Genomic DNA, 113,202 nt, shown 5'->3' with positions numbered 1-113,202 from the left:
CAGGTGCCGCCCGCCGTCGTCGCGCTGATCGGCGCGGTCGTGGCCTCCTCGCCCGCCCTCGGCACGGTCGGCCTCAAGGACGCCCTCAAGACGGTGCCCTGGTCGCTGCTCCTCTTCATGGCGGCGACGATGGCGATGGGCGTCGCGCTCGCCGACTCGGGGGCGGCGAGGTGGCTGGTGTCCGGGCTGCCCCTGGACCTGTCCCCGTGGCTCTTCCTCGCCGTGGTGGTCGCGGTCAGCACGGCCGCCCACCTCGTCCTGCAGTCACGCTCGGCGCGCTCCTCGGTCCTTGTCCCGCTGGTCGTCGCGGCGGCCGTCGGCGCGGGCGTCAACCCGGTGGCCGCCGCGCTGGCCTCCACGGCCGCGGCCGGCTTCTGCCACACGCTGCCCGCCTCCGCGAAGCCCGTCACTCTCTTCGCCGAGATCCCGGGCACCCCCACCTACACCCCGCGCGATCTGCTGCGCCTCTCCGCGGTCCTCGCGCCGCTGACCGCCGCGCTCGTCCTGCTCTTCGCCGTGGCGCTCTGGCCGCTGCTCGGCGTCCCCGTCCGCTGAGCCCGCCCTTGAATCCGAACCCGCCCTTGAATCCCCCTGGAGACCGTCATGCTGACCCGTTTCGCCATCGCCCCCAGCGGCTTCAAGGAGTCCCTGTCCGCGAGCTCGGCGGCCGAGGCCATCGCCGCCGGTGTACGCCGTGTCGTCCCGCACGCCGAGACCGATCTGATCCCGCTGGTGGACGGCGGCGAGGGCACCGCCCGCGCGCTGGCCGCGGCGGGCGGCGGGCGGCTCGTGGCCCTGCCCGCGACCGGTCCCGTCGGCCAGCCGATCGGCACGCACTTCGCCCTGCTGCCCGACGGCACCGCGGTCGTCGAGATGGCGGCCGTGGCGGGGCTCTCGCTGGTCCCCCGCGACCTGCGGGACCCGGGCGCCACCACGACGTACGGCGTGGGCGAGCTGATCCGCGCCGCACTCGACACGGGCGCCCGCCGCATCCTGGTCGGCTGCGGCGACTCGGGCACGTCGGACGGCGGCGCGGGGGCGCTGCAGGCCCTCGGCGCCCGTCTCCTCGACGCGGACGGCTGGGAACTGCCGCACGGCGGGCGGGAGTTGACGCGGCTGAGCCGCATCGACCCGAGCGGCCTCGACCCGCGCCTCGCGGACACCGAGATCCGCGTCGCCTGCAACCCCTTCAACGTCCTGTGCGGCGAGCGCGGCGTCGCCCGCGTCTTCGGCCCCCAGAAAGGAGCGACACCCCAGCAGGTCGAGCAGCTCGCGGCCGCCCTCGAACACTGGGCGCATCTCCTCACGCGGGACCTGCCCGTGCGGACCGACCTCTTCGAGGGGCCCGGCACGGGCGCGTCGGGCGGCCTCGGCGCCGGGCTCGCCGCCCTCGGCGCCGTGCTGCTCCCCCGCTTCGACGTGCTGCTCGAACGGCTCGACCTCGACGAACGGCTGGCCCGCGCCGACCTGGTCATCACCGCGGAGGGCGCCCTGGACCACCAGACCCCGCGCGGCAAGGTCCCCGCCGAGGTGGCGCGCCGCGCGAAGCGGTCCGGGCGCCCCGTCCTGGTCCTCGCGGGCACGATCGGGGACGGCGCGCACACCGTCCGCGCGCTGGGCGTGGACGCGTACAGCGCGATCCTGCCCGCTCCGGTCTCGCTGACGGAGGCGCTCGGCCGGGGCGGCGAGTTCCTCACCGACGCGACGGAGCGGGCCCTGCGGATGATCCAGCTCGGCTCACGGCTGCCCGGGGGCCGGCTGCCCGCGGGTCAGACGGCGGCGCTGGTGTCCGGCACGCAACGCCCGTCCTCGGTGCGGTAGCTCCACCGCGCGCCGTCCGACACCAGCTCCTTGACGGCGCGCACGAAACGCTCGACGTGCTCGTCGGGGGTGCCCGCGCCGAAGCTGACGCGGATGGCGTTCAGCGACTTCTCGCCGGGCGCGGCCTCGGGGGCGCCGCACTCGCCGGGCTCGTCGGGCTCGCTGCCGAGCAGGGTGCGCACCAGCGGGTGGGCGCAGAACAGGCCGTCCCGTACGCCGATGCCGTACTCGGCGGAGAGCGCGGCGGCGAAGTGCGAGCTGTTCCAGCCGTCCACCACGAAGGAGATGACGCCGACGCGCGGCGCGTCGTCCCCGAAGAGCGAGAGCACCCGCACGGCGGGCACCTCGGCGAGCCCCTCGCGCACCTTGGCGATCAGGTACTGCTCGCGGGCGACGAGCTGGTCGAAGCCCGCCTCGGTGAGCGCCTTGCAGGCGGCGGCGATCGAGTACACGCCGATGACGTTCGGCGAACCGGCCTCGTGGCGGGCCGCGGAGTCGTGCCACTCCACGTCCACACCGCCGCCTGCTTCCTTGGGGCGTCGTGCGACCTTGCGCGAGGCGCCGCCGCCCGCGAGGTACGGCTCGGCCGCCCGCAGCCAGTCGGAGCGGCCCGCGAGGACACCGGAGCCGAACGGCGCGTACAGCTTGTGTCCGGAGAAGGCGACCCAGTCGACGTCCAACTCGCCGATGGAGACGGGGTGGTGGGGTGCGAGCTGCGCGGCGTCGAGGACGATCCGGGCGCCGTGCGCGTGCGCGGCGGCGGCCAGCTCCCGCACCGGCCACAGCTCACCGGTGACGTTGGAGGCACCGGTCACGCACACCAGCGCCGGGCCGTAGGGGTCGCGGTCGGCGAGGGCCCGCTCCAGGGTCTGGACGGCCTCGTCGGGGGTGCGCGGCGCGTTCAGGTACGTCACCCGGGCGTCCCGCCACGGCAGGAGCGAGGCGTGGTGCTCGGTCTCGAAGACGAAGACCTGGCAGTCGGCGGGCAGGGCGGCGGCGAGCAGGTTCAGCGAGTCGGTGGTGGAGCGGGTGAAGACGACCTGGTCGTCCTCGCGGCAGCCGAGGAACTCGGCGACGGCCACCCGGCTGTTCTCGAACAGGTCGGTGGAGAGCTGCGACAGGTACCCGGCGCCGCGGTGCACGCTGCCGTAGTACGGGGCGTACGCGGCCACGTCGTCCCACACCCGCTGCAGCGCCGGGGCGCTCGCCGCGTAATCGAGCGCGGCGTAGCTGACCTCGCCGCCGGTGACCAGCGGAACGGTGACGTCCCGGCCGAGGACCGGCAGCGGGGCACAGACGGAGGCGTCGACGGCAACGGCGGAAACAGACATGGCGAACTCCCGTGAGAAGCAGGCGAGATCACTGCGCCGGACGTCGGTCGACGGCGCAGGAGAAAGGTGAAAAAGAGTGTGCGGAGGCGGGGCGTGGAAGCCCTGTCACATTCGCTGGCTCACGAGACTGCTCCCTTGAGGACCAGGACCCCAGGGTTGCGAGGGGTCCGCGCTTGCCATACGCCCTGCTGCGTACGACCTGGTCTTCACCCGGGGCACCCCGCCACGGACGGAGGGTTGCCGGACAGCGGGCCGGGGCCGTAGTCGCTGTCACTCATGACCTGTGCAGCATCCTGCCACACGATCTTCGACGCGCAAGGCGCAGTCCAGAATCCGGACTGCGCCCTGCGTCACATCATCACGTCCTGAGGACGGCTCTCAGCGGTTGCTGACGGCCACCCAGCGCTCCAGGGCCTTCTTCGCGGCTCCCGAGTCGATCGCCCGCGCCGCCCGCGCCATGCCGGCCCTGATCTGCTCCGCCAGCGGCTCGTCGGTGGGCGCCAGGGCGACCAGCGCCGCCGCCGAGTTCAGCAGCACCGCGTCCCGCACGGGCCCGCTCTCCCCGTCGAGCAGCCGCAGCGCCACCTCCGCGTTGTACGAGGCATCGGCGCCCCGCAGCGCCTCGACGGGCACCAGGTCGAGCCCGACGTCCCGCGGGTCGAAGGCCTCCTCGCGCACGGCGCCGTCCCGCACCACCCAGACCCGGGAGGTGGACGTCGTCGTCAGCTCGTCGAGCCCGTCGTCACCGCGGAAGACGAGGGACGAGTGCCCCCGCTCGGCGAAGACGCCCGCCACGATGGGGGCCATCCGGGGGTCGGCGACCCCGACCGCCTGGGCGCGCACCTTGGCCGGATTGGTGAGCGGGCCGAGGAGGTTGAAGACGGTCCGGATGCCCAGCTGGCTGCGAGCGGCACCGGCGTGGCGCAGCGCCGGGTGGAACTTCACGGCGAAGCAGAACGTGATGCCCGCCTCGTCGGCGACCTCGACCACCCGCTGCGGGGTGAGGTCGAGGTTGACGCCGAGCTTCTCCAGCACGTCGGAGGCGCCGGACGCGCTGGAGGCGGCGCGGTTGCCGTGCTTGACGACCTTCGCGCCCGCGCCGGCGACGACGATCGCGGACATGGTCGAGATGTTGACGGTCTTGGCGCCGTCGCCACCCGTGCCCACGATGTCGACGCTCGGGCCCGGCACGTCGATGACGTTGGCGTGCGCGTACATGGCGCGGACCAGACCGGAGATCTCCTCGACGGTCTCGCCCTTGGCCCGCAGCGCGACCACGAAGGCCGCGATCTGCGCGTCGGTGGCCTCGCCGCGCATGATGCGGTCCATGGCCCAGGCCGTGTCGTCGGCGCTCTGGTCCCGGCCCGCCAGCAGGCCGTTCAGTACGTCGGGCCAGGAACGGCCCGCCGCGGTGTCGCCTCCTGCGGGGGTCACAGCGTTCATAGCCGCTCCTGGTTTTCGTCTGCGTGTGTACTTGGGGTGAGTCCCACCCTATCCAGCCCCGGGGACGGCAAAGAGCCCCGTCCATTGCCTGGACGGGGCTCTTACCGTGGCGACCATGGGAGGTCAGAGCTTCAGAGCTCCGGAATGATCAGTGGTGGCCGTGGCCGCTCGTGATCTCCTTGTACTCGTCGGCGGTGGGCTTGGGGATCTGACCCTCTTCCCCGAAGTAGCCCTTGGAGAGCTTGGCCCGCAGCTTCTGCGAACCGGACAGCTTGCGCTTGACGCCGTTCTCGTCGACCGCCGGGCCGAGCTCGACCGGCTTGTACTGCTCGTGCGCGGTGAGCGTGTGCAGCTGCTCCTTGCTGAGCGGCTCGTGGACCTCGATGAACTCACCGTGCGGCAGGCGCTTGATGATGCCCGACTCGCGGCCGTGCAGCACCTTGTCCCGGTCGCGCCGCTGGAGACCCAGGCAGATCCGCTTGGTCACGATGAAGGCGATGACCGGTCCGACGAAGAAGGCGATCCGGACGAACCAGGTGATCGCGTTCAGCGACAGGTGGAAGTGCGTGGCCCACAGGTCGTTGCCACCGCCGACCAGCATGACCATGTACGCCGTGATCCACGCGACACCGAAGGCCGTGCGGGTCGGGGCGTTGCGCGGGCGGTCCAGGATGTGGTGCTCGCGCTTGTCGCCGGTGACCCAGGACTCGATGAACGGGTAGACGGCGATGGCCACGAGGACCAGCGGGAAGACGATGACCAGCGGGATGAACACACCCAGGACGAGCGTGTGACCCCAGAGGTTGATCTCCCAGCCCGGCATCACACGGATCAGACCCTCGGCGAAGCCCATGTACCAGTCGGGCTGGGCGCCGGTGGACACCTGGTCCGGGCGGTACGGGCCGATGGCCCAGATCGGGTTGATCGAGGCGATCGCCGCGATGACCGCGATGACACCGAAGACCAGGAAGAAGAAGCCTCCGGCCTTGGCCATGTAGACGGGCAGCAGCGGCATGCCGACGACGTTCTTGTTGCTCTTGCCGGGGCCCGCGAACTGCGTGTGCTTGTGGTAGAAGACCAGGATCAGGTGCGCCACCACGAGGCCGAGCATGATGCCCGGCAGCAGCAGGATGTGGACCGAGTAGAACCGGGCCACGAAGTCGCCGCCGGGGAACTCGCCGCCGAACAGGAACATCGACAGGTACGTGCCGACGACCGGCACCGACAGGATGGCGCCCTGCATGAAGCGGACACCGGTGCCCGAGAGCAGGTCGTCCGGGAGCGAGTAACCGGTGAAACCGGTGAACATGCCGAGGACGAACAGCAGGAAGCCGAAGAGCCAGTTGACCTCACGCGGCTTGCGGAACGCACCCGTGAAGAACACGCGCATCATGTGCACGAACATGCCGGCGAGGAAGATCAGCGCCGCCCAGTGGTGGATCTGCCGGATCAGCAGACCACCGCGCACATCGAAGGAGATGTGCATGGTCGAGTTGAACGCCTCCGACATCAGCTGTCCCTGCATCGGGACGTAGCTGCCGTGGTACTCCACCTCGTTCATCGACGGGTGGAAGAACAGCGTCAGGTACACACCCGTGAGGATGATGATGATGAAGCTGTACAGGCAGATCTCGCCGAGCATGAAGGACCAGTGGTCCGGAAAGATCTTGCGCATGTTGGCCTTGGCCAGGGAGTAGATCCCCAGCCGGCCGTCGGCCCAGTCGGCGACGCGCTCGCCGGCGGGCGCTTGCTTGCGCTGTTCGTTGGAGGAAGTGGTGGTGGTGCTCATCCGCGCTCCCAGAAGGCAGGACCGACGGGCTCTTCGAAGTCGCCGAGCGCCTCGAGGTAGCCCTTTTCGTTCACGCCGATGCGCAGCTGCGGCAGGGCGTGACCAGCCGGGCCGAAGATGACTCGGGCACCGTCGGAGAGATCGAAGGTGGACTGGTGGCACGGGCAGAGGACGTGGTGCGTCTGCTGCTCGTACAGGGAGATCGGGCAGCCCACGTGGGTGCAGATCTTGGAGTACGCCACGATGCCTTCGTGCGACCACTCCAGCTCGCGCTTGTCCTTGATGTTCTCCGGCTGAATCCGGACGATCATCAGGGCGGCCTTGGCGATCTGGGTCTGGAAGTCGTGGTCGTGCTCCGACATGCCCTCGGGCATGGCGAAGGTCAGCGACCCGACCTGCACGTCCGCGGGACGCAGCGGCTCGTGGGTGTTCATGTTCACGAGCATCTTGCCCTTGGCCCACTTGGTGTGCCGGAGCTTGTCCTCGGGCAGCGGCCCGAGGTCACGCAGCAGGACGACACCGGAGAGCGGGACCAGGGCCAGCGCGCCGAACATCGTGTTGCGGATCAGCTTGCGCCGACCGAAACCCGACTCCTCGGCACCCTGCTTGAAGTCCGCCATGACCTTGGCGCGGACCTCGGGCTCGGCCGCGATCTCGTGCCGCTCGTCGGTCATCTCGACGTCGGACATCAGGGTGCGGGCCCAGTGGACCGCGCCCGCGCCGATGCAGAACAGCGCCACGCCGAGGGTCGTGCCCAGGGCGAAGTTGAGGCCGCTGATGTGACCGATCGGCCAGATGAAGACGCTCTTGTCGGCCGGGATCGCCACGTACGAGGCGATGAAGCCGACCGTCGCGATCATCGACAGCGTGAACATGAACGCCACGGCACGCTCGGAACGCCGGGCGGCCCGCTCGTCGATGTCCTGGACGCGGTGCTCGTGGGGCGGCAGCCCCGGGTCGGCGAACGGGTTGTCCTCCGCGGTCGCCACCGAGCCGTGCTCGGTCTCCTGCTTGCTGGGCAGGTTCTCTTCTGGAATCTCTTGGCTACTCATGACTTCTTGGCCTTTGCGGTCCGAGCGGCGACCCACACGGCGACCGCGATCAGCGAGCCGAGACCGAAGATCCAGCCGAAGAGGCCTTCACTGACCGGACCCAGACCGCCCAGCTTGAGACCGCCAGGGCTCTCGGTCTTCTCGCCGTTGACCGCGTCGAGGTACGCGATGATGTCCTTCTTGCTCTTCTCCGGCATCGTGGTGTCGGGGAAGGACGGCATGTTCTGCGGGCCGGTCTGCATGGCCTCGTAGATGTGCTTCGGGGAGACACCTTCGAGCGACGGCGCGAACTTGCCGTGCGTCAGCGCACCACCTTCACCGGTGAAGTTGTGGCACTGGGCACAGTTCGTGCGGAACAGCTCACCGCCCTTGGCGATGTCGGCTCCGTCCGGGCTGTACTGCTTCTTGGTCGGAACCGAGGGACCGGCACCCAGCGACGAGATGTACGCCGCCAGCTGGTCGATCTGGGCCTGGTTGTAGATGACCTTCTTCTTGGGCGCCTGGGCACCCGGCTGCTGGAGCGGCATACGTCCGGTGCCGACCTGGAAGTCGACAGCGGCGGCGCCGACGCCCACCAGGCTCGGACCGTCGGAGGAGCCCTGACCGCCGGTTCCGTGGCAGCTGGAGCAGCCCACGGCGTAGAGCTTCTTGCCCTCGTCGATGGCGAGGGACTGGGCGGTGTCATCGGCCTGCGCCTTGTCCGCCGGCGCGAACGCGGCGTACAGCCCCCCGGTGGCCGCCAGCGCGAGGAGTAGGACGACGACCGCCGCCAGCGGATGGCGTCGTCGTGCGGAGAGCTTTTTCACGGATTACCCCGGTGTCAGGATCTTCTGCGTCGATGCTTCTGGAATGTTTCGAATGCGTCGCGTGAGCGACCTGCCGCTTACTTGATCATGTAGATCGTGGCGAAGAGGCCGATCCAGACCACATCGACGAAGTGCCAGTAGTAGGACACGACGATGGCTGCGGTCGCCTGTTCGTGGGTGAACCTCCTGGCCGCATAGGTGCGCCCGAGGACCAGCAGGAAGGCGATCAGGCCGCCTGTCACGTGCAGTCCGTGGAAGCCGGTGGTCAGGTAGAAGACCGAGCCGTACGGGTCGGACGAGAGCGAGAGGCCCTCGTGCTTGACCAGCTCGGTGTATTCGTACACCTGACCGCCGATGAAGATCGCACCCATGATGAAGGTGACGATGAACCACATCCGGAGCTTCTTCACGTCACCGCGTTCAGCTGCGAACACGCCGAGCTGACACGTGAGAGAGGAGAGCACCAGGATGGTGGTGTTCGTCGCCGAGAACGGGAAGTTCAGGGCCGAAGCCATTTCCTTCCAGTGATCAGGACCTGTCACCGATCGCAGGGTGAAGTACATCGCGAAGAGGGCCGCGAAGAACATCAGCTCGGAACTCAACCAGATGATGGTTCCGACGCTGGTGAGGTTCGGTCGATTGACCGGCGGGTGCGCGTGCCCGGTATCTACTGTCGTTGCTGTCGCCACGACCGACATTATGTCGGTCGCTTATCCCGCCCTCACCCCGGGGGGTGCCGTTCGGAGTGTCTGCGGTCTGTGTCCTGCCCGGATGGCCCATCGGAGGCCTCTCCGAACCGGTGTTGACGGGGTGTCGGGAGGAGTAGCATCCGCCCATCGGTTCCCGAGTATCGGAGGAACAATGCAGCCGACCGCCACGGTGCTGGTCTACAGCGACAACGCGAGCACCCGCGAGCAAGTCCGGTTGGCCACCGGCCGCAGGCCGGCCGCCGACGTTCCCCAGGTCCAGTTCATCGAGTGCGCGACGCCGCACGCGGTCATCAAGGAGCTCGACCGGGGCGGCATCGACGTCTGCGTACTGGACGGCGAGTCGGCGCCCGGCGGCATGGGAGTCTGCCGCCAGATCAAGGACGAGGTCTTCCAGTCGCCGCCCGTGCTGCTGCTCATCGGGCGCCCGCAGGACGCCTGGCTGGCCACCTGGAGCCGGGCGGAGGCCGCGGTGACCCTGCCGATCGACCCGGTGGAGTTCGCGCAGGCCCTGGCCGCCCTGCTGCGCACCAAGACGGCTGTCGAGGCCTGAGGGGCCGCTGATCTCCGCGAGAGGGGCCCGCGCCGTGGCGCGGGCCCCTCTCGTGCGCCTCTGACGGGCTCTCTGCCGGGCCGCTAGACCCGCGGCCGCAGCCTGGCCGCGTCGACCGCCGCGGGGCCGTTCTTGGCGCCGGTGAGCAGCGCGCTGCCCTCGCGCCACTTCTTCCAGCCCATGTTCCAGTCGCCGAGGCCGTTGCCGAACGTCGGCATGTCCTCGCCGTTGCTGTTGATGACCGTCACGAGGTCGCCCTGGCGGACGGTCTCGTAGAACCAGGCGGCGTTCCCCGTGCTCATGCCGGTGCAGCCGTGGCTGGTGTTCGCGGCCCCCTGCGAGCCCACCGACCAGGGCGCCGCGTGCACGTACTCGCCGGAGTCGGTCACCCGTGTCGCGTAATAGACCATCTTGTCGTAGAAGTCCGACGCGCCGATGCTGGCACTGGTCATGCGTACGGAGTACTCCTTGCCCAGCACCACCTTGACGCCGTTGCGCGTGGAGTAGCCGGGCTTTCCGGTGGTCACCGGGATGGAGTTGATCTGCTCGCCGTTGCGGTAGACCGTCATCCAGTGCGAGGAGGCGTCCGTGACGGCCTCGATCCGGTCGCCGATGGTCAGCTTGAGCGGCTTGGCCTCGCCGCCCCACAGCTTGTCCTTGACCTTGAGGCCTTCGAGGTTGCTGGTGACGTGGACGGTCGCGCCCGTGGGCCAGTACTCCTTCGGGCGGTAGTGCAGGGTCTCGCTGTCCACCCAGTGCCAGGCGCCCTCCGTGGCGGGCACCGAGCGGACCTTGAGGGCGCGTTCGACGGTCGCCCTGGCCTCCTTGTCCTTCACCGGGGCGCTGAGGGCGGCCGTGACCGGCTGGCCGACGCCGTACTTGCCGGACTCGGGGCCGAAGGTGACCTTCAGCCGCTTCTTCTTGTCGGGCGTGTCGGTGTCGAAGGTCAGGACCTTGCGGCCCGGTGACCCCTCGTCGTCCTCGGTGCTCACCCGCACGGTGTAGCGGGCGCCTGCCGCCAGCGGGGTGGTGCTGTGCCACCGGGCGCCGTCCGCCGAGAGTTCACCCGCCACGTACCGCCCCATGGCGTCGGTGGCCGTCACATCGGTGATGCGCCCGTCCTCGCCCTGGGCGGTGACCTCCAAGGGCTTGTCCGGGTCCGCCTTCTGACTGCCCACCGGGCCGTTGAAGGCGATCTGGCCGGCCGCGTCGTACGGCGTCGCCGAGAGCGGGTGGCCGTCGGAGCTGCCGCACGCCGTGGCCCCCGCGCCGAGGGCGGCCACCAGCGTCGTGCAGCTCAGTACCGTGCGGATTCGCGGAGAGTGGCTCATAAACACACGGTATGAAGATTCATCAAGTCCGGCGCGCCGAGTGACCCGGAAGGGGGACGGAAGATGCTCCGCACGCCGAAGGGCCCGGACACTCCGCAAGGAGCGTCCGGGCCCTTCGTGCACGGGTCGTGAACTACAGACTCACTGGGTCTGGTTCTCGCCGCGGTAGTACTCGAACACCCAGCCCCACAGGCCGATCAGGATGATCGGGGCCGAGAAGTACAGCAGCCACCAGCCGAAGACGACACCCATGAAGGCGAGCGCGCCACCGACGGCCAGGGAGAGCGGCTGCCAGCTGTGCGGGCTGAAGAAGCCCACCTCGCCGGCCTCGTCCGCGACATCGGCCTCCTTGTTGTCCTGTGCGGAGGCGTCAACCCGCCGGGCCGTGAAGGCCAGGTAGTAGCCGATCATGATGCACAGGCCGAAGGCCAGGAAGAGCGCCGTGGTACCGGCAGGCTCCTTCGACCACACGCCATAGACGATCGCCATGGCGAGGACGAAGACGCTCAGCCAGATGAACATCTTGCCCTGGATCTTCACTTCGCGGCCTCCTTGTCGCCGCCGAACAGCGCGGTGTCCTTCTGCCCGTCGTTCTCGATGTGGCCGAGCGCCGCGATCTCAGGGTGGTGCAGGTCGAACGCCGGCGATTCCGAGCGGATGCGCGGCAGGGTGATGAAGTTGTGCCGCGGCGGCGGGCAGGACGTCGCCCACTCCAGCGAACGGCCGTAACCCCACGGGTCGTCGACCTCGATCTTCTTGCCGTACTTGGCCGTCTTCCAGATGTTGTAGAAGAACGGCAGGATCGACAGACCGAGCAGGAACGAGCAGATCGTCGAGATCGTGTTCAGCGCGGTGAAGCCGTCGGCGTGGAGGTAGTCCGCGTACCGGCGCGGCATGCCCTCGGCGCCCAGCCAGTGCTGGACGAGGAAGGTGCCGTGGAAGCCGACGAACAGCGTCCAGAAGGTGATCTTGCCCAGGCGCTCGTCGAGCATCTTGCCGGTGAACTTCGGCCACCAGAAGTGGAAGCCGGAGAACATCGCGAAGACGACGGTGCCGAACACCACGTAGTGGAAGTGCGCCACCACGAAGTACGAGTCCGAGACGTGGAAGTCCATCGGCGGCGAGGCCAGGATGACGCCCGTCAGACCGCCGAAGGTGAAGGTGATCAGGAAGCCGACCGCCCACAGCATCGGGGTCTCGAAACTCAAGGACCCCTTCCACATCGTGCCGATCCAGTTGAAGAACTTCACGCCCGTCGGCACGGCGATCAGGAACGTCATGAAGGAGAAGAACGGTAGGAGTACCCCGCCGGTGACGTACATGTGGTGGGCCCACACCGTCACGGACAGACCCGCGATCGCGATGGTCGCGCCGATCAGACCCATGTAGCCGAACATCGGCTTGCGGGAGAAGACCGGAATGACCTCGGAGATGATGCCGAAGAACGGCAAGGCGATGATGTACACCTCTGGATGGCCGAAGAACCAGAAGAGGTGTTGCCACAGCAACGCGCCGCCGTTGGCCGCGTCGAAGATGTGCGCACCGAACTTGCGGTCCGCCTCCAGGGCGAACAGCGCGGCCGCAAGGACCGGGAAGGCCAGCAGCACGAGCACCGCGGTCAGCAGCACGTTCCACACGAAGATCGGCATGCGGAACATCGTCATGCCCGGCGCGCGCATGCAGATGATCGTGGTGATGAAGTTGACCGAGCCCAGGATCGTGCCGAAGCCGGAGAACGCCAGACCCATGATCCACATGTCCGCGCCGATACCCGGCGAACGGACCGCGTCCGAGAGCGGGCTGTAGGCGAACCAGCCGAAGTCGGCCGCGCCCTGCGGGGTGAGGAACCCGCCGACCGCGATCAGCGAGCCGAACAGGTACAGCCAGTAGGCGAACATGTTCAGCCGCGGGAAGGCCACATCGGGCGCACCGATCTGCAGCGGCATGATCCAGTTCGCGAAACCGGCGAACAGCGGCGTCGCGAACATCAGCAGCATGATCGTGCCGTGCATCGTGAACGCCTGGTTGAACTGCTCGTTCGACATGATCTGCGTACCCGGGCGGGCGAGCTCGGCGCGCATGAAGAGCGCCATCACACCGCCGATGCAGAAGAACGCGAACGACGTGACCAGATAGAGCGTGCCGATCGTCTTGTGGTCAGTGGTGGTCAGCCACTTGATCACGACGTTTCCCGGCTGCTTGCGCCGGACCGGCAGCTCGTTCTCGTACGAGTCCGTTGGTGCTGCCGCGGCACCCTGGGGTTCGTTGAGGATGCTCACAGGTTGTTCGTCTCCCGGTTCTTCTCAGGGCCCGTCTGCTCAATGCCGGCCGGGATGTAACCGGTCTGGTTCTTCTTCGCGAGGTCCTCGAGGTGCTGCTTGTAGCGCTCGGGAGAGACGACCTTGACGTTGAAGAGCATCCGGGAGTGGTCGACGCCGCAGAGCTCGGCGCACTTGCCCATGAAGGTGCCCTCCTTGTTCGGAGTCACCTCGAAGGCGTTGGTGTGGCCCGGGATGACGTCCTGCTTCATGAGGAACGGCACCACCCAGAAGGAGTGGATGACGTCACGCGAAGTCAGAACGAAACGGACCTTCTCGCCCTTGGGGAGCCAGAGGGTCGGTCCGGGGTTGCCGTTCTGGGGGTTCCGCTCGCCGGGCGTGCCGACCTCGTAGACACCGCCGGCGTTGGCCGGGAAGTCCTTGCGGAAACGGTCCGGAATGGCGTCCAGGTCCTTGGACGTCTTGGCGTCGTCCTTGTCGGAACCCGGAACGTCCTCGATGTAGTTGAAGCCCCAGCTCCACTGATAGCCGACCACGTTGACCGTGTGGGCCGGCTTGTCGTCGAGTTCGAGGAGCTTCGACTCGTCACGTGCCGTGAAGTAGAAGAGCACCGAGACGATGATGAGAGGCACCACGGTGTACAGCGCCTCGATGGGCATGTTGTAACGCGTCTGCGCCGGTACTTCCACCTTGGTGCGGCTGCGCCGGTGGAAGATGACGCTCCACAGGATCAGGCCCCAGACCAGGACGCCCGTGGCGAGCGCTGCCGCCCACGAGCCCTGCCAGAGGGAGAGAATCCGCGGAGCCTCTTCCGTTACCGGGGTGGGCATTCCAAGGCGGGGGAAATCCTTGTATGTGCAACCGGTGGCGGTCGCCAGGATCAGGCCCGCAGTCAGCACCTGCGGCAGCTTCCGCCGCATCGGGCGCCGCGACGAGCGGTCGGAGCCGTTGGGACTCACGTAGCGCCTTCCCGAGAGTCTCGCCCGCGCGGTCGGCTGCGGCCTCCACGCTGGTCGGTCGCCGCCCTGCGTCGGGCAGGGGTTTGGATGTTTATGCGGACCAAACCCTACTGGACGCTATTTGGGGTCGCGCGGGGAGGGTGCCTAACGCGCCGCGGGTCACTCCGAAGGGTGGGACGGGGCGCCGTCGGGCCCTTTCTGACGGAGGGTCGGGACGCCTTCGAGCTCGGCGGAATCTCTCGGTCCGCGGGTGCGGGTCCGCTGTGGCCGGTCGCGCAGTTCCCCGCGCCCCTGGAGGGGCGCCCCTTCGGGGCTGCCCCTTGCGGCCGGGGCACGGGGATTAGCGTTGGCGTGTGGCCTACTTCGATGTTGCTTCCGCTGCTCCTCTTCATCCCGTTGCCCGGCAGGCGCTGCACGCCTCGCTCGATGAGGGGTGGGCCGATCCGGCGCGGCTGTACCGGGAGGGGCGGCGGGCCCGGTTGCTGCTCGACGCGGCGCGGGAGGCGGCCGCCGACGCGGTGGGGTGCCGGCCCGACGAGCTCGTCTTCACCTCGTCCGGCACCCGTGCCGTGCACTCGGGGATCTCGGGGGCGCTCGCCGGCCGTCGGCGCGTCGGACGCCACCTGATCGTGTCGGCCGTCGAACACTCGTCGGTGCTCCATTCGGCGGCGGCCCACGAGTCCGACGGCGGGGCGGTGACGGAAGTGGCGGTGGACCGGGGCGGGGCGGTGAGCCCGGACGCGTACGCCGCCGCGCTGCGCGAGGACACCGCGCTCGCCTGTCTGCAGTCCGCCAACCACGAGGTCGGCACCGAGCAGCCGGTCGCGGAGGTGGCGGCGGTCTGCCGGGCGGCCGGGGTGCCGCTGCTCGTGGACGCCGCGCAGTCGCTGGCCTGGGGGCCCGTCGACGGGGACTGGTCGCTGCTGACCGGGAGCGCCCATAAATGGGGTGGCCCCGCGGGTGTCGGGCTGCTCGTCGTACGCAAAGGGGTGCGGTTCGCCGTGCGGGGTCCCGTCGACGAGCGGGAGTCCGGGCGCGCCGCGGGGTTCGAGAACATCCCGGCGATCGTCGCGGCGGCGGCCTCGCTGCGGGCGGTGCGGGCCGAGGCCGTCGCCGAGGCGGCGCGGCTGCGGGAGCTGACGGAGCGGATCCGGGCGCGGGTGCCCGGGCTCGTGCCGGATGTGGAGGTGGTGGGCGATCCGGTGCGGCGCCTTCCGCACCTCGTCACCTTCTCCTGTCTCTATGTCGACGGGGAGACTCTGCTGCACGAGCTCGACCGGGCCGGTTTCTCCGTGTCGTCGGGGTCCTCGTGCACGAGCTCGACGCTGACGCCGAGCCATGTGCTGCGGGCCATGGGGGTGGTCAGCGAGGGGAACGTACGGGTCTCGCTGCCGGCCGGGGCCGAGGAGGCGGACGTCGAGCGGTTCCTCGATGTGCTGCCCGGCGTGGTGCGCGGGGTGCGGGAGACCCTGGGGGCGCCGACGGGGGGCGGGAGCGGGGAGGCGGAGGCCGTGACGGTCGACGCGATCGGGATGAGCTGCCCGCTGCCGGTCATCGAGCTGGCCAAGGCGATCGGCGGGGTGCGGGTGGGCGGCACGGTCACCGTGCTCGCCGACGACGAGGTCGCGGCGGTCGACATCCCGGCGTGGTGCTGGACGCAGGGCCAGGAGTACGTGGGTGAGCGCCCGGCGGACCACGGCGTCGCGTATGTGGTCCGCCGGAGCTCGTGAGCGTCAGGCGAGGTGCGGCTGGATCTCCGCGGCGGCCGCGTGGCCGTACGCCTTGGTGAAGCGGTCCAGGAAGTTGCTGCGGCGCAGCTCGTACTCCTGCGTGCCGACGGTCTCGATGACGAGGGTGGCGAGCATGCAGCCGACCTGCGCCGCGCGCTCGTGGGAGACGCCCCAGGCGAGGCCCGAGAGGAAGCCCGCGCGGAACGCGTCGCCGACGCCGGTCGGCTCGACTTTCGCCTCCTCCTCAGGGACGCCGACCTCGATCGGGTCCTGGCCGACGGCCTCTATGCGGACGCCCCGCGAGCCGAGGGTCGTCACGCGGTGGCCGACCTTCGAGAGGATCTCGGCGTCGGTCCAGCCGGTCTTGGACTCGATGAGCCCCTTCTCGTACTCGTTCGAGAAGAGGTAGGTGGCGCCCTCCAGGAGGGTGCGGATCTCCTCGCCCTCCATGCGCGCGATCTGCTGGGAGAAGTCGGCGGCGAAGGGGATCTCGCGGGTGCGGCACTCCTCGGTGTGGCGGAGCATCGCCTCGGGGTCGTCGGCGCCGATCAGGACGAGGTCGAGGCCGCCGACGCGGTCGGCCACCGTCTTCAGCTCGATGAGGCGGGCCTCGCTCATCGCGCCCGTGTAGAAGGAGCCGATCTGGTTGTGGTCGGCGTCCGTGGTGCAGACGAAGCGCGCGGTGTGCAGGGTCTCGGAGATCCGGACCGATGCGGTGTCCACGCCGTGCCGGTCGAGCCAGGCCCGGTACTCGTCGAAGTCGGAGCCGGCGGCGCCGACCAGGATTGGGTGGGTGCCGAGCTGCCCCATGCCGAAGGTGATGTTGGCGGCGACGCCGCCCCTGCGCACGTCGAGGGCGTCGACGAGGAAGGAGAGGGAGACCGTGTGCAACTGATCGGCGACCAGCTGGTCGGCGAAGCGGCCGGGGAAGGTCATCAGGTGGTCGGTGGCGATGGAGCCGGTGACTGCAATACGCACGGCTGGATGCTCCTGTGGAGGAGAGGCGGGGATTGACAGTTCACGCTACCGGGTCGAGATGCCGTAGAGGCACCGTGCCTGAAGAGGCAAAACTACCCGATAGTAGGGCTTTTTTCGTGGGCGGTCGGATGCATACGGTGCCGTTATGACCGTTATCCCGAAGGATGTCGTCCTGCGGCGTCGCGCCGCGTCCACGGCGGAGGCCCCGGAGAGCATGGAGACGCTGCGCGGGGACTGTGCCCGTATGGCGCCGCACTGGGTGGTGCCCGCCGTCGCCGCGGCCGCTCCCGTGCCGCCCTCGCTGATCCACGGGGTCAGCGTCCCGCCCGCCTCCGCCCGCCTGCTCTCCGAGATGTCCGAGTACGGGGACTGACGGAGACCGGCCGCGGAGCACAGGCGCGCATAAGGGAACCGTGCGCTCCCCCGCTGCGTCCCATCGCCGTCCCCCGTAAAGGGGAACTGGGATACGACAAGCCCGCCGGTGGCGTTCACCTGTGGGATTCCAGGGACAGCGGCACAGCGAAGGAGCGATGCGGTGAGCACCGAGCGATCCGTTCATGAGGCGGCCGAGCCGCAGCGGCGACGGTCCCGCCTGGCCGTCGTGTCGGTCGCGGCCACCGTGCTGCTGGTCGGCGGCGGTGGCGCGTACCTCGCGTCGGGCGCGTCCGGCGGTGGCGGCGGCGACGGGACCCCCGCGGCGGACGGCGGCGACCCGCCGCCGCTCGCGCTGGACGGCTACCCGGCCGGCGACCGGCAGAACGGCGGCGGGACCGGTACGGGCGGCACCGGCGGCACGGGTGGCATCGCGCCGGGCGAGCCCAACCCGAGCGGCGTCACGTACCGGGCGACCGGTGAGCTGCCCAAGGGCCCGGAGTCGGCCGCCGTGTACCACGCGCGCGGTGAGGTCACCCGGAGTGAAGTGGTCAGGCTGGCCGAGGCGCTCGGGGTGACCGGGAAGCCGACGTCGCGGGACGGCGCCTGGCGGGTCGGCCAGGACAACGACGGGTCGGGACCCTCTCTTGAGGTGAACAAGCAGGCGCCCGGCACCTGGACCTACGCCAGGCACGGCGTCGGCGGCACCGACAACTGTTCCAAGGGCAAGCCCTGTTCCAGCACCTCCACCGCGCCCAACGGCGAGCTGGGCGACGCGGTGAGCGAGAAGGCCGCCAAGGAGGCCGCCGCCCCCGTCCTGAAGGCGCTCGGCCAGGACGACGCGAAGCTGGACGCACGCCAGCTCATGGGTGCCGTACGCGTCGTGAACGCCGACCCGAGGATCGACGGCCTGCCGACGTACGGCTGGTCGACCGGCATCCAGGTCGGCGCGGGCGGCGAAGTGGTGGGCGGCAGCGGCCAGTTGAAGGCGCCGAACAAGGGTGCGACGTACCCGGTGATCGGCGCGCGGGAGACCCTGGACCGGCTGAACAGGTCGAGCGACGGCCACGGCCGCGTCGGCATCGGCGGCTGTGCGACCCCGGTGCCGCACATGGACGACAGTACGAAGACGGAGGGCGGCGGCGGATCGAAGCAGGCGCCGTGCGAGCCGTCGTCGACGCCTCCGAAGCCGCAGCCGATCGCCGTCGAGGGCGCCACGTTCGGCCTCGCGACGCACTTCGTGGACGGCAGGCAGACCCTCGTACCGTCCTGGCTGTTCGACATGAAGCCGCAGGGCGCGAAGGACACCTTCACGGTGACGCACCCGGCGGTCGCGCCCAAGTACCTGACGTCGCCGAGCACCCCGGGCACGCCCACGCCCACCGAGAAGCCGGGCAAGGGCGACAGGAGCGGCACGGACAAGGCGCGCGTCGAGTCCTACAGCGCCGACGGGAAGTCGCTGACCGTGCACTTCTGGGGCGGCGCGTGCAGTGAGTACTCCGCCTCCGCGCGCGAGGACGGCGACCGCGTGACGGTCACGGTGACCGAGACCGGCCGCAAGGGCGACGTCTGCATCATGGTGGCCAAGGAGCTGAAGGAGACGGTCACTCTCGACAAGCCGCTGGGTGACCGCAAGGTCGTCGACGCCTCGGGGGAGACGGTGCGGCGGAAGTAGCACGTACGCACGAAGGCGGCGGCCCCCTGGAATCTCAGGGGGCCGCCGCCTTCATGCGTGGGTGCCTACAGGCTCAGCTGCCTACGGGCTTAGCTGAAGGAGTCGCCGCAGGCGCAGGAACCCGTGGCGTTCGGGTTGTCGATCGTGAAGCCCTGCTTCTCGATGGTGTCCACGAAGTCGATGGAGGCGCCGCCCAGGTAAGGAGCGCTCATCCGGTCGGTGACGACCTTGACGCCGTCGAAGTCCTTGACGACGTCGCCGTCGAGCGAGCGCTCGTCGAAGAACAGCTGGTAGCGCAGGCCCGAGCAGCCGCCCGGCTGCACGGCGACGCGCAGCGCCAGGTCGTCGCGGCCCTCCTGCTCGAGGAGGCCCTTCACCTTGGCCGCGGCGGCGTCCGACAGGAGGATGCCGTCGCTCACGGTGGTGGTCTCGTCCGATACGGACATCTGCTTCTCTCCCGGGTTGTACGGAGACTGCTTGCCGACGGTTGCAACCGGCGGGGCCGCGGATTCATTCCGGGCCGAGCGCTTACGTCCTTGCCCCTTCATGCTCGCACATGGCGCCGGGCGGGAGGGCGGACCGGGGAACGGCGAATGCGTCACATCGACACTATGGCCATCGTCAAACTGACGTGAAGCAGATATGATAGATAGCGTCAATTAGACGAAAAGGCTCGTCTGCAGAACAGAAACGGTAGGTGTCGTCGTGACCACCGCCCAGTCCCCCGTGGACCTCGACGTCCAGCCCACGCCCCTCGCGCTGCTGCTGCTCGGCCGCGAGGCCGACCCCAAGAGCGAGCGCGGCGTGGAGTGTCCCGGCGACCTGCCGTCCCCCTCCGACCCGGACCTGGTGGAGCGCGCCCGCGCCGCCAAGGAGAAGCTCGGCGACAAGGTCTTCGTCCTTGGCCACCACTACCAGCGCGACGAGGTCATCCAGTTCGCGGACGTCACCGGCGACTCCTTCAAGCTGGCGCGCGACGCCGCCGCCCGGCCGGACGCCGAGTACATCGTCTTCTGCGGTGTGCACTTCATGGCCGAGTCCGCGGACATCCTGACGACGGACGACCAGAAGGTCGTCCTGCCCGACCTGGCCGCCGGTTGCTCGATGGCCGACATGGCCACCGCCGAGCAGGTCGCCGAGTGCTGGGACGTGCTGACCGAGGCCGGGATAGCCGAGCAGGTCGTCCCCGTCTCGTACATGAACTCCTCGGCGGACATCAAGGCGTTCACCGGCAAGCACGGCGGCACGATCTGCACGTCGTCGAACGCGAAGCGCGCCCTGGAGTGGGCGTACGAGCAGGGCGACAAGGTCCTCTTCCTGCCCGACCAGCACCTGGGCCGCAACACCGCCGTGCGCGACATGGGGATGTCCCTGGACGACTGCGTCGTCTACAACCCGCACAAGCCGAACGGCGGCCTGACCGCCGAGCAGCTGCGCGACGCGAAGATGATCCTGTGGCGCGGGCACTGCTCGGTGCACGGCCGCTTCTCGCTGGAGAGCGTGGAGGACGTGCGTGCGCGCATCCCGGGGGTGAACGTCCTGGTGCACCCGGAGTGCAAGCACGAGGTCGTCGCCGCGGCCGACTACGTGGGCTCCACGGAGCACATCATCAAGACCCTGGAGGCGGCGCCGGCCGGCTCCAAGTGGGCCATCGGCACCGAGCTGAATCTCGTACGCCGACTGGCGAACCGTTTCGCCGCCGAGGACAAGGAGATCGTCTTCCTCGACAAGACGGTCTGCTTCTGCTCGACCATGAACCGCATCGACCTGCCGCACCTGGTCTGGACCCTGGAGTCCCTCGCCGAGGGCAACCTCGTCAACCAGATCGAGGTGGACCGGGAGACCGAGCAGTTCGCCAAGCTGGCCCTCGAGCGGATGCTCGCGCTTCCGTAGGCCCCGGCACCACTCCGGCGCTACTCCGCTCTCGGCCGCACCAGGCCCGACTCGTACGCGATGACGACGAGTTGGGCCCGGTCGCGGGCGCCGAGCTTCGCCATCGCCCGGTTCACATGGGTCTTCACGGTGAGCGGGCTGACCTCCAGGCGCTCGGCGATCTCGTCGTTCGAGTGGCCGCCCGCGACCTGCACGAGGACCTCGCGCTCGCGGCCGGTGAGCGCGTCGAGCCGCTCGCCGCGCACCGGCGCGTCACCGTCCAGTCCCTCGCCCTGCGCGAGGAACTTGGCGATCAGCCCCTTGGTGGCCACCGGGGAGAGCAGCGCCTCCCCGGCCGCCGCGATACGGATGGCGCCCAGCAGCTCGTCGGGCTCCGCGCCCTTGCCGAGGAACCCGGAGGCGCCGGCGCGCAGCGACTGCACCACGTACTCGTCGACCTCGAACGTCGTCAGCATCACCACGCGCACATGGGCCAGCGCCGGGTCTGCGCTGATCAGACGGGTGGCGGCCAGTCCGTCCGTGCCGGGCATCCGGATGTCCATCAGGACCACGTCGGCCCGCTCCGACCTGGCGAGTTCGACCGCCTCCGCTCCGTCGGACGCCTCGCCGACCACCTCCATGTCGGGTTCGGAGTCGACGAGCACCTTGAACGCGCTGCGCAGCAACGCCTGGTCGTCGGCGAGCAGTACGCGGATCGTCACGCGGTCCCTCCCTTTGCCGTGGTGACGGGCAGGATCGCATGGACGCGGAAGCCGCCGCCGTAGCGGGGTCCCGCCGAGCAGCTGCCGCCGAGCGCGGTGACGCGTTCGCGCATGCCGAGCAGGCCGTGGCCGCCGCCGTCGGTGTTCTGCGCGTCGCCCTTGCCGGGGCCCGGACCGTCGTCGATGACGGTGACCTCCACGTTCGGGCCGACGCGGACCACGCTCACCTCCGCCTTGGCGTCCTTGCCCGCATGCTTCTGCACGTTGGTCAGCGCCTCCTGGATGATGCGGAACGCGGCGAGGTCGACGGCGGCCGCCAGGTCGAGGCCGACCTGGCCGAGCGCCACCTCCACGGGCAGTCCGGCGTTGCGGAACGTCTCGACGAGCTCGTCGAGACGGTGCAGGCCCGGCGCGGGCTCGGTGGGCGCCTCGGGATCGCCGGTCTGCCGCAACAGGCCGACGGTGGCCCGCAGTTCGTTGAGCGCGGAGCGGCTGGCGTCCCGTACGTGCGCGAGGGCTTCCTTGGCCTGGTCGGGCCGCTTGTCCATGACGTGCGCGGCGACCCCGGCCTGCACGTTGACCAGGGCGATGTGGTGGGCGACCACGTCGTGCAGATCGCGGGCGATGCGCAGCCGCTCCTCGGCGACGCGCCGCCTGGCCTCCTCCTCCCGCGTGCGCTCGGCCCGCTCGGCGCGCTCCCTTATGGCGTCCACGAAGGCACGGCGGCTGCGCACCGCGTCGCCCGCGGCGGCGGCCATACCGGTCCAGGCGAAGATGCCGAGGTTTTCCTGCGCGTACCAGGGCAGGGGGCCCGAGAGCATCGCGACGCCGGTGAGGCCCGTCATGGTGACGAGGCCGATCCGCCAGGTCGTGGAGCGGTCGGTGGTGGCGGCGACGGTGAACAGCGCGATGACGGCGCACATCACGACGGGCGCGCGGGGCTCGCCGGTGAGCAGTTCGACGAGGGAGGCGGCGCAGGTCGCGGCCAGCACGGACCAGGGGGCGCGGCGGCGGAAGACCAGGGCGAGCGCGCCGAGCGCCATCAGGAGCAGGCTCGGGACGTCGGGGGTGCGGGTGCCCCAGGTGGGGCCGTGCTCTCCATAGGGCTCGGCGAAGGAGCCGACGACCATGCAGACGAGGACGGCGGAGGCGAGCACCGCGTCCACCGCCAGCGGGTGTGTTCTGGCCCAGCCGCGGCCTCGTACGAGAGTGGTCACTTGCCAAACGGTACGGGGACTGGCCGTGGGCCTTGACCAGATCTGCGGCATCAGCGCTCGGGGGTTGTCTGCGGGTCCGTTGTGGCTGGGCGCGCAGTTCCCCGCGCCCCTTACGGGGGCGCTCCCAGCCGGACGCTATCCCGGGATCAGGCCGTCGTCGTTCAGCATGGTGCGGACTTCGGTCAGGGTGGCGTCCGGGGACGGGAGGATCAGTTCGGAGGGTTCCAGGGCGTCGTCCGGGAGGGGGTCGCCGAGCTCCCGGACCTTGTCCAGGAGCGCGTGCAGCGTGCGGCGGAAGCCGGCGGAGTCGCCGCCCTCGATCTCCTCGAGGAGTTCGTCGTCCAGCTTGTTGAGTTCGGCGAAGTGGCTGTCGGCCAGCTTCACCTGCCCCTCCCCCATGATCCGTACGATCATGTCGCCCTCCTCGGACGTGTGTAGGGCTGTTGCTACTGCTTGTCGAAGCGCGGGGTGTCCTGCGGCTGCTGCTGCGACTGCGGCCGGCCCTGGCCGCCCTCGATCGCCTGCTGTCCGCCGCTGGAACCTCCGGCGAGCTCCGCCTTCATGCGCTGCAGTTCCAGCTCTACATCTGTACCACCGGAGAGGCGGTCCAGCTCGGTCTGGATGTCGTCCTTGGCCAGTCCGGAGGAGTCGTCGAGGGCACCGGAGGCGAGCAGTTCGTCGATCGCGCCGGCCCGCGCCTGGAGCTGCGCGGTCTTGTCCTCGGCGCGCTGGATCGCCATGCCGACGTCGCCCATCTCCTCGGAGATGCCGGAGAAGGCCTCGCCGATGCGGGTCTGCGCCTGGGCCGCGGTGTACGTGGCCTTGATCGTCTCCTTCTTGGTGCGGAAGGCGTCGACCTTGGCCTGGAGGCGCTGGGCCGCGAGGGTGAGCTTCTCCTCCTCGCCCTGGAGGGTCTGGTGCTGCGTCTCCAGGTCCGTCACCTGCTGCTGGAGCGCGGCGCGGCGGGACAGGGCCTCGCGGGCCAGGTCCTCGCGGCCGAGCGCCAGCGCCTTGCGCCCCTGGTCCTCCAGGGTCGACGACTGCTTCTGGAGCTGGGTGAGCTGCAGCTCGAGGCGCTTGCGGGAGGTCGCCACGTCGGCGACGCCGCGGCGCACCTTCTGCAGCAGCTCCAACTGCTTCTGGTACGAATAATCGAGGGTTTCGCGCGGGTCCTCGGCCCGGTCAAGGGCCTTGTTCGCCTTCGCGCGGAAGATCATCCCCATACGCTTCATGACACCGCTCATGGGCTTCGCGCGCCCCCTTCTGACGGACTTCCAGCTCCAGGTACTGCTCAGAACCCACAGTACGGGCCCTGCATCCATTACCGCACTGTTCGCGGGCGGATGCGCTCATCCCCAAGGACGACTGCATCCCGCACCACTCCGGCGTAAGGAGTAGGTGCACCCCTGGGGCCGGCTCCGGCGCATACCGCCCACTACGTCCCCTTAGGCACATAAATCAAGACGCCCGGTGTTGCCGGATCGTTCCCGGCCTGACCGACGTCCATGCCTCCGCACCCCGTACCCTTGGCTTTTGTGTTCCGTAGCCGATCCAAGGAAGAGAAGGCCCCGGCCGCGCAGGCGCCGGTGACCGACTCCAACCAGCCCCGTGACCCGCAGGCCCCGAAGGGCCGCCCCACCCCCAAGCGCGCCATGGCGCAGTCGCAGCGTCGCAGCGTGACGAACACGCCGACGTCGCGCAAGGAGGCCGCCAAGCGGCAGCGCGACGAGCGCCGCACCCAGATGGCGAAGCAGCGCGAGGCGCTGGCGAGCGGTGACGAGCGGTTCCTGCCCGCCCGTGACAAGGGTCCCGTGCGCAAGTTCGCGCGCGACTTCGTGGACTCGCGTTTCTGCGTCGCCGAGTTCTTCCTGCCGATCGCGGTGCTCATCCTGGTCATGAGCATCGTGCAGATCCCGCAGCTGCAGAACATCTCGCTGCTGCTCTGGCTCTGCGTGATCGTGCTGATCGTCGTCGACTCGGTCACCACCGCGTTCCGCCTGAAGAAGCGTCTCAAGGAGCGCTTCCCCGGCGAGAACACGAAGGGCGCCGTCGCGTACGCCCTGATGCGCACGCTCCAGATGCGCCGTCTCCGGCTGCCCAAGCCGCAGGTCAAGCGCGGAGAGCGACCCTGAGCGGATTCACCGGCGGCGCCGGGGCCTGGCTGGAGAAGCTGGGCGGCCTGCGCAACGCCGTGCGACAGGAGCTGGTGGCCCGCCAGCTCGACGAGCAGATAGCGGGGCGCTTCCCGGTGGGGCAGCGGCTCCGGGTGCTCGACGTCGGCATGGGGCAGGGCACGCAGGCGCTGCGGCTCGCCCGTGCCGGACACAAGGTGACGGGCGTCGAGCAGGACCCCGCCATGATCGCCGCCGCGCGCGCGGCGCTCGCCGAGGAGCCCGAGGGCATCCAGGGGCGGGTGCGGATCGTCGAGGGCGACGGGCACCAGACCGGGGTGCACTTCATGCCCGGCAGCTTCGACGTGGTGCTGTGCCACGGCGTTCTGATGTACGTGGAGGAGCCCGACGCGCTCCTCGCCGGGCTCGCCCGGATGCTGGCGCCCGGCGGGCTGCTGTCGCTCCTCGTGCGCAACGCGGAGGCGCTGGCGATGCGGCCGGGCATCGCGGGCGACTGGGCGGGGGCGCTCGCCGCCTTCGACTCCGTCACGTACCGCAACCGGCTCGGGGTCGACGCCCGCGCGGACCGGCTCGACGCGCTGACCTCCTCGCTGGCGGGCCTCGCGGCGCCGCTCCAGGTCTGGTACGGGGTGCGGGTCTTCACGGACACGGTGGCCGACGGAGCGGCGATCCCTCCGGAGTGGGAGCTCGAGGCGCTGCTCGCCGCGGAGGAGCGGGCGGGGCGGACCGATCCTTACCGGCGGGTCGCCGCGTTGCTGCATCTCTGCGGGGTGCGGGACTAGGTCCCGTCGGGTCCGGGGTGGCCGGCGGGGCGGTGACGGGTGGTGACGCCTGATCGGCCCTCTAAGTCAGGGCGGCGCCGTACGGCCGAACCGAGACTCGGAGCATGAGTCTTTCTCGTACGCGTGCCGTACCGTTCGCCGCCCTCATCGCCGTAGCGCTCGTCGGCGGCTGTTCCTCAGGGTCCGGTTCCGGGTCCGGTGACTCCGACAGGTCCACCACGCAGGCCGCGCCCGCCGCCGCGAACGATCTGCAGGCGGACTACCAGAAGGTGATCAAGGACGTGCTGCCGTCCGTCGTCCAGATCGACGCGGCCGACGGTCTCGGCTCCGGAGTCGTCTACGACGACAAGGGGCACATCGTCACCAACGCCCACGTCGTGGGCAAGGGCAAGCGTTTCGAGGTGACGACCGCGACCGGCGAGCAGACCCTGCCCGCCGAGCTGGTGGCCGCCTACCCGGAGCAGGACCTCGCCGTCATCAAGCTGCGTGACGTGCCGAAGGGGCTGAAGGCCGCGGAGTTCGGCGACTCCACCAAGGCCGAGGTCGGACAGATCGTGCTGGCCATGGGCTCCCCGCTCGGCCTGTCGTCCAGCGTCACCCAGGGCATCGTGTCGGCAACCGGCCGCACGGTCAGCGAGGGCCGCTCCGGCGGCGGGACCGGGGCCACCATCGCCAACATGGTGCAGACCTCGGCCGCGATCAACCCCGGCAACAGCGGCGGCGCCCTCGTCGACCTCGACGGGCAGGTCATCGGCATCCCGACGCTCGCCGCGAGCGACCCCGACATGGGCGACAGCGCCGCGCCCGGCATCGGCTTCGCGATCCCGTCGTCGATGGTGAAGACCGTCGCCGACCAGATCATCGAGAGCGGCCGGGTCACCGACTCGGGCCGGGCCGCGCTCGGCATCACCGGCCGCACCGTCCTCGGCGACGACTACCGGCCCGCGGGCGTCGCCGTCGTCGAGACGCAGAAGAACGGCGCGGCGGCGAAGGCGGGCATGACGGCCGGGGACATCATCACGCGGCTCGGCGACGACGAGATCACCACGATCAACTCCCTCTCCGAGACGCTCGCCTCGGCCGAACCCGGCCAGAAGACGCGGGTCACGTACGTGCGCGACGGCGCCGAGAAGACGGCGGACGTCACGCTCGGGGAGATGTAGCGGCCGAGTCCCGCCGGAGGCCCGCGCCCGTCGGATGCGGCGCCCGAACCGCGGCGCCGCTTCCTCCCGGGGCCAGGGCCTAGGCCGACGCCTCCGCGTCCTCCCCCTCGGTCTCCATGTGCAGGCTCATCGGGCCGTAGATCTTGTTCGTGTCCTCGAAGAGGGTCACCTGGTCGGCGCCGCCCTCGGCGAGTTCCTTCCAGTACTCACCGACCCAGGACTCCGCGTCGCCCTGCGTGGTGAACTCCTCGGGCTGTACCGCGGGCTGGACCTCCGTCCCGTCCGCCTTCTCGAACAGCCACGTCCATGCCGCCATGTCAGCCTCCCGAGGTCCCGTGGCGGTGTGGGAACCGCCTGAATCCGCTTGAAGCCTAGCCGGGCGCGCGGCGCTGGACCCGACGCGGGAGGATCTTCGTGTGGAACTGACTCTGCTCGGCACCGGCGCCCCCGGCGGACTGCCCCTCCCCGACTGCCCCTGCGCGGTCTGCGCGACCGCGCTCGGCGACGCTGCGCGCGCCGCGACCGCGCTCCTCGTGGACGGCGTACTGCTCCTGGACCTCACCCCCGGGGCGGCCTTCGCGGCCGCCCGTGCCGGGCACTCGCTCGGCGGAGTCCGTCAGGTCCTGCTCTCCCACCCGCACGACGGGCCCCCCGTCGAGGTCCCCGCGGGGCTGCCGCAGCCCGGTCGGGTCGCGGACGGGCGGGAGCTGGCGCTGCTCACCGGGCACCGGGTGCGCGCGGTGGCGCTGGACGCGCCGGGTACGGGGTACGAGGTGGCGGGGCCGGACGGGGAGCGGCTGCTGTATCTGCCGCCGGGCGGGGCGCCCGCGGGGCTCGCCGACGGGAACGGGAACGGCGGGCAGGTGACGTACGAGATGGTCGTCGGTGATGTCCTCGGGCGTCCCGACGGGCTGGCCCGGCTGCGTGCGGCCGGGGCCGTCGGTCCCACCACCGACGTGATCGCGGTGCACATCGGCCACGAGGCGCCGCCGGGCGGTGAGCTGACGCGCCGGCTCGCGGCGGTGGGGGCGCGGGCCGTGCCGGACGGGTCGACGCTGGTGGTCGGCGCCTACGAGGACGTACCGGACGTGCCGCGCCGCACCTTCGTCCTGGGCGGCGCGCGGTCGGGCAAGTCGGTGGAGGCGGAGCGGCGCCTGGAGGCCTTCCCCGACGTGCTGTACGTGGCGACCGGCGGGACCAGGAGCGGCGACACCGAGTGGGCCCGGCGGGTGAGCCTGCACCGCGAGCGGCGCCCCGGCTCCTGGCGGACCGCCGAGACCTGCGACCTGGTGCCGCTGCTCGCGCAGGACGGGCCGCCGCTGCTCATCGACTGTCTGTCGCTGTGGCTGACCCACGTCATGGACGAGGTGCGGGCGTGGGACGACTCCGAGTGGGCGGGCGGCGGGGAGCGGGCGCTGCGGGACCGGGTCACCGAGCTCACGGAGGCGGTGCGGGCCACCCGGCGTACGGTCGTCGCCGTCTCGAACGAGGTCGGCTCCGGGATCGTCCCCGCAACCGCGTCGGGCCGCCGCTACCGCGACGAACTGGGCCGCCTGAACACGGCGTTCGCCGCCGAGTGCGAGCACGTGCTGCTCTTCGTGGCGGGCCAGGCCCTGACGCTGCGCGGCTGACGCGGGGGCCGCGGCCCGTGCTGCCTACGACGCGCCCCGGCGCGCGACGACCCGGTAGGTGTTGGCGAAGCCGACGCGGGTGAGCAGGGGCGACAGGAGGACGTCGAGGACGCGGGCGAGTGCCACCGGCGGCACGGACGCCCACCGTGCGGCCCGCCGCAGCGTCAGCTGGAGCGGGGAGGCGGGTCTGGCGCGCCAGGGGACGTCGGGCCTGGGGGTGCGGGCGTCGAGGAAGAGCGCGACCGCCGCGCTCAGGTCGACCGGCACGTGCGCCGCGCGCCGTTCGACGCGGAGGACCGTGAAACCGAGCCGCTCCAGTTCCCGGCGGAGGTTGGCGAGCGGCATGAGGTGCAGGTGCTGCGGCTGGCCGTACGAGAGCCACCATCTGCCGAGCAGCCGGGCGTAGCGGCACTCAGGGTCGGGGGCCTCGATCAGGAGGTGGCCGCCGGGGCGGAGCACGGTTCTCGCGGCTCTGAGCTCCGCGCGGGGGTCCGGGCTGCGGGGCAGGCAGTGGAACATGCTCAGCGCGTCGTAGCGGCCGGCGAGGGAGCCGGCGAGCCCCGTGAGCGTGCCGCGGTGGCCCTCTTCGATGCGGCCGCGCCGCACGCCCTCCGCGACGCCGCGGCCGCGGTCGACGCCGTCGAAGGACGTGTACGGCAGGACCTGCTTGGCCAGGGCCGGGAAGTGCGCGGCGCCGGTGTCGACGTCGAGCCAGCACTCGGGCTCGTCGAAGGCCCGCACCGCGTGGACGGCGGCGAGACGGCGCTTCGTGCCCGCCCGCGCGGCCGCGCCGGACAGCTGCCCGCCGCGCAGGTCCCTGCGGTAGAAGTTCCGGCCCTCGGCGGTGAGGCGGGGGTTCTGGAAGCAGTGGCCGCAGTCGCCGCAGCGGTCGACCCGGAAGCTGCCCGGCTTGCGCTGGATCAGGTCGGTGGTGCGCAGCCTCGTCCGCAGCCGCCCGGAGCCGCACCAGGGGCAGTCGGTGCGGCGGGGCTCGTGGAACCGCTCGGTGCCCTGGGCGAGTTCGGCGAGGTAGACGGAGCGCCGGGCGGCGACCTGTCGGGCGGCATCCGTGGTCATGGTCGTACTCCTGGAGGAAGCCGATACAAACGGGAACGTAAAGGGACACTCCCCCACAAGTAGTGACGCTACGCATGGGGCCGGCCGCAGGGGCGTTCGAGCGGCACCGCCGCCGCTCCCGGTACTGTTCGGCGAATGAGCTCGCTGAATCTCGACGACTTCACCGACCTGATCGAGCGGCCCGACGGCGGGGTCCGCCGCGACGCCGAGGAACGCAGGGAGCGGCAGACCGTGCCGCCCGGCTCGCTGGGCCGCCTCGACGAACTCGGCGAGTGGCTCGCGGCGGCCCAGTCGTCGGTGCCGGTGCGGCCGGTCGAGCGGCCGCGCGTGGTGCTGTTCGCGGGCGACCACGGGGTCGCCGAGCTCGGTGTCTCGGCGCGGCCCGCGGGGAGCGCCGCCGACCTGGTGCGTGCCGTGTTGGCCGGCGAGAGCCCGGCGGCCGTCCTGGCCCGCCGCCTCGACGTGCCCGTCCGCGTCGTCGACATGGCGCTCGACTGCGACCCGGGCGAGCTGCCCGCCGAGGTCGCGGGGCACCGGGTGCGGCGCGGTTCGGGGCGTATCGACATCGAGGACGCGCTGACCGTCGAGGAGGCGGAGCAGGCGCTGCGCGCGGGCATGGCCGTCGCCGACGAGGAGGCGGACTCCGGGACCGATCTGGTCGTGCTCGGCGATGTGAGCGTGGGCGGTACGACGCCCGCGGCGACGCTGGTGGCCGCGCTGTGCGGGACCGACGCGTCCGTCGTGACGGGCCGCGGCGGCGAGCCCATCGACGACCTGGCGTGGATGCGCAAGTGCGCGGCGGTGCGGGACGCGCTGCGCAGGGCCCGGCCCGTGCTCGGCGACCAGCTGGAGCTGCTCGCCGCGGTGGGCGGCGCGGACGTGGCCGCGATGACGGGCTTCCTGCTGCAGTGCGCGGTACGGCGTACGCCGGTGATCCTCGACGGTGTCGTGGCGTCGGCCGCGGCGCTGGTCGCCCAGCGGGTGGCCTTCCGGGCGCCCGACTGGTGGCTGGCGGGGCACGACAGCGGGGAGCCGGCCCAGGCCAAGGCACTCGACCGGATGGCGCTCGAACCGCTCCTGACGCACGGGGTCAAGGTCGGCGAGGGCGCCGGAGCGCTCCTGGCGCTGCCGCTGGTGCAGGCCGCGGCGGCGCTCGCGGCGGAGCTGCCCGAGCGGGCCGCCGCCGAGGAGGACGTAACGGGGGGCGCGCCGGAGGAGGACGAGACGGGGGACGTGGCGGAGAGCGAAGCGGAATCTTCGGTGCCGCCCACCGCCTAGGCGCCCGGCGGCGGAGGCCGACCGCACCGATCTTGCCCATATGATCCCTTTTCATGGGAGATGAGCAGGGAGCCGAGCAGGCCGTCGCCGGACGGCAGACGTCACGTACCGTCCTACAGCGCCGCGCCGCGGGGTTCGCGGTCTGGTATCTGCGGGCCGTCGCCTTCATCAACTTCCTGAGCGCGGTCTGGGTCTCCCTCGGACAGGACCTGCGGCAGCACAACACGGAGGACTTCTTCACCCCGTACATGCTGACCGCGGGCTTCGCCTCCGGGGCGTTCACGCTGTTCCTGGCGATCACCATGCGGCGCCGCAAACGCGCCGCGTGGATCCTCAACCTCGTGCTCGGCGGCCTCTTCCTGCTGCTCTTCGCCTTCGCGATGGTCTTCCCGGAGATCCGCGAGCACGCGCAGAACTGGCTCTCCCTGGCCCTGACCGCCGCGTTCGTCGCGGCCCTGGTCGTCGGCCGCCGCGAGTTCTACGCGAAGGGCGACCGCGCCAACCCGAAGCTGGCGTCGGCCGTCGCCGTCGGCGGGCTCCTGGTCACCTCGCTGCTCGCGGCGCTGCTGGTCACCGTCACCAACCACGCCCACGACGACCACCGTTCGACCTTCCTGGAGCGCTGGCGCTACGGCACCATGCGCCTCGTCTCGCTCGCCGCCGACGACCGGCGCTTCGAGGGCATCGCCACGCCCGGCTGGGTCGACGTCGTCATCAACGTCCTCAGCGCGCTGCTGGTCTGCGCGGTGCTGTACGCGGCGTTCCGCTCCCGCAGGGCCGTCGATCCGCTCACCGAGGAGGACGAGGAGAGGCTGCGCGCGCTGCTCGGCCGGCACGGCGACCGGGACTCCCTCGGGTACTTCTCGCTGCGCCGCGAGAAGAGCGTCGTGTGGTCCCCGACCGGCAAGGCGGCGGTCGCCTACCGCGTCGTCGGCGGTGTCTCGCTGGCCTCCGGCGATCCCATCGGCGACCCGGAAGCGTGGCCCGGCGCGATCGGGCCGTGGCTCGCCGAGGCCCGCGAACACGGCTGGATCCCCGCCGTGATGGGCGCGAGCGAGGAGGCGGGCACGATTTACGCGCGCCACGGCCTGGACGCCCTGGAGCTGGGCGACGAAGCGATCGTGGAGATTGCCGACTTCACCCTTGAGGGGCGGGCGATGCGTACCGTCCGGCAGGCGTACAACCGTGTGAAGCGCGCCGGGTACACCGTCCGCATCCGCCGCCACGAGGACATCCCCGAGGAGGAGATGGCGGCCCTCCTGGAGCGCGCCGATGACTGGCGCGACGGAGCGACCGAGCGCGGCTTCTCCATGGCGCTCGGGCGGCTCGGCGATCCGGCGGACGGGCGGTGCGTGATGCTCGAATGCCGGGACGGCGACGGCGTGTTGCGGGCGGTGCTCTCCTTCGTCCCGTGGGGGCCGCACGGCCTCTCCCTGGATCTGATGCGGCGTGACCGCGACTCCGAGAACGGCCTGATGGAGTTCATGGTCATCGAACTCCTCCAGCACGCCCCCGAGATCAAGATCACTCAGGTGTCGCTGAACTTCGCGATGTTCCGCTCGGTCTTCGAACGTGGCGCGCGGCTCGGCGCGGGCCCGGTCCTTCGCCTGTGGCGGTCGCTGCTCAGCTTCTTCTCCCGGTGGTGGCAGATCGAGTCCCTCTACCGCGCCAACGCCAAGTACCGGCCGATCTGGGAGCCCCGCTTCCTCCTCTTCGAGACGAGCTCCGACCTGCCGCGCATCGGCATCGCGGCTGCCCGCGCGGAGGGCTTCCTCGAAGCGCCGGGCCTGCCGAAGGTGCTGCACCGCAAACATCTGGAGTCGACACGATGAGTGCCCTGGCCCGCTCCGCACGCGCCGAGTGGGGGCCGCTCTTCTCGACCGTGCGCGACGCGCTCGCCGCCCGGCGGTGGCGGGCCGTGCCGATGACGCTGGCGGCGGTCTGCCTGACGGCGCTCTTCCAGTACGTGCAGAACCAGCCCTGGGGCTATCAGTTCGTGCAGAACGTCGGCTGCGTACGCGCCGAGGACCCGCTCTGGCTGGCCCTGCTCCGCACCCCGCTCTCCCTCTTCGTGCCCGCCCTCGATCTGCCGGTGGGGGGCGCGCTGGCGCAGCTCCTGATCGTCTTCGGGATCGCGGAGATCTGCCTGGGCCGGTGGCGGACGCTCGTCATCGCGTACGCGGCCACCCTCGCCGGCACGCTCTACGCGCGCGTGGGCATCGAGTTGGGCCCCGGCAACCCGATCGGTCTGCCGGCGTCCGACGCGCAGGTCGTCGACACCGGTCCGTCGGCCGCCGTCGTGGGCCTCGCCGTCTTCGTGTGCTGGCGCTACCGCGCGTACTTCACCGCCGCCCTGGTCACCGCCCTGATGGTCGTCGAGGTGCTGGTCAAGAACAACCTCGCGGGCAAGGAGCATCTGGCCGCCATCGCCGCGGTGGCCGTGCTGTGCGCGCTCTCGGCGGTGCGTCACCGGCGCGGCGGCACCCGCTCCGACGGGTCACGCTCGGAGGGCGAGGGGCCCGGCGTGAAGCCGCCGACCCAGTCCTGAAATTTGCGGCGCGGACCGGACCAGCGGCGGTCGTGGTGGAAGGCCCGCAGGCCCGCACGCGCGCGTGTCCGGTGCCGGTTGCGGTAGAAGCGCCGCGCCCACGCCGAGCCCGGCCGGGCGAGACGGACCGCGCCGACCAGCGCGACGAACGGGACGACCATGCCGATCAGGGCCGTGCGCAGCTTGCCCTTGAGGAGCGCGATCACGGCGAAGGCGCAGTTGACGCCGATGTTCAGCGCGAACAGGGCGCGGTTCTGCCGCTCGACGGGCGTCAGGTCGTTGACCCCGAGCGGTGTGAAGCCGGTGAGCACGAGGACGACGAGGGCGGCCGTGAGCATCACGACCTCCACGCTCTTGCGGCCCTGCTCGCTCCAGTACACGTCGTCGAGGTGGAGGATCAGCGCGAACTCGTCGAGCACGAGACCCGCGCCGAGCCCGAAGATGACGGCGGCGTACAGCGGGCCCGCGCCGTGCCGTCCCGCGGCGACCGCCCAGAACCCGCCGACCAGCATGAGGAAGATCCCCGGCACGACGTGGTGGACGTGCACGTCTCCCGTGCGGATGTTGCGGAACGGCCCCCTGCCCGCCCGGATCAGCCGCGTGATGGTCCTGGTGACCAGGAACGACGCCACGAAGGAGAGCAGCGCGAGCAGCAGCGGCAGCTTCCCCGGCTCGACGACGTTCCGGTACCACCAGTCGTTCATGCCCCCATCCTCGGTGGCGGCCGGACGCACCGCACCCGGGTGCCGGTCAGCGGCGCCGCGGCCCCGGGTAACCTTCGCCGGTGCCAAGAACCCCCCTGTCCGACGGCGTCCGTTTCGCCTTCGGCACCCTCACCGCGCTCCCCGTCAGGGTCACCCGCTGGGACCGCGGAGCCGCGCGCGGCGGCATGCAGTGCGCGCCCCTCGCCGGTCTGGTGATCGGCCTCTGCGCGGCGGGCGCCGGCGGCGCCCTGACGGCGCTCGGCGCGGGGCCGCTCCTCGCCGCCACCGCGACCGCGGCGACGCCCGCCGCCCTCACCCGCGGCCTGCACCTCGACGGCCTCGCCGACACCGCCGACGGCCTCGGCAGCGCCAGGCCCGCCGACGACGCGCTGCGCATCATGAAGCAGTCCGACATCGGCCCCTTCGGCGTCATCACCCTGCTCTTCGTGCTGCTCGCCCAGGTGGCCGTGTTCTTCCAGCTGTACGAGGAGTCGTGGGCCCGCGCCGCCGTCGCCGCCGTCGTCTCGGCGACCGCCGCGCGCCTCGCCCTGACCCTGGCCGCCCGCGACGGGGTGCCGCCGGCCCGCCCCGAGGGCCTCGGCGCCGCCGTCGCGGGGGTGGTTCCGCGCGGCCGCGCGTGGGCCGTCGCCGCCGTCGTCGTGTGCGGGGCGGCGGCCGTCGGACTGCCGCTCGGGACGGCCGACGCCGTGCGGGGCGCGGCGGCCGTCGTCCTCGCCCTCGGCGCCGCGGAGTTGCTCCTCCGGCACTGCGTACGACGGTTCGGCGGGGTCACCGGAGATGTGTTCGGCGGCCTCGCGGAGACGGCGGCGACCGGCGCCCTCGTCGTGCTCGCCCTGGGCTGACACCGCCTGGCCCTCGGCTGACACCGCGCCGGACACACACAGTGAGGCGCACCGCAGCGCTCACGGGCGTAGGCTCGCGACGGGCTCACCACCCCACAGCCCGACGAAACTCACTGAAAGAGGACCTCACCACCGTGACTGCTCTGACTCTCAGCACCGCCGCCGCGACCGGCCTGCGCGCCGACGCGATCGTCGTCGGTGTCGCGAAGGGCGCTGGATCCAAGGGGGGCCTGGTCGTCGCTCCCGGCGCCGAGGCCGTGGACAAGGCGTACGACGGCAAGCTCGCGTCCGTCCTGGAGACCCTCGGCGCCTCCGGCGGCGAGGGCGAGGTGACGAAGCTCCCCGCGCCGTCCGGCCTCAAGGCTCCGGTCGTCGTCGCGGTCGGTCTCGGCGGGGTCCCGGAGAAGGACGAGACGTACGGCACGGACGCGCTGCGCCGCGCCGCGGGTGCCGCCGCCCGCGCGCTGACCGGTGCGAAGAAGGCCGCGTTCGCGCTGCCCGTCGAGGACGCCGGCGACGCCTGCGCCATCGCGGAGGGTGCCCTGCTCGGCTCGTACTCCTTCGACGCGTACAAGGACCAGGCCGACGCCAAGGGGACGAAGAAGAACGGCAAGGACGCCAAGGCCCCGCTGGCCGAGGCCGTGCTGCTCGGCGCCAAGCCCCGCGACAAGGCGTACAAGGCCGCCGTCGAGCGCGCCACCGCCGTCGCCGAGGAGCTGAACCGCGCCCGCGACCTGGTCAACACCCCGCCGAACGACCTCAGCCCCGAGGCCTTCGCCGCCGTCGCCCAGGCCGCGGCCAAGGAGCACGGCATCAAGGTCCAGGTGCTCGACGAGAAGGCCCTCGCCAAGGGCGGCTACGGCGGCATCCTCGGCGTCGGCGCGGGCTCGGACGCCCCGCCGCGCCTGGTGAAGCTGTCGTACACGCACTCCAAGGCGAAGAAGCACCTCGCCTACGTCGGCAAGGGCATCACGTACGACTCGGGCGGCATCTCGCTGAAGCCCGCCGGTCACAACGAGACCATGAAGTGCGACATGGCCGGCGCCGCCGCGGTCTTCGCCGCCGTCGTCGCCGCCGCGCGCCTCGGCCTCGAGGTGAACGTCACCGGCTGGCTGGCGCTCGCCGAGAACATGCCGTCCGGCTCCGCGACCCGCCCCGGCGACGTCCTGCGGATGTACAGCGGCAAGACCGTCGAGGTCCTCAACACCGACGCCGAGGGCCGCCTGGTCCTCGCCGACGCGATCGCCAAGGCCTCCGAGGAGGAGCCCGACGCGATCGTCGACGTGGCGACGCTGACCGGCGCCATGATGATGGCGCTCGGCAACCGCACCTTCGGCATCATGTCGAACGACGACGCCTTCCGTACGTCGGTCCACGAGATCGCCGAGGAGGTCGGCGAGCCCTCCTGGCCGATGCCGCTCCCCGCCGACCTGCGCAAGGGCATGGACTCCCCCACCGCCGACATCGCCAACATGGGCGAGCGCATGGGCGGCGGCCTCGTCGCCGGACTCTTCCTGAAGGAGTTCGTGGGCGAGGGCATCACCTGGGCCCACCTCGACATCGCCGGCCCGGCCTTCCACGAGGGCGCCCCCTACGGCTATACCCCCAAGGGCGGCACCGGCTCCGCGGTCCGCACCCTGGTCCGGCTCGCCGAGCACACCGCATCGGGCGACCTGGGCTGATCCACGGACGCGCACAGGGCCCCGGACCCGTCTGGTGTCCGGGGCCCTGTGTGATTTCGCCCTCGACTGCGATTTCGCCCTCGACGAAATCCGTACGTTCGTACGCAACACAAGGCCCTGGAGACGGTCGATCGAACGTCTCACAGCCTGGCCCGGCGTCCCGTCTGTCGGCGACAAGTGCGAAGATGGGTTCTCGGCAGGACAGGGCCCCCACCAAAGGGCCGAAACAAGAGCGGCCGAATACCAGCCGACCGACCGGTCGTCCCCAGCGAAAAGGGGTCCGGCGTCCGGCGCACATGCATGGAGGACGTGACGTGGCGAACGACGCCAGCACCGTTTTCGACCTAGTGATCCTCGGCGGTGGTAGCGGCGGTTACGCCGCGGCGCTGCGCGGAGCGCAGCTGGGCCTGGACGTCGCCCTGATCGAGAAGAACAAGCTCGGCGGCACCTGCCTGCACAACGGCTGCATCCCCACGAAGGCGCTGCTGCACGCCGGCGAGATCGCCGACCAGGCGCGCGAGGCCGACCAGTTCGGCGTGAAGGCCACCTTCGAGGGCATCGACATCGCGGCCGTCCACAAGTACAAGGACGACGTGATCTCGGGCCTGTACAAGGGCCTCCAGGGTCTCGTCGCCTCCCGCAAGGTGACGTACATCGAGGGCGAGGGCAAGCTCTCGTCGCCGACCTCCGTGGACGTGAACGGCCAGCGCATCCAGGGCCGCCACATCCTCCTCGCGACCGGCTCCGTGCCGAAGTCGCTGCCGGGCCTGGAGATCGACGGCAACCGCATCATCTCCTCGGACCACGCGCTGACCCTGGACCGCGTCCCGGAGTCCGCGATCATCCTGGGCGGCGGCGTCATCGGCGTCGAGTTCGCCTCGGCGTGGAAGTCCTTCGGGACCGACGTCACGGTCATCGAGGGCCTCAAGCACCTCGTGCCCGTCGAGGACGAGAACAGCTCCAAGCTTCTTGAGCGCGCCTTCCGCAAGCGCGGCATCAAGTTCAACCTCGGCACGTTCTTCGAGAAGGCCGAGTACACCGAGAACGGCGTGCGCGTCACCCTCGCCGACGGCAAGACCTTCGAGGCCGAGGTCCTCCTGGTCGCCATCGGCCGCGGCCCGGTCTCGCAGGGCCTCGGCTACGAGGAGCAGGGCGTCGCGATGGACCGCGGCTACGTCCTCGTCGACGAGTACATGCAGACCAACGTCCCGACCGTCTCGGCCGTGGGCGACCTGGTGCCGACCCTCCAGCTCGCGCACGTCGGCTTCGCCGAGGGCATGCTGGTGGCGGAGCGCCTGGCCGGCCTCAAGACCGTCCCGGTCGACTACGACGGCGTGCCCCGGGTGACGTACTGCCACCCCGAGGTCGCCTCCGTGGGCATCACCGAGGCCAAGGCCAAGGAGATCTACGGCGCGGACAAGGTCGTCGCCCTCAAGTACAACCTCGCGGGCAACGGCAAGAGCAAGATCCTGAAGACCGCGGGCGAGATCAAGCTCGTCCAGGTCAAGGACGGTGCCGTGGTCGGCGTCCACATGGTCGGCGACCGCATGGGTGAGCAGGTCGGCGAAGCCCAGCTGATCTACAACTGGGAGGCGCTGCCGGCCGAGGTCGCCCAGCTCATCCACGCCCACCCGACGCAGAACGAAGCGCTCGGCGAGGCCCACCTGGCCCTGGCGGGCAAGCCGCTGCACTCCCACGACTGACCTCCGGTCACTCGGGCGCGACGACCCAGACTTTCCGCAATTTTCGTAAGGAGCAACTGAAACCATGGCGGTTTCCGTATCCCTTCCGGCGCTCGGCGAGAGCGTCACCGAGGGCACTGTCACCCGTTGGCTGAAGGCCGAGGGCGAGCGCGTCGAGGCCGACGAGCCGCTGCTCGAGGTCTCGACCGACAAGGTCGACACCGAGATCCCCTCCCCCGCCGCCGGCATCCTGGCGTCCATCAAGGTCGCCGAGGACGAGACCGTCGAGGTCGGCGCCGAGCTCGCCGTCATCGACGACGGCTCGGGCGACGCGGGCGGCTCGGCCGCCCCGGCGCAGGCCGAGGCCCCCGCCGCCCCTGCCCAGGAGGAGGCCCCGGCCGCCCCCGCGCAGGAGGAGGCCCCCAAGCAGGAGGCCCCCGCCCCGTCCGGCGGCGGCGCCGCCGAGGGCACCGAGGTCACCCTGCCCGCGCTCGGCGAGTCCGTCACCGAGGGCACCGTCACCCGCTGGCTGAAGGAGGTCGGCGAGGAGGTCGCGGCCGACGAGCCCCTCCTGGAGGTCTCGACGGACAAGGTCGACACCGAGATCCCCTCGCCGGTCGCGGGCGTGCTGCTCGAGATCGTCGTCGGTGAGGACGAGACCGCCGAGGTCGGCGCCAAGCTCGCCGTCATCGGTGCGCCCGGTGCCGCTCCGGCCCCGGCCAAGGAGGAGGCCCCGGCCGCCCCCGCGCAGGAGGAGGCCCCCAAGCAGGAGGCTCCCCAGCAGGAGGCCCCGAAGCAGGAGGCCGCCCCGGCTCCCGCGCAGCCCGCCGCCCAGGCCCCGGCCGCTCCGGCCCAGCCCGCGGCTCAGGCTCCGGCCCCGGCCAAGCCCGCCGCCCCGGCCGCCCAGCCGGCTCCGGCCGCTCCGGCCGCCCCGGCGCAGGCCACCCCGGCCGACGACGGTGCCTACGTGACCCCGCTGGTCCGCAAGCTCGCGTCCGAGAACGGCGTGAACCTCTCCGAGGTCACCGGTTCCGGTGTCGGCGGCCGTATCCGCAAGCAGGACGTCATCGCCGCCGCCGAGGCCAAGAAGTCGGCCCCGGCTCCGGCCGCCGCCGCGCCGGCCGCCGCGCCGAAGACCCCGGCTCTGGAGGTCTCCCCGCTCCGCGGCCAGACCGTCAAGATGACCCGCATGCGCAAGGTCATCGGCGACAACATGATGAAGGCCCTGCACTCGCAGGCCCAGCTGACCTCGGTCGTCGAGGTCGACATCACCAAGCTGATGAAGCTGCGCGCCAAGGCGAAGGACTCCTTCGCGGCCCGTGAGGGCGTCAAGCTCTCGCCGATGCCGTTCTTCGTCAAGGCCGCCGCCCAGGCGCTGAAGGCCCACCCGGTCATCAACGCCCGGATCAACGACGACGAAGGCACCATCACGTACTTCGACTCGGAGAACATCGGCATCGCCGTGGACGCCGAGAAGGGTCTGATGACGCCGGTCATCAAGGGTGCGGGCGACCTGAACATCGCCGGTATCTCCAAGAAGACCGCCGAGCTGGCCGGCAAGGCCCGTGGCGGTGGCCTCACCCCGGACGACATGTCCGGCGCCACCTTCACGATCTCCAACACCGGTTCGCGCGGCGCCCTGTTCGACACGGTCATCGTGCCGCCGAACCAGGCCGCGATCCTCGGCATCGGTGCCACGGTGAAGCGCCCGGTCGTCATCAACCACCCGGACCTCGGCGAGACCATCGCCGTCCGTGACATGACGTACCTGTCGCTCTCCTACGACCACCGTCTGGTGGACGGCGCGGACGCCGCCCGCTACCTGACCGCGGTCAAGGCGATCCTGGAGGCGGGCGAGTTCGAGGTCGAGCTCGGCCTGTAGTCCTCCCGCCGCGTGAGGCTGTAACACTCGTCTCATCAGCGCGTACGCCCCCGTCCGGAGTCTTCCGGGCGGGGGCGTCGCCGTATTGTCTAGGGGTCACACGCCCTTGGGGTCCGCAGCCCCTGCCGGAGGAGCTCTCATGACCGCGCCCGTCGTTCACTCGCTGCGCGAACAGATCCGCGAGCACATCGTGGAGGGGATCGTCAGCGGGCGCTGGAAGCCGGGCGAGCGCATCGTGGAACGCAGGATCGCGGTGGAGCTGGAGGTCTCGCAGACCCCGGTCCGCGAGGCGCTGCGCGAGCTGGAGACGCTGCGGCTCATCGAATCGGCGCCCAACAAGGGTGTACGCGTACGCAATCTGACGGCCGCCGACCTGGAGGAGAGCTACCCCGTCCGGGCCGGTCTGGAGGCCATCGCGGCCGAGCTCGCGGCGGAGCGGCTCGGCGCGGACTGCTCGGCTCTCGAACCGCATGTCGCCGCCCTCTACGAGGCGGACCGCGCGTCGGACGGCACCGGGCAGGTGCGGCACACCGTCGCCTTCCACCGCGAGCTGGTGCGGGCCGCGGACAACTCCGTGCTTCTGCACACCTGGGAAGGGCTCGGCATCGAGGTCTTCACGGCCCTGTCGATCCGCTGGCTCGGCACGGTCCAGCAGTCGTACGCGGAGGAGCACGAGGCCCTGGTCTCCGCCTTCCGCCGCCGTGACCCCGCCATCGCCGAGCTGGTGAAGGCGCACGTGCTGGGGTGCGCGCCGCGGGCCTGAGCCGGTGCTCATCCGTGGCCGTCGGCCCGCAGACGTGCTCCGACCTGTGTAAACCCTTCAAATCGAAGGCACCGCGTGCCCGCTTTGCTGGCACCGGATGCCGACTTTCGCGATCTGGGGAAGTTTTTCGCTCAACGCTTTGATCGATCATCGATCACGGGCTTACAGTCGTCGATGGCTCTCACCAGAGCCTCACGCCCTGTCCTGCCAAAGACATCGGGCACCCCCACCCCTTACCGAACAGGGGACCCCCTCCGACTCAGGAAGGCGGCGCAATGACCGACCCCTCCGCAACCCAGCCGAGCGAGCTCGACCAGCTCCCGGACCGCGACCCCGAGGAGACCGCCGAATGGCAGGCCTCCCTGGACGCCGTTACTCAGGCGGCCGGGCCGCACCGTGCCGCGTACCTGATGCGCCGCACGCTGGAGCGTGCCGAGGGCGCGGGCCTGGCGCTGCCCAAGCTCCTCGAGACGGACTACGTCAACACCATCCCCACCTCCGCCGAGCCGTCCGTCGACGGTGACGAGGAGATGGAGCGGAAGATCACCGCGTGGAACCGCTGGAACGCGGCCGCGATGGTCACCCGCGGTTCGAAGCACGGCGTCGGCGGCCACATAGCGACCTTCGCGTCCGCGGCCTGGCTGTACGAGACCGGCTTCAACCACTTCTTCAAGGGCAAGGAGTCCCAGGACGCCCCCGGCTCCGGTGACCAGCTCTACATCCAGGGCCACGCCTCCCCCGGCATCTACGCCCGCGCCTTCCTCGACGGCCGCCTGAACGAGGCGCAGCTCGACAACTTCCGCCAGGAGGCCGGCGGCAACGGCCTCCCGTCGTACCCGCACCCGCGCCGTCTGCCCTGGCTGTGGGAGTTCCCGACCGTCTCCATGGGTCTGGGCCCGCTCTCCGCCATCTACCAGGCGCGCTTCAACCGGTACCTCACCAACCGCGGCATCAAGGACGTCTCCGCCTCGCACGTGTGGGCGTTCCTCGGTGACGGCGAGATGGACGAGCCCGAGTCGACGGCGGCCCTCGCACTGGCCGCGCGTGAGGGTCTCGACAACCTCACGTACGTCATCAACTGCAACCTGCAGCGCCTCGACGGCCCGGTCCGCGCCAACTTCCGCGTGGTGCAGGAGCTGGAGGCGCAGTTCCGCGGCGCCGGCTGGAACGTCATCAAGGTCCTGTGGGGCAACGCCTGGGACGAGCTGTTCCAGCTCGACACCACGGGCGCCCTGGTCCGCCGCCTCCGCGAGGTGCCGGACGCGCAGTTCCAGACGTACGCGACGCGCGACGCCGCCTACATCCGCGAGCACTTCTTCGGCTCCGAGCCCGCGCTCGTCGAGCTGGGCAAGCTGCTCACGGACGACAAGATCAGCGAGTGCTTCCACCTCTCGCGCGGCGGCCACGAGGCCCGCAAGGTGTACGCGGCCTACCGGGCGGCGCTCACCCACAAGGGTGCGCCGACCGTGATCCTCGCGCAGACGGTCAAGGGCTTCACCCTGGGCAAGGGCTTCGAGTCCAAGAACGCCAACCACCAGATGAAGAAGCTCACGGTGGACGAGTTCAAGGACATGCGGGACCTGCTCGGCCTGCCGATCCCGGACAGCGCGTTCGCCGACGGCCAGGTGCCCTACGGCCACCCGGGCGCCGACTCCCCCGAGGTCCGCTACCTCCAGGAGCGCCGCGCGGCCCTCGGCGGCCCGGCCCCGGCCCGCCGCACGCAGCCGCTCGCCCCGCTGCCCGCCGCCGCGGACAAGACGTTCGCCTCCTTCGACAAGGGCTCCGGCTCGCAGTCGGTGGCGACGACCATGGCGTTCGTACGCCTGGTCAAGGACCTGGTCCGCGACAAGGAGACCGGCAAGCGCTGGGTGCCGATCGTCCCCGACGAGGCGCGCACCTTCGGCATGGAGTCGCTCTTCCCGTCGCTCGGCATCTACTCGCCGAAGGGCCAGACGTACGAGCCGGTCGACCGCGACCAGCTGATGTACTACAAGGAGGCCAAGGACGGCCAGATCCTCAACGAGGGGATCACCGAGGCCGGTTCGATGGCGGACTTCATCGCCGCGTCCACCGCGTACGCCACACACGGCGAAGCGATGATCCCCTTCTACATCTTCTACTCGATGTTCGGCTGGCAGCGCACCGCCGACCAGATGTGGCAGCTCGGCGACCAGCTCGGCCGCGGCTTCCTCGTCGGCGCCACCGCAGGCCGTACGACGCTGACGGGTGAGGGTCTGCAGCACGCGGACGGTCACTCGCCGGTCATCGCCGCGACGAACCCGGCCGCGCTCTCCTACGACCCGGCGTTCGCCTACGAGATCGCCGCGATCGTCAAGGAGGGGCTGCGCCGCATGTACGGCGAGGCCCACGAGGGCGAGGACCAGAACGTCTTCTACTACCTCACCGTCTACAACGAGCCCATGCCGCAGCCCGCGAAGCCCGCGGGTGTCGACGAGGGCATCGTGCGCGGCCTGTACCGCTTCAACACGGCGGAGTCCGCGGGCCTCTCCCCCGCGGCCAACGCCGCGCGCATCCAGCTGCTCGGCTCCGGCACGGCCATCCACTGGACCCTGAAGGCCCAGAAGATGCTCGCCGAGGAGTGGGGCGTGGCCGCCGACGTGTGGTCCGCGACGTCCTGGACCGAGCTGCGCCGTGACGCCCTGGAGGCGGACGAGGCGCTGCTGCGCGGCGAGGAGCGCACTCCGTACGTGCGCAAGGCGCTCGAGGGTGCGCAGGGCCCCGTGCTCGCCGTCTCCGACTACATGCGTCAGGTCCCCGACCAGATCGCGCAGTGGGTCGAGCAGGACTACTCCTCGCTCGGCGCGGACGGCTTCGGCCTCTCCGACACGCGGGAGGCCGCGCGCCGCCACTTCGGGGTCGACGCCGAGTCGATCGTCGTCGCCGCGCTGGCGCAGCTCGCCCGCCGCGGCGAGGTGCCCGCGTCCGCGGTGAAGGAGGCACGGGCCAAGTACGGTCTGTGAGTCTTCGGGAGTACTGAACCGCCGCTTCGCGGCGGATGTCCCCCACCCGCCCGCCCGTTCACCCGCTTCGCGGTGAACGGGCGGGCGGGTGTTTTCGTGGGCGGCATCATGGACCCATGCGCGCTGCCCGCCTCATCAAGATGGTGCTTCTGCTCCAGGCACGGCCCTCCATGACCGCCGCCGAGCTGGCCGCCGAGCTCGAGGTTTCCGAGCGGACCATCACGCGTGACGCGCAGGCGCTGTCCGAGGCGGGCGTGCCCGTCTACGCCGACCGGGGGCGCACCGGCGGCTACCGGCTGATCGGCGGCTACCGCACCCGCCTCACCGGGCTCGGCCGCAGCGAGGCCGAGGCGCTCTTCCTCTCCGGAGTGCCGGGCGCGCTGCGGGAGATGGGGCTCGCGGACGCGGCGTCCGCGGCCCGGCTCAAGGTGTCGGCGGCGCTCATGCCGTCGCTGCGGGACGCCTCGCAGAACGCCTCGCAGCGGTTCCATCTGGACGCGCCGGGGTGGTTCCAGGAGAAGCCCGCCCCGGAGCTGCTGCCGGCCGTGGCGGACGCGGTCTGGGACGACCGGTGCGTGACCGCCCGCTACCGCCGCCAGGAGGCCGAGGTGGAGCGGGAGTTGGAGCCGTACGGTCTCGTGCTCAAGGCGGGCGTCTGGTACTTGTGCGCGCGGGTGCCCGAATCCGGGGCGTACCGCGTGTACCGCATCGACCGGTTCACCGCGGTGGAAGCCGGCGAGGAGCGGTTCGCGCGGGACGAGGAGTTCGACCTGCCCGGCTTCTGGGAGGAGCGGGCGGCTCAGTTCGCGCGGGCGATCCTGCGGACCGAGGTCGTGGTGCGGCTCTCCGAGGCGGGCGTGCGACAGCTGCCGTACGCCACCGACCGCGTCGTCGCCCGCGAGGGGATGGAGTCGGCGGGCGAGCCCGACGCGACGGGCCGGGTGACGGTCACCCTGCCCGTCGAGAACGAGGACGTGGCGTACACGCAGCTCATGGCGCTCGGCCCGGAGGTGGAGGTGCTGGAGCCGCTGAGCCTGCGCGCACGCTTCGCGGCCGCCGCGGCGCGGACGGCGGCGCTCTACCGCTGACGCTCTCCTCCTGAGGCTCTACCGGTATCCGGTGACGTCCGCCGTGGGGCTCTCCTGGTCGACCTCGGTGATGTACCGCCAGGCGTCGGGCCGTGAGCCGTCCACGTCCGTGAAGCCGTACTCCTTGGCGAGGCCGCCGCTGGAGAGCGACGCGCCGTTGTGGCGTGCCACCTCGGGGTCGGCGGCGAGCGCGACGAGGGCCCGGCCCACGAACGTCGGTGTCTCGGAGATCGCGAAGTGCGGGTTCTGCTCGCAGCCCGCCCGCCAGTTGTCCTCGGTGACCTTGAAGTGGGTGTCGAGCATGGCTTCGGAGCGCAGCCAGCCGGGGGTGAGGCAGAGCGCCGTGCAGCCGTACTCCTCGACCTCCTCGGCGAGGTCCCGCGCCATGCGCAGCGGGGCGGCCTTGGCGAGGTCGTAGTAGAAGGGCTTGCGGTAGTTCGGGCCGTTGTACTCGGCCGTGCCGTCGGTGACCTCGACGACGAGGCCGCCGGGGTTCTTGACGAGGAGGGGCAGCGCGTACCGGCTGGTGACGATGTGGGTCTCGATGCCGAGGCGCAGGATGCGCAGCCCCTTGTCGAGGTCGTGCTCCCACATCTTCTTGTCCCACTCGACGTGGATGTCGCCGCCCCAGATGTCGTTGACGAGGATGTCCAGGCGGCCCTGTTCCCGGTCGATCCGGTCGACGAGGGCCTTCACCTGCTCCGGCTCCAGGTGGTCGGTGGGGACGGCGATGCCCGTGCCGCCGGCCGCGTCGACCAGTTCGGCGGTCTCCTCGATGGTCTCAGTGGTCCGGCCGCTCTCGCTGGCCTGCGCGCGGGTGGTCCGGCCCGTCACGTACACGGTGGCTCCGGCGCGGCCGAGCTCCACGGCCATGGCGCGGCCGGCGCCGCGGGTGGCGCCGGCGACGAGGGCGATCTTCCCGGTCAGGGTCTGCGTGGTGTCCATGTCTGCGAGGCTGCCAGCAAAAGGGGACATCTTCTGTCGGGCTTTCCGCGGGCATGTGCGCGGATAACGAGACAGCCGCATTCCGGCGCACTCCGCGTGCGCCCCCACTCCCCAGGACCGATGCTGGACCCGTGATGGACGAGACGGAGTTCTGGGAGATCGTGGACAGCACCCGCGAGGCCGCCGACGGCGACCCCGAGGACCACGCCGAGCTGCTCGTCGAGAGACTGCTGCAGTCGGACCCGGAGTCCGTCCTCGACTTCGCCCGTCACTTCGAGGCCCGCTACAACCGCGCCTACCGCTGGGATCTGTGGGGCGCGGCCTCGGTGCTTCTCGGCGGCGCGAGCGACGACGCCTTCGACTACTTCAGGTGCTGGTTGATCGGGCAGGGCCGGGCGGTCTACGAGGGCGCGGTGCACGACCCCGACGCGCTCGCCGACCTCCTAGACGAGTTCGACGAGGAGCTCGACGGGGACGGCGAGGAGCTCGGCTACGCCGCGGACGAGGCGTACGAGCAGCTCACCGGCCTCGACACCCCGGACCTCGGCATCCCGCCCGCCCCCGCCGAGCCGGAGGGCACCCCGCTCGACTTCGAGAACGATGCGGTGCTCGCGGAGCGGTACCCGAAGCTGTGGGACCGCTTCATGGCCGACTAGATCCGGGGGCCGCCGGGTCAGAAGTGCGTGCCGCCGTCGATGCGGATCTCCGTGCCGGTGATGAAGCGGCCGTCGTCCGAAGCGAGCATGGCGACGACGGAGGCGACGGTCTCGGGGCCCGCGAAACCCTGGCCGAGGGCGGGCGCGAGCTTCACGAAGAGGCTCATGTCCGCGTCCTCGGGCAGGCCGGGGCCGACGCTCTGCCTGCTGGCGCCGGAGCCGTCCGTCATCCCGGAGGAGATGGAGCCGGGCTGCACGGCGGTGAAGCGGATGCCCTGCTTGCCGTACTCGGCGGCCAGCGCGTGCGTCATGGACTGGATGCCGCCCTTGCTCGCCGCGTACGCCGCCATGTACGGGTGGGCGAACATCGCGGACGTGGAGCTGAAGTTCACGACGGCGGCGCCGTCGCCTTCGAGGAGTGCGGGGATCGCCTCCCGGATCATCAGGAAGGTGCCGGTGAGGTTGACGCCTATGACCTGGTTGAAGGCGTCGAGGGTGGTCTCGTGGGTGTGCGAGGAGCGCAGGATGCCTGCGGCGTTGACGAGGACGTCGAGACCGCCGAGCGCGGCCGTGGCGGCGGCCACTCCCGCGCGGACCGAGGCCTCGTCGGCGATGTTCACGACCACGGTGGTGAGGCGCTCCGCGTCGGTTCCCGCCTTGGTCACGGTGTCCTCGAGGCCGTCCTCGCTGACGTCGGCGGCGACGACGCTGCCGCCCTCGGCCAGCATGCGCAGGACGGTCGCCTGGCCGATGCCGGAGCCACCGCCGGTGACCAGGGCGCGGCGCCCCTCGTAACGGTTCAGGGTCTGCGTGGCGCTCTGCATGGCGTACTCCCGCTCTCGCGACTGTCGTGCTTTCTCGATGCACGGTACGCCCAAGTGGCACGTTATGCCACCTTGGCTGCCTGCGCCCATCTGGCGCGGTCGGCGTAGGCTTCGGCGCGTGAGCAACCAGTCGCCGACCCCGCCCCTCTCCCTCACGGAGCGCCGCAAGCTGACCACCCAGCTGGAGATCGCGCACGCCGCGGCCGAGCTCTTCACCGCGCACGGGCCCGACGGCACCACGGCCGAGGCCATCGCGGGCCGGGCCGGGGTCGCGCTGCGCACCTTCTACCGGTACTTCCGCACCAAGCAGGACGCGGTGGGCCCGCTGCTCGCCGTCGGCGGGGCACGGTGGCGCGCGCTGCTCGCGGGGAGCGAGCCGGGCGTGGCGCTGCCCGAGGCGCTGCGGGGCGCGATCGCCGAGGCGCTCGCCGTCCGCGACGCGACCGCCGCCGCCGGGCTGCGGCAGGTCCGCGGGCTGCTCCGCGCGGCCGCCGACGACCCTGCGCTGCGGGCGGTCTGGTACCGCGTGAACCAGGAGTCGGAGGAACGGCTGCGGCCCGTCGTCGCGGAGCTCGCCGGCGAGGGGGCGCGGCCGCTTGAGGTCCGTGTGGCCGCCGCCGCGGCGACCGACGCGATCCGGATCGCCCTGGAGATGTGGGCGGAGTCGGACGCGGACGTCACGGGCCCCGGCTCCCCCGCCGAGCTCGCGGCGCGGTGCCTGCGGGGTCTGACGGGCGGATGGGACCGCTGACCGTCACACCTGCTGCGTGGAGTCGAGCGGCCCCGGCGCGAACACCATCATCGTCACGTCGTCCCGTACGCGCCCCGCGTACCGCACCACGTCCGCCCACACCTGCTCCACGAGCCCCGCCGGGTCGTCCAGCAGCGCCGGGTCCGCCTTGAGCATGGCGGTGAGGCGTTCGTCCAACGGGTAGAACGCGCCGGCCGCGTCCCGTGCCTCGCTCACCCCGTCGGTCAGGCCGAACAGCAGGTCACCGGCGAGCAGCGGCACGGTCAGCCCCTCGGGCGGGGCGACGCCCGCGATGCCAAGGCCGAGCGGCGCGCCGGAGATCACGTCCAGCTCGGTGACCTCGGGGCCGCGCAGCAGCAGGGGCGGCGGATGTCCGCAGGAGACGACGCGTACGACGGAGGCGTCGTCGGGGAACTCCAGGAGCACCGCCGTCGCGAACAGTTCGGCGTGCTCCTGGTCCGCGGAGTCCACGACGAGCCTGCGGTCGAGCTGGGCGGCGACCCCTTCCAGGTCCGCCTTGTCGATGACCGCCTCGCGGAACGCGCCGAGCAGCGCGGCGACCGTGCCGACCGCCTCCAGCCCGTGGCCCCGCACGTCGCCGATGAGGGCGCGCACCCCATGCGGCCCTCTGCGTACGTCGAAGAAGTCGCCGCCGACCAGCGACTCGTGCTCCGCGGCCTGGTACAGGCCCGCGAACCGCACCCTGCCGACCCGTTCCGGCAGCGGCGGCAGGACGGCGAACTGGGCCGCCTCGGCGACCGTGCGGACGGTCACGAGCTGGGCCTCGCGGCGGCTGCGCACCCAGGCGAAGAGCACGCTGAGCACCGCGATGAAGGTGATCGTCAGGGCGTCGCTGGTGCCCGGGTGGCCGAGGCCGAAGTCCGGCAGGGAGAGCAGCAGGACCACGACGCCCCCGACGAGGGCCGTGGCGGCGGGCCCGTACGACAGGGCGGCCAGCGGCGGGACGGCCGCGACGAGGAAGCTGAGGTCCACCGTCTTCGGGGTGACCAGCTGGACGAGGACGATCGCGAGGAGGAGCAGCGGCGGGGGCCAGCGCACCCAGGGCGGGGGCGGCGTGCCGCGCAGCAGCCAGTCGCGCTGTTCCGCGTCTCGCCGTCTGGCCGCAGCCCTGATCATCTCTTCACGCTCCTACGAGCACGGCGCCCCCGCACGCCGGGCAGGTCCGTCGGGTCATGCGCCGGTCAGAGGGGGCGGCCCATGAGGACGTCGTCGACGTACGCCCCGTCCAGCAGGAACTCGCCGGGCAGCACGCCTTCGATGACGAAGCCCTCCGCCTCGTAGAGCTTGCGGGCGGGGGTGTTGTGCGCGAGCACCCGCAGGGTGATGCGCACCGCGCCCTGGCGGCGGGCCTCGTCCATGGCCGCCCGGAGCAGCCGCCTGCCGACGCCCAGGCCGCGCACCTCCTCGGCGACGACGAAGCCCTGGATCTGGCGCACGTGCGCGTTGACGAGCAGCGGGGTGGGGAAGCCGAGCTTCACATAGCCGACGAGCCGCCCGTCCACCTCGCCGACCAGGTGGTCGCGGGGGCCGAAGCGGTCGTTGAAGAAGGGCTCGTAGGGAGGCTCGGGGCGGGGCTGGACCGCGTGCAGCGTGGACCAGGTGGCACGGTCGAGACGGGCGAGCGCGTCGTCGTCCTCGGGCCGTGCGGTACGTATGTGCATGTCCGGCATGGCGCCACTGTACGGCGGCCGGATCGCGCGCCACGTCGGCCGCGCGGAGCGGGCGCCCGCGCGGTTTCCCGGGGCAGGATGGAACGCATGGAAACCACACACTCGCGCGTCGCCGTGACCGGCGCCTCCGGGCTCATCGGTACGGCGCTCACGCGCTCCCTGACCGCCGACGGGCACGACGTGGTGCGGTTGGTGCGCAGGGCGCCACGCGGCAAGGACGAGGTGCGCTGGGACCCCGAGGAGGGGTTCGTCGACAAGGCCGGGCTCGTGGGCTGCACCGCGGTCGTCAATCTGGCGGGCGCGGGCATCGGGGACCACCGCTGGACGGCCGCCTACAAGCGGGAGCTCAGGGACAGCAGGGTGCTCGGCACCGGCACGCTCGCCGCCGCCGTGGCCTCGCTGGACGAGCCGCCGCGGGTGTTCGTGAACGCCAGCGCGATCGGCTACTACGGAGACACCGGCTCGCGGGCGGTGGACGAGAGCGCCCCTGCCGGGACGGGTTTTCTGCCGTCGCTGTGCGTGGAGTGGGAGGCCGCCGCGGCCGCGGCCCAGGAGGCGGGCATCCGTACCGTCTTCGCCCGCAACGGCCTCGTGGTCGGCCGCGGGGGCGGCGCCTGGGGCCGGCTCTTCCCGCTCTTCAAGGCGGGGCTCGGCGGGCGCCTCGGCAACGGCCGGCAGTACTGGAGCCACATCTCCCTGCACGACGAGGTGGCCGCGCTGCGGCACCTGATCGACACGGAGACACTGTCGGGCCCGTTCAACCTCACGGCGCCCGAGCCGCGCACGAACCGCGAGGTGACGGCGGCGATGGGGCGGGTGCTGCACCGGCCGACCCTCTTCACCGCGCCCGCGCCCGCGCTGCGCGTGGTGCTCGGGGAGATGGCGGGGGACGTCCTCGGCAGCCAGCGGGTGCTCCCGACGCGGCTCCTGGAGTCCGGCTTCACGTTCGCGTTCCCCGGCATCGAGGAGGCGATCCGGGCGGCGCTGAGGTGAGGTGCCTGGCCGGCCGCGGTGACCGGCCGCGGCCACGCCGGGACGGGTCCCGGCGCGGATGCCTCCGGCGTACGCCCCTGACGGAAAGTGACCGAACGCCTTCCGCCACATGACCACTGTGCGACCGGTGTGCGACCGTGCCCGGTCGATGCGCGACTCCTTCTGACCGGAACCGCTCCTACCCTCGTGCCGAACTCGGGTATTCCGGAGCCCTGTTGGGGGCATCAGCAACCCAGCAGCCGCGCGACCTCGGGAGGGGCACGTGCCAGAGCATGCGCACCATGCGGATGTCGTCATCGTGGGAGCCGGGGCCGCCGGACTCTCGGCAGCACACCGGCTGACCAGCGCCGGTGTAACGACCGTTGTCCTGGAGGCCGCTCCTTACGTCGGCGGCCGGATGGCGACCGAGAAGGTCGACGGGTTCCGGCTCGACAGAATCGGCCAGCTCCTCACCACGTCGTATCCGGAACTGCGCAGGACCCCGGGACTCGACTCCCTCGTCCTGCGTCCCTTCGCGCCCGGCCTCCTCGTGCACAGCGAGGGCCGCAGGCACCGCGTCGCCGAGCGGCTGCCCGGACGGAGCGCAAGGGGCGCACTCACGGCGGCGCGCGCCCTGACGAGCGCCCCCCTGGACCAGGCCCGGCTCGGCGCCGCCCTCGCCCGTATCGCCGCGACCCCTGTCGAGCGCCTCCTGGCCCGGCCCGAACTCCCGGCGGCGGCCGCCCTGTCCGCCCGCGGGCTGCCCGCCCGCACCGTCGACGGCTTCCTGCGCCCGCTGCTCTCCGCGCTCCTCTGCGACCCGGGCCTGACCACGTCGAGCCGGTGCGCGGACCTCACCCTGCACGCCTTCGCCCGCGGCCGCCTCTGCCTGCCGGAGGGCGGCGCGGACGTCCTGCCCGAGCTCCTCGCCACGGCCCTGCCGACCGGCGTGGTCCGCACCGGCGTCCGCGTCACCTCGGTCTCCACGAGCTCCGTCAGGACCGCCGAGCACGGCGAGATCGCCTGCCGCGCCGTCCTGCTCGCCACCGACGCACGCGCCGCCGCCGACCTCCTCCCCGGCCTGCGCGTGCCGCCCTTCCACGAGGTCACGGTGGTCCACCACACGGCACCCGAACCGCCGCTCGACGGGCCCGCGCTGCTCCTGGACGCGGACCGGGCGGGCCCGGTCGCCCACACCGCGGTCGTCAGCCGGGTCGACCCGTCGCGCGCGCCCGCCGACCGCGTGCTCATCTCCTCGACGGTCCTCGGCCCGCCGCCGGACGAGTCCGCCGTCCGCGCGCATCTCGCCACGCTGTACGGGACGCCGACCGACCGCTGGGAGACGCTCGCCGTCCACCACACCCGCGAGGCCGTGCCCGCGATGCCGCCCCCGCACGACGTGCGGCGCCCGGTGCGGCTGCTCTCGGGGCTCTACGTCTGCGGCGACCACCGGGACACCAGCACCGTGCAGGGCGCCCTGCACTCGGGGCGGCGCGCGGCCCACGCCGTCCTCGCCGACTTCGGCATCTCCTCCTCGTACGCCCAGGAGCCCCTGCCCACCGCCGCCTGACCCCTCCGATCTCCGGTCCCGCTCCCCCGGAAGCCCCCGCGCCCCCCACGCGGGGGCTTCTCCCCGTGCGCCTCAGCCCAGCGCCGCGACCTTGTCCCGGTATCCCCGCACCGGGGCCGCGTCCCGGTAGGGCTCAAGACGGCGTTCGAATTCGCGTACGTACTCGTGCGCCCGCGCGGACCGCATCTCGCCCGCGGCCTGCGCGGCCTCGGCACCCAGCTGGCAGGCCACCTCCAGCTCGCCGAGGCCGAGCCGCGCGGTGGCGAGGACGACCCGGCAGAACAGCCGACTGCGCGCGAAGGCGGGGGCGCGCAACTGGAGGGAGCGCTCGGCGTACTGCGCCGCCGCGCGGTACTGCTGGAGGTCGCGGTAGCTGTGCCCCAGCTCGTCCGCGAGCTGCGCCTCGTCGAAGAACCGCGCCCAGTGCGGCACCTCGTCGCCGGGCCGCGCCGCCTCGAGGGACCGCTCGGCCCGCCCGAGCGCCGCGGTGCAGGCCCGCACCTCGCCGAGCACGCCGTGCCCGCGCGCCTCCGCGGCGTACAGCAGGGCCTGCACGACGTGCGGCGCCGCGGAGCCGACGCCCTGCTGGGCGACCCGTGCGAGCTGCACGGCCTCGCGCCCGTGGCCGAGGTAGACGGCCTGGCGGCTCATCGTGACCAGGACGTACGAGCCGTACGCCCGGTCGCCCGCGGCCTGCGCCAGGCGCAGCGCCTGGACGTAGTACCGCTGGGCGAGGCCGTGGGCCGCGATGTCGTACGACGTCCAGCCTGCGAGGCGGGTCAGGTCGGCGGCGGCCGCGAAGAGCCGCCGCCCGGCCTGTTCGCCGTAGACGCCGCGCAGCATCGGCTCGGCCTCGTGCTCCAGATAGCGGACCAGGGCCTGCCTGGCGTGCCCGCCGCCGTACGCGTGGTCGAGCGCGCGGAAGAGCTCGCCCACGGAGCGCAGGGCTGCGATGTCGCCGCTGCTGACCCGCTGTCCCGGGCCGCGCTCGGGGCCCTGGCGCTGCCGGGGCACGGCGGGGCGCCCCTGGGCGGGCACGCGCGCGTGGGACGGGTCGACGTCCCCGCGTCCGACGCGTTCGTCGGCGCGGCCGATCAGCCAGTCCCGGCTCGGCACCACGAGCCCGGCCGGGGTGAACGCGATCTTCCGTAGCTCCGCGTGGCTTCCGGAGTCCTTGCGCCACAGTCCGCCGACGATGTCGACGGCCTCCTCGGGGGTGGCCGCGAACTCGAGCCCCGCGTACACCGGAGCGCACGCGTCGAGCCCGAGATCCTGGGCGGACAGGCGCCGGCCGAGCCGTCTCGTGAAGACCTCGGCGATCAGCGCGGGTGTGGTGCCCCTGGGCTGCTGACCGCGGAGCCAGCGGGTCACGGACGTCTTGTCGTACCGCAGGTCCAGGCCGTGCTCGAGACCCAGTTGGTCGACGCGGCGGGCGAGGCCCGCATTGGAGAATCCGGCTTCCGAGATGAGCGCGGCTAGCTGGCGGTTGGGAGTGCGCTGCGGGGGTCGTTCCGTCATCGGCTGTGCGGTCTCCTGCCTTTCGGGCCTGCCTTGAGCAGCCCTTATGGCCTCGTGAACGGCGTGAATGTAACGGCCATCACAGCCCGCGGAAGCGCCTTCTCCGGGCATTCATCCGATCGTGTGAGGAACCCGGGCCGAGGTTGCCGGCGGAGGGGGCCCGTACAGTGGCAGGGGCGCGATATGTGCACGATGAACGTTCAGGGAGGCACCTGCCGTGAGTGAGTTTCGGTTCGTCCGGCTGGGCTTCGGCCCGGACTCCGTGGAGTACCAGGAGGCGTGGGACGAGCAGCGCCGTGTGCACGCCGCCCGCTTCGCCGACGAGGTCCCGGACACCTGCCTGCTCCTGGAGCACCCGCCGGTCTACACCGCGGGCCGCCGCACCGAGGACAGCGAGCGCCCGCTGGACGGCACCCCCGTCATCGACGTGGACCGCGGCGGCAAGATCACCTGGCACGGCCCCGGCCAGCTGGTGGGGTATCCGATCCAGAAGCTGCCGCGCCCGGTGGACGTCGTGGCGCACGTGCGCCGCCTGGAAGAGGCGCTGATCCGGACGTGCGCGGAGTTCGGTCTGGAGACCACGCGCGTGGAGGGCCGCAGCGGCGTGTGGGTCCTCGGCGACCCGGTGGAGCAGCGCCCCGCGCTCGGCGGGCTCTCCCTCGACTTCGACCCGCGCCTCCAGGACGACGAGTTCGACGCCCGGTTCAACGGCCCGGAGTACGCCCCGTCCAACGCGGGCCAGCGCCGCGAGGACCGCAAGATCGCGGCGATCGGCATCCGGGTCGCCAAGGGCGTCACGATGCACGGCTTCTCGCTGAACGTGAACCCGGACAACACGTGGTTCGACCGGATCATCCCGTGCGGCATCAGGGACGCGGGCGTGACGTCCCTCGCGTACGAGCTGGACCGCGAGATCACCATCGCCGACGTGCTGCCGGTCGCCGAGCGGCATCTGCGGGACGTCCTGGAGAACGCGGAGCTGAAGCCGCGGGCCGTGGAGCCCGCCTCCGCCTAGGGGCAACCCGCTCCGCATGGGGGCCACCCCCGGGGCTCGGGGAATGCACCCCGTTGGCCAGAGGTTGGCCGGTAGTAAGCCCAACGACATCACGGGCGTACCCTGGTGGACGCCGAAGAATCGAAGCTACAGGGAGCCGATGTGTCCGCAGTCGCACCCGACGGACGCAAGATGCTGCGCCTGGAGGTCCGGAACGCCCAGACCCCCATTGAGCGCAAGCCCGAGTGGATCAAGACCCGGGCGAAGATGGGCCCCGAGTACAACGCCCTGCAGAAACTCGTGAAGAGCGAGGGCCTGCACACGGTCTGCCAGGAGGCGGGCTGTCCGAACATCTACGAGTGCTGGGAAGACCGCGAGGCCACGTTCCTCATCGGCGGCGACCAGTGCACGCGGCGCTGTGACTTCTGCCAGATCGACACCGGCAAGCCGCAGGCCCTCGACCGCGACGAGCCGCGCCGCGTCGGCGAGTCCGTCGTCACGATGGACCTGAACTACGCCACGATCACCGGCGTCGCCCGCGACGACCTGGACGACGGCGGCGCCTGGCTGTACGCCGAGACGGTGCGCCAGATCCACGCCATGACGGCGGAGCGCGCCGAGGGCTACACCAAGGTCGAGCTCCTCATCCCCGACTTCAACGCCGACCCCGACCAGCTCGCCGAGGTCTTCTCGTCGCGCCCGGAGGTCCTCGGGCACAACGTCGAGACGGTGCCGCGCATCTTCAAGCGCATCCGCCCCGGCTTCCGTTACGAGCGGTCCCTCGAGGTCATCACGAAGGCCCGCGAGGCCGGCCTGGTCACCAAGTCCAACCTGATCCTGGGCATGGGCGAGACCCGCGAAGAGGTCAGCGAGGCGCTGCGCCAGCTGCACGAGGCGGGCACCGAGCTCGTCACCATCACGCAGTACCTGCGCCCCACGCCGCGCCACCACCCCGTGGAGCGCTGGGTGAAGCCCGCCGAGTTCGTGGAGCTGAAGGAGGAGGCCGAGCAGATCGGCTTCTCCGGTGTGATGTCCGGCCCGCTGGTCCGCTCCTCGTACCGCGCGGGCCGCCTGTACCAGATGGCGATCGAGAAGCGCGGTTCGTACGTGGCTTCGCAGGCGGTGTGACACCGGCACATGCCGGGCACGCACCGACTGTGTGAATCGGCGCACAAGCGAATACCGCCCGGTACTGGCCGTAATGACGCGGCCCATACGATCCCCGCAGGTGAACGGGACCGTATGGGCCGCGTCAGTGTTTTGGGCCCCCGTATCAAGGTTTCATCGGCGTTTGACCGGTCGGTCACGTCCTGGTAACACCAATCAGTGACCCTGGTACTACCGCACGTACAGCCTTACCCATGGCCCAGCTTCACCCCCGTAACTCAGCTTCACCCGTAGCCCAGCCTCATCCACAGCCGCTCCCCCCACCCGAGCCGCTCCCCAGGAGGGCCCCATCATGCAGGCCGCGCCCGTTCGCGCCACCGCCATCCCGTCCGTCTCCACCGCCCTGCGCGCCGTCGAGTCGCTGCTGATGAGCGGCGGCCAGCGCACCGCACGGCGCAACGCCTGGACCTCCGTCCTGGAGGACCGGCGCCGCGCCAAGGACCGGGTCGAGGCACTGCGGGTACTCGAAGAGACCGTGACGACAACCCGCACGTCGTAGTTGCCTCCGGGGCCACGTAGACTTCTCGGCATGGCGAGGAAGGAAACCACCGCGGCGGATGCGGCCGCGGAGCCAGGGCGACTCAAGCAGATCGCTCTGACCTACAAGATGACCCGGCGGGCCGACTCCAAGATCGGTCTCATCATCGCGGCTGTGGGAATCGTCGTCTTTGGCGTCTTCCTCGCGATCGGCTTCTGGGTGGGTCACCCGATCTACCTGGGCATTCTCGGCTTCCTGCTCGCCTTCCTCGCGATGGCGATCGTCTTCGGACGCAGGGCCGAGCGCGCCGCCTTCGGGCAGATGGAGGGCCAGCCCGGTGCGGCGGCCGCGGTGCTCGACAAGATCGGCCGCGGCTGGACGACGACCCCCGCGGTCGCGATGAACCGCAGCCAGGACGTGGTGCACCGCACCGTCGGCAAGGCCGGCATCGTCCTGGTCGCGGAGGGCAACCCGAACCGCGTGAAGGGCCTGCTGGCCGCCGAGAAGCGGAAGATGGCCCGCATCGTGGCGGACGTCCCGGTGCACGACGTCATCGTCGGCACCACCGAGGGCACGGTCTCGCTGAAGAAGCTGCGCACGACGCTCCTGAAGCTGCCGCGTGTCCTCACGGGCCCGCAGGTCACCGCGACGAATGACCGCTTGCGGGCGATGGGTGACCTCATGTCCAATATGCCGTTGCCGAAGGGGCCCATGCCGAAGGGCATGCGGATGCCTCGTGGCGGCCCGAAGATGAAGTAGCGAGCGCTTTTCTTCTCGCTTACGCGCGCCTTGCGTCTCGCGTCTTGCGTCTTGCATTGCAGGAAGGCCCCGGAACCATGGGTTCCGGGGCCTTCTTCGTGCGTTCGACGGCTGGCGCCGGGGTCAGATCTCGGCAGATCCCGGGATCAGATCCGGATCTGGATGGCGCGGGAGAGGCGGTCGTGGAGGCCGCGGCCGTCGCGGTCCCAGATCAGGGCGGGGATGACGAGGCAGAGCAGGATGCCGCGGACGAGGGCCCAGCCGGGAGCGAGGCGCCCGCCGCTCTCGGCGATGACGCGGAGCCGGAAGAGGGCCTTGCCCGGCGTGCAGCCGACCGTGGCGACGGTCAGCACGCTCATGACGAAGAAGATCCCGAGGGCCCAGTTGCCCAGCGCCTGCTGGTCACCGCCGGCGAACAGACCGTATGCGATGAGCATGCACAGGCCCCAGTCGACGGCGATGGCGCCCATGCGGCGGCCGGGACGGGCGATCGACCCCGGTCCCTCCTCGGGCAGGCCGAGTTGCTGACCCCGGTATCCGAAGTCGACACCGGCTTCCTCGGCGGCCGCGCGGGGGCCGGACAGCCACGATCCGATTGCTTGCCTCTTGTCCACCCGTCAAAGGTACTGCGCCCCTTGTTCCACGGGGGTGGGCGGGGTGTTCCACGGGGGTGGGCGGGGTCGAACGCAAGACCGCATACGCCGGACACAGGGCTGGGCCTGTCGCGTATCGCCCGTCCTCCGGTTAACTTCGACGAAACAAATGGGTCATGCTTGAGAAATCCCCCGTCCTTATGGTCGGGTCCCAGCGTGTGCCACCGCACTGGCCGCACGACGAGCTGCAACCCGAGCTGCAACCCCGTCCCGCCCCGGGCGGGAGTAGGAGGAGTTGGATGTTGTTCCAGAACGCCGACGACGCGAAGAAGTTCATCGCGGACGAGGACGTCAAGTTCATCGACGTCCGCTTCTGCGACCTGCCCGGTGTGATGCAGCACTTCACGATCCCGGCGGCGGCGTTCGACCCGGACGAGGAGCTGGCCTTCGACGGTTCGTCGATCCGTGGCTTCCAGGCCATCCACGAGTCCGACATGGCGCTGCGCGCCGACCTGTCGACGGCCCGCGTGGACCCCTTCCGCCGCGACAAGACCGTCAACATCAACTTCTTCATCCACGACCCGATCACGGGCGAGCAGTACAGCCGTGACCCGCGGAACGTGGCGAAGAAGGCGGAGGCGTACCTCGCCTCGACCGGCATCGCCGACACGGCGTACTTCGGCCCGGAGGCCGAGTTCTACGTCTTCGACAACGTCCGCTTCCAGACGTCGGCGAACGAGAGCTTCTACCACATCGACTCCGAGGCCGGCGCCTGGAACACCGGTGCGGTCGAGAACAACCGCGGCTACAAGGTCCGCTACAAGGGTGGTTACTTCCCGGCCCCGCCGGTCGACCACTTCGCGGACCTGCGCGCCGAGATCTCCCTCGAGCTGGACAAGAACGGCCTCCAGGTCGAGCGCCAGCACCACGAGGTGGGCACGGCCGGCCAGGCCGAGATCAACTACAAGTTCAACACGCTGCTCGCCGCGGCCGACGACCTGATGCTCTTCAAGTACATCGTGAAGAACGTCGCCTGGCGCAACGAGAAGACCGCGACGTTCATGCCGAAGCCGATCTTCGGCGACAACGGTTCGGGCATGCACGTCCACCAGTCCCTGTGGTCGAACGGCGACCCGCTCTTCTACGACGAGCAGGGTTACGCGGGCCTGTCGGACACCGCCCGCTACTACATCGGCGGCATCCTCAAGCACGCCCCGTCGCTGCTGGCCTTCACGAACCCGACGGTCAACTCGTACCACCGCCTGGTCCCCGGCTTCGAGGCCCCGGTCAACCTGGTCTACTCGCAGCGCAACCGCTCGGCGGCCATGCGTATCCCGATCACGGGCTCGAACCCGAAGGCCAAGCGCGTCGAGTTCCGCGCGCCGGACCCGTCCTCGAACCCGTACCTCGCCTTCTCGGCGCTGCTCCTGGCGGGCCTCGACGGCGTCAAGAACAAGATCGAGCCGGCCGAGCCGATCGACAAGGACCTGTACGAGCTCGCCCCCGAGGAGCACGCGGGCGTCCCCCAGGTCCCGACCTCCCTCCCCGCGGTCCTCGACGCCCTCGAGGCGGACAACGAGTACCTCCAGGCGGGCGGCGTCTTCACGTCCGACCTGATCGAGACGTGGATCGACTACAAGCGCACGAACGAAATCGCCCCGATCCAGCTCCGCCCGCACCCGCACGAGTTCGAGCTTTACTTCGACATCTAAGCCGCGGGATCGACTGACTGGTTCCCGGCTGTTTCCCACCGCCTCGTGCACCGCTTGTGCACCGCCCAGCCAGTTCCCTATGTGGTTCAGATTTGACCAGTGAGGGCCGTTACCCGGATTCGGGTAACGGCCCTCACTGGGTTGGCAACGCTTCAGCGTGCCTCTGGCGAGGTGCCGACGCGGGCGGTGCGGTCCTGCCAGAGCCTTCCGGTCGAGGGCATGCACACCGAGGCACGTCATCAAGCGCCCATCAGCCCTTCTCTCCACCTCCACACGTGAGGGCTCCCCTACAACTCAACACGGAAATAGGCAGACATCAGGTACAGTGCGAGCGAATGCCGGTCCGCGGAGGCCCGGTTGGCCAGCAGAAGTATGTGAGCCCGGTACTCACAGAAGCTGTGCAGGGTGTGGAGCACCTACTCCGCGAAACAGCAGACGAAGCTTGGTTTCACACGGTATGTGGCCCTGATGCGCTGACCGGGCAGCGGTGAGGTGAAGCATGCCCGAAAGCCAGCGAAAAATGGCGGCGCGTACTCGTTCGCTGTACACCGGCGAGGGGTTCGACGCAGCCAAAGCAGGCATCGCCCGCGACCACTCCGCAGGGCTGGATGCCTGTGCTCCAGGGCAACGAAAACTACGTGCACTGCTCGCGCTCGGCTTGCTGAATCGCGGGTATGACTACAGCACTCCCGCCGGGTGGCACATGGCTGCCCTCTCCACGTACACCATCACTGCGTCTCCACGATTCCATCGCATGGTGCTCATCACTAAAGTGCCCCATAACGTGGTGGGCTACCTGCTCCCGAAGCCGAATGGGGTAGGCGGGTTGCCGGGCCTGAGGGTTGAGGAGCTCCGTGGGTACGGCACCTATGTCATGGGCCATCTGCCTACCAACGCCCAGTTCGTAGTCACGAATAATCCCTCAGGAAAGCCTGTCGGCGCACAAAGTAAGTCCTACGTCGACTTCTTCACCGTGGACGCTCCGCTCACCCCTGACGAACGCGAACAGTTGGCCGGCGTGCCTCCCATGACTGAGCACGCACAGTGTCTTCTGGCTGGCGTCTTCTGCCGCATCTCAGCACGAGACCCTCACCGCGGGTGGGCCATCGGCAACTGGTTCCATGACCCCCTGCGGCGCCCCGGCTGGCTCGACAACGACCGCAGCCTCGGTGAAGACCGGAACCTACAAGGTGCCGGTGACAGCTGGGAGCTGCGATGGGACTCATACCCCTATCCAGACGACCTGGCCGCGGCAATGACTGATCCGATCATCGGCATTCCCGGGGCTAGGACGGTGTCGGCACACGACGATCTCGCCATCACGCTCGGAAGCGCCACACTCCGCCTTCGCTCGCGACGTGCCTAGTCAGCCGTACGTCCTTCGTCCCTCTGCGCTGTCGACAGAAAGCACTCACGTCGTGATCGAGATCCTTGGGGCCGTGGGCACTGGCCTGCCTTGGTGGGCAGCCTGCCTGGTGGTCGCATTCACTGCCCTGGCCTACTTCTGCCTCCGGGCCCTTCGGCTGCTCATCCCAGAAAAGTCCAGTGATCGACTGGCATGGTGGATTGCCGTCCTGGAGCACCGCCGCCGTACCGCCGGGGCAGCCGTGCGACAACCCCGAGTCGCTGGGAGATACCGCCGGCCACACCACCGCAGCCGCAAGGGGCGTAGCGGCTCCACCCGCTCCACCTGACAGTCGTCCCGTGCACCCGTTGTGCAGCAAGGCACCCAGCGGCGAGGCATCTGCGCAGGTCAGGATATTCGGCGCAAGGTACGGCACTCCGGGGCGCACGCCCACAGTTGGGCGGTGGAGTTTCTGCCGAGGTGGTCCCGGTACGTGACGGTGCCGAGCAGGCGGTCGTGGAACAGGCGTGTGCCGCATAGTGCGCAGGCCTGTTCCGTCAGTTGGAGATTGCTCAACGTCTTCGGATCGGGAAGCGGAGGCACCTCGGACGGGGAGGTCACGGTGTCCGGTCCTGCTGCGTCCCGGTCACTGCGGCCACGCTCACGCGCAGGATCTCGTCCTCGGCGGCGGGGCGGACACTCGCGGGGTCTGCGTCCCACTCGCGTCCGCCGCTCGGAGGGCGGAGCTGGACGTAGGGGCCTTCGTGTCCCATCACGCGTCCGAGGCGCTGGCTCGCGGTGTCGATGACCAGCGTGCCGATGGTGCACCGCTCTGTGCTCTCGGGCGCCGTTCCGTCTGTGCTGGGGGTGCGGGGGCGGGTGCGGATGTCGTCCGTCATGTCGGTCTGTTCCATTCAGATCGGCCACACCCCGGGGCCGGTCGCACAGTCGCCGGGGTCCTCTATCGGTCGATACTTCGACAGCCGCGCGCCGGAGAGGAGTTGCCTGGCGTTGACTACCGTGGACAGTCCGGTCAACGCTTCATATGGAGGCAGCCCATGACCGAGTTCGCCACCCGCGCCCGCGCCGCTCTCGCGGAACGGGGAATGTCGATGCGCCGAGCCGCCCGTGCGCTCAACTTCGACCCCGCGTACCTGTCCCGCGTGTTGAGCGGAAAGCAAGCACCCTCCGTGAACCTGGCACGCGGCCTCGATCAGCTCGTGGAGGCAGAGGGCACGCTGGCAGCGCTGGTCAGTGGGCCGGTGAGGAGCAGCCCGGTGCAGCCGCCGCCAGGCGAAGGGGTCGCCTCGGACGACGACTTGGAGGCCGTGGAACTCGCGCGCCGCGTAGAGGCGAGCGATGTCGGCGCGGAGACCTTGGAGCGTCTGGAAGCGGCGTTCGACGGGATGGCCGTGGCGTACCAGACGGCTCGACCGTCCGCTCTCCTGCGCGACGTACGCCGGCACTCCGCGTACGTGACCAAACTCCTGGACGAGCGGACGACACTCGGCGAACACCGCCGTCTACTCGTCCTCGGCGGGTGGCTCTCCTTGCTCGCCGCGACCCTTCACGTCGATCTCAGAGAGGGTGGCGCCGCCACGTCCAGGCTCCGCACTGCGGCCTTGCTCGCCCAGCACGCGGAGCACCCGGAGATCCGCGCCTGGGCGTACGAGACCCAGGCGTGGCGAGCCCTCACCGCAGGTGACTATCAGCGAGCCGTCGAGTTGTCCCGAGCCGCCCAGGGCATTGCTCCTCGCGGCGGCTCCGTCGCGGTCCAGGCGACGGCGCAGGAGGGGCGGGCACGCGCACGACTCGGGGAGAAGGCAGCGGCGTACGGCGCCATAGAGCGCGTGCAACGGCTCGCGTCGACCATGGTCATGAGGGCACGGCCCGAGCACCATTTCCAGTACGACCCCGACAAGGCGACGTCGTACGCGGCGACCACCTTGGCGTGGATCGGTGATCCCGCTGCCGAGGCGCCCGCGCGCGAGGTGATCGGCCACCTGCCCCCCGGCACCGATTCGGCCGCGTGGCCTCGCCGCATCGTCACCGCTCATCTCGACCTCGCGCTCACGTTGCTGTCCCTCGGCCGACTCGATGAGGCCACCGACGCGGCCACAAGAGCGATCTCTTCCGGGCGTCTTCTGCCTGCGAATCACTGGCGGGTCCTTGAGATCGTCCGGGCCGTCGAGGCGCGCCGGCTTCCCGAGGCGCGGGAATTGCGCGAGGCGTACGAGGGCGTGTGCCTCTAGCGTTGCCCCAGGTTCGTGTGGTCTGCGTGGCCTCAGGATGTCGGCGCGGGCGGATCGGTGCGGAGGCCCGCCAGTAGGCGGTCCAGTGTCTGCTCCGCCGCTTGGAGCGTGCCGCCTCTGGCGATCCAGAGGGCCGCCTCGTTCATTGCTCCTGAGAGGAGGCGGGTCAGGGGTTCCACCGGCTGGTCGGGGGCGATCAGGCCGGCTGTGGTGAGGGCTGTCAGTGCCTCTGCGAGGTGGCGGGCCGAGGACTGTTCGTCCAGGGTTCGCCATTCGTCCCAGCCCAGCACCGCCGGACCGTCGACCAGCAGGATCTGGCGTACCGCCGGGTCCGTCCCCGCGGCGAGGAACTCCCGGCAGCCGGCCCTGAACTGTTCCCAGAGGTCCTCGTGGCGCTCGGCCGCCGTCGCGACCCGCTCGCCCAGTTCCTGCTGGACCTCGGCGACGACGGCCCGGAACAGGCCCTCCTTGCTGTCGAAGTGGTGGTAAGCGGCCCCCTTGGTGACCCCGGCGGCCCGCGCCACTTCGGCCAGGACCACCTGGTGGTAGCCGTCCGCCGCGAACCGGCGGCGCCCCTCGGCCAGCAGCGCCCGCCGCGTGGCCGCCCGTTGCTCCGCCCTGGTGATCGGCATCGCGCACACCGTCCTTTCGTCTCGGGCGTACTGGCCCCTTCTCATTTCGCGTACCGGGGGTATGCTAACGGCCAACGTTCGCATACCTCGGGTATGTGAGGATGAGGTGTTTTCGGCGATGAATGGATGTGCAGCCATGGCCACTGCCAAGCTCAGCGGGTTTTATCCGGTGCTCGCGACTCTGGACGTCGCCGCCGCCCGGGACTTCTACACCCGTCACCTCGGGTTCGAGGTGACCTTCGAGGCGGACTGGTACGTCAGTCTGCGTCGTGCCGATGCTCCGCAGTACGAGCTGGCTCTTCTGGAGTCCGGGCATCCGACCGTCCCTGAGGGGCATCGAGCCGCGCTTCAGGGTGGGCTGCTGCTCAACTTCGAAGTGGATGATGTGGATTCCGAGTATCAGCGGCTCGTCGTCGAGGCGGGGCTGAGGGAGGTACTGCCGCTGCGTACCGAGGAGTTCGGGCAGCGGCACTTCATCGTTGCCGCTCCCGACGGGGTGTTGATCGACGTCATCACCGTCGTCCCGGCCGGGGAGGAGTACGCCGACCAGTATCGCGTTCCGTAGGGGATCAGGACGTGGTGAGGGGGATCGGGCGGTAGTGCGTCGTCAGGCGGTTCGTGGCGTCGAGGATGTGGAACGTGACCGCCGGTGGCAGGTCGTGGTGGACGTGGTGGGTCGGGTGGGACTGGGGTTCCCAGGGGAGGCGGAGGGTGGAGACCACGCCCGGGGCCACCAGGAGGGGGCGGTTCGCGAAGGTGGTGGCCGCGGGGGTGTGCGCGTGGCCCGCGAGGAAGGCCGTGATGTTCGGGTGGCGTGACGTCAGGGCGGCCAAGCGGTGTTCGTCGTGCTGGCGGATGTCGTCCACGTAAGGGGTGTTCAGGGGCACCGGCGGGTGGTGGAAGCCGATCAGGACGGGGCTGGTGGGCGGGGTGTCGGCGAGGAGGGCGGACAGCCACGTCAGGGTTTCGTCCGCCAGGCGGCCGTGGTCCTCGCCGGGGACCGACGTGTCGCACAGGGCCAGCGTGAAGCGGTCCGTGGTGAGTGCGGTGTTGATCGGGGCCGCGCTCGGGGGCTCTCCGGGGGTCGCCGGTTCGTCCAGGAAGTGTTCGCGGTACGCCGCGCGTTCGTCGTGGTTTCCCGGGCAGGTCAGCAGGGGGTGCCGGGTGGTGAGGAGCTTGCGGGCCGCCTCGTACTCGGACGGGGTCGCGTGGTCGGCGATGTCGCCCGTGGCGATGATGGCGTCCAGGTCGTACGGAAGGCTGTTCAGGTACGTCATGACCGCCCTGGTGCGGGCGATGCTGCGGCCGTCGTCCTCTTCGCGCGTGTCTATGTGGGTGTCGCTCAGGTGCGCTATCACGATCGTCATCGCTGCGGGTCCTCGTTCGGTCGGTGGGCGACTGGGGGTGTGGCGTTCAGGGCGTCATGTGTCGTCGTCTCTATGCGCGTTACGTCTGCCTGTTCCGTGGCGGGGACCGGGGTGGACGTCGTGGCGCGGAGGTGGGCCGCGGCCGCGAGCAGGTGGGTCGCCTGGGCCGGGCGGCCCGCGCGGGTGTGGGCGCCCGCCATGCCTTCGAGCGCCAGCGCGATCAGGCCGGGGTTGTCGGTGGCGCGTGCGGTCGCGTAGCCCTCGCGGTGCAGGCTCAGGGCCTCCTCCGCGTCGCCCCGCTGTTCGGCGAGGAAGCCGAGCTCGGTGAGGAGCGCGGCCGTCTTGGGGCCCCAGTCCATGGCCCGGGTCCAGGCCAGCCAGGGGCGGAGGCGGGCCTCGGCGTCCGCCGGCCTGCCCCGGCGGCGGGCCGTGCGGCCGAGGCCCAGGTCGGCGAAGTACTCGCCGACGACGTCGGACTGCTCGACGGCGAGGCGGCGCGCCCGCTCGTTCAGGGCGTCGGCGCCGTCGAGGTCGCCGGTCAGCAGGGCGACGCGGCCGAGTCCCGACAGGGCGTGGGAGGCGTCGACCCAGAGGTGCAGGTCCTCTGCGATACGCAGCGCGTCGCCGTGCAGAGCGCCGGCTCTTTCGGGGTCGCCGGTGACCTCTGCGTGCACGGCGAGCAGGGCCATGGCCTGCGACTGGCCCCAGCCGTCGCCCAGTTCGCGGAAGAGGCGCAGGCTCTGCGCGCCCGCGTCGCCGAGCGTCGCCAGGTCGCTGACGGTCGCCGCCTGCCGGGCGCGGGTGCCGAGCGCGGCAGCGACGCCCCAGCGGTCGTCCAGGGCGCGGAGCTCCGCGAGGACGGGGGTGATCAGGTCCTCGCCCGCGGAGAGGTCGCCGCAGCCCTGCAGCGCGGCGGCCTGGAACCAGCGGACCCTTGCCCGTCGTACGGGGTCCTCTATGAGGGCGGGTGGGGTGCGTTCGGATTGTGGGGTCTGTGTGGTGTGCGCTGTCTGTGTTCCGGGCGGGGTGCCCGGGCCCGCGTCCTCCGCCGTGCGGGTCAGCGTGCCGACCGCGTGCCGCCAGGCCAGCGCCTCTGCGCGTACGCCCGGTGGTGCCTCGCCCGCCGTGGCCAGGGCCGTGTCGAGGGCGCGGCGTGCTCCGCCCAGGCGGCCGCGCAGGTAGCCGAACCAGGTCGTCGCGTTGACGAGGCGCAGCGCGCGGTGGGCGTCTGCGTGCCGGGCCGCGTCGTGGATGGCCGCGCGTACGTTGGCGGACTCGGCGTCCAGGAGGCGCAGGGCACGTCGCTGGGCGGGGCCGCGCAGGTCGCGGTCGGCCGCTTCGGCGAGGTCGGTGTAGTAACGACGGTGGCGTTCTCGTACGTCGGTGTCCTCGCCCGCGTCGTGCAGGTGCTGGAGGCTGTACGCCGCCACCGATTCGAGCAGGCGGTAGCGGATGCCGTCCGCCGTCTCGACGGTGGCGACCAGGGAACGGTCGACGAGGCGGGCGAGCAGGTCGGGGACGTCGGCGGCGGGGACGGCCGCCGCCCGGGGGCCCGCCTCGTCCGGGTCCGCGCACACCGCCTCCGCCGCCCGCAGCGTGCAGCCGTCCGCGTGGACCGCCAGGCGGCGCAGGACGACGCGTTCGGGCTCCGTGAGCAGGGCCCAGCTCCAGTCGATCATGGCGCGGAGTGTCTGCTGGCGGGGCGGGGCGCCGCGGTGGCCCGCGGTGAGGACGCGGAAGCGGTCGTCGAGGCGGGCCGCCAGTTCGTGGACGCCGAGGCCGCGGACGCGCGTTGCGGCGAGTTCGAGGGCGAGGGGCAGGCCGTCCAGGCGCCGGCAGATCGCCGCGACCGGGGCGGCGTTGTCCGCGTCGAGTGCGAAGCCGGGGGCGGTGGCGGCGGCCCGGGCGAGGAACAGTCTGACCGCGCTGGACGCCTGTAGCTCTTCCGGCGTCGGATCGGCTTCGGGGGGCGGCAGTTGCAGTGGGGGGACCGTCTGGAGGGTTTCTCCGGGTACGGCCAGTGGTTCGCGGCTCGTGGCCAGGATCCGCAGGTCCGGGGCCGCCGTCAGCAGCGACTGGACGACCTCCGCGGCTTCTTCGACCACGTGCTCGCAGTTGTCGAGCACGAGCAGGACGCGGCGGGTGCGGAGCGCCGCGGTGATGCGGTCCAGGAGGCCGGCCGGGGTTGCGTGGTCCCCGCGCGGTGCGGCGGTCGTCGTGACGTCGTCGCGGACGCCCAGGGCCGCTGCCACGAGCTCGGCGATCCCGGCCTGCGTCTGGCCGCGCGCGGACAACTCGACCAGGTGGACTCCTTCGTACTCCCCGGATTCCTCGTACGACCCGTGGTCCCCGTACTCCTCCATCAGGCGTCCGGCGACCTCGAGAGCCAGGCGCGTCTTGCCGACGCCGCCCGGGCCCGTGAGCGTGAGCAGCCGGCTGTCCTTGAGGTGTGTTCGCGCCTCCTCCACGGCGTCGGCGCGGCCGATGAGGTCGGTGAGGGGGGTGGGGAGGTTGGTGGTACGGCGACGGTGACGGTGACTCGGCGGAGTCGGTGGGGTCGGCGGAGCCGGTGGGGTCGGCGGAACCGGTGGGTTCGGTGGGGTCGGGGTCAGTTCCGGGGCGTGGTTCAGGATCGCCGTGTGCAGGGCGGTCAGGGCCGGGCCCGGGTCGACGCCCAGTTCCGTCCGCAGCAGGTCGCTCAGATCGCGGTACGCGGCGAGTGCCTCGCTCTGGCGGCCCGCGCGGTAGAGCGCGCGCAGGTGCGCGGCACGGAGGCGTTCGCGGAGCGGGTGGCGGGCCACCAGGTCCGCCAACTCGGCTATGTCACCGGCGAGTCTGCGGTCGTCGCCCTCTTCGACGCGGGTCTCCGCGCGGGCTTCCGCACGGTCCTCCAACGCCGTCAGCCGCTCCTCCTCCAGCCGGGCGACCGCGGCCTCGGCGAACGTCTCCCCCGCCACGTCCGCGTACGCCGGCCCCCGCCACAGCGCCAGCGCCTCGTCCAGCAACTCCACGCGTACGCGCGGGTCGGCGCTCTCGCGCGCCTTGTCCACCAGTACGTGGAATCGGTGGGCGTCGACCGTGCCGGGGGCGGTGGTCAGGGCGTAACCGGCGGGCTGGTGTGTGATCAGCGTGCGGGCTCCGGGCTCCGCGCCGTCGAGGACGCCGCGGAGTCGGGAGATCTTGCTGCGCAGGGTCCCGGTCGGGCGGGCCGGCAGGTCCTGGCCCCAGAGATCGTCGACGAGCCGGTCGGCCGGGGCGGGGCGGCCCTCGCGGATCAGCAGGTCGGCGAGGAGCGCGCGCACCTTCGCCTCGGGTACGGAGACCCGTCTGCCGTCGGCCGTCCACACCTCCAGGGGGCCGAGTATCGCGAAGCGCATGGCACCCAACGTAGTCCAGCCTGGCCGGAATTGATCACTCCGGGACTCTGAGCTCTGAGCTCTGAGCTCAGAGCTCTTGCCTCCTGCCTTCCGAGTCGGCCGCTCTCCACCGGAACCCCGCCGGCCCCCTCCGGAACCCTTCCAGAACCTTTCCGGAACCCCTGCCGCCCAGCCTGACGGCATGTCCACTTCCTCAGCTTCTACTGCCTCGGCGGCGCCCGACCCGTCCGCCCTACCCCCCGCAGGGCCCCGCGAGTGGATCGGTCTCGCCGTCCTCGCGTTCCCCGCGCTCCTGCTCTCCATGGACGTCACCGTCCTCTACATGGCGCTGCCCACCCTCGGCGCCGATCTCCACGCCGACAGCACGCAGTCGCTGTGGATCGCCGACATGTACCCGTTCATGCTCGCGGGCTTCCTCGTCACCATGGGCACGCTCGGCGACCGCATCGGGCGGCGTCGCCTGCTGATGGTCGGCGCCGCCGCGTTCAGCGCGGCTTCCGTGCTGGCCGCGTTCGCTCCCAGTGCCGAACTGCTCATCGCCGCGCGGGCGTTGCTCGGTGTCGCGGGGGCTTCGGTGCTGCCCTCGACGATGTCGCTGATCAGCACCATGTTCCGGCAGCCCGCGCAGCGGGCCGGGGCGTTCGGGCTGTGGATGATGGCCTTCTCGGTGGGTGCGGTCATCGGCCCGGTCGTGGGCGGTCTGATGCTGGAGCGGTTCTGGTGGGGTTCCGTCTTCCTGCTCGGTGTGCCCGTGATGGCGCTGCTCCTGATCTGCGCGCCCGTGCTGCTGCCCGAGCACCGCGCCTCCTCGCCCGGGCGCCTCGATCCGCTCAGCGTGCTGCTGTCGCTTGCCGCGATCCTGCCGGTGGTGCACGGACTCAAGGAGGTGGCGCGGGACGGCGCCGAGCCGCTTCCGCTCGCTTTCGTCGCTGCCGGGCTCGTCCTCGGCCGGATCTTCGTGCTGCGTCAGCGGCGGCTCGCCGATCCACTTCTCGACCTGCGGCTCTTCGCCGAGCGCGCGTTCAGCGGGGCGCTCGTCGTGTTCCTGCTCGGCATGATCACCCTGCACTCCCTGACCCTGTTCTTCACGCAGTACCTGCAACTGGTCGAGGGGCTCTCGCCGGTCCGCGCCGGGCTGTGGATGATTCCGTTCGTCGCCGGTACGTTCGCCGGTCTCGGCCTCGCCCCGCGGATCGCACGCCGCGTGCGGCCCGCCCGGGTCATCGCGGGCGGGCTGCTCGTCGCGAGCGTCGGCTTCGCGCTGATCTCGCGCGTCGACGCGTCGTCGGGGCTCGCACCGCTCGTCATCGGCAGCACGGTGGTCACGCTCGGCTTCGGGCCGCTGATGGTGCTCGGTACGAACATGATCGTGGGGTCGGCGCCGCCGGAGCGTGCCGGGGCGGCGGCCTCGGTGTCCGAGACCGGTGCCGAACTCGGCTCGGCGCTCGGTGTCGCCGTCCTCGGCAGCGTCGGTACGGCCGTCTACCGCGGGCAACTGGCGGACGCGGACGCCTTGGACGCCGTTCCGCAGGAGACCGCCGACGCGGCGCGCGAGGGGCTCGCGGCGGTGCGGGGCGCGGCCGACGGGCAGCTGGACGGGCTGCCGGACGGGCGTGCGGCCGAGGCGCTGCTCGGCGCCGCCCGGGACGCCTTCGCCACGGGGCTCGGCACGGTCGCCCTGATCAGCGCCGCGCTGCTGGCGGCGCTCGCCGGGCTCACGATGGCGTTGCTGCGGCACGTGCGTCCCATCGGGGCGCCGGAGGAGTGAGCGACGCGACGCGACGCCCGACGGGCGAACCCCCGGGAAAACCGGGGGTCACCTCAGCCGCGGAGGAACCGCACCGAAGGCCGGCCCCCCTCAGGAAGACTCCCCTCGGGAAGACCCCCGTCCCGAAAGCCCCCTTCCCGAAGGCCCCCCTCGGAAACGCCGCCCTCCCCCGGCGTCACCACCGCCCGCACCCCGTACACCTCGGCGATCAGCTCCTCGGTGATCACCTCGGCCGGGGTGCCCGCCGCGTACGCCGTGCCGTCCTTCAGGACCAGCAGGTGGTCGCAGAACATGGCCGCCAGGTTGAGGTCGTGCAGCGCGATCACGCTGGTGACGGGGAGTTCCGCCACCAGGGACAGCAGGTCCAACTGGTGCTGGATGTCCAGGTGGTTGGTCGGCTCGTCGAGGAGGAGCTCGCGGGGTTCCTGGGCCAGCGCGCGGGCGATCTGGACGCGTTGGCGCTCGCCGCCGGAGAGCGTGTGCCAGGCCTGCCCCGCGCGCTCGGCGAGCCCGGTGCGCGTCAGGGCATCGCGCACGGCCCGCTCGTCGTGGGCCGTGGGGGCCGACCACGCGCGGCGGTGCGGGATGCGGCCCAGGCGTACGACATCTCGTACGGTCAACTCGACCTGCGTCGAGGCGTGTTGCTCGACCACGGCGATCCGGCGCGCCACCTCGCGGCGGCCCGTGTCGGACAGCGGGCGGCCGTCCAGGGTGACCACTCCGGAGGCCGGGGCGAGGACGCCCGCGAGGAGGCGCAGGAGCGTGGACTTGCCGGATCCGTTGGGGCCGAGGAGCCCCACCATGGCGCCGTCGGGCGGCGCGAGGCTGACGCCGTCGACGACGAGCCGCCCGCCCGCCTCACGGGAGACCCGCTCGGCACGCAGGCCGGGGGCGTCAGGTGCATCCGGGGCGCCCGTGCCGTCCGGCGCGCCCGCGCCACCCGAGGCGTCCGGCACCATCACGTCGTACGTCATGACGTCCTCCGTGTCCGGTACAGCACGGCCACGAACGCCGGTACGCCGATGAGCGAGGTCACCACGCCGACCGGGACCTCCTGGGGATCCAGTGCCGTGCGGGCCAGCGTGTCCACCCAGACCAGGAACACCGCGCCGGCGAGCGCGGTGACCGGGAGCAGTCGGGCGTGGCCGGAGCCGACGACCGCGCGGGCCGCGTGCGGCAGGACGAGGCCGACGAAGCCGATGGCACCCGCCGAGCTGACCAGGGCGGCGGTCAGGAGCGCGGTCGTGCAGAGCAGGACGAGCCGGGTGCGGGCCACCCGGACGCCCAGCGCCGCCGCGGCCTCCGGGCCGAACGCGAAGGCGTCGAGCGTGCGGGCGTGGCCCAGGCAGACGACCAGTGTCACCGCGAGCACCGCGCCGCACAGCCAGACGTCCGTCCAGCCGGTCCCGCTGAGGGAGCCGAGGAGCCAGAAGAGGATGCCGCGGGTGGTCTCCGCGTCGCCCGTCGTGAGGACGACGAACGACGTCAGCGCGGAGAACAGCTGCATGGCCGCCACGCCCGACAGCACGACCCGGTCCGTCGTGTCTCCGAGGGTGTGACTCAGGAGCAGGACCAGCGCGAAGGAGCAGAGCGCGCCCACGAAGGCGCCCGCCGAGACCGACACCACTCCCCCGCCGACGCCGAGCACGACGACCGCGACCGCTCCGGTGGACGCCCCGGACGACACCCCGAGCACGAACGGGTCGGCGAGGGGGTTGCGGAGCAGCGACTGCATGACCGCCCCGCAGACCGCGAGGCCCGCGCCGCAGACCGCGGCGAGCAGGGTGCGCGGCATCCGCAGGTTCCAGACGATGCCGTCCCTGATCGGGGTGAGCGGACTCTCGCCCCACCCGAGGTGCGCGACGACGGCCGCCCACACGTCCGGCACGGAGATGTCCGCGGGCCCGATGGTGACGGCCACGGAAACGGACAGCACGAGCGCGGCGACCCCGCCCACCCAGAGAAGCCCGATCCGCAGACCGTGCCGCACGGAGGGGGCGACGGGGTCGGGGGCATCCACGGGGAGAACAGGTGCGGGGACCGTGTCCCTGCCCGGTGCTGCCTCCCTCACTTGACGAGTCCGAATTTCCGCAGGCCCGCTGCGACCTGTTCGATGCCGTCGACCGTGCGGATCGTCGGGTTCATGGCCTGGCCGCTGAGGAGGACGTACCGCTTCTTCTTCACGGCGGTCAGGTTCTTCGTCGCCGGGTTGGACTCCAGGAACTTGATCTTCGCCGCCGCGCTCTCCGCCGACTGCGACTTGCGCGTGAGGTCGCCGATGACGAGGACGTCGGGGTCGCGGTCGGCGACGGTTTCCCAGTTGATCTGGGGCCACTCTTCGCGGGTGTCGTCGAAGACGTTCTTCGCACCGAGTTCGCGGGTGATGATGCCGGGCGCACCGCAGCAGCCCGCCATGTACGGGGCGTCGGAGTTGGCGAACCAGTACAGGAGCGTCACGTCGGAGGCGGCCGCCTCGTCGATGTCCTCCGTGGCCTTGGCGACCCTGCCCTTCAGGTCCGAGACCAGCTTCTCGCCGCGCTTCTCGACGTCGAAGACCTTCGCCAGGTCACGCACCTCTTTGTAGACGGTGTCCATGGTGAGGGTCTTGACGCGTTTGCCGTCGCCGCCGCTGTCGTTGTCCTTGCCCGCGCAGTCGGTGGGCGAGACGTAGACGGGGACGCCGAGTTCGGTGAACTTCGTGCGGTCGGCGACGCCGCCCTTGCCGACCGTGTAGAGGAAGGAGGCGCTGACGAAGTCGGGCTCCTTGGAGAGGACCTTCTCCAGCGCCGGGTAGCGGTCGGCGAGCCGCTCCACCTTCGCGTTGTCCTTCTCCAGGTTCTTCAGGACCGGGTCGGTCCAGGTGCCGGTGCCGACCATGCGGTCGGCGAGGCCGAGGGAGAGGAGGATCTCCGTGGAACCCTGGTCGAGGGAGACGGCCCGCCGGGGCGGCGCGTCGACCTTCGCCTCCTTGCCGCAGGAGGCGACCGTCACCGGATAGCCGTCGGCGCTCTCGCCCGCCGATTTCTCCGCGGAGCCGCCGCCGCACGCGGTGAGCGTGAGCGTGCCGGCACAGAGCAGGGCGGACAGAGCGGATATACGGGCTGTACGGCATATACGGGCTGTCGAGGACACGTGATCCCTTGGGTCTCGCGGCTCATACGCGGAGCCTGGCCTGCGTCACGACCTCCGTCGCCCGGTGTGCGAGCGGAGGCGCCAGCAGGTCTTCGGACTCGGGATCGACCGGGCGGGGCGCCTTCCCGGGCGTCCTGGAACGCCCAGTGGCCGTGGCCCCGCCCGTCCCCCTCACCGCTGCGCGTCAGTTCCGGATTCGCACCGGATTCCCTGGCCCAAGTGTGGGTTTGACTGGCTTGCGCAAGTTATCACGCGCCTTCGCGGGGGCGGTCCGCGCCGTGGGCCGGTGCGGGCCTCGGCTCACCGCGGTAGGTGCCGAAGGACCAGCGGTTCCCCTCGGGGTCCGCGATGCCGAACTCGCGGCTGCCGTACGGCTTGTCCTCGATCTCGCGGGTGATCTTGACGCCGGCCTCGGTGAGGCGGGCGTACAGGGCGTCCACGTGGTCGGTGACGACGTAGGCGCCGGACGTGCCCGGTTCCCCGCAGGCCTCGGTGGCCGACTCGGGGTCGTACGAGCCGAGCATGATGCCGCCGCCCTCGGGCCAGTCGAGCTGGGCGTGGGCGACGCGGCCGCCGTCCTCGTAGACCGCGGTGCGCAGGAAGCCGACGGTGCCGACGAGGAAGTCGATCAGCGCGGGGGCGTCGTGGGCCTGCAGGGCCGGCCAGATGGCGGGGGCCGGCGGGCTGGTTTCGGATGTCGTGCCGGGTGTGGTGTCGGTGTTCATGTCTCCCACTCTTCGCCGGCCCCGTGCGCCCCGGCTTGGATATTCCGGCACTCTTCGGCCAGCCAGCGGGTGGGGCTCGCCTCCGTGTACTGCCGGAAGTCGCGGACGAGGTGGGAGTGGTCGTAGTAGCCGGTGTCGGCGGCGACCCGGGCGAGGTCCGGCGGCCCGCCCGCCGCGACGGCGCGGACCACGGCGGCCTTGGCGTGCTGGAAACGCATCAGGCGGGCGGCCTGTTTGGGGCTCAGGCCGGTCTCGGCGCGGAACAGCGCGGTCAGCCTGCGCTCGCTGAGCGCCACGTGCCGGGACAGGCCGCCGAGGGTGCCCGCGCCCCGGTGCCTGGCCAGCCACGCCCAGGCCTCGGCGACCTCTGGGCGTACGGACCCGGCGGCCCGGTCCTCGGCCGCGCGCCGCCGCAGATAGCCGGCGAGCAGGGCGAAGCGGTCCTCCCAGCGGTCCAGTTCGCACAGGCGCTCGCGGATGTCGGCGGCGCGGTCGCCGAGGACGTCGGTGCCGCCGACGACGAGCTGCCCGGCCAGTTCCGCGGCGGGCAGACCGAGGAGCGGGCGGGCCGCGAGGGGGTGCACGGCGAGCTGGATGCCCGCCTCGTGCTCGGGCTGCACGACGTACGCGGGGCTCTGGTGCAGGCCGCCCACGACGATGTCGGTGCGCGCCGCGTCCGGTCCCGTGGCCTGACCGGGGGTGCTACCGGTGGCGATGGACCCGTCCAGCGAGAAGATCAGGGTCAGATACGGGGACGGGAGGCCCCGGTGCAGGGCGGGCCGCTGCCCCGCGGTGCGGTAGCCGGTCGCGGAGACGACCATGCCGCCGAGCCGTGGAACGGTCCGGACGAACTCACGGGAACCCACGCGTTCCAGTATGCGGGGCATGGCCAGGTCGCGTCGCGGAGTCCCCTACCGCTACCCCCGTCGCCCGCCCCCATACCCTCCGCCCCCGGTGACTTCGATCATGGGAAATGGGCGCCCCTGCCCATAGCATGGCGCGCCGCTCCGGACGGGGCCGCGCATCGCTTTCAGGGAACGGCAGGGACGTAGAGACATGGCAGTACGGGCAAAGGGCAAGCTGGCCGTCATCGGTGCAACGGGGGCGGTGGCCGCCGCCGTCCTCGCGGGCAGCGCGCTGTGGCCGACGAGCGAGGCGACCGCCGCCGACTCCTCCGGGGCCACCGCCCGTGAGCTTTCGCACTGGCCGAAGCCCGTCGCGAAGAAGCTCGGCAAGGTCATCGCGGAGAACGGCCACAAGGGCGCGTACGCCGTCTTCGACGCGGACAACACGACGTACCGCAACGACCTCGAAGAGTCGCTGCTGCCGTTCCTGGAGATGAAGGGCGTCCTGAGCCGCAAGACCATGGACCCGTCCTTGAAGGTCATCCCGTTCAAGGACAAGGCCGGGCACAAGGAGAGCCTCTACAGCTACTACAACCGGCTCTGCGAGGTGGACGACCAGATCTGCTACCCCTGGGCCGCGCAGATCTTCTCCGGCTTCACGCTGAAGGAGCTCAAGGGGTACGTCGACGAGCTCCTCGCGTACAAGAAGCCGATCCCCGCCGAGTACTACGAGGACGGCAAGCCGACGAAGACCGAGGTGAAGGCGCCGGAGTTCTCGCCCGGCATGCGGCAGCTGTACAAGACGCTGCGGGCGCACGGCATCGAGGTGTACGTGGTCAGCGCGGCCAGCGAGGACCTGGTGCGCATGGTGCTCGCCGACCCGAAGTACGGCTACGGCGTGAAGCCGCAGAACGTCATCGGGGTGTCCATGCAGCTCAAGGACCGCAGGACCGGCGAGGTGACCACCTCGCGCAAGGAGATCGCCGAGGGCCGCTTCGGCGAGAAGGACCGCGAGAAGCTCGCGCAGCGCGAGCTGACGCCGAACCTGTGGGCGCCGCTGACCTGGTACGAGGGCAAGCCCGCGGCGATCAACACGTACATCGACGAGTGGAAGAAGCCGATCCTCGTGGCCGGTGACACGCCGGTCAGCGACGGGCCGATGCTGTTCCACTCCGCCGACGTGGAGCACGGTGGTGTGCGCGTCTGGGTCAACCGCAAGGACTCGTACATGAAGCAGCTCGACGGGATGAAGAAGAAGAACGCCGAGCGGCAGCGCGAGCTGGGCCAGAAGGTGACCGCCGACAAGCGGTGGCTGACGGTCACGCCGGATCAGATCGGCTGACGGCGCAGGATGGGGGCATGACTCAGGAATTCCTCGCCACGGAGACCGAACCTGCCCTGTCCGCCTTCTCCTTCGCCTGTGACGGCGAGACGTTGAGCTGCGCCGAGGCGCTGCCCGATGTCGAGGTCGCACGTTCCCCCGCCACCACCGTCGTGCTGCTGCACGGTGCGGGTGGCGGCAACAAGGCGCGGCTGGCCGCTCTGCAGGCCGAGTTCGCGGCGCGCGGCTGCCGGGCGCTCGCGCTGGACTTCTCCGGACACGGCGAAAGCACCGGCGCGCTGCGGGAGTTGAGTCTGCGGCGGCGGTGCGCGCAGGCGGCCGCGGTGGTCGAGGGGCGGGTGCCCGCCTCCGACAGCCTGGTGTTCGTCGGGTTCAGCATGAGCGGGCAGACGGTGGCGGACCTGGTGGCCCGCTTCGGCGCGCGGGTCACGGGCGTCGGCCTGTGCGCGCCCGCCGTGTACGCGGCGGAGGCCTGGCCGCTGCCCTTCGGCGACGGCGACGGCCGCTTCAGCGAGATCATCCGTACGCCGGGCCGGTGGCGCGAGTCCGCGGCGCTCGACGTCTACCGGGGCTTCGGCGGGCGCGCGGTGCTCGTCGTGCCCGGCACCGACGCCGTGATCCCGCCCGAGGTCACGTCGGCCGTCGGCGAGGCGCTCGCCGCCCGGGCCCGGTTCGAGCGGCTCGACCTGCCGGACGCCGACCACGCGTTGGGCGCCTGGCTGCGGGACCACACGGAGGACCGGCGGCGGCTGGTGGACGCGCTGCTCGGCTGATCCGGGCCGGGTCACCGGCCACTCCGCTGGCCATCAGCCGTCGCCCGCCCGTCCGGACTACGCCCCGGGCGTCGCCGCCCACGCCGCCACCCACTTGGCGAGCGTGCCGCCCGCGCGGGTCCACGCGAAGTGGTCGAGCCGGTCGCCCGCCTCCTGCGCCGCGTAGTGGCGGCGGGTGAGGCGGGCCCGCGGGACCTTGCCGAGCAGGTGGTCGAGGGCGGCGGCCGGGGCGAACGTGTCGTCGTCGACGGAGACCGCGAGGACGGGCAGTTCCAAGGTGGCGAGCGCCGCTTCGTAGTCGAGCGCGGAGCCCGTGCCGCTGTAGCGGCCCGTGCGCACCTGCCGGGCCCAGTCGCGCATGACGCCCTTGGGCTGGTCGCCGCCGAAGCCGAGCCGGGCGCCCGGCCAGCGGCCGAGCACGGCCGCCGTCGCCGTGATGAGCGTCTGCGCAAGGAGCAGGCCGGGTCCGCGCCACGGGCCGTACGCGCGCCACCACACCGATCCCGTGGCGACGACCGCCACCCCGTCGACTCCGGAGCCGACCCGGCCGGCGGCCAGCGATGCGTATACGAGAGCGAGTTGGCCGCCGAGGCTGTGGCCGAGGACGTACAGGGGCGGTTCGGGGCCGAGCTCGGCGCGGATCGCCGCGACGACCGCGGGGATGTCCTCCTCGACGATCGCGCGGTAGCCGTGTCCCGGCGCGCCGGGACCGGTGGCGCGCGGGGTCGCCTCACCCTGGCCGCGAAGGTCGACGGTGAGCGCAGTCAGCCCTTCGTCGTGCAGCTGGCGCGCGAAGCGGCGGTAGAAGCGGGCGGGGGTGCCCATCGCGGGCAGGATGAGCACCGCGGGGGCCGGGGGCGGCCAGGGTGCCGGGCCCGAGCCGGACGGAAGGAAGCGTTCCGGTGCGGGGGCGCGGAGTGCGCGCACGGGCAGGCGGGTGCCGTCCGGGAGCTCGGCGGTCGTCAGGAGCGGCAGTTCGCCGACGGGTTCCGGCTGGGGCATGCCGACGGGTTCCGGCTGGGTCATGGGGCACAGCATGTCCCATCGCACACTTGGCCGCACAGACTTGTGCGGGGCCCGTGGAGGGCAGCTCCCTCCACGGGCCCCGCGTCCGCTCAGCGGCTGTACCGCATGAGCGCCCGCACCATGTGACAGGTGATGTCGGACGGCGGATGGATCCCGACGTCCTCCGCCATGCGCCGTATCGTGCTGTTCTTCGCCTGGTTCGGCAGGTAGACGCCCGAGTCGAGCAGGGCGATGGCCAGGCGCATGGCCTTGAGGCGGCGGTTGTGGTTGACGTACCACTCGCGGGGGCGGCCCGGGGGCAGCGCCTTCTTCTCCAGTGGTACGTACGGCAAGTCGATCAGGACGGGCTTCGGTACGGTCTTGGACACACGCTTGGACGTGAGTGCGGCAGCGGGCACGGGCATCCTCCTGTCGCGGTCGGGACCCCCCGTCGGGCGCCCTCGAACACTATGTTGATTCTACCGGGGAGCACTGACAATCGCCGCTGGCCAGAGGGGCTTTGGGGTGTTCGAATACGGGGGTGCAGCGCGGCCCGGGACGGGTGTTCCGGAGGTAGCGTGTGGGGCATGGAGATCTGGATCAACCCCGCCTGTTCGAAGTGCCGCAGCGCCCTCTCGCTGCTCGACGCGGAGGGCGCCGACTACACCGTCCGCCGCTACCTCGACGACGTACCGACCGAGGACGAGATCCGTGCCGTCCTCGACCGCCTCGGCCTCGAACCGTGGGACATCACCAGGACCCAGGAGCAGGCCGCCAAGGACCTGGACCTGAAGGACCGTGCGGCCTGGCCCCGCGACGCCTCGGGCCGCGACCGCTGGATCAAGGCCCTCGCCGACCACCCCAAGCTGATCCAGCGCCCCATCATCACCGCGGACGACGGCACGGCGGTGGTGGCCCGCACGGAGGAAGCGGTGCGGGACGCGCTGTCGCGCTGAGGCCGCGGGGGCGGGCGGTGCCGCGCGGCCGGGCGGTGTCGTGACGCCGGACACACCCGCCTCAGGTAACACGGGGTTCACATAAGAGCAACGGTCGGGAAATCGCGGGTTGCCAGGCTGCCGCCCATCACCACGGCACCGCAGCACCCGCACGTTCTGCGCCGTACCGAGCGTTATGAGGATGAGGCCCCGTGACCTTCAAGGCTGAGTACATCTGGATCGACGGCACCGCCCCGACCGCGAAGCTCCGCTCCAAGACCAAGATCCTGGCGGACGACGCGAAGGGCGCCGAGCTGCCGCTCTGGGGCTTCGACGGGTCCAGCACGAACCAGGCCGAGGGCCACGCGTCCGACCGCGTCCTCAAGCCGGTCCACACCTGCCCGGACCCGATCCGCGGCGGCGCCGACGTACTCGTCCTGTGCGAGGTCCTCAACACGGACATGACGCCGCACGAGTCCAACACCCGCGCCGAGCTGGCCGAGGTCGCGGGCCGTTTCGCCGCGCAGGAGCCGATCTTCGGCATCGAGCAGGAGTACACGTTCTTCGAGGGCGACCGCCCGCTCGGCTTCCCCGTCGGCGGCTTCCCCGCCGCGCAGGGCGGCTACTACTGTGGCGTCGGCTCGGACGAGATCTTCGGCCGTGACGTCGTCGAGGCGCACCTCGAGAACTGCCTGAAGGCCGGGCTCGGCATCTCCGGCATCAACGCCGAGGTCATGCCGGGACAGTGGGAGTTCCAGGTCGGCCCGCTGGCCCCGCTGGAGGTCTCCGACCAGCTGTGGATCGCCCGCTGGCTGCTCTACCGCACCGCCGAGGACTTCAAGGTCTCCGCGACCCTCGACCCGAAGCCGGTCAAGGGCGACTGGAACGGCGCCGGCGCGCACACGAACTTCTCGACGAAGGCGATGCGCGAGGGTTACGCGCCCATCATCACCGCCTGCGAGGCGCTCGGTGAGGGCTCCAAGCCGCTGGACCACGTCAAGAACTACGGCGCGGGCATCGACGACCGGCTGACCGGCCTGCACGAGACCGCCCCCTGGGACGAGTACAAGTACGGCGTCTCCGACCGCGGCGCCTCGGTGCGCATCCCGTGGCAGGTCGAGGTGGAGCAGAAGGGCTACATCGAGGACCGCCGCCCGAACGCGAACGTCGACCCGTACGTCGTGACGCGTCTGCTCGTCGACACCTGCTGCACCGCGCTGGAGAAGGCCGGCCAGGTCTGATCCCACCGGTCACCGAGGGGTCGCCCACCGGTCACGGTGGGCGACCCCTTCGTCATCTGATTCAATGGAGCCATGGGCAGCCACCGGATCACCGCGACGGGTCGTCACGACCTCGAGCCCTTCTGGCCCTCCCGGCAGCATCACGACTTCGACCGGGTGTGTTGCCGCGCGATGAACGCGCGGGCCCTGTAAAGCCGTTGCCCCCGGCCTGATGCCGCCGCAACCGGCCTTCGCCTGACGCGCACGACGTACGTCTCGTTCTCGACGACTCCTTCTTCGCGCGAAAGAGCTGACTCCTCATGGCGAACTCACGTTCCTTCACTGCCTCCGCTCCCACCACCCTCACCCCTCCCCCGGGCCGCGGCCGGCTGCGAGCCGTCGCGCCCGACGAGGTGGTGCAGATCACCGACTTCCTGCCGCCGGGCGCCACTTGGCTCCCCGCGCCGCAGCACACCCTGCCGACGCTGCCGGGCCAGCCGCCGATGGTCGGCTACCTCGTCCTCGTACCGGCCGGGCAGGAACCCGTGGCCGGCGCCGCCGAGTCCGTACTGCCCGAGGCGCCCCCCGCCCCCGGCCCCATCCGGATCGACCCCGTGCAGCGCGCCGTCGAGGTCGACGGGCGCCCCCTCGACCTCACGTACCTGGAGTTCGAGCTGCTCGCGCACCTCGTCGCGCACCCCCACCGGGTGCACACCCGCGACCAGTTGGTGACGACGGTGTGGGGGTACGGCCACGTGGGCGACGGCCGCACCGTCGACGTCCATGTCGCGCGGCTGCGGCGCAAGCTGGGCGCCGAGCACCGCAGGACGATCCAGACGGTGCGCCGCGTCGGCTACAAGTACGCGCCGCCGACCCCCCGCTGAGCTGCGGTTCCCCTCTCTGCCCCGAGCAGAATCCGGTTCACAGGGCCCGGGTCGCCGGGGCAGAGTCACCACCATGAGACTTCTGATGCTGGGTGGTACCGAATTCGTGGGGCGCGCGGTCACCGAGGCGGCCCTCGCCCGTGGCTGGGAGGTGACCGTCTTCCACCGCGGTCACCACGCGGCGCCCGAGGGGGCCAGGGCCGTGCACGGCGACCGCACCGTCGAGGACGGCCTGGCCGCCCTCGCCGACGGCGAGTGGGACGTGGTGGTCGACACCTGGTCGGCGGCGCCCCGGGTGGTGCGGGAGTCGGCCCGGCTGCTCGCGTCCCGCGCGGGCCGGTATGTGTACGTGTCCAGCGGCTCCGTGTACCGCTACCCGGGCGAGGCCGGCTCCGACGAGAGCTTCCCCGTGGTGGACGGCGACCCGGACGCGGAGGCGTCGGCGTACGCGGAGGACAAGCGGGGCGGCGAGCTCGCGGCGATCGCCGAGTTCGGGGCGGAGCGGACGGTGCTCGCGCGGGCCGGGCTGATCCTCGGCCCGTACGAGAACATCGGGCGGCTGCCGTGGTGGCTGAACCGGGTGGCGCGCGGCGGGCCCGTGCTTGCTCCCGGGCCGCGGGACCTCGACATCCAGTACGTCGATGTGCGGGACCTCGCCGAGTTCGTCCTGGACGCGGCCGCCGCCGGGCTGCACGGGGCGTACAACCTGGTCAGTCCGATGGGGCGGATCACGATGGGCGAACTCCTCGACGCCTGCGTGGAGGTGGCGGGTCCGGCGGCGGAGCTCCGCTGGACGAAGCCGCAGGCGGTGCTCGACGCGGGCATCGAGCCGTGGATGGAGCTGCCGGTGTGGCTGGCTCCGGGCGAGCTGCACGACACGATGCACCGGACGTCGTCGGAGAAGGCGGTCGCGGCGGGTCTCAAGACCCGGCCCGCCGCCGAGACGGTGCGCGACACGTGGGAGTGGCTGCGGTCCATCGGCGGGACGGCGCCGCAGCGGCCCGACCGGCCGGTCGTCGGGCTCGCCCCCGAGAAGGAGGCCAAGGCGCTGGGCCTGTGACGTGACACGGCGTGACCCCGGCGCGGTGTCGGCGCCGGGGTCACGTCAGGTGTGCGGATGTCTCGTCAACGGCCGCTGGCCACCGGGGTGTTGTAGGTGCCGGGCCGCGGCGGGGTGGCCGGCACCTCCTCCGCGTGGGAGACCCGCGGGAGCCACCGCAGATACCGGGGCGTGTGCCAGTTGCGCTCGCCCAGCAGGGCCATGAGGGACGGCAGCAGGATCATGCGGACGACCGTCGCGTCCAGGAGGACCGCCACTCCGAGGCCCACCCCCATCTGCTGCATGTCCTGCATGGACAGCGTGCCGAACACCGCGAAGACCGCCACCATGATCACGGCCGCGCCGGTGACCGCGCCCGCCGTGCGCGTGATGCCCTCGCGGATCGCCGAGCGGTTGTCCATGCCGCGGTCGCGGGCCTCGCTGATCCGGGAGACCACGAACACGTGGTAGTCCATGGAGAGGCCGAACAGGACGACGAGGACGAACAGCGGCATCCAGTTCTCGATCGCGCCGACCTGCTCCGAGCCGATCAGCTCCGCGCCCCAGCCGTGCTGGAAGACGGCGGTCATGACGCCGTAGGCGGCGCCCACCGACAGCAGGTTCAGCGCGATCGACGTCACCGCGATCACCACCGAGCGGAAGCTGAAGAGCATCAGGAGGAAGGTCACCGCGGCGATGAACGCGAAGACCGGGACGATGCCCTTGCTGAGCTGGTCGCTGAAGTCCTCGGACGACGCCAGGTCGCCACCCACGTGAGCCGTCGCGTCCACTCCCTCGAAGGCCGCGGGCACCGTGTCGTCGCGCAGTTCGTGCAGGGCCTTCTTCGCCTCGGCGTCGGTGCCGTCACCAGGCAGCGGGACCTCGATCTCGGCGACGTTCTTCGCCTTGTGGACGGTGAGCGCGGCGCCGTCACCGGCCTTCTCGGTCAGCGAGTCGAGCGCGGCCCGCACCGGCTGCGCGCCGATGTCGTCGGCCTCGACGACCACCCGCGCCGGAGCGGGGCCGCCGGGGAACTCCTCGGTGATCCGCTGGTAGGAGACGGACAGCGGGGCGTCGGAGCCGAACTGCTTCTCCAGGCCCAGCTGTTCGGTCTTCATGCCGAGCGCGGGCGCGGCGAGGGCGAGCAGGAGGACCGCGGCGCCGACGGCGAAGAACTTCGGGCGGGCGAGGACGGGCTTCAGGATCTTCGCCGCGGTGCCGCCACTGGCGTGCACGCCCTTCTTGGCACGGCGGTTGAGGAACGGGATGCGGCCGGCGTCGATGCGGTCGCCGAGCGCGGCGAGCAGCGCGGGCAGGACCGTGACCGAGCCGAGCATCGCCACGCACACCACGAGGATCGTGGCGACGGCGAAGCCCTTGAAGAGGAGCAGCCCGGACAGGAACATGCCCGCCATGGCGACCATGACCGTGAGGCCGGAGACCAGGACGGCGCGGCCGCTGGTGGCCGCGGCGATCCGCAGGGCCGTCTCGGCGTCCCGCCCCGCGGCCCGCTCGTCCCGCTCGCGGCGCAGGTAGAACAGGCAGTAGTCGACGCCGACCGCGAGGCCCATCAGGAACATCACGGAGTACGTCGTCTCGAACAGGTGCAGCTGATGGCTGGCCAGGGAGAGCAGTCCGAAGGCCGCCACGCACGCGGTGAGCGCGAGCCCGACCGGGAGCAGCGCCGCGACGACGGCACCGAAGGCGACCAGGAGAATGCCGAGTGCGAGCGGCACCGCGGTGAACTCGGCCTTCTTCAAGTCGTCGGCGAGCAGGTCGGACAGGTGCTTCTCGGAGCTCGCGTCCCCGAACTGGTGGACGGTGATGCCGTGCGCCGCGCCGTCCTCCTTCGCCTTCGCCACGGCGTCGAGGACCGCCTCGACGCGGTCGGCGGCCTCGTCCGACGGTCCCTTGATCTCAAACCGGAGCAGCGCGTCCCTGCCGTCCTCGGAGGGCAGCGGCGCCTTGAGGTCGCGTACGTCGCCGGTCGCGGTCAGCGCCTTCGACAGGTCGGCCGCCGCGTCCCGCCAGCCGCCTGCGGACGCGCCGTCGGAGGCGCTGACCATGACGAGCTCGCCCGCGGGCTCGTCGATGTCCGCGTCCTTGAGGATCTCGGCGGCCCGGCCCGATTCGCCGACCCCCATCTCGTCGTCGGACGCCGTGACCATGCCGGAGGCCCCGCCGATGACCGTGGCGAGAACCACGAAGACCAGCCAGCCGATGATGGCCGCCTTCCGGTGGTGTGCGCTCCACACACCGAGTCGTGCCGCGAGATTCCGCCTCATGGCGCTTCGCCCCCATCAGATCTGCGTCTGTATGCCTCGGATAAGACGTCACTCACGCTAGAAATCGGCGGCCGCACGCCCCAGCCGCCGAAGCCCCCACTCGCCGAAGCACAGGGCGAGGCCGGGGGTGTCGTCAGGTACACCCCCGCCCCGGGTGGCGGACCCAATGACCCGCACCGCCGGCACCGGCGAAGATATGACCGTGCCGGACGCGGGGAACGCGGCCGGACCCACGGGGACGACGAGAGGGACTGATGACCATGACGAGGCTCAAGGACGCACTGGTCGCGGGGGCGCGGGGCCTCTATCTGACGATCTTCGCGTTGGTGGGCTCGATCGTCCTCTTCGTCTTCTCGGTCCTCTCGATCGCGTTCGTCCTGCTGGGTGTCGGCATCCTCACCACCCCGCTGGTCCTCAAGGGCGTGCGCGCGTACGCGGACTCCTACCGCCGCCTGGCCGCCGAGTGGTCCGGCGTGACGGTCCCGGCCGCCTACCGCCCCTTCCCCGCCGACCTGCGCCCCGGCCTCACCGGGCAGGTGGAGCGCTGCACACTGATGCTGAAGGACCCTGCGACCTGGCGCGACCTGCAGTGGCTCCTGGTGAACATGACCGCGGCCCCGGTCGTCGTGATCCTCGCCCCCGCGCTGCTGCTCTACATGGTGTACGGCTGGGTCCTCGCCCTCGGCGTCTGGGAGCCCATCTACGACGCGGGCGGCGGCGAGTGGTTCGCCTTCATCCACGTCACCTCGCAGTCCACCGCCAACCAGGCGGCGCTGCTCGGCATGGGTTTCTTCGTCCTCGGTGTCTTCGTCAACCCGTCCCTGGTGCGCGCCCACTTCCTGCTGGCCCGTACGTTCCTTGCCCCCACCACGAGCATGCGGGAGCGCGAACTGGCGCGGCGCGTGGACCGGCTGACCGAGACCCGGCACGACGCCGTCGACAACTCCGCCGCCGAGCTGCGCCGCATCGAGCGCGACCTGCACGACGGCGCGCAGGCCCGCCTGGTCGCCATGGGCATGGACCTCGGCACCATCGAGGCGATGATCGAGTCCAACCCCGCCAAGGCCAAGGAGCTGCTCGCCAAGGCCCGGCAGAACTCCGGCGAGGCGCTGACCGAGCTGCGCGACCTGGTGCGCGGCATCCACCCGCCGGTCCTCGCCGAGCGCGGCCTCGGCGACGCGGTGAAGGCCCTCGCGCTGCGCCTCCCCATCGCCACCGAGGTCGACGTGGAGCTGGCGGGGCGGGTCGAGGCGCCGGTGGAGTCCGCCGCGTACTTCGCGGTGAGCGAGTCCCTGACCAACGCGATCAAGCACTCGGGGGGCGACCGCATCTGGGTGGACATGCACCACGCGGACGGCATGCTGCGCATCGCCGTCACGGACAACGGCAAGGGCGGCGCCTCGATCGGCGCCGGGTCCGGGCTGAGCGGTGTCGAACGCCGACTCGGTACATTCGACGGCGTACTGGCCGTCAGCAGCCCCGCGGGCGGCCCGACCATGGTGACCATGGAGATCCCTTGCGAGTTGTCCTAGCCGAAGACCTCTTCCTGCTCCGCGACGGCCTGGTGCGGATGCTGGAGGCGTTCGACTTCGAGATCGCGGCGGCCGTGGAGAGCGGGCCCGAACTGACCAAGGCGCTCGCGGAGTTGCAGCCGGACGTCGCCGTCGTGGACGTCAGGCTGCCGCCGTCCCACACGGACGAGGGCCTGCAGTGCGCGCTCGCCGCCCGCCGGGCCAGGCCGGGGCTGCCCGTCCTCGTCCTCTCCCAGCACGTCGAGCAGTTGTACGCGCGTGAGCTCCTCGCCGACGGGAACGGCGGCGTCGGTTATCTCCTCAAGGACCGGGTGTTCGACGCCGCGCAGTTCATCGACGCCGTGCGCAGGGTCGCGGCCGGCGGCACCGCGATGGACCCGCAGGTGATCCAGCAGCTCCTGTCGCGGCACTCCGCCGAGGAGCCGCTCGGCGCGCTCACCCCGCGCGAGCGCGAAGTGCTCGAACTCATGGCGCAGGGCAGGTCGAACGCGGCCATCGCGGCGCAGCTCGTCGTCACCGAGCGGGCCATCGCGAAACACACGTCCAACATCTTCGGGAAACTGGACCTGGCGGTCTCCGACGACGACAACCGGCGGGTCCTCGCCGTCCTCGCCTATCTGGACCAGGGGCGCTGAACACGCCGGGCCGCTGATGCGTATGTAGTCCCATGGGACGTACCTCACGAAAACGATCAAGGCTGACGCGGCGCGTCGTCGCCACGTCGGCAGCGTTCATCATGGGCGGCGGCGCTCTGGTCGCCGTGAACGTCTACGCGAATGCCGGAGAGGGCGCCGACCGGCCCCCTCCGCGGGTTTCCGGGGATGCCGGACAGCAGGTGTCGACCATCAGCTGTCCGGACGTGGGCAATCAACTGCCCGAGGTGCCCGATGCCGCGCGGGGCGAAGTGGACCGGCAACTCGCCGCCCTCGACGGCCAGATCACGGAGGCGTACGGGAAATTCGCACGGACACCGGACAAGGAGTCCCTGCTCGCGCCCCTGGCGGAGAAACGCAGGGAGACTCTCGGCGGCATCACGAACGCTTTGGACCAGGCCGGCGCCCGGCCCCCCGAGGGGATCGACAGCATGGCGCCTTGCACGCTGCGCGCCGATGACCAGGGGCAGGGGCAAGATCAGGGCCAGGGGCAAGAACAAGGGCAGAGCGGTAACGGGCCCGAGGCCGGTGACTTCGTCGAGATCGAGTCCGTCCGGCCGAACGTCAAACGCCCTCGCGACGGCCGCAACGCCTCCCGCGGCACCTTCACCACGAAATGCGGGCGGAACGAGAACGGCAAATTCAACCCCGACAACGTCATCGTCGCACCCGGCGTGAGCAACGGCGCCCACCATATGCACGACTACGTGGGAAACCAGGCGACGGACGCCTTTTCCAGCGACGCCGATCTCGCCGCCGGACAGACCAGCTGCCGCAATCAGGGCGACAAGTCGACGTACTACTGGCCCGTCCTCAGGCTGCAGAACGGTGAGAACGAGGACGACGCCCAGGCCGACGGCGGCGGAAAGGACCAGAACGTCGGCGAAATCCAGACACCGTCCTCGGTGACCCTGAAGTTCGCCGGAAATCCGGTGAGCAAGGTCGTCGCCATGCCGCGCTTCCTGCGCATCATCACGGGTGACGCCAAGGCCTTCACCAATGGCGACGCCAACGCCAACGCGTCATGGAGCTGCACCGGATTCGAGAACCGGCAGCTGACGGACAAATACCCGATCTGTCCCGAGGGCAGCAAGGTCGTCAGGACCTTCAACTTCCAGAGCTGCTGGGACGGACAGAACACCGACAGCGCCAACCACCGCACCCACGTCGCCTTCGCCGACCGGCGCACCGGCGCCTGCCCGCGGGGCTTCCGCGCCATTCCCCAGCTGGTGCAGCGCGTCGTGTACGACGTGCCGCCGGGGCCCGGCTTCGCCGTCGACTCGTTCCCCGAGCAGCTGCACAAACCCGTCACCGACCACGGTGACTTCATCAACGTCTTCGACGAGCGGCTGATGCGGCGCGTCGCGCAGTGCGTCAACTCCGGGAAGCGCTGCGCCTGACGGCCCCCGAGCCGCTCGGCCGAACCGCTCAGCCCCCGCCATGACCGTGGTGGCCGCCGCCGTGCCTCCCCGCGGCGTCCACCACGGTTCCGCCGAGCCGGTCGCGCAGCGCCGAGATGTCGTCGGCGTCCCCGACCGCGACCCAGCTGCTGCCGCCGACGAGGTACGTACCGCCGTAGTCGTTCGCCTCGTCGAGCCATTCGGCCTGGCCACGGGCGTTTGTAAAGGTTACGAGGACATAGCGCCGGGCACCGTTCTCACAGGTGGCCTGGCGCAGTTCTGCCGCGTCCGTCCGGACGTCGGGCCTGCACCCCGCCTCGGCCGCCAGCTGCTCCAGGCTGCCGCTCGCCGTGCGCGGTGTGCCGTCACCCCCCGAGCCGCATCCCACCACTGCCAGCAGGGCTCCCACAGCCATGCCCGAAAGGGCGCTCCGGGCCGCCCGCACCGTCCGCGCCGTCCGCGCGCCTCGCGCTGTCCTCATCGTCCCAGCACTCCCTTTCAGCTATCTCGACCCGTCCGCTCCACGCGGACCGTTGAGCACGCGGGGCGACGCGGATACCGTGCGCGCAGCCTTCACCCCAGGGGGTACACATGTCCGAACCGTCCCGACGTACCGTGCTCGGCAGCGCGGGGGCCCTCGGCCTCGGTGCCGCGGTCGGCGGCCTGCCGGCCCTGACCGGCACCGCGGCCGCACGACCCGCCGAGGCTCCCGCCTTGGATACGGATGCCGCGCGCTCCGCGCTCAACAGACTCCTGCCGCACCACACGGAACAGTTCCGGCTCAGACTCGTCCCCGCGCACGGCCGCGAGGACCGCTTCAGGGTCACCGGCAGCACGGGCCGGATCGAGGTGTCCGGCACGACGCCCGCGGTGCTGCTCACCGGCGTCCACTGGTACCTGAAGTACGTGTGCGGGGCCCACATCACCTGGAACGGCAGCCAGTTGGACCTGCCGCGCAGACTGCCCGCGCCGGCCCGGCCGCTGGAGCGGTCCACCGAGCTCCCCCACCGGTTCGCCCTGAACGACACCAACGACGGGTACACCGCGCCGTACGCCGACTGGGCGTACTGGGAGCGCATGATCGACGTACTCGCCCTGCACGGCTGCAACGAAGTCCTGGTGATCGCGGGCGCCGAGGCCGTGTACCACCGGGTGCTGCAGGAGTTCGGCTACTCCGACGCGGAGGCCAGGGCGTGGCTCCCCGCCCCCTCGCACCAGCCGTGGTGGCTGCTGCAGAACCTGTCGGGGTACGGCGGCCCGCTGTCACAGCAACTCATCGACGACCGGGCCGGGTTGGGGCGGCGCATCGTCGGCCGGCTGCGGGAGCTCGGGATCGCGCCGGTGCTCCCCGGCTACTACGGTCACGTCCCCGACGGGTTCGTCGAGCGCAACGGCGGCGACGCGCGGGTCGTGCCGCAGGGCGTCTGGCACGGGTTCCGGAGACCCGACTGGCTCGACCCGCGCACCTCGGCCTTCGCGCGGGTCGCCGCATCCTTCTACCGGCACCAGGAGCAGCTCTTCGGCCCCGCCGACCTCTTCAAGATGGACCTCCTGCACGAGGGCGGCACCGCGGGCGACGTGCCCGTGCCCGCCGCCGCCCGGGGCGTGGAGACGGCCCTGCGGACGGCGCGGCCCGGCGCGACCTGGGTGATACTCGGCTGGGAGGCCAACCCGCTGCCCGCGCTGCTCGACGCCGTCGACAAGCAGCGGATGCTGATCGTCGACGGTGTATCGGACCGGTACGCGAGCGTCACGGACCGCGAGAAGGACTGGGGCGGCACGCCGTACGCCTTCGGGACCATCCCCAACTTCGGCGGGCGCACGACGATCGGCGCCCGCACCCACCTGTGGAACGAGAGGTTCTTCGCCTGGCGCGACAAGAAGGACAGCGCGCTGGTGGGCACGGCCTTCATGCCGGAGGCCACCGACCGGGACCCCGCCGCCTTCGAGCTCTTCTCCGAACTGGCCTGGACGAAGGACCCGCCGGACCGGGCCGCGTGGTTCTCCTCGTACGCCGACTTCCGGTACGGCGGCCGCGACCGGGACGCGCGGGCCGCGTGGCGCGCGCTGCACGACACCGCTTACCAGCACACCGCCGTCGAGCGCAGCGACCCGCACGACTCACTCTTCGCCGCGCGGCCCGACCTCGCGGCCGCACGCGCCGCGGAGTACGCGCCGCGCGCGCTCACCTACGACCCGGGGCGGTTCGACGCCGCGCTCACCGGGCTCCTCGGGGTGTCGGGCGCGCTGCGGGACAGCGCCGCCTACCGGTACGACCTCGTCGACGTCGCCCGGCAGGCCCTCGCGCACCGCAGCCGCCAGCTCCTGCCGCAGCTGCGGGCCGCGTACGAGCGGAAGGACCGGGAGACCTTCGGCGCCCTGTCGGAACTGTGGCTGCGGCTGATGCGGCTGTCCGACGACGTGACGGGCACCCACCCGGCGTTCCTGCTCGGCCCCTGGATCGCGGACGCCCGCCGCATGGGGACGAACGACGCCGAGCGCGCGGAGTTCGAGCGCACCGCGAAGGTCCTGATCACCGTGTGGGGCGACCGGGCCACCTCCGACGCCGGCCGGCTCCACGACTACGGCAACCGCGAATGGCACGGCCTCATGCGCGACTTCTACGTGCCGCGCTGGCAGAAGTGGCTCGACGAACTGGCGGACGCGCTGGCCGCCGGGCGGGCCGCGAAGCCGGTGGACTGGTTCGCATTCGAGGAACCGTGGACGCGGGAGCGGAAGGACTATCCACTTCGCCCCGTCGGTACGCCGTACCGGACGGTCTCGCGCGTACGGAACGTGCTGGCGCGGGCGCCCTACCAGGGCACCCTGGAGGTCACGGCGGACCCCCCCGCCGTCCCGCCGGGCGGCCGTTCCCTGCTGACGGCGACCTTCCGCAACGTCAACGGGCTGCGCGGCACCGGGCGCGTCGACTTCGCGTTGACCGGGATCGACGCGGAGCCCGTCGGGCCCGTGTCGCTGCCACGTGTCGCGCCTGCCGGGACCGGAAAGGTGGCGTGGCGGGCCACCACCCCGGGGACCCCGCTGGACCGCCCGCTGCGGGCGCTCCCCTACGAGATCGCCGTACGGTACGGGCCGCTGGGCGAGCGCCGGGTGCGATCCGTGTACGAGGGCACGCTGTTCGAGGCCGGTCCGGTGAGCGACGCGTGGCTGACCTACAGCAACAACGCTGCCGTGTTCGGGGAGTTGGACGGGCGGTACGCGATCGACGGGGGCGGCGCCGATCTGTGGAAGGGGACCGCTGAGTTCGGGACGCTGTACCGGGGCGGGGCGCTGCGGGACGGGGTGTCGGTGACGGTACGGGTCGACACACAGGCGGTGACGGGTCCGTGGGCCCGAGCAGGCCTCATCGCCCGCAACTCCCTGCGCACACCCCTCTCCCCCGGCTTCGTCAACCTCGCCGTCACCCCCGCCAATGGGGTCGTCCTCTCCTACGACACGAACGGCGACGGCACGCTGGACACATACCAGCGCGTCACCGGCATCAAGGCCCCGGTACTGCTCCGACTGTCCCGCGCGGGCGCGTCGTTCACGGGCGCGTTCTCGACGGACGACGGCTCGACGTGGCGCACGGTGGCAACGGTGCAAGTCCCGGGCGCGGCACCGGTTCAGGACGCGGGCCTGTTCATGAGCGCGACGAACGGGGGCGACGGGGAGCGCGGCACGGTGGAGTTCAGCGGGTGGGGGGTGGAGGGGTAGAGGTCTGCCGGGGGGGGCGGCATCCCCGCCCTACTCCCGCTGGACGGCGCGGGCAACGCCCCCCCCCCCCGCCCCTACCCCCGCTGGACGGCGCGGGGCAAACGGGTGGGCGGGTGGGAAACATCCGCCGCGAAGCGGCGGCCTTGTCGCCCCTACCCAGCGGACCGGGCACAGGACGCCGCGAGGTGACCAACCGAGGATTCGCTCGTTTTGCTGAACGTGCCGTCGAATGTGCAGTCTCCGCCGAAGTCCCCGAAGTCCCCCAAGTCCCCCAAGCCCAGGGGCTCCGCCCCCGTCGTCGACGTGGAGCAGGCCGAGGCCGCCCTCGTCGAGCATTACCCACGGCTCGTGCGGCTGGCCTATCTGGTCCTGCCGCCGAGTCTGGGCCGCAACCGCCGGGTCCTGACCGCCCACGCCCTCACCCAGCGCGCCCTGCCGCGCAGCCGCAGGACGGGTGAGGCGGTCGTCGTCCCGGCGCAGCGGGGCGGCGCAGGAAGCGGCGGGCCGCACGGCGACCCGGCCTACGCGTGCGTGCGCCTAGAGGTGCTGCGCGGCGCCCTCGACGCCGGCCTCCCGCTGAGATGGACCTCCTGGCCCAAGCGGGCCCAGCTGCCACCGCTGCTGCCGCAGGTCCGTGGCCTGCGGCTCTTCCCCCGCTCCGGCGGCGCCGACGAAGTAGCCCTGGAGCAGCGGCTCGCCGACCTGTCGGGCCCCGCCCGCGCCGCCTACGCGCTCCGCGGCCTCGAAGGGCTCGACGACGACGGCGCGTTCGCCGTTCTCCTCGCCCTGGACTGCGACGACCCCGAGGACGCCCTCGACGAGGCCGACGAGATCGAGGAGCAGTACGAGCTGCTCGCGTCGCCCGAGTTCGACCCCTGCGCCCTCCAGGCCCGGCCGACCGACCTGATGCGGCGCAGGCAGCACATGAAGGCCGCCGGAGTCGCGGTCGCCGCCGCGCTGGTGTGCGGGGCCCTGCTCGGCATGCCCGGCGACGGCTGGGGGCCCGACGGTGCCGCCGCGCCGCCCTACGCGAAGAACCCGGCCGGGCAGGCCGCGCTCGATCCGGCGCAGTTGCGGGCGGCTCCCGCGGGGTCGTGGAAACGTTCCGCCCGTACCGACTTCTCCGTGTGGCCCGCCCGCGGCAACCTCATCGGCGACAAGGAGCTGCTCCGCCGCGCCCTCGCCGTCTGGGCACGGCCCGGCGAGTCCGTGCAGGTCTCCGCGACGCCGGGCACCGCGGCCGGGGCGCCGCCCGGCCCCGCCCAGCTGCTCTTCGCCGGTGAGGTCGACTCCGCGCGCGTCGTGCTGCTCTACGACGGACTGCGCATCGTGCGGTACGCGGAGCCGCAGGAGGGCACGAACGGCGCGGCGCTCGACTTCGCCCGCGTGGACGGCGCGACGAACACCGAGGCGAACGCCGTCGTCGTCGACCGCGCCGACGGGAACATCCGCTATCTGACGGCTCCCTGGGTGCGGTCCGCCGCGGTGCAGGACCTGTTGAAGCCCACCACGAGGGCCGCCGCCCTGCGCCGTTCCGACGACGGTGTCACCGAGCCCTTCGCCGGGCCCGCGCAGACCGGCCAGTGCACGTCGTGGAACGCGCTGCGGCTGCGCGACCACTCCGGCGCGGTGCGCATGTCGACCGACCTCGGCGAGCTCGTCCCCGCCCATCTGACCGCGGGCCGCCCGCAGGCCCCGCGCGAGGCCACGCCCGCGGACTGGTCGAAGTCCGCGTGCTCCCTCGCGTCGGTGCGCTCGCACGGCATCCGCTCCGTGAACTCGTGGGCGTACGCCCGTCAGGCACTGCCCGAGGGCAACGGCGTCGCGACCTGGGCCTGCACCCGTGCCGAGACCTGGCGGGGCCTCGGCAGCCGGACCCTCGCCGAGTTCCGGACCCCCGACGGGGCCGCGGGCGCCGTCGCCGCGCAGGCCGGCGACTCCCCCGCGTGCGGCGCCCGCGCCCCGCACGTGCTCGCGGGCGTCCTGTGGAAGTCCCGGGCCGGGAGCTGGTACCTCCTCGGGGCGGGCAGCAAGAACGTCACCTCCATCACCGCGTCCGGCGGCACCCGCGTGGCCGGCAACCTCCTCGCCACCAGGACGGAGCGGACCGCGCAGGCACGGCTCAGCGGCAGGCTCGGCGACGGCACGAAAGTGCAGACGCTGCGGTAGGCCGACCACAGAGGCAGGGGTCGCGCCGAAGTTCCCCGCGCAGACCCCTGTACCCCTCGCCCTACCCATCAGTACATTGACGCCATGTCTAATACGCAGAGCCGGGCGCCGGAGCCCGTCGCGTCCGAGCACATACCGCTCAAGGCACGCAACGTCTCCTTCTCCTGGGAGAACACTCCGCTCCACTGGCTGCCTGGCGACCCGTTCACGACGCACACGATCAATGTGCTGCATCTGCTGCTGCCCGCCGGTGAGCGCTGGTTCGTGCACGTCTACAAGCAGGTGCTGCCGCTCATCCGCGACGAGCGGCTGCGCGCGGACGTCATCGGGTTCATCGGCCAGGAGGCCATGCACTCGCAGGCCCACGACGAGGTCCTGCCGCACCTCAAGGAGCAGGGGCTCGACCCGACGCCGTACACCGCGCAGGTCGACTGGCTCTTCGAGAAGCTGCTCGGCGACCGGACGCTGCCCCCGGGCAGGGCGAGCCGGTGGTGGCTGATGGAGCGCGTCGCGATGATCGCGGCCATCGAGCACTACACCGCGTTCCTCGGCGACTGGGTGCTCAACGCCGAGGAGCTGGACCGCAGGGGCGCCGACCCGACGATGCTGGACCTGCTGCGCTGGCACGGCGCGGAGGAGGTCGAGCACCGCTCCGTCGCCTTCGAGCTGTTCATGCACGTCGACGGCGGCTACCGGCGGCGGGCCAGGACGTGGGCGACCGCGTTCAGCGCCCTGGTGTTCCTCTGGCAGCGCGGGGCGCGGTTCTTCATGGAGAACGACCCGACGCTCGTCGACGGCAGGGCGCGCTTCAAGGACTTCCACCGGGCCGGGCGCGCCGGGACGCTGCCCTCCACCGGTGACATGGTCCGCTCCATCCCCCGCTATCTGAGCAGGAGTTACCACCCTTCGCAGGAAGGCAGCACGGAGCAGGCCGTCGCCTATCTGGCCTCCTCGCCCGCCGCCCGCGCCGCGCTCGCCGCCGAGAAGGGGACCGCCTGACATGCCCCGCATCCGCACCGTCGCCCTCGTCGCGGGCGTCGCCCTGCTCACCAGGCGGGCCCTGCGCCGCCGCATCGAGGCCTCCCCGCTGTGGCCGCTGCCCGCCCTGGCGGAGCCGGTCTCCGGGCGGCCGCGCTCCCGGGCGCTGCGGCTCCGCGTCGCCCGGCACGAGACGGTCGCCGACGGTGTCGTACAACTGCGCCTGGAGGGCGCCGACTTGCCACCGTGGGAGCCCGGTGCCCATCTGGACGTCGTGCTGCCGTCGGGGCTCGTGCGGCAGTACTCGCTCTGCGGCGACCCCGAGGACTCCTCCTCGTACACCGTCGCGACCCGGCTGATCACCGCCGAGCAGGGCGGCAGGGGCGGCTCCCGCGAGGTGCACGGGCTCCGTGAGGGTGCTCAGGTCGAGGTGCGCGGGCCGCGCAACCGCTTCCCGCTCGCCGACGCGGCGTCGTACGTGTTCGTGGCCGGAGGCATCGGGATCACGCCGATCCTGCCGATGCTGCGGGCCGTCGAGGCGTCCGGGGCGGAGTGGCGGCTGCTGTACGGGGGGCGCTCCCGTGCCTCGATGCCCTTCCTCGAAGAGGTCGAGAAGCTCGGCGGGGCCGGGCGAGGGCGCGTCACCGTCGTCGCGGAGGACGAGGACGGGCTGCCGGACCTCGCCGCCTTCCTCGACGGGACGCCGCACGGCACCGCCGTCCACGTGTGCGGGCCCGAGGCCCTGATGGACGCCGTCGCCGCCGTCCTGCCGGACGGGTGTGCGCTGCACCTCGAACGTTTCGCGCCACGCACGTCGGCCGACGGCAACACCGCCTTCGAGGTCGAACTGCGCCGCAGCGGACGCACGGTGGCCGTCGCCGCGGACACCACGGTGCTCGCCGCCGTCCGCGCCGAGCTGCCGAACACCGCGTACAGCTGCGAGCAGGGCTTCTGCGGGACGTGTCAACAGCGCGTCGTGGAAGGGGAGATCGACCACCGGGACGAGCTGCTCACGGACGGCGAGCGGGCCGGCTCCATGCTCATCTGCGTCTCGCGGGCGCGCGGTGAGCGGCTCGCCCTCGACATGTGAGACGAGCGCCCCGGGCGGACGCGCACCGATCGGCAGAGGGGCCGGTTCTGCTCGGTAAGGTGTTCGCATGACAACCGGGGTGCGCCGCAGGATGGGTGTCGAGGAGCGGCGGCAGCAGTTGATCGGGGTCGCGCTCGAACTGTTCAGCCACCGCTCCCCCGACGACGTCTCCATCGACGAGATAGCAGCGGCCGCGGGCATCTCGCGCCCGCTGGTCTACCACTACTTCCCCGGCAAACTCAGCCTGTACGAGGCGGCGTTGCGCCGGGCGGCGGAGGATCTGGCCGAGCGGTTCGTGGAGCCCCGCGAAGGGCCGCTCGGGGCGCGTCTGCTGCGGGTGATGGGGCGCTTCCTCGCCTTCGTCGACGAGCACGGACCCGGTTTCTCCGCGCTGATGCGGGGCGGTCCCGCGGTCTCGGCGGGAGGGGCGCTCACGCAGGAGACGGCGTCGGCGACGAACGCGCTGATCAACTCGGTGCGGCAGGCCGCGTACGACCAGATCCTCGCGCATCTGGGGGTCGGCGACCCGCCCGCCCGGCTCGAACTCGTCGTGCGGTCCTGGATCTCGCTCGCCGAGTCGACGGCGCTGATCTGGCTGGACGGCCGGCGCATCCCGCGCGGGGAACTGGAGTTGCAGCTGGTGCACGACTTCGCGGCGCTGGCGGCGGTGAGCGCCGCGTACGACGAGGAGATGGCGGCGCTGCTGCGGGGCATCCTCGCCGCGGAGCCGACCGACGGCCCGTTCGCCCAGCTCCTCGACCGGCTGTTCGCGCTGGCGCCCGGGGCCGTCGCCGACTCGCGGTAGGCGGCGGGCTCCTACAGTGATCGGCATGACGGCACAACTGACCCTCCGCAGCGCGGACATCGAGGACATAGCCACGCTGGTGGGTCTCTACGAAGGCGCGGCCCGCTGGATGCTGGACCACGGCATCGACCAATGGAAGCCGGGCGCCAAGGACGAGCGGCACTTCCGCCGGCTGATCGAGTCCCCCTCGGAAGAGGTGTGGCTCGCGCAGGACGCCACGGGGACCCTCGGTGCGTACGAGCTGTGGTGGTCCGACGAACAGGCGTGGGGCGTCCGGCCGCCGGTGGCCGGGTACGTGCACCGGCTGATGACGCGGCGCGGGGCGCCCGCGGGGACGGGCCGGGCGCTGCTGCGGGACGCCGAGCGGCGGATCGCCGCGGCCGGCCGCGCCCTGTGCCGCCTGGACGTCATGGTGAGCAACCCGCGCCTGCGCACGTACTACGAAGAGGCCGGTTACGCGGCCGTCGGGGAGCTCCGGGACAAGCCCGCCGCCGACGGCAGCCCGTACGGCGTGCTGCTCATGGAGCGGCCGCTCGACGTCCGTTAGGGCCCGTCCGCGCGCAGCCGCATGGCGAGCAGGGCGATGTCGTCGTCGCGGCCGTGGCCGAGGCAGGCGAGCAGGGTGTCGCAGAGGGCCGCGAGGCCGAGGGGTGCCTCGGCCGCGACCGCGCGCAGCTGCTCCATGGAGACGGCGAGGTCGGTGCCGCGGGTCTCGATGAGTCCGTCGGTGATCAGGAGGAGCCGGTCGGTACGGCGCAGGACCGTCTCGGTCGGCGCGGGCCTGTTCAGGCCGAGGCCGAGCAGCGGGCCGCCGGCCCGGAGGTAGTCGGCGGTGCCGTCGTCCCCGACGATGAGGGGCGGGATGTGCCCGGCGTTGGCGACGCGGGTGTGTCCGGTGGCCGGGTCGATGAGGGCGAGGCAGAGAGTGGCGGTCACCTCGGGGTGGTAGCGCTGCAGCATGTTGTCGAGGCGCCGGGCGAGGGTTCCGGGGTCGGGGTCCTCGATGCAGTAGGCGCGCAGCGCGTGCCGGATCTCGACCATCACGGTGGCGGCGTCCAGGGAGTGGCCGACGACGTCGCCGATGCCGGTGAGGAGGCCCTGCGAGGTGCTGAGCGAGGCGTAGAAGTCGCCGCCGATCTCCGTGTCGCGGGAGGCGGGTTCGTAGCGGACGACGACTTCCGTGCCGGGTGTCTGCGGCACGTGCGCGGGCAGGAAGCTGCGCTGAAGGGTGAGGGCGATGTGCCGCTCCACCTCGTACATCAGCAGCCGCTCGGCGGCGACCGCGGTGGCGTGGGCGAGCCGTCCCACGAACCGCCCGGCGCCGGGCACGAGTCCGTTGACGTACGCGGGTGTGGCGAGGCAGACCGGCGCGGCCCCCTCGCGGGCGCGGGCCAGGGTGAGCCTGGCGCCGCCCGGGGATCCGTTGTCGTCGGCCTGGTCGGTGGGGAAGAAGCCGGCCGGCCACAGGGGTGCGGGCACGACGAGATCGCGCACGCCGACCCGGCCCGACATGTCGCGCTCGATCAGGAGGGCCACGGCCTCGTGCGCGCCGTCGTCGGGCAGTGAGGCGGCGGCTCTGCGCCGCGACAGGCCCCGGTGGACCTCGCCGTCGTCGCCGAGGACGAACGCGGCGGCGGGGCCGTGGGTGAGGCGGGCCGCGCCGGTCGCCGCGGCCTCGGCGAGCTCGCGCGGGCAGCGGGCCGACTGCACGTCGAGGATGGTCTCGGCGAGCCGGGTGAGGTGTCCGGCCTGGGCCTCGGCATGGGTGCGGTGGCGTGCGCCGCGGGCGGCGGCCCGGACGACGGCCTGGATCTCCTCCGGTTCGGCGGGCACGGTCAGATAGGCCTCGCCGCCCGCGTCGAGGCCGCGGCACCGGTCGGCGGGGGCTATCCGGGCGGCCGAGAAGTGCACGACGGGCAGCGCGGCGAACGTCGGTGACTCCTTCAGGCGGCGGCAGAGTTCGAAGCCGCTCATGTCGGGCAGGCCGACGTCGACGAGTGCCACGTCCGGCAGGTCGCCGGTGCGTCGGCGCATGTCGAGCTCGATGAGCGCCTCGCTCGCGCTGGCGGCGAGCACGACGGAGTGACCGTCCCTGCGCAGGACGGCGCTCAGTGCGTATCGGCTGGCGGCGACGTCGTCTACCACCAGGATCGTGGTGCGTGCCTTGCCGTTGACGCTCACTCGGGGGCCCCTTTGGGGCTGGCTGGTGGGGCAGACCCCCTTCGGGCCCGCCCGACCAAGTTAGCGCTCCGACGCACGCTCCGGGAGATGATGACGAGGGCACGACCGGGAACGGTGAAGATCCAGGAACTTTCCTCGTACACAGGGCTCGTGACGATACGATCTGCGCCCGTCTCCGGGCGGTGTCCCCTCGGTGCGCGGGGCCGGCCCGCACCGGTGTGGCGCAGGCCGTCGTGACCTTCGTGTTCCGCCGGACGTTTTACCGGAGTGTCCGACCGCTCCGCCCCGCGCCACCGCGCCTGTCCCCCGTAACTCCCCGTACTGGGAAGGGACTCCATGACCCAGAACGTCACCACCGCACCCACCACCGGCTCCGCGTCCGCCCGTGAGTGGTGGCGCGACGCGGTCATCTACCAGGTCTACCCGCGCAGCTTCGCCGACGGGAACGGCGACGGCATGGGTGACCTGCCCGGCGTCACGGCCCGCCTGCCCTACCTGCGCGACCTGGGCGTGGACGCCGTCTGGCTCTCCCCCTTCTACGCGTCGCCGCAGGCCGACGCGGGCTACGACGTGGCGGACTACCGCGCGGTCGACCCGGTGTTCGGCACCCTCGCCGACGCCGACCGTCTCGTCCGTGAGACCCATGCGCTCGGGCTGCGCTTCATCGTCGACATCGTGCCCAACCACTGTTCGGACCAGCACGCGTGGTTCCGGCAGGCGCTGCGGGACGGGCCTGGGTCGGCGGCGCGCGAGCGCTTCTTCTTCCGCCCCGGCAGGGGCGCCGACGGGTCCCTGCCCCCGAACGACTGGGAGTCCGTCTTCGGCGGCCCCGCCTGGACCCGGGTCGCAGACGGCGAGTGGTACCTCCACCTCTTCGCGGCCGAGCAGCCCGATTTCGACTGGTCCCACCCGGACGTCCACGACGAGTTCCGCTCCGTGCTGCGCTTCTGGCTCGACCTCGGCGTCGACGGCTTCCGCATCGATGTCGCCCACGGCCTCGTCAAGGCGCCGGGGCTGCCGGACATCGGCCACGCGGAGCAGGTCAGGCTGCTCGGCAAGCAGGCCGTGCCGTACTTCGACCAGGACGGCGTGCACGAGATCTACCGCGACTGGCGCCGGATCCTGGACGAGTACGGGGCCGGGCCCGGCACCGAGCGGATCGCCGTCGCCGAGGCGTGGACCCCGACGGTCGAGCGCAGCGCCCTGTACCTGCGCCGCGGCGAGCTGCACCAGGCCTTCAACTTCGAGTATCTGACGACCGGCTGGGACGCCGCCGCGCTGCGCGCCGTCATCGACCGTTCCCTCGCCGCGATGAACGCGGTGGACGCGCCCGCCACCTGGGTGCTCTCCAACCACGACGTCGTACGTCACTCGACACGCTTCGCCGACGGCGACGGGGCGCGCGGGCTGCGCCGGGCGCGGGCCGCCACGCTGTTGATGCTGGCGCTGCCCGGCTCCGCGTACCTCTACCAGGGCGAGGAGCTCGGTCTGCCGGAGGTGACCGAACTGCCGGACGAGGTGCGGCAGGACCCGGCGTTCTTCCGCGGTTCGGGGCAGGACGGCACGCGGGACGGCTGCCGGGTGCCGCTGCCGTGGTCCGGTGAGCGCCCGCCGTTCGGCTTCGGTCCTGTCGAGGGCGGGCCGAGCTGGCTGCCGCAGCCGGACTCCTGGCGGGACCTGTCGGTGGCGGCGCAGACGGGCGACCCGGCCTCCACACTGGAGTTCTACCGCCGCGCCCTTGCGGTGCGCCGCGCGCACCCGGCGCTCGGCGCGGGCCGTGACATCGCGTGGCTGCCGTCGCCCGACGGCGTGCTCGCCTTCCGCCGCACCACCTCCGCCGGTTCGTTCGTGTGCACGACGAACGTGTCCGCGTCCCCCGTCACGGTGCCCACGCCCGGCACCCCGCTCCTCGCGAGCGCGGACGTGGCGCCGGAGGCCGGGCCGGGCGCCGAAGGGACCGTACTGCCTGCTGATTCAACGGTCTGGTGGGCAGCCTGAGACACGACCGGTACAGTCCAATCCTGTGACCGCACGGCTAGCCGACATCGCAGCCCAGGCGGGGGTCAGCGAAGCGACAGTAAGCCGCGTGCTCAACGGCAAGCCGGGCGTCGCCGCGGGCACCCGTCAGTCCGTGCTCGCCGCGCTCGACGTGCTCGGCTACGAACGTCCGGTGCGGCTGCGGCAGCGCAGCGCGGGCCTCGTCGGGCTGATCACGCCGGAGCTGGAGAACCCGATATTTCCCGCGCTCGCGCAGGTCATCGGGCAGGCCCTGACCCGGCAGGGGTATACGCCGGTGCTCGCGACGCAGACGCCGGGCGGCTCCACCGAGGACGAGCTCACCGAGATGCTGGTGGACCGCGGCGTCGCGGGCATCATCTTCGTCTCCGGGCTGCACGCGGACACCTCCGCCGACATGCACCGCTACGAACAGCTGCGGGCGCAGGGCGTGCCCTTCGTCCTCGTGGACGGTTACTCGCCGAAGGTGCAGGCGCCGTCCATCTCCCCCGACGACCGTGCGGCGATGCGCCTCGCGGTCACCCACCTCGTCTCCCTGGGTCATACACGCATCGGTCTGGCCCTCGGCCCGAAGCGGTTCGTGCCCGTACAGCGGAAGATCGAGGGCTTCGTACGCACGATGCGGGACCAGGTGGGGGCGGCCCCCGACGACATCGAGACAGATCTGGTCCAGCACTCCCTGTACACGTTGGAGGGCGGCCAGGCCGCGGCCGCGGCGCTGATGGACCGCGGCTGCACGGCCGTCGTGTGCGCCAGCGACATGATGGCGCTCGGTGCGATACGGGCGGCGCGGCAGCGCGGCCTGGAGGTGCCGGACGACGTCTCGGTGGTCGGCTTCGACGACTCGCCGCTGATCGCGTTCACCGATCCACCGCTGACGACCGTGCGCAAGCCGGTGCCGGCGATGGGCCAGGCGGCGGTGCGCACCCTCTTGGAGGAGCTGGGCGGCACCCCCGCGCCGCCGACCGAGTTCGTCTTCATGCCCGAACTGGTGGTTCGTGGTTCAACTGCTTCTGGTCCCGGGCGCCCCTAGGGGAACACCGGGGTCGCCCCGGGGTCGCGGCCTCGTTCCTGTGGCGTAGAGAATGCGGCCCGAACCCGACCAGGGGATGATCGGTCGAAGGGTGGGAATCTGGCAGACTCTGTCCCTATGGGTGAGACGACCGTGACGACACTCGAGGGCCGGCAGAGGCCCTATGCATCACCCATCGCGGGCGAGGAGAACGCCCGCAGTGGGCGGAGTGCGCTGCGTCGTCTCCAGCGGTTCCGCACCCCCCGCCGCCCCCGGCTGTGGTTCGAGATCCTGCTGATCGCGGTGAGTTACTGGACGTACTCGCTGATCCGCAACGCCGTGCCGGAGCAGAAGTCCCAGGCGCTGCGGAACGCCGACTGGATCTGGCGCGTCGAGCACGACCTGGGCGTCGCCGTCGAGAAGAGCGTCAACCACGCCGTGGACTCGGTGACATGGCTGATCGTCGGCATGAACTACTACTACGCGACACTCCATTTCGTGGTGACGCTCGGTGTCCTGGTGTGGCTCTTCCGTTGGCATCCGGGGCGGTACGCCGCCGCGCGCCTCGTCCTCTTCGCGACGACGGCGGTGGCCCTGGTCGGCTACTACCTGTATCCGCTGGCGCCGCCCCGCCTGATGAACGGCACCACGTTCATCGACACCGTGCTGGTCCACCACACGTGGGGCTCGATGGCCTCCGGCGACCTCAAGAACATGTCGAACCAGTACGCGGCGATGCCGTCGATGCACATCGGCTGGTCCCTGTGGTGCGGCCTGACCATCTTCGCCCTCGCGTCGGTGCCGTGGGCCAAGGTGCTCGGCCTGCTCTACCCCGTCGCGACGCTCGTCGTCATCGTGGCCACGGCCAACCACTTCTGGCTGGACGCGGTCGGCGGCATGCTCTGTCTGGCCTTCGGCTTCCTGGTGGCCCGGCTCTGGTACGGCTCGATGCCGTACCGGCTGCCCCGCGACGTGGCGAGGACCGCACCCAGGTCGGATGCGGACCTCCGCCTGCTCATGCGTCGCGGTACGTGACGTTCCCTCCCGCCACCGTCAGCCTGACCGGCGCCTGCGCCACCTCGTCGGCGGGCGCGGCCACCGGATCGAGGCCGAAGGCCGTCAGGTCGGCACGGAATCCGGGAGCGATCCGGCCCGCCACGTCCGCCTCCCCGCCCGCGACGGCGGCGTGCGACGTGCACCCCTCCAGGGCCATCAGCCCTGTGAGTCCCTGGGCGGGGCCCGCCGCGCCCCGGGGTGTCCGGGCCGTGGCGAGGACCTCGCGCGCGTCGTAGTGCGCGATCGGCCAGTCGGAGCCGAGGGCCACGTAGGCCCCGGCGTCCCGCAGGTCTCGCGTGCGCCAGGCCCTGGCGGCCCGCGCGTCGCCCAGCCGCTTCGACCACTCGTCGCTGTGGTCCGCCCGTGTGTAGGCGGTGTGCGGCGGCTGCATCGAGGCGATGACGCCCAGCTCGGCGAAGCGCGGGACGGTGTCGTCCGGCACGGTCTCGATGTGCTCGATCCGGTGCGCGAGGCGGCCGCTCTCCCCCAGTGACGCCACGGTGTCGAGGGCGTGCCGGACGGCCGCGTCGCCGATGGCGTGGGTCGCGGTCCGCACCCCGGCCGCGTGCAGCCGCCGCACGGCGTCCGTGTACGCCGCGGGGTCCGGCCAGAAGGCGTCGGTGCCCTGGCCGTGGCAGTCCGCGTGCTCCAGCCACGCGGTGCCGCCCTCGACGGTGCCGTCCATGAAGAACTTGGCGCCGCCGACCCGCCACAGCCGCCCGGCCTCGGCCTGCAGGGCGATGATCTCGTCGATCCCCTCCTGCCCCACCCCTGGCATGCACCAGGGGGCGAGCCGCAGCCGCAGCGGCAGGTCGCCGTCCTCCTCGACCGCCGCGAGGAGCTGCGGCACGTCGTCGCCGAGGTCCATGACGTGCGCACCGGTCAGGCCGGTGGCCGCCATGGCGGAGAGCAGCTCAACCAGGCGGGTGCGGCGCTCGGCGTACGAGGGCCTGGGCAGCACGGTCTGGACGAGGTCCATGGCGGCGTGCTCGACGAGGTGCCCGGTGGGGCGCCCGTCCGCGTCGCACACCACGGTGGACCGCTGGACGAACTCGCGCGGCCCCTCGATGCCTGCGGCCCGCAGCGCGGCACCGCTGACCAGCGCGGAGTGCCCGTCGTACAGGCGGATGAAGGCGGGGGCGCCGTCGAGCACGTCCTCGACGAGGGCGCGGTCGACGGGCCGCCCGCCGAAGGCGTTGTGGTCGAGCCCCCAGGCGATCACCCATCCCTCGGTCCGCTCGGCGCCGCGCAGGGCCGCCCGCAGCGCGTCCAGGTCGCGCACGGCGGAGAGGTCGGTGCCGGTGGCCATCTCCAGGCCCCACACCGGGTGGCTGTGGGAGTCGACGAGGCCGGGGGTGAGGGTGGCGCCGGCGAGGTCGACGAGCTCGGTGCCGGGGCCGCGTTCCGCTTTTACGTCGCCGTGGTCGCCGACGGCGACGATCATGCCGTCCCGGACGGCGACGGCGGTGGCGTGGGGGCGGTCGGGGTCGAGGGTGCGGATGTGGGCGCCGGTGAGGATGAGGTCGGCTGCGGGCACGGTGCGGGGCTCCTATGCGGTGGGGCTCGTGGTGGTGGTGAGGGGGCCGGTGGGTTGGTCCTGTTCCTGTGGCGGTTCGGCTGCGAAGGCCGCGTAGACGTCCGGTCTGCTCCGGCGGAGCCGCGCCGCCAGGGCGAGGCCGAGCAGGAGGACGGCGGGGACGAGCGCGACGAGGACCGCGTTCACGAACGGTGAGGCGCCGGTGAACAGGTCGATGTGGGTGACGACCAGGACGAGCGCGGCGCTGAGGAGCACGGTCGCCGCGACGGGCGCGACGACGGTGCGCAGGGCTCCTTCCCGGTGGCTGATCCGGCGGAAGTAGCAGGGTATGGCGATCGCGGCGAGCAGCTGGAGCGCCAACAGGCCGATCATCCCTGGGGTGTTGACCCAGAGCAGCAGCTGTTGGTACGGGTCCGCACCGGCCGCGGCGAAGGCGAGGACGACCACCGCGCCGAGGACGGTCTGCGCGGCGCCCGCGACGTACGGCGAGCGGTGGCGCGGGTGGACCCGGCCGAGCACCGCGGGCAGGACGCCCTCCTCGGCGAGGGAGAGGCTGTAGCGGTTGATGGCGTTGTGGAAGGCGAGCAGGGAGGCGAGGACGCTGGTGACGATGAGGACGTGCATGAGGTCGGCGGCCCAGCCGCCCACATAGGTGGTGATGGCGGAGAAGAAGAGCCCGGCGGGATCGGCTCCCGCGGCTCGCACGACCTCCTCCTCGCCGAAGGCCTGGACGACGGTCCAGACGACGAAGGCGTAGAAGAGGCCGAGGAAGGCGACGGCGATGTAGGTGGCGCGGGGCACGGTGCGGTCGGGGTCGCGGGCCTCGCGGCGGTAGATGACGGTGGACTCGAAGCCGGTGAACGCGGCGAAGGCGCAGGCCAGGACGGCGGCGGTGCCGGGTACGAGGACGTTGTCCGGGGCGAGACTCCGCAGGCCGAGTCCGTCGGCGCCGCCTTCGAGGAGGACGCCGCCCGCGAGCAGGACGAGGATGCCGGTCTCGGCGACGAGGAGCACACCGAGCAGCTTCGCGCCGAAGTCGATGGACCGGAAACCGCCGTACCAGATGAGCAGCAGGCCCGCGAGGGACACCGGCAGCCAGGGGATGTCGGCGCCGAGGAGGGCGTGCGCGGTGTCCTGGGTGGCGGTGCCGAGCAGACCGTAGACGCCGATCTCCATGCCGTTGTAGCCGAGCATGGCGAGGAGCGCCGCGGCGATGCCGGCCGGGCGGCCGAGGCCGCGGGTGATGTACGCGTAGAAGGCGCCGCCGCTGCGCACATGGCGGCTCATCGTGGTGAAGCCGACGGCGAAGACGGTGAGGGTGACGCCGGCGAGGAGGTAGCCGACGGGGGCGCCGATGCCGCCGAGCGTGAGGGCTATGGGGGCGACGCCCGCCATGACGGTGAGCGGGGCCGCGGCGGAGACCACGAAGAAGGCGATGTCGGCGGTGCCGAGTGTGCCGGTGCGGAGCGTGCTGGCCATGGAGGGACGGCCCTTCTGCGGCGGGCGGAAGCAGGGCGTGGCATGGGGCGGAGACCAAAAACCTAAAGGCTTTCGGTTTCGGCAATGTAGCCTCACCCTGGGCAGTTCGGGAAGGCTTCAGAGAAAGATCGGGACCAATGGGAAGGCCGCGCACACCACTCCTCGACCGGCAGCGCATCACCACGACCGCGCTGGAACTCGTCGACGAGCAGGGCGACTTCAGCGTGCCGCAGATCGCGCGGCGACTCGGTGTCCAGACGGGCTCGGTGTACCACCATGTGGACGGCAGGGACGGCATCGTCGAGCTGATGCGCGAACGGGTGGCCGAGTCGATCGACTCCGGCACGCTGGCCCCGGGCCGCCCCTGGGACACGGCCCTGACCGCCTGGGCCCGCTCCTACCGCGCGGCCTTCGCGGCCCACCCCAAGGCGATCCCGCTCCTGACGACGTCCCCGGTGCGGGCACCGCGCGTCCTCGACCAGTACGAGCGGGCGGTGGCCCTGCTCCTGGCCGCGGGGTTCGCCCTGCCCGACGTCATGCCGGTGATCACGGGCCTGGAGAACCTCGTCCTCGGCTCGGCCCTCGACCTGGCGGCGCCGGAGACGATGTGGGTCCTGGCCGACGAGACGGCGACGCCACGCCTGGCCGAGGCCCTCTCCGCGGCGCCGCGAGGCCGCGCGGAGCAGGCGTTCGAGCTGGGGCTCGCGGGGTTCCTCGCGCATGCGCGGGAGATGCTGGCGACGTACGACATGTGAGTACGCCGGTCACGGTGGTCAGTAATCGCCCTTCCACACCGTGAACTTGAGCCGGATGAACTCGGCGTCGATGTCACCGTCGGTGTACTCGGCGAGAGCGACGAGGCCCGTCGGCGAGATGAGGCACAGCCGCTCGCCGACCCGCATGTTCGGGATGAACACGCTGTCCCTGAAACGGCTCACGGTGCTGCACGTCTCGTATGTGCCGCTCTCCTTGCGGCTGAGAATCACCAACTGCGCGCCGGCTCCGACTTGGAGGTTGCCCGAATCCCAGTAGAGCTCCTTGTCCGCCGTGCCCTTGCGGACGGGCCGCATGGGATCGTCGACGAGGCTGATGCCGTAGTCGGCGGCGATGTCGACGGTCGGCGACTTGAGGACGCCGGAGGCACGGGAGTTCTCGGGCGGGTCCGACCCCTTGGGCGAGTCGGCGGGGGCGGTCACGGTGGCGGTGGCCGTCGCCGTGGCCGTCACCGTCTCCGTCACGGTCCTCGCGGTCGGCGAGCTGACCACCGTCGGCAGCCCGAAGAAGCCGAGGACCAGGCCGATGAGGCCGGTGATCGCGGAGATCCAGGCGGCCACCTCCACGAACCGCCGCCCGGGTCCCGGCGGCGGGGGCGAGGGCGGCGCGGGGGTAGGCGTCGGCGGCGCGTTCGACATTCCGGTCACCCCGTTCCCCCTCGGGCGCACGGCGCGCGCCCGGCCACGTCACGCCACGCCACGTCCGGCGTGTGGCGATTGTGCCGCGCCCCACCCGCCCCGGGCGACCCCCTCAGGCCGCTCTGGCCGAATCCGTGCGCGCTACTTGAACGACTCGTCGCCGTCCCAGTTCACGTGGACGACCTCCGGGGCGAGGCCGTGGACGACCGCGCGGCCGACGTCGTTCTTGAAACGGTCGATCAGCTCTTGCATGCCGCTCAGCGGGTACTTGGCCTCCAACGCGGCGATCAGCGCCTCCGACGAGACGCCGACCCCGCGCGCGAGCTCCGCGGTGTTGCCGGGCCGGTTGTTCCAGCCCTTGGCGTTGTTGCGGCCCACGTGAATGGACTCCTCCGCGGTGATGCTGGAAGCGCCGGCCTCCTGGATCTTCTTCTGCCCGGCCGCCGGGCGGGCCGTCAAATGGAAGAGCGCTCCCTTGATCGCCACCACGGAGTCACCCGTGCCGCGATCCCTGACCTCGCCGCCGCTGGTGAGCATCACATTGAGGTGCACGGCCAGTTCGGCCGTCGTACCGCCGTCGCTCACGTGGACCGGGAGGGACGAGGAGATGAGGTTGTTGCCGCCGTTGTTCCAGCAGTCGGGGCCGAACTTGAATCCGGCGAGCGTACGGTCCCGGCCCACGATGATGCCCTGGAGCTTCTTCCAGTCGACTCGGGGAGCCGTCTGGGTGCTGGGGGCGCGCTGCACGGCGGACGTGTCCGGCACCGCGGTCGCTGTCGCCGTCGCGGCCGCGCGCTGCACCGGTGCCGCCTCCGTGTGGGCCGCGGGCGCCGGGCCGGAGAGGACCTTGTGGGCGTTCGCCTCCGCCTCGCGTTCGAACCGGTCGGACGGGTCCGAGACGCGGAGTCCGTTGCCGTGGTCGGTGCCCGCGACGGGGCCCTGCCGCTGCTGGATGACGTGCGTCAGCTCGTGGGCGAGCGTGTGGCGGTCCGCGCCGCCGTCGCCGATGACGACGTGGCTGCCGGAGGTGTAGGCGCGGGCGCCGACCTCGGCGGCCGAGGCCTTCGCGGCGCTGTCGTCGTGGATGCGGACGTCGGAGAAGTCCGCGCCGAGGCGGGCCTCCATGTCGGAGCGGGTGGCGGTGTCGAGGGGCCGGCCGCCGGCACGGAGCACGTCGTGGACGGCGGACCGCTGGACCGCCTGGACGACGGCCGCGTTGCCCGCGGTGCGCTGCAGCGCCATGAGCTCCTGCGCGCTCATGGTGCCGCCCGCGCTCGACGGCGACGCGGCGGGACGCGCCGGGACGCGGCCGGTTCTGTCGCCGTCGGCGGGTCGGGCGGTTTCGCGGGCGCGCATGGGGCCTCCAGGGAGACGGACTGGGACTCTTCCTGGATACGCCATGGGTGGCCGCCGGGCCAGGTGCGCAAGGGCAGCGTTCTGTGTCTGTGGGGGCAGCGCGAGAGGGGTGCCGGCGGCTGGTGGCGCAGGGGGCCGACTACGCCGACGCGCCTCAGGAGCCGTAGAACCGTTCCTCCACCACCGCCCGCGCCCTGCGCGTACTGCGGCGGTAGTCGTCCAGCATGTCACCGACATGCCCGGAGTCGTAGCCCAAGTAGCGCGCAACGGCGGCCAGTTCGCGGCCGTCCGAGGGGAACGTGTCGCCCGCGCGGCCGCGCACCAGCATCACCGCGTTGCGTACGCGGGTCGCGAGGACCCACGCCTCGTCGAGGGTCGCCGCGTCCTCGGCCGGGATCAGCTCCGCCTCGCGTGCGGCGGCCAGCGCCGCGCGCGTCCGGGTCGTGCGCAGGCCCGGCACGGTCCCGCCGTGCTGCAGCTGCAGGAGCTGGACGGTCCATTCGACGTCGGAGAGGCCGCCGCGGCCCAGCTTCGCGTGCAGGGTCGGGTCCGTGCCGCGCGGCATCCGCTCCGCCTCCATGCGGGCCTTGAGGCGGCGGATCTCGCGGACCGCGTCCTCCCCGATGCCGTCCGCCGGATAGCGGAGGGGGTCGACGAGGTCGATGAAGGCGCGGCCCAACTCCTCGTCGCCCGCGACCGGTTCGGCCCGCAGCAGCGCCTGGGACTCCCAGACGAGGGACCAGCGGCGGTAGTACGCCTCGTACGATCCGAGGGTGCGCACCAGCGGACCGCTCCTGCCCTCCGGGCGCAGATCCGCGTCGATGAGCAACGGCGGGTCGGCGGACGGGAGTTGGAGGAGCCTGCGCATCTCGGCGACGACCTTGGCGGCCGCCTTCGCCGCCTCCTGCTCGTCGGCGCCCTCGCGCGGCTCGTGCACGAACAGGACGTCCGCGTCCGATCCGTAGGCCAGCTCGTGGCCGCCGAAGCGGCCCATGCCGATGACGGCGAAGCGGGTGGGGAGCGTGTCGCCCCAGCCCTCGCGGACGACCGCGCGCAGCGTGCCCGAGATCGTGGCGGCCGTCAGGTCCGAGACCGCGCCGCCCACCCGGTCCGCGAGCCGGCCGGGATCGGCCTCGGCCGGGCTGTCCTCCGTGCCGTACGAGCCGATGATGTCGCCCGCCGCGGTGCGGAACAGCTCACGGCGGCGCATGCCGCGCGCCACCGCGACGGCCTGCTCGGCGCCGTCGGCACGGCGCACCGCCGCCAGGACCTCCTGCTCCAAGTGGGCGCGGCCGCGCGGTTCGAGGCCCCGCGGGTCGCCGAGCAGGGCGACGGCCTCGGGGGCGCGCAGGAGCAGGTCGGGGGCGAGCCGTCCGGCGGACAGGACGCGGGCGAGGTTCTCGGCGGCCGCGCCCTCGTCCCGCAGCAGCCGCAGGTACCAGGGGGTCTTGCCCAGCGCGTCGGACACCTTGCGGAAGCCGAGGAGGCCCGCGTCCGGGTCGGCGGAGTCCGCGAACCAGCCCAGCAGGACCGGCAGCAGGGTGCGCTGGATGGCCGCCTTGCGGGACACGCCGGACGCCAGCGCCTCCAGGTGCCTGAGCGCGGCGCTGGGGTCCGCGTAGCCGAGCGCGACGAGGCGCTCACGGGCGGCCTCCGTGCTCAACCGTGCCTCACCGGGCGCGAGTTGGGCGACGGCGTCGAGCAGCGGGCGGTAGAACAGCTTCTCGTGGAGGCGGCGCACCACGGAGGTGTGCCGCTTCCACGCGCGGTTCAGTTCGGTGATCGGCTCGGTGCGCATCCCCAGGGAGCGGCCGATGCGCCGCAGGTCCGCGTCGTTCTCCGGGACGAGGTGGGTGCGGCGCAGCTTGTAGAGCTGGATGCGGTGTTCGAGCGAGCGCAGGAAGCGGTACGCGTCGTCGAGCTGGACGGCGTCCACCCGCCCCACGTACCCGCCCTCACCGAGGGCGTGCAGCGCCACCAGCGTCGAACCGCTGCGGATCGAGGGGTCGCTGCGGCCGTGCACCAGCTGCAGCATCTGTACGGCGAACTCGACGTCGCGCAGCCCGCCGGGGCCGAGCTTCAGCTCCCGGTCGACCTCCCCCGCCGGGATGTTCTCGACGACCCTGCGGCGCATCTTCTGCACGTCGGGCACGAAGTTCTCGCGCTCGGCGGCGTGCCAGACGAGCGGCGCGAGCGTGGCGACGTACTCCTCGCCGAGCGCGAGGTCGCCCGCGACCGGGCGGGCCTTGAGGAGGGCCTGGAACTCCCAGGTCTTGGCCCAGCGCTGGTAGTACGCGAGGTGACTGGAGAGCGTGCGCACCAGCGGGCCGTTCCTGCCCTCGGGGCGGAGGTTCGCGTCGACGGGCCAGATGGTGCCCTCGACGTTCGTCTCCGAGCAGATCCGCATCATGTGCGAGGCGAGCCGGGTGGCGGCCCGCAGCGCCTTGCCCTCGTCGGCGCCGTCGGTACTGTCGGCGGGTTCCGCCACGAAGATGACGTCGACGTCGGACACGTAGTTCAGCTCGTGGCCGCCGCACTTGCCCATCGCGATGACCGCGAGCCTGCACAGCTCCGCGTCGCTCGGCGCCGCCGCGCGGGCCATGGCGAGCGCCGCCCGCAGCGTCGCCGTCGCGAGGTCCGCGAGCTCGGCCGCCGCCTCGGCGACGTCCGTCGTGCCGCACACGTCGCGCGCCGCGATGGAGAGCAGACAGCGGCGGTAGGCGACGCGCAGCGACACCGGGTCGGTGGCGACCGCGAGCCCCCGCTCGAACTCCGCCACGCCGGGGTGCAGGTCCGCCGACTCGTACGTGACGAGGGCACGCCAGTCGCTGGGGTGGGTGGCCAGGTGGTCGGCGAGGGCCTCGGAGGCGCCGAGCACGCCGAGGAGGCGGTCGCGCAGGGGCTTCGCGGTGACGAGGGTGTCGAGCAGCTCCCGCCGCCCGAGGTCGCTCTCCTGCGCCTCCACGAGCCGGACGAGGCCCAGCAGCGCCAGGTCGGGGTCGGCGGTGGCGCCGAGCGCGTCCAGGAGCAGCGGGTCGGTGCGTACGGCGCTCAGCGCCGGGTCGTCGAGCAGGCGCTCCGCGGCGGACGGGTCGGTGAAGCCGTGCCGCAGTAGCCGCGTGAACGTACTGCTTCGTCGCCCTTGCGGCAGCGTCATGCCGATCCTCCGTTCGATCACTCCTCGGCCCGAGCCTACGGCCTGACCGACGGACTCGGCGCGCGGGCGCGGCAGGGGTACGACCGGGGTACGGCAGCTCCCGCGCGCGCCCGACACCCCTCGCGGAAGCCTGACACGGCCCCAACTCCCTGATGTACTGCGGCCCATGGAATACACACTCGAAGTGATCCCGCTGCCGGTGACCGACATCGACCGGTCCATGGAGTTCTACCGCGACAAGCTCGGCTTCCACGTCGACATCGACGCGGAGGTCATGCCGGGCATGCGCATCGTCCAGCTGACCCCGCCGGGCTCGGGCTGTTCCATCGCCCTGGCGGGCGACGCGCTCTGGGAGACGATGGCGGGCCCGAAGCCGGCCGCCGGCGCCTACCAGGGCCTCCAGCTGTGCGTCGCCGACGCGAAGGCCGCACACGCCGAGCTGACGGCCCGCGGCCTGGACATCAGCGAGCCGGTCCAGCACGCGCCGCAGGACGGCGGCACCTTCATGTACTTCAAGGACCCGGACGGCAACGGCTGGGCGATCCAGGAGTACCGGGTACGGGCGACGACGTCCCTGCGGGACGCGATCGTCGCGAAGGCCTGACCGGCACTGGGCGGGGCCGGTACGGGGCCGCAGACGTATCCGGCCCCAGTCACCGGCCCACCCCGCTCGACCGGCGCCGTCCCTCAGAACGGCGGTTCGTCGCTGATCCAGCCGCTGCGGCCCTCCATGGCCGGGAGCACGGCCGGAGGCGCCGAGTCCGGACGTCCCTCCGCCGATGGGTCCTCCGCCCACGGGTCCTTCGCGGGCCACACGCGTTCCGCGGGCTCTGCCGCCGCCGGCGCCACGACCCCGAGGTGGCGGGTGACCTCGTGCCTGAGGCGCCTCACATACTTGTCGACGGCCGTCTCTTCGTAACCGGTGTCCCAGTGTTCGTCCGCGAGGACGGGCGTGAAGGATCCCGAGTGAGTCAGTACGAACACGGACAGTTCCGCCATGTCCCGCAGAGCCAGCTCCTTGACCTTGCCCAGAAACTCATCCACCTCGGTGACGTGCACCACCGTGGCGGCCAGCCCTGAGATGATGTGGAAGTCGGCAGGTCCGACCGCAGCCAGGAACTGAGCTCCTTGCTGGCGGCGCGACCGTTGGGTCCAGTCGTCCAGGCCGTCCGTCTGCGGCGGAATCCGTGCGGACGCGTGCGC

Annotated in this window: 99 protein-coding genes and 2 riboswitches (2 of these 101 running past the window's edge); of the genes, 54 read left to right on the top strand and 45 right to left on the bottom strand. The window is 71.7% G+C overall.

The genetic code is table 11. The annotated features are described in order from the left end of the window. Window positions 1-555, top strand: partial view of an SLC13 family permease gene (locus ACZ56E_RS19195; protein WP_471215525.1) — the final stretch only. The gene continues 858 nt to the left of window position 1, outside the view; only the last 555 of its 1,413 coding nucleotides appear in the window; its start codon lies beyond the left edge, outside the window; the stop codon is at window positions 553-555. A 48-nt stretch (window positions 556-603) separates the two neighbouring features. Then, a complete protein-coding gene (locus ACZ56E_RS19190; protein WP_471215523.1) occupies window positions 604-1,821 on the top strand; it encodes a glycerate kinase family protein in 1,218 nt (405 codons plus the stop codon). Here ACZ56E_RS19190 and ACZ56E_RS19185 read toward each other — a convergent pair. From ACZ56E_RS19185 to ctaE, 6 genes are all read right to left on the bottom strand, one after another. Beyond that, entirely contained in the window at window positions 1,770-3,152 is a 1,383-nt protein-coding gene (locus tag ACZ56E_RS19185; RefSeq protein ID WP_471215521.1) for an aminotransferase class V-fold PLP-dependent enzyme, read from the bottom strand. The genes ACZ56E_RS19190 and ACZ56E_RS19185 overlap by 52 nt on opposite strands. A gap of 164 nt (window positions 3,153-3,316) precedes the next feature. Further along, window positions 3,317-3,434, bottom strand: a riboswitch (SAM riboswitch). A 96-nt stretch (window positions 3,435-3,530) separates the two neighbouring features. Next, window positions 3,531-4,595 carry an anthranilate phosphoribosyltransferase gene (trpD, locus tag ACZ56E_RS19180; RefSeq protein ID WP_471215519.1) on the bottom strand — a complete coding sequence of 355 codons (1,065 nt, stop codon included), beginning with the start codon at window positions 4,593-4,595 and terminating at the stop codon, window positions 3,531-3,533. Between the two features lie 148 nt (window positions 4,596-4,743). Next, window positions 4,744-6,384 carry a cytochrome bc1 complex cytochrome b subunit gene (gene qcrB, locus ACZ56E_RS19175; RefSeq protein WP_471215517.1) on the bottom strand — a complete coding sequence of 547 codons (1,641 nt, stop codon included), beginning with the start codon at window positions 6,382-6,384 and terminating at the stop codon, window positions 4,744-4,746. After that, a complete protein-coding gene (gene qcrA, locus ACZ56E_RS19170) occupies window positions 6,381-7,436 on the bottom strand; it encodes a cytochrome bc1 complex Rieske iron-sulfur subunit (RefSeq protein WP_471215515.1) in 1,056 nt (351 codons plus the stop codon). Before qcrA ends, qcrB begins: the two co-directional genes overlap by 4 nt. Then, window positions 7,433-8,242 (bottom strand): cytochrome bc1 complex diheme cytochrome c subunit, encoded by an 810-nt coding sequence (gene qcrC / locus ACZ56E_RS19165; RefSeq protein ID WP_471215513.1) that lies wholly within the window; start codon window positions 8,240-8,242, stop codon window positions 7,433-7,435. The genes qcrA and qcrC overlap by 4 nt, the downstream gene beginning before the upstream one ends. Before the next feature lie 77 nt (window positions 8,243-8,319). Then, entirely contained in the window at window positions 8,320-8,940 is a 621-nt protein-coding gene (gene ctaE, locus ACZ56E_RS19160) for an aa3-type cytochrome oxidase subunit III (RefSeq protein WP_055566234.1), read from the bottom strand. 163 nt (window positions 8,941-9,103) lie between these two features. Between ctaE and ACZ56E_RS19155 the strand changes: the two genes are divergently transcribed. Beyond that, window positions 9,104-9,502 (top strand): hypothetical protein, encoded by a 399-nt coding sequence (locus tag ACZ56E_RS19155; RefSeq protein ID WP_471215511.1) that lies wholly within the window; start codon window positions 9,104-9,106, stop codon window positions 9,500-9,502. Window positions 9,503-9,585: 83 nt separating this feature from the next. Here the strand turns inward: ACZ56E_RS19155 and ACZ56E_RS19150 are convergent, their stop codons facing one another. From ACZ56E_RS19150 to ctaC, 4 genes are all read right to left on the bottom strand, one after another. After that, entirely contained in the window at window positions 9,586-10,833 is a 1,248-nt protein-coding gene (locus tag ACZ56E_RS19150) for a L,D-transpeptidase (protein ID WP_471215509.1), read from the bottom strand. 141 nt (window positions 10,834-10,974) lie between these two features. Continuing rightward, window positions 10,975-11,373, bottom strand: a complete 399-nt coding sequence (locus tag ACZ56E_RS19145) for a cytochrome c oxidase subunit 4 (protein ID WP_055566237.1) — start codon at window positions 11,371-11,373, stop codon at window positions 10,975-10,977. Next, window positions 11,370-13,112: an aa3-type cytochrome oxidase subunit I gene (gene ctaD, locus ACZ56E_RS19140; protein ID WP_471215507.1), complete on the bottom strand. Its 1,743-nt coding sequence runs from the start codon at window positions 13,110-13,112 to the stop codon at window positions 11,370-11,372. Before ctaD ends, ACZ56E_RS19145 begins: the two co-directional genes overlap by 4 nt. Beyond that, window positions 13,109-14,071, bottom strand: coding sequence for an aa3-type cytochrome oxidase subunit II (gene ctaC, locus ACZ56E_RS19135; protein WP_468600230.1), 963 nt, complete (start codon window positions 14,069-14,071; stop codon window positions 13,109-13,111). Before ctaC ends, ctaD begins: the two co-directional genes overlap by 4 nt. Before the next feature lie 353 nt (window positions 14,072-14,424). Between ctaC and ACZ56E_RS19130 the strand changes: the two genes are divergently transcribed. Further along, window positions 14,425-15,801 carry an aminotransferase class V-fold PLP-dependent enzyme gene (locus ACZ56E_RS19130; RefSeq protein ID WP_471215505.1) on the top strand — a complete coding sequence of 459 codons (1,377 nt, stop codon included), beginning with the start codon at window positions 14,425-14,427 and terminating at the stop codon, window positions 15,799-15,801. 3 nt (window positions 15,802-15,804) lie between these two features. Here ACZ56E_RS19130 and ACZ56E_RS19125 read toward each other — a convergent pair whose 3' ends face one another. Continuing rightward, window positions 15,805-16,779: a carbohydrate kinase family protein gene (locus ACZ56E_RS19125; protein WP_471215504.1), complete on the bottom strand. Its 975-nt coding sequence runs from the start codon at window positions 16,777-16,779 to the stop codon at window positions 15,805-15,807. Window positions 16,780-16,924: 145 nt separating this feature from the next. On the opposite strand from ACZ56E_RS19125, the gene ACZ56E_RS19120 reads away from it, so the two are divergent. After that, the gene (locus ACZ56E_RS19120) at window positions 16,925-17,152 is read left to right on the top strand and encodes a hypothetical protein (RefSeq protein ID WP_471215688.1); all 228 of its coding nucleotides are present in this window, start codon (window positions 16,925-16,927) and stop codon (window positions 17,150-17,152) included. 162 nt (window positions 17,153-17,314) lie between these two features. Then, a complete protein-coding gene (locus ACZ56E_RS19115) occupies window positions 17,315-18,826 on the top strand; it encodes a hypothetical protein (RefSeq protein WP_471215503.1) in 1,512 nt (503 codons plus the stop codon). A gap of 89 nt (window positions 18,827-18,915) precedes the next feature. Here ACZ56E_RS19115 and ACZ56E_RS19110 read toward each other — a convergent pair whose 3' ends face one another. After that, window positions 18,916-19,272, bottom strand: coding sequence for a HesB/IscA family protein (locus tag ACZ56E_RS19110; RefSeq protein WP_030933606.1), 357 nt, complete (start codon window positions 19,270-19,272; stop codon window positions 18,916-18,918). A gap of 259 nt (window positions 19,273-19,531) precedes the next feature. Between ACZ56E_RS19110 and nadA the strand changes: the two genes are divergently transcribed. After that, a complete protein-coding gene (gene nadA / locus ACZ56E_RS19105) occupies window positions 19,532-20,719 on the top strand; it encodes a quinolinate synthase NadA (protein WP_471215502.1) in 1,188 nt (395 codons plus the stop codon). 20 nt (window positions 20,720-20,739) lie between these two features. Here the strand turns inward: nadA and ACZ56E_RS19100 are convergent, their stop codons facing one another. The 4 genes from ACZ56E_RS19100 to ACZ56E_RS19085 form a co-directional block, all read right to left on the bottom strand. Continuing rightward, a complete protein-coding gene (locus tag ACZ56E_RS19100; protein WP_468600239.1) occupies window positions 20,740-21,420 on the bottom strand; it encodes a response regulator in 681 nt (226 codons plus the stop codon). Beyond that, on the bottom strand, window positions 21,417-22,637 hold the full coding sequence (locus ACZ56E_RS19095; protein WP_471145128.1) for a sensor histidine kinase: 1,221 nt from the start codon (window positions 22,635-22,637) through the stop codon (window positions 21,417-21,419). The genes ACZ56E_RS19100 and ACZ56E_RS19095 overlap by 4 nt, the downstream gene beginning before the upstream one ends. Window positions 22,638-22,772: 135 nt before the next feature. Further along, window positions 22,773-23,051, bottom strand: a complete 279-nt coding sequence (pspAA, locus tag ACZ56E_RS19090; protein WP_468600243.1) for a PspA-associated protein PspAA — start codon at window positions 23,049-23,051, stop codon at window positions 22,773-22,775. Between the two features lie 32 nt (window positions 23,052-23,083). Beyond that, window positions 23,084-23,881, bottom strand: coding sequence for a PspA/IM30 family protein (locus ACZ56E_RS19085; RefSeq protein ID WP_398296910.1), 798 nt, complete (start codon window positions 23,879-23,881; stop codon window positions 23,084-23,086). Between the two features lie 261 nt (window positions 23,882-24,142). On the opposite strand from ACZ56E_RS19085, the gene ACZ56E_RS19080 reads away from it, so the two are divergent. The 3 genes from ACZ56E_RS19080 to ACZ56E_RS19070 all read left to right on the top strand — a co-directional run bounded on the left by ACZ56E_RS19080 (window position 24,143) and on the right by ACZ56E_RS19070 (window position 26,714). Continuing rightward, on the top strand, window positions 24,143-24,769 hold the full coding sequence (locus ACZ56E_RS19080; protein ID WP_468600245.1) for a DUF3043 domain-containing protein: 627 nt from the start codon (window positions 24,143-24,145) through the stop codon (window positions 24,767-24,769). Window positions 24,770-24,843: 74 nt separating this feature from the next. Beyond that, complete coding sequence (locus ACZ56E_RS19075) at window positions 24,844-25,551, top strand: class I SAM-dependent methyltransferase (RefSeq protein ID WP_468601768.1); 708 nt, start codon at window positions 24,844-24,846, stop codon at window positions 25,549-25,551. Window positions 25,552-25,655: 104 nt separating this feature from the next. Continuing rightward, window positions 25,656-26,714: a S1C family serine protease gene (locus ACZ56E_RS19070; protein ID WP_468600247.1), complete on the top strand. Its 1,059-nt coding sequence runs from the start codon at window positions 25,656-25,658 to the stop codon at window positions 26,712-26,714. A 79-nt stretch (window positions 26,715-26,793) separates the two neighbouring features. Here ACZ56E_RS19070 and ACZ56E_RS19065 read toward each other — a convergent pair whose 3' ends face one another. Beyond that, entirely contained in the window at window positions 26,794-27,030 is a 237-nt protein-coding gene (locus ACZ56E_RS19065) for a hypothetical protein (protein ID WP_471215498.1), read from the bottom strand. 100 nt (window positions 27,031-27,130) lie between these two features. Here ACZ56E_RS19065 and ACZ56E_RS19060 point away from each other — a divergent pair, with 100 nt between their 5' ends. Further along, entirely contained in the window at window positions 27,131-28,345 is a 1,215-nt protein-coding gene (locus ACZ56E_RS19060) for a bifunctional adenosylcobinamide kinase/adenosylcobinamide-phosphate guanylyltransferase (protein WP_471215496.1), read from the top strand. 24 nt (window positions 28,346-28,369) lie between these two features. Here ACZ56E_RS19060 and ACZ56E_RS19055 read toward each other — a convergent pair whose 3' ends face one another. Next, window positions 28,370-29,422, bottom strand: a complete 1,053-nt coding sequence (locus tag ACZ56E_RS19055; protein WP_471215494.1) for a class I SAM-dependent methyltransferase — start codon at window positions 29,420-29,422, stop codon at window positions 28,370-28,372. Between the two features lie 135 nt (window positions 29,423-29,557). Here ACZ56E_RS19055 and cobT point away from each other — a divergent pair, with 135 nt between their 5' ends. Genes cobT through ACZ56E_RS19040 form a run of 3 tightly spaced genes read left to right on the top strand, consistent with a single transcriptional unit; the run spans window position 29,558 to window position 33,248 of the window. Further along, entirely contained in the window at window positions 29,558-30,700 is a 1,143-nt protein-coding gene (gene cobT / locus ACZ56E_RS19050; protein ID WP_471215492.1) for a nicotinate-nucleotide--dimethylbenzimidazole phosphoribosyltransferase, read from the top strand. 53 nt (window positions 30,701-30,753) lie between these two features. Next, complete coding sequence (locus tag ACZ56E_RS19045; protein ID WP_471215490.1) at window positions 30,754-32,532, top strand: phosphatidylglycerol lysyltransferase domain-containing protein; 1,779 nt, start codon at window positions 30,754-30,756, stop codon at window positions 32,530-32,532. After that, window positions 32,529-33,248 carry a hypothetical protein gene (locus ACZ56E_RS19040; protein WP_471215488.1) on the top strand — a complete coding sequence of 240 codons (720 nt, stop codon included), beginning with the start codon at window positions 32,529-32,531 and terminating at the stop codon, window positions 33,246-33,248. Before ACZ56E_RS19045 ends, ACZ56E_RS19040 begins: the two co-directional genes overlap by 4 nt. Here the strand turns inward: ACZ56E_RS19040 and ACZ56E_RS19035 are convergent. Next, window positions 33,167-33,952, bottom strand: a complete 786-nt coding sequence (locus ACZ56E_RS19035; protein WP_471215486.1) for a hypothetical protein — start codon at window positions 33,950-33,952, stop codon at window positions 33,167-33,169. The two genes, ACZ56E_RS19040 and ACZ56E_RS19035, sit on opposite strands and share 82 nt — an antisense overlap. Window positions 33,953-34,032: 80 nt before the next feature. On the opposite strand from ACZ56E_RS19035, the gene ACZ56E_RS19030 reads away from it, so the two are divergent. The 7 genes from ACZ56E_RS19030 to ACZ56E_RS19000 all read left to right on the top strand — a co-directional run bounded on the left by ACZ56E_RS19030 (window position 34,033) and on the right by ACZ56E_RS19000 (window position 44,893). Then, window positions 34,033-34,815 carry an adenosylcobinamide-GDP ribazoletransferase gene (locus ACZ56E_RS19030; protein ID WP_471215485.1) on the top strand — a complete coding sequence of 261 codons (783 nt, stop codon included), beginning with the start codon at window positions 34,033-34,035 and terminating at the stop codon, window positions 34,813-34,815. Between the two features lie 134 nt (window positions 34,816-34,949). Next, window positions 34,950-36,497: a leucyl aminopeptidase gene (locus ACZ56E_RS19025; RefSeq protein ID WP_471215483.1), complete on the top strand. Its 1,548-nt coding sequence runs from the start codon at window positions 34,950-34,952 to the stop codon at window positions 36,495-36,497. A gap of 314 nt (window positions 36,498-36,811) precedes the next feature. Then, the gene (gene lpdA, locus ACZ56E_RS19020) at window positions 36,812-38,200 is read left to right on the top strand and encodes a dihydrolipoyl dehydrogenase (protein WP_471215481.1); all 1,389 of its coding nucleotides are present in this window, start codon (window positions 36,812-36,814) and stop codon (window positions 38,198-38,200) included. Window positions 38,201-38,264: 64 nt separating this feature from the next. Next, window positions 38,265-40,061 (top strand): 2-oxoglutarate dehydrogenase, E2 component, dihydrolipoamide succinyltransferase, encoded by a 1,797-nt coding sequence (sucB, locus tag ACZ56E_RS19015; RefSeq protein WP_468600267.1) that lies wholly within the window; start codon window positions 38,265-38,267, stop codon window positions 40,059-40,061. Between the two features lie 139 nt (window positions 40,062-40,200). After that, the gene (locus ACZ56E_RS19010) at window positions 40,201-40,824 is read left to right on the top strand and encodes a GntR family transcriptional regulator (RefSeq protein ID WP_468600269.1); all 624 of its coding nucleotides are present in this window, start codon (window positions 40,201-40,203) and stop codon (window positions 40,822-40,824) included. 275 nt (window positions 40,825-41,099) lie between these two features. After that, window positions 41,100-43,805, top strand: a complete 2,706-nt coding sequence (aceE, locus tag ACZ56E_RS19005; protein WP_471215478.1) for a pyruvate dehydrogenase (acetyl-transferring), homodimeric type — start codon at window positions 41,100-41,102, stop codon at window positions 43,803-43,805. Between the two features lie 116 nt (window positions 43,806-43,921). Then, complete coding sequence (locus ACZ56E_RS19000) at window positions 43,922-44,893, top strand: helix-turn-helix transcriptional regulator (protein ID WP_471215476.1); 972 nt, start codon at window positions 43,922-43,924, stop codon at window positions 44,891-44,893. An 18-nt stretch (window positions 44,894-44,911) separates the two neighbouring features. Here the strand turns inward: ACZ56E_RS19000 and ACZ56E_RS18995 are convergent, their stop codons facing one another. Beyond that, on the bottom strand, window positions 44,912-45,838 hold the full coding sequence (locus tag ACZ56E_RS18995) for an SDR family oxidoreductase (RefSeq protein ID WP_471215475.1): 927 nt from the start codon (window positions 45,836-45,838) through the stop codon (window positions 44,912-44,914). Window positions 45,839-45,972: 134 nt separating this feature from the next. Between ACZ56E_RS18995 and ACZ56E_RS18990 the strand changes: the two genes are divergently transcribed. Further along, window positions 45,973-46,494 carry a DUF4240 domain-containing protein gene (locus ACZ56E_RS18990; RefSeq protein WP_471215686.1) on the top strand — a complete coding sequence of 174 codons (522 nt, stop codon included), beginning with the start codon at window positions 45,973-45,975 and terminating at the stop codon, window positions 46,492-46,494. Window positions 46,495-46,511: 17 nt separating this feature from the next. Here ACZ56E_RS18990 and ACZ56E_RS18985 read toward each other — a convergent pair whose 3' ends face one another. Next, a complete protein-coding gene (locus ACZ56E_RS18985) occupies window positions 46,512-47,318 on the bottom strand; it encodes an SDR family NAD(P)-dependent oxidoreductase (protein ID WP_468600277.1) in 807 nt (268 codons plus the stop codon). Window positions 47,319-47,436: 118 nt separating this feature from the next. Between ACZ56E_RS18985 and ACZ56E_RS18980 the strand changes: the two genes are divergently transcribed. Then, window positions 47,437-48,069: a TetR family transcriptional regulator gene (locus ACZ56E_RS18980; RefSeq protein WP_471215473.1), complete on the top strand. Its 633-nt coding sequence runs from the start codon at window positions 47,437-47,439 to the stop codon at window positions 48,067-48,069. 3 nt (window positions 48,070-48,072) lie between these two features. Here ACZ56E_RS18980 and ACZ56E_RS18975 read toward each other — a convergent pair whose 3' ends face one another. Beyond that, entirely contained in the window at window positions 48,073-49,206 is a 1,134-nt protein-coding gene (locus tag ACZ56E_RS18975; RefSeq protein ID WP_471215471.1) for a PP2C family protein-serine/threonine phosphatase, read from the bottom strand. A gap of 65 nt (window positions 49,207-49,271) precedes the next feature. Further along, entirely contained in the window at window positions 49,272-49,760 is a 489-nt protein-coding gene (locus ACZ56E_RS18970) for a GNAT family N-acetyltransferase (protein WP_468600283.1), read from the bottom strand. A gap of 87 nt (window positions 49,761-49,847) precedes the next feature. Here ACZ56E_RS18970 and ACZ56E_RS18965 point away from each other — a divergent pair, with 87 nt between their 5' ends. Both ACZ56E_RS18965 and ACZ56E_RS18960 read left to right on the top strand, forming a co-directional pair. Beyond that, a complete protein-coding gene (locus tag ACZ56E_RS18965) occupies window positions 49,848-50,753 on the top strand; it encodes a TIGR01777 family oxidoreductase (RefSeq protein ID WP_471215468.1) in 906 nt (301 codons plus the stop codon). A gap of 262 nt (window positions 50,754-51,015) precedes the next feature. After that, window positions 51,016-52,302, top strand: coding sequence for an NAD(P)/FAD-dependent oxidoreductase (locus tag ACZ56E_RS18960; protein WP_471215466.1), 1,287 nt, complete (start codon window positions 51,016-51,018; stop codon window positions 52,300-52,302). 72 nt (window positions 52,303-52,374) lie between these two features. On the opposite strand, the gene ACZ56E_RS18955 is transcribed toward ACZ56E_RS18960, so the two are convergent. Next, window positions 52,375-53,820, bottom strand: coding sequence for a regulator (locus ACZ56E_RS18955; protein ID WP_471215464.1), 1,446 nt, complete (start codon window positions 53,818-53,820; stop codon window positions 52,375-52,377). Window positions 53,821-54,037: 217 nt separating this feature from the next. Here ACZ56E_RS18955 and lipB point away from each other — a divergent pair, with 217 nt between their 5' ends. The 4 genes from lipB to ACZ56E_RS18935 all read left to right on the top strand — a co-directional run bounded on the left by lipB (window position 54,038) and on the right by ACZ56E_RS18935 (window position 57,218). After that, a complete protein-coding gene (gene lipB, locus ACZ56E_RS18950) occupies window positions 54,038-54,835 on the top strand; it encodes a lipoyl(octanoyl) transferase LipB (protein ID WP_468600291.1) in 798 nt (265 codons plus the stop codon). 141 nt (window positions 54,836-54,976) lie between these two features. Next, window positions 54,977-55,942: a lipoyl synthase gene (locus tag ACZ56E_RS18945; protein ID WP_471215462.1), complete on the top strand. Its 966-nt coding sequence runs from the start codon at window positions 54,977-54,979 to the stop codon at window positions 55,940-55,942. Between the two features lie 331 nt (window positions 55,943-56,273). Then, complete coding sequence (locus ACZ56E_RS18940) at window positions 56,274-56,480, top strand: SCO2195 family GlnR-regulated protein (RefSeq protein WP_365367177.1); 207 nt, start codon at window positions 56,274-56,276, stop codon at window positions 56,478-56,480. 30 nt (window positions 56,481-56,510) lie between these two features. Continuing rightward, window positions 56,511-57,218 carry a DUF4191 domain-containing protein gene (locus tag ACZ56E_RS18935; RefSeq protein WP_468600293.1) on the top strand — a complete coding sequence of 236 codons (708 nt, stop codon included), beginning with the start codon at window positions 56,511-56,513 and terminating at the stop codon, window positions 57,216-57,218. A 146-nt stretch (window positions 57,219-57,364) separates the two neighbouring features. On the opposite strand, the gene ACZ56E_RS18930 is transcribed toward ACZ56E_RS18935, so the two are convergent. Continuing rightward, complete coding sequence (locus ACZ56E_RS18930; protein WP_468600295.1) at window positions 57,365-57,832, bottom strand: RDD family protein; 468 nt, start codon at window positions 57,830-57,832, stop codon at window positions 57,365-57,367. Window positions 57,833-58,113: 281 nt separating this feature from the next. On the opposite strand from ACZ56E_RS18930, the gene glnA reads away from it, so the two are divergent. Next, window positions 58,114-59,523 carry a type I glutamate--ammonia ligase gene (gene glnA, locus ACZ56E_RS18925; RefSeq protein ID WP_398298442.1) on the top strand — a complete coding sequence of 470 codons (1,410 nt, stop codon included), beginning with the start codon at window positions 58,114-58,116 and terminating at the stop codon, window positions 59,521-59,523. Between the two features lie 499 nt (window positions 59,524-60,022). After that, window positions 60,023-60,889, top strand: a complete 867-nt coding sequence (locus tag ACZ56E_RS18920; RefSeq protein ID WP_471215459.1) for a hypothetical protein — start codon at window positions 60,023-60,025, stop codon at window positions 60,887-60,889. Between the two features lie 596 nt (window positions 60,890-61,485). Here the strand turns inward: ACZ56E_RS18920 and ACZ56E_RS18915 are convergent. Beyond that, a complete protein-coding gene (locus tag ACZ56E_RS18915; RefSeq protein ID WP_471215457.1) occupies window positions 61,486-61,782 on the bottom strand; it encodes a hypothetical protein in 297 nt (98 codons plus the stop codon). Window positions 61,783-61,926: 144 nt separating this feature from the next. Here ACZ56E_RS18915 and ACZ56E_RS18910 point away from each other — a divergent pair, with 144 nt between their 5' ends. Continuing rightward, window positions 61,927-63,120, top strand: coding sequence for a helix-turn-helix domain-containing protein (locus tag ACZ56E_RS18910; RefSeq protein ID WP_471215454.1), 1,194 nt, complete (start codon window positions 61,927-61,929; stop codon window positions 63,118-63,120). Window positions 63,121-63,152: 32 nt separating this feature from the next. On the opposite strand, the gene ACZ56E_RS18905 is transcribed toward ACZ56E_RS18910, so the two are convergent. Further along, entirely contained in the window at window positions 63,153-63,752 is a 600-nt protein-coding gene (locus ACZ56E_RS18905; RefSeq protein ID WP_471215452.1) for a TetR/AcrR family transcriptional regulator, read from the bottom strand. 136 nt (window positions 63,753-63,888) lie between these two features. Between ACZ56E_RS18905 and ACZ56E_RS18900 the strand changes: the two genes are divergently transcribed. Beyond that, on the top strand, window positions 63,889-64,317 hold the full coding sequence (locus ACZ56E_RS18900; protein ID WP_471215450.1) for a VOC family protein: 429 nt from the start codon (window positions 63,889-63,891) through the stop codon (window positions 64,315-64,317). 4 nt (window positions 64,318-64,321) lie between these two features. Here the strand turns inward: ACZ56E_RS18900 and ACZ56E_RS18895 are convergent, their stop codons facing one another. Together ACZ56E_RS18895 and ACZ56E_RS18890 are read right to left on the bottom strand one after the other, a co-directional pair. Continuing rightward, the gene (locus tag ACZ56E_RS18895; protein WP_471215448.1) at window positions 64,322-65,119 is read right to left on the bottom strand and encodes a metallophosphoesterase; all 798 of its coding nucleotides are present in this window, start codon (window positions 65,117-65,119) and stop codon (window positions 64,322-64,324) included. Further along, window positions 65,116-68,496 (bottom strand): AfsR/SARP family transcriptional regulator, encoded by a 3,381-nt coding sequence (locus ACZ56E_RS18890; RefSeq protein ID WP_471215446.1) that lies wholly within the window; start codon window positions 68,494-68,496, stop codon window positions 65,116-65,118. The genes ACZ56E_RS18895 and ACZ56E_RS18890 overlap by 4 nt, the downstream gene beginning before the upstream one ends. Window positions 68,497-68,677: 181 nt before the next feature. On the opposite strand from ACZ56E_RS18890, the gene ACZ56E_RS18885 reads away from it, so the two are divergent. Then, a complete protein-coding gene (locus ACZ56E_RS18885; RefSeq protein ID WP_471215444.1) occupies window positions 68,678-70,264 on the top strand; it encodes an MFS transporter in 1,587 nt (528 codons plus the stop codon). 53 nt (window positions 70,265-70,317) lie between these two features. Here ACZ56E_RS18885 and ACZ56E_RS18880 read toward each other — a convergent pair whose 3' ends face one another. The 5 genes from ACZ56E_RS18880 to ACZ56E_RS18860 form a co-directional block, all read right to left on the bottom strand. After that, window positions 70,318-71,223 carry an ABC transporter ATP-binding protein gene (locus ACZ56E_RS18880; RefSeq protein WP_471215684.1) on the bottom strand — a complete coding sequence of 302 codons (906 nt, stop codon included), beginning with the start codon at window positions 71,221-71,223 and terminating at the stop codon, window positions 70,318-70,320. Between the two features lie 11 nt (window positions 71,224-71,234). Then, complete coding sequence (locus ACZ56E_RS18875) at window positions 71,235-72,284, bottom strand: FecCD family ABC transporter permease (RefSeq protein WP_471215442.1); 1,050 nt, start codon at window positions 72,282-72,284, stop codon at window positions 71,235-71,237. Window positions 72,285-72,331: 47 nt separating this feature from the next. After that, entirely contained in the window at window positions 72,332-73,396 is a 1,065-nt protein-coding gene (locus tag ACZ56E_RS18870) for an ABC transporter substrate-binding protein (RefSeq protein WP_471215440.1), read from the bottom strand. A gap of 66 nt (window positions 73,397-73,462) precedes the next feature. After that, a riboswitch (cobalamin riboswitch) is annotated at window positions 73,463-73,647 on the bottom strand. Beyond that, window positions 73,645-74,121 (bottom strand): VOC family protein, encoded by a 477-nt coding sequence (locus ACZ56E_RS18865; RefSeq protein WP_471215437.1) that lies wholly within the window; start codon window positions 74,119-74,121, stop codon window positions 73,645-73,647. It overlaps the preceding riboswitch by 3 nt. Further along, complete coding sequence (locus ACZ56E_RS18860) at window positions 74,118-74,987, bottom strand: AraC family transcriptional regulator (protein ID WP_471215434.1); 870 nt, start codon at window positions 74,985-74,987, stop codon at window positions 74,118-74,120. The genes ACZ56E_RS18865 and ACZ56E_RS18860 overlap by 4 nt, the downstream gene beginning before the upstream one ends. Window positions 74,988-75,177: 190 nt before the next feature. Between ACZ56E_RS18860 and ACZ56E_RS18855 the strand changes: the two genes are divergently transcribed. Both ACZ56E_RS18855 and ACZ56E_RS18850 read left to right on the top strand, forming a co-directional pair. Beyond that, window positions 75,178-76,308: a haloacid dehalogenase-like hydrolase gene (locus tag ACZ56E_RS18855; RefSeq protein WP_471215429.1), complete on the top strand. Its 1,131-nt coding sequence runs from the start codon at window positions 75,178-75,180 to the stop codon at window positions 76,306-76,308. A 17-nt stretch (window positions 76,309-76,325) separates the two neighbouring features. Next, complete coding sequence (locus ACZ56E_RS18850) at window positions 76,326-77,081, top strand: alpha/beta hydrolase (protein WP_471215425.1); 756 nt, start codon at window positions 76,326-76,328, stop codon at window positions 77,079-77,081. A 57-nt stretch (window positions 77,082-77,138) separates the two neighbouring features. Here ACZ56E_RS18850 and ACZ56E_RS18845 read toward each other — a convergent pair whose 3' ends face one another. Together ACZ56E_RS18845 and ACZ56E_RS18840 are read right to left on the bottom strand one after the other, a co-directional pair. Next, window positions 77,139-78,107 carry an alpha/beta hydrolase family protein gene (locus ACZ56E_RS18845; protein WP_471215423.1) on the bottom strand — a complete coding sequence of 323 codons (969 nt, stop codon included), beginning with the start codon at window positions 78,105-78,107 and terminating at the stop codon, window positions 77,139-77,141. Between the two features lie 89 nt (window positions 78,108-78,196). Continuing rightward, the gene (locus ACZ56E_RS18840; RefSeq protein WP_468083479.1) at window positions 78,197-78,505 is read right to left on the bottom strand and encodes a hypothetical protein; all 309 of its coding nucleotides are present in this window, start codon (window positions 78,503-78,505) and stop codon (window positions 78,197-78,199) included. 168 nt (window positions 78,506-78,673) lie between these two features. Between ACZ56E_RS18840 and ACZ56E_RS18835 the strand changes: the two genes are divergently transcribed. From ACZ56E_RS18835 to ACZ56E_RS18820, 4 genes are all read left to right on the top strand, one after another. Next, window positions 78,674-79,042: an arsenate reductase family protein gene (locus ACZ56E_RS18835; RefSeq protein ID WP_468600325.1), complete on the top strand. Its 369-nt coding sequence runs from the start codon at window positions 78,674-78,676 to the stop codon at window positions 79,040-79,042. A gap of 191 nt (window positions 79,043-79,233) precedes the next feature. Next, entirely contained in the window at window positions 79,234-80,262 is a 1,029-nt protein-coding gene (gene glnII, locus ACZ56E_RS18830) for a glutamine synthetase (protein ID WP_471215419.1), read from the top strand. A 299-nt stretch (window positions 80,263-80,561) separates the two neighbouring features. Further along, entirely contained in the window at window positions 80,562-81,125 is a 564-nt protein-coding gene (locus ACZ56E_RS18825) for a winged helix-turn-helix domain-containing protein (RefSeq protein WP_471215417.1), read from the top strand. A gap of 73 nt (window positions 81,126-81,198) precedes the next feature. Continuing rightward, window positions 81,199-82,185, top strand: a complete 987-nt coding sequence (locus ACZ56E_RS18820; RefSeq protein WP_471215415.1) for an NAD-dependent epimerase/dehydratase family protein — start codon at window positions 81,199-81,201, stop codon at window positions 82,183-82,185. A 65-nt stretch (window positions 82,186-82,250) separates the two neighbouring features. Here ACZ56E_RS18820 and ACZ56E_RS18815 read toward each other — a convergent pair whose 3' ends face one another. Then, complete coding sequence (locus ACZ56E_RS18815; RefSeq protein ID WP_471215413.1) at window positions 82,251-84,449, bottom strand: MMPL family transporter; 2,199 nt, start codon at window positions 84,447-84,449, stop codon at window positions 82,251-82,253. A gap of 260 nt (window positions 84,450-84,709) precedes the next feature. Here ACZ56E_RS18815 and ACZ56E_RS18810 point away from each other — a divergent pair, with 260 nt between their 5' ends. Genes ACZ56E_RS18810 through ACZ56E_RS18800 form a run of 3 tightly spaced genes read left to right on the top strand, consistent with a single transcriptional unit; the run spans window position 84,710 to window position 88,034 of the window. After that, window positions 84,710-85,981 carry a sensor histidine kinase gene (locus ACZ56E_RS18810; protein ID WP_468600333.1) on the top strand — a complete coding sequence of 424 codons (1,272 nt, stop codon included), beginning with the start codon at window positions 84,710-84,712 and terminating at the stop codon, window positions 85,979-85,981. Beyond that, entirely contained in the window at window positions 85,966-86,616 is a 651-nt protein-coding gene (locus tag ACZ56E_RS18805; RefSeq protein WP_471215411.1) for a LuxR C-terminal-related transcriptional regulator, read from the top strand. Before ACZ56E_RS18810 ends, ACZ56E_RS18805 begins: the two co-directional genes overlap by 16 nt. Window positions 86,617-86,648: 32 nt before the next feature. Then, window positions 86,649-88,034, top strand: a complete 1,386-nt coding sequence (locus tag ACZ56E_RS18800; RefSeq protein ID WP_471215409.1) for a DUF1996 domain-containing protein — start codon at window positions 86,649-86,651, stop codon at window positions 88,032-88,034. Window positions 88,035-88,062: 28 nt separating this feature from the next. Here the strand turns inward: ACZ56E_RS18800 and ACZ56E_RS18795 are convergent, their stop codons facing one another. Further along, window positions 88,063-88,515 carry a hypothetical protein gene (locus ACZ56E_RS18795; protein ID WP_471215407.1) on the bottom strand — a complete coding sequence of 151 codons (453 nt, stop codon included), beginning with the start codon at window positions 88,513-88,515 and terminating at the stop codon, window positions 88,063-88,065. A gap of 110 nt (window positions 88,516-88,625) precedes the next feature. Between ACZ56E_RS18795 and ACZ56E_RS18790 the strand changes: the two genes are divergently transcribed. The 6 genes from ACZ56E_RS18790 (at window position 88,626) to ACZ56E_RS18765 (ending at window position 97,340) form a co-directional block, all read left to right on the top strand. Continuing rightward, on the top strand, window positions 88,626-91,751 hold the full coding sequence (locus ACZ56E_RS18790; RefSeq protein ID WP_471215405.1) for an alpha-N-acetylglucosaminidase: 3,126 nt from the start codon (window positions 88,626-88,628) through the stop codon (window positions 91,749-91,751). A 231-nt stretch (window positions 91,752-91,982) separates the two neighbouring features. Then, window positions 91,983-93,920, top strand: coding sequence for a hypothetical protein (locus ACZ56E_RS18785; RefSeq protein WP_471215403.1), 1,938 nt, complete (start codon window positions 91,983-91,985; stop codon window positions 93,918-93,920). 84 nt (window positions 93,921-94,004) lie between these two features. Then, window positions 94,005-94,919: a metal-dependent hydrolase gene (locus tag ACZ56E_RS18780; protein WP_471215401.1), complete on the top strand. Its 915-nt coding sequence runs from the start codon at window positions 94,005-94,007 to the stop codon at window positions 94,917-94,919. 1 nt (window position 94,920) lies between these two features. Then, entirely contained in the window at window positions 94,921-95,988 is a 1,068-nt protein-coding gene (locus tag ACZ56E_RS18775; RefSeq protein ID WP_471215399.1) for a PDR/VanB family oxidoreductase, read from the top strand. 67 nt (window positions 95,989-96,055) lie between these two features. Beyond that, on the top strand, window positions 96,056-96,793 hold the full coding sequence (locus ACZ56E_RS18770; RefSeq protein WP_471215397.1) for a TetR/AcrR family transcriptional regulator: 738 nt from the start codon (window positions 96,056-96,058) through the stop codon (window positions 96,791-96,793). A gap of 25 nt (window positions 96,794-96,818) precedes the next feature. Continuing rightward, window positions 96,819-97,340: a GNAT family N-acetyltransferase gene (locus tag ACZ56E_RS18765; protein WP_471215395.1), complete on the top strand. Its 522-nt coding sequence runs from the start codon at window positions 96,819-96,821 to the stop codon at window positions 97,338-97,340. On the opposite strand, the gene ACZ56E_RS18760 is transcribed toward ACZ56E_RS18765, so the two are convergent. Next, window positions 97,337-98,974 carry a SpoIIE family protein phosphatase gene (locus tag ACZ56E_RS18760; RefSeq protein ID WP_471215394.1) on the bottom strand — a complete coding sequence of 546 codons (1,638 nt, stop codon included), beginning with the start codon at window positions 98,972-98,974 and terminating at the stop codon, window positions 97,337-97,339. The two genes, ACZ56E_RS18765 and ACZ56E_RS18760, sit on opposite strands and share 4 nt — an antisense overlap. A gap of 336 nt (window positions 98,975-99,310) precedes the next feature. Here ACZ56E_RS18760 and ACZ56E_RS18755 point away from each other — a divergent pair, with 336 nt between their 5' ends. From ACZ56E_RS18755 to ACZ56E_RS18745, 3 genes are all read left to right on the top strand, one after another. Then, window positions 99,311-100,972, top strand: a complete 1,662-nt coding sequence (locus tag ACZ56E_RS18755) for a glycoside hydrolase family 13 protein (RefSeq protein ID WP_471215392.1) — start codon at window positions 99,311-99,313, stop codon at window positions 100,970-100,972. A 25-nt stretch (window positions 100,973-100,997) separates the two neighbouring features. Further along, window positions 100,998-102,023: a LacI family DNA-binding transcriptional regulator gene (locus ACZ56E_RS18750; protein ID WP_468600355.1), complete on the top strand. Its 1,026-nt coding sequence runs from the start codon at window positions 100,998-101,000 to the stop codon at window positions 102,021-102,023. Between the two features lie 117 nt (window positions 102,024-102,140). Then, window positions 102,141-103,037: a phosphatase PAP2 family protein gene (locus tag ACZ56E_RS18745; RefSeq protein ID WP_471215389.1), complete on the top strand. Its 897-nt coding sequence runs from the start codon at window positions 102,141-102,143 to the stop codon at window positions 103,035-103,037. On the opposite strand, the gene ACZ56E_RS18740 is transcribed toward ACZ56E_RS18745, so the two are convergent. Together ACZ56E_RS18740 and ACZ56E_RS18735 are read right to left on the bottom strand one after the other, a co-directional pair. Further along, window positions 103,018-104,595, bottom strand: coding sequence for an amidohydrolase (locus ACZ56E_RS18740; RefSeq protein ID WP_471215387.1), 1,578 nt, complete (start codon window positions 104,593-104,595; stop codon window positions 103,018-103,020). The two genes, ACZ56E_RS18745 and ACZ56E_RS18740, sit on opposite strands and share 20 nt — an antisense overlap. A 12-nt stretch (window positions 104,596-104,607) precedes the next feature. After that, complete coding sequence (locus tag ACZ56E_RS18735) at window positions 104,608-106,074, bottom strand: APC family permease (protein ID WP_471215385.1); 1,467 nt, start codon at window positions 106,072-106,074, stop codon at window positions 104,608-104,610. Window positions 106,075-106,211: 137 nt separating this feature from the next. On the opposite strand from ACZ56E_RS18735, the gene ACZ56E_RS18730 reads away from it, so the two are divergent. Then, the gene (locus tag ACZ56E_RS18730; protein ID WP_471215383.1) at window positions 106,212-106,829 is read left to right on the top strand and encodes a TetR/AcrR family transcriptional regulator; all 618 of its coding nucleotides are present in this window, start codon (window positions 106,212-106,214) and stop codon (window positions 106,827-106,829) included. Window positions 106,830-106,847: 18 nt separating this feature from the next. Here the strand turns inward: ACZ56E_RS18730 and ACZ56E_RS18725 are convergent, their stop codons facing one another. From ACZ56E_RS18725 to ACZ56E_RS18715, 3 genes are all read right to left on the bottom strand, one after another. Further along, on the bottom strand, window positions 106,848-107,486 hold the full coding sequence (locus ACZ56E_RS18725; protein WP_471215381.1) for a hypothetical protein: 639 nt from the start codon (window positions 107,484-107,486) through the stop codon (window positions 106,848-106,850). 141 nt (window positions 107,487-107,627) lie between these two features. Further along, the gene (locus ACZ56E_RS18720) at window positions 107,628-108,842 is read right to left on the bottom strand and encodes an eCIS core domain-containing protein (protein WP_471215380.1); all 1,215 of its coding nucleotides are present in this window, start codon (window positions 108,840-108,842) and stop codon (window positions 107,628-107,630) included. Between the two features lie 154 nt (window positions 108,843-108,996). Continuing rightward, window positions 108,997-111,999, bottom strand: a complete 3,003-nt coding sequence (locus ACZ56E_RS18715; RefSeq protein ID WP_471215378.1) for a bifunctional [glutamine synthetase] adenylyltransferase/[glutamine synthetase]-adenylyl-L-tyrosine phosphorylase — start codon at window positions 111,997-111,999, stop codon at window positions 108,997-108,999. A gap of 166 nt (window positions 112,000-112,165) precedes the next feature. On the opposite strand from ACZ56E_RS18715, the gene ACZ56E_RS18710 reads away from it, so the two are divergent. After that, the gene (locus ACZ56E_RS18710; RefSeq protein WP_468600369.1) at window positions 112,166-112,603 is read left to right on the top strand and encodes a VOC family protein; all 438 of its coding nucleotides are present in this window, start codon (window positions 112,166-112,168) and stop codon (window positions 112,601-112,603) included. A gap of 83 nt (window positions 112,604-112,686) precedes the next feature. Here the strand turns inward: ACZ56E_RS18710 and ACZ56E_RS18705 are convergent, their stop codons facing one another. Then, a protein-coding gene (locus ACZ56E_RS18705) for a helix-turn-helix domain-containing protein (RefSeq protein WP_471215682.1) crosses the window boundary here: on the bottom strand, window positions 112,687-113,202 show its 3' portion. The gene runs 360 nt beyond the window's last position; the window shows 516 of its 876 coding nt (coding positions 361-876); its start codon lies off the right edge, out of view; the stop codon is at window positions 112,687-112,689.

This window comes from Streptomyces sp. NPDC039480 (assembly GCF_055597165.1).
This window is presented reverse-complemented; position numbering and strand designations above follow the sequence as displayed.

Coding starts and splice junctions, on each gene's coding strand:
- ACZ56E_RS19190 (WP_471215523.1), top strand. CDS start 604: ATGCTGACCCGTTTCGCCATCGCCCCCAGCGGCTTCAAGGAGTCCCTG.
- ACZ56E_RS19185 (WP_471215521.1), bottom strand. CDS start 3,152: ATGTCTGTTTCCGCCGTTGCCGTCGACGCCTCCGTCTGTGCCCCGCTG.
- trpD (WP_471215519.1), bottom strand. CDS start 4,595: ATGAACGCTGTGACCCCCGCAGGAGGCGACACCGCGGCGGGCCGTTCC.
- qcrB (WP_471215517.1), bottom strand. CDS start 6,384: ATGAGCACCACCACCACTTCCTCCAACGAACAGCGCAAGCAAGCGCCC.
- qcrA (WP_471215515.1), bottom strand. CDS start 7,436: ATGAGTAGCCAAGAGATTCCAGAAGAGAACCTGCCCAGCAAGCAGGAG.
- ctaE (WP_055566234.1), bottom strand. CDS start 8,940: ATGTCGGTCGTGGCGACAGCAACGACAGTAGATACCGGGCACGCGCAC.
- ACZ56E_RS19155 (WP_471215511.1), top strand. CDS start 9,104: ATGCAGCCGACCGCCACGGTGCTGGTCTACAGCGACAACGCGAGCACC.
- ACZ56E_RS19150 (WP_471215509.1), bottom strand. CDS start 10,833: ATGAGCCACTCTCCGCGAATCCGCACGGTACTGAGCTGCACGACGCTG.
- ACZ56E_RS19120 (WP_471215688.1), top strand. CDS start 16,925: ATGACCGTTATCCCGAAGGATGTCGTCCTGCGGCGTCGCGCCGCGTCC.
- ACZ56E_RS19110 (WP_030933606.1), bottom strand. CDS start 19,272: ATGTCCGTATCGGACGAGACCACCACCGTGAGCGACGGCATCCTCCTG.
- pspAA (WP_468600243.1), bottom strand. CDS start 23,051: ATGATCGTACGGATCATGGGGGAGGGGCAGGTGAAGCTGGCCGACAGC.
- ACZ56E_RS19085 (WP_398296910.1), bottom strand. CDS start 23,881: ATGAGCGGTGTCATGAAGCGTATGGGGATGATCTTCCGCGCGAAGGCG.
- ACZ56E_RS19080 (WP_468600245.1), top strand. CDS start 24,143: ATGCCTCCGCACCCCGTACCCTTGGCTTTTGTGTTCCGTAGCCGATCC.
- ACZ56E_RS19070 (WP_468600247.1), top strand. CDS start 25,656: ATGAGTCTTTCTCGTACGCGTGCCGTACCGTTCGCCGCCCTCATCGCC.
- ACZ56E_RS19065 (WP_471215498.1), bottom strand. CDS start 27,030: ATGGCGGCATGGACGTGGCTGTTCGAGAAGGCGGACGGGACGGAGGTC.
- ACZ56E_RS19055 (WP_471215494.1), bottom strand. CDS start 29,422: ATGACCACGGATGCCGCCCGACAGGTCGCCGCCCGGCGCTCCGTCTAC.
- cobT (WP_471215492.1), top strand. CDS start 29,558: ATGAGCTCGCTGAATCTCGACGACTTCACCGACCTGATCGAGCGGCCC.
- ACZ56E_RS19045 (WP_471215490.1), top strand. CDS start 30,754: ATGGGAGATGAGCAGGGAGCCGAGCAGGCCGTCGCCGGACGGCAGACG.
- ACZ56E_RS19040 (WP_471215488.1), top strand. CDS start 32,529: ATGAGTGCCCTGGCCCGCTCCGCACGCGCCGAGTGGGGGCCGCTCTTC.
- ACZ56E_RS19035 (WP_471215486.1), bottom strand. CDS start 33,952: ATGAACGACTGGTGGTACCGGAACGTCGTCGAGCCGGGGAAGCTGCCG.
- sucB (WP_468600267.1), top strand. CDS start 38,265: ATGGCGGTTTCCGTATCCCTTCCGGCGCTCGGCGAGAGCGTCACCGAG.
- ACZ56E_RS19010 (WP_468600269.1), top strand. CDS start 40,201: ATGACCGCGCCCGTCGTTCACTCGCTGCGCGAACAGATCCGCGAGCAC.
- aceE (WP_471215478.1), top strand. CDS start 41,100: ATGACCGACCCCTCCGCAACCCAGCCGAGCGAGCTCGACCAGCTCCCG.
- ACZ56E_RS19000 (WP_471215476.1), top strand. CDS start 43,922: ATGCGCGCTGCCCGCCTCATCAAGATGGTGCTTCTGCTCCAGGCACGG.
- ACZ56E_RS18995 (WP_471215475.1), bottom strand. CDS start 45,838: ATGGACACCACGCAGACCCTGACCGGGAAGATCGCCCTCGTCGCCGGC.
- ACZ56E_RS18990 (WP_471215686.1), top strand. CDS start 45,973: ATGGACGAGACGGAGTTCTGGGAGATCGTGGACAGCACCCGCGAGGCC.
- ACZ56E_RS18985 (WP_468600277.1), bottom strand. CDS start 47,318: ATGCAGAGCGCCACGCAGACCCTGAACCGTTACGAGGGGCGCCGCGCC.
- ACZ56E_RS18975 (WP_471215471.1), bottom strand. CDS start 49,206: ATGATCAGGGCTGCGGCCAGACGGCGAGACGCGGAACAGCGCGACTGG.
- ACZ56E_RS18970 (WP_468600283.1), bottom strand. CDS start 49,760: ATGCCGGACATGCACATACGTACCGCACGGCCCGAGGACGACGACGCG.
- ACZ56E_RS18965 (WP_471215468.1), top strand. CDS start 49,848: ATGGAAACCACACACTCGCGCGTCGCCGTGACCGGCGCCTCCGGGCTC.
- ACZ56E_RS18955 (WP_471215464.1), bottom strand. CDS start 53,820: ATGACGGAACGACCCCCGCAGCGCACTCCCAACCGCCAGCTAGCCGCG.
- ACZ56E_RS18940 (WP_365367177.1), top strand. CDS start 56,274: ATGCAGGCCGCGCCCGTTCGCGCCACCGCCATCCCGTCCGTCTCCACC.
- ACZ56E_RS18935 (WP_468600293.1), top strand. CDS start 56,511: ATGGCGAGGAAGGAAACCACCGCGGCGGATGCGGCCGCGGAGCCAGGG.
- ACZ56E_RS18920 (WP_471215459.1), top strand. CDS start 60,023: ATGCCCGAAAGCCAGCGAAAAATGGCGGCGCGTACTCGTTCGCTGTAC.
- ACZ56E_RS18915 (WP_471215457.1), bottom strand. CDS start 61,782: ATGGAACAGACCGACATGACGGACGACATCCGCACCCGCCCCCGCACC.
- ACZ56E_RS18910 (WP_471215454.1), top strand. CDS start 61,927: ATGACCGAGTTCGCCACCCGCGCCCGCGCCGCTCTCGCGGAACGGGGA.
- ACZ56E_RS18905 (WP_471215452.1), bottom strand. CDS start 63,752: ATGCCGATCACCAGGGCGGAGCAACGGGCGGCCACGCGGCGGGCGCTG.
- ACZ56E_RS18900 (WP_471215450.1), top strand. CDS start 63,889: ATGGCCACTGCCAAGCTCAGCGGGTTTTATCCGGTGCTCGCGACTCTG.
- ACZ56E_RS18895 (WP_471215448.1), bottom strand. CDS start 65,119: ATGACGATCGTGATAGCGCACCTGAGCGACACCCACATAGACACGCGC.
- ACZ56E_RS18890 (WP_471215446.1), bottom strand. CDS start 68,496: ATGCGCTTCGCGATACTCGGCCCCCTGGAGGTGTGGACGGCCGACGGC.
- ACZ56E_RS18885 (WP_471215444.1), top strand. CDS start 68,678: ATGTCCACTTCCTCAGCTTCTACTGCCTCGGCGGCGCCCGACCCGTCC.
- ACZ56E_RS18880 (WP_471215684.1), bottom strand. CDS start 71,223: ATGGTGCCGGACGCCTCGGGTGGCGCGGGCGCGCCGGACGGCACGGGC.
- ACZ56E_RS18865 (WP_471215437.1), bottom strand. CDS start 74,121: ATGAACACCGACACCACACCCGGCACGACATCCGAAACCAGCCCGCCG.
- ACZ56E_RS18855 (WP_471215429.1), top strand. CDS start 75,178: ATGGCAGTACGGGCAAAGGGCAAGCTGGCCGTCATCGGTGCAACGGGG.
- ACZ56E_RS18850 (WP_471215425.1), top strand. CDS start 76,326: ATGACTCAGGAATTCCTCGCCACGGAGACCGAACCTGCCCTGTCCGCC.
- ACZ56E_RS18845 (WP_471215423.1), bottom strand. CDS start 78,107: ATGACCCAGCCGGAACCCGTCGGCATGCCCCAGCCGGAACCCGTCGGC.
- ACZ56E_RS18835 (WP_468600325.1), top strand. CDS start 78,674: ATGGAGATCTGGATCAACCCCGCCTGTTCGAAGTGCCGCAGCGCCCTC.
- ACZ56E_RS18825 (WP_471215417.1), top strand. CDS start 80,562: ATGGCGAACTCACGTTCCTTCACTGCCTCCGCTCCCACCACCCTCACC.
- ACZ56E_RS18820 (WP_471215415.1), top strand. CDS start 81,199: ATGAGACTTCTGATGCTGGGTGGTACCGAATTCGTGGGGCGCGCGGTC.
- ACZ56E_RS18815 (WP_471215413.1), bottom strand. CDS start 84,449: ATGAGGCGGAATCTCGCGGCACGACTCGGTGTGTGGAGCGCACACCAC.
- ACZ56E_RS18810 (WP_468600333.1), top strand. CDS start 84,710: ATGACGAGGCTCAAGGACGCACTGGTCGCGGGGGCGCGGGGCCTCTAT.
- ACZ56E_RS18800 (WP_471215409.1), top strand. CDS start 86,649: ATGGGACGTACCTCACGAAAACGATCAAGGCTGACGCGGCGCGTCGTC.
- ACZ56E_RS18795 (WP_471215407.1), bottom strand. CDS start 88,515: ATGAGGACAGCGCGAGGCGCGCGGACGGCGCGGACGGTGCGGGCGGCC.
- ACZ56E_RS18790 (WP_471215405.1), top strand. CDS start 88,626: ATGTCCGAACCGTCCCGACGTACCGTGCTCGGCAGCGCGGGGGCCCTC.
- ACZ56E_RS18780 (WP_471215401.1), top strand. CDS start 94,005: ATGTCTAATACGCAGAGCCGGGCGCCGGAGCCCGTCGCGTCCGAGCAC.
- ACZ56E_RS18775 (WP_471215399.1), top strand. CDS start 94,921: ATGCCCCGCATCCGCACCGTCGCCCTCGTCGCGGGCGTCGCCCTGCTC.
- ACZ56E_RS18770 (WP_471215397.1), top strand. CDS start 96,056: ATGACAACCGGGGTGCGCCGCAGGATGGGTGTCGAGGAGCGGCGGCAG.
- ACZ56E_RS18765 (WP_471215395.1), top strand. CDS start 96,819: ATGACGGCACAACTGACCCTCCGCAGCGCGGACATCGAGGACATAGCC.
- ACZ56E_RS18755 (WP_471215392.1), top strand. CDS start 99,311: ATGACCCAGAACGTCACCACCGCACCCACCACCGGCTCCGCGTCCGCC.
- ACZ56E_RS18745 (WP_471215389.1), top strand. CDS start 102,141: ATGGGTGAGACGACCGTGACGACACTCGAGGGCCGGCAGAGGCCCTAT.
- ACZ56E_RS18735 (WP_471215385.1), bottom strand. CDS start 106,074: ATGGCCAGCACGCTCCGCACCGGCACACTCGGCACCGCCGACATCGCC.
- ACZ56E_RS18730 (WP_471215383.1), top strand. CDS start 106,212: ATGGGAAGGCCGCGCACACCACTCCTCGACCGGCAGCGCATCACCACG.
- ACZ56E_RS18725 (WP_471215381.1), bottom strand. CDS start 107,486: ATGTCGAACGCGCCGCCGACGCCTACCCCCGCGCCGCCCTCGCCCCCG.
- ACZ56E_RS18720 (WP_471215380.1), bottom strand. CDS start 108,842: ATGCGCGCCCGCGAAACCGCCCGACCCGCCGACGGCGACAGAACCGGC.
- ACZ56E_RS18715 (WP_471215378.1), bottom strand. CDS start 111,999: ATGACGCTGCCGCAAGGGCGACGAAGCAGTACGTTCACGCGGCTACTG.
- ACZ56E_RS18710 (WP_468600369.1), top strand. CDS start 112,166: ATGGAATACACACTCGAAGTGATCCCGCTGCCGGTGACCGACATCGAC.